Below are 115,343 nucleotides of genomic sequence, written 5' to 3'. Positions count from 1 at the left end.
CAGAAAGTGGAATCACAGCGCCTGTTAAAGGACTGTTTAAATTTTCTGCGGATAAGGTTTTTGTTCCGGAACTTAAAGTATCTGTGTCTTCTTTTAATGCAGATTTTTCAGCCTGTTTGTTAATCTGACCGAAAAAGTAGGTGAGCAGGAATGCGATTACGAAAGCTATAAGTATTGCGATGAGCATACCGTAAAATCCGCCGTCAATGCCGTGTTCCGGATGAATATAAGTTGGTATTTTAAATACTCCGAGAGGTCCTGCACTGTATAGTGCGGCGCCTGTAACAGCAATAATCGCACCGCCGACTGCGGAACCGATACAACTCATCACGAACGGCGTTTTTAAAGGCAATGTCACACCGTAAATGGCAGGTTCTGTAATACCAAAGAAACCGGAAATGAAAGCCGGGAAACTTAAGCGTTTCAATTTTTGGTTTTTAGTTTTAATCCAGACCGCAAGCACTGCACCAATCTGTGCGAAGGATGCGGCAAAAGTCATGGCAACCAGCATATCAAACCCCTGTACTGCGAGATTATTGTAGTAAATAGGGATAATTCCCCAGTGTACGCCGAAAATGACAAGGACCTGCCAGAAGCCGCCGACAACCAGTCCGGCAACTACAGGTGCTAATTCATACGATGACTGTATTAATGCGCCGAGACCTTGTGCAAGCCATGTAGACAGCGGCCCGATAATAATAAATGTTAAAGGTACAATAACTAATAAAGTCAGCATAGGAACGATAAAAGATTTAATGACTTGAGGAATAACTCTGCTGAAGAATTTTTCGATTTTCGCACCAAAATAGGCTGACAGAATAATCGGAATTACAGATGATGTATATGTCATTAAAATAATTGGAATACCGAGAAATGATACTTGAATCGGTGATTCCAGAATAGTTCCGCTGAACAGTGTCATATAAGGTTCACTGTCACTGATGCCTGCAAGATTCGGATGTACCAGGGCAGCTGCGATTGCCATCCCGAGGAACGGTGTGCCGCCGAAGCGTTTCATCGCACAATAGCCGAGGAAAATCGGCAGGAATGTAAAGAAGCCGTCGCCGATCACATTTAGAATCTGATATGTTCCACTGGTTTCAGAAAGCCACCCGAACGCAAGGAACATGGAGTTAAATCCTTTAATAATCCCTGTAGCCATAAGGAAAGGCAGAACAGGAAGAAAGATGTTTGAAATAATATCAATAAACTGTGATAAAGGCCCTTTTTTATCCTCCTCATCCTGTGCATCTTCTTCGCCGTCTTTTTCTGCTTCGAAATTTCCTTCCTGTACAACTGCTTTGTAGACATCAGGCACATGATTGCCGATAACTACCTGATACTGTCCACCGCTGATTCTTACAGTGACAACACCGTCGTGATTTTCAAGTGCTTCCTTATCTGCTTTACTATTGTCTTTAAGAACAAAACGAAGCCGGGTGATACAGTGACTGACACGGTTTACATTTTTCCTGCCGCCGACAAGTTCAATAATTTCTTTTGCAAGTTGATTATATTCCATTCATTAATGCACCTCCATTTTTGAAAACTGATAGATGAGACAAAATAAAAAGACCCAAACCAAAGATATTTACAGCAGTCATTTACTGTAAATAATCATCGATTTAGGTCTTGCCCGTTTCACCGGTAACAATCCTATTTATCAGAATTGATATTTAGTTTTCTTATCCAATTCAATATAGCATTAGCTCAAATGACTGTCAACGCTTTCATTTTAGGTTTGATATTGTATTAATTGTTTGTTGTGAAAAGAAATAGTCTGTGATATATTATATGTAAACGTTTACACAACGACCGGGTGATTAAAATGACAACAATTAAAGATATTGCAAAAGAGGTCGGTGTCTCTGTTGCAACAGTATCAAGAGCTTTAAATGATTCAGGATATGCAAGCAGCGGTGTAAAGAAGAAGGTACTTGATGCTGCCAGGAAATTGAACTATGTGCCGAATGAAGTCGCACGGTCATTATACAATAATAAATCACGTGTCATTGGTGTGCTTGTACCGGATATTTCAAACCCATACTTCCCGAGAATGATACGCGGTATTGAAGATGCAGCTAACGAAAACAACTATCGAATCCTTTTAGGGAATACGGATCAGAATATAGATAAAGAAAAAAAGTATTTAGAAATATTTCATCAGAATAACTGTGCAGGTATTATCACAGCCACATGGACAGTGGAGAAAAGTATTCAAAATCTGAAAGTGCCGGTTGTTATGATAGACAGAGTAAATGACAAGTATGTATCAGTAGAAGCGGATAATTTTAAAGGAGGGAGAATTCAGGCCGATCATTTAATAGAACAGGGTGCAAAACATATTTTGATTATTGCAGGCCCTGAAAAATACAGTTCATTCAGAAACCGCACCATTGGTGCATCTGAAAGACTGAATGATTTAAAGATAAACTGTGAAGTAAAAGACAGTATCTCTGTAAGAACACTAATGGATAAAAGTGATGTGAAATTTTTTAGAGGATTTGACGGGATTATCTGTCCCAATGATATGTATGCATATGAAGTATTAAGCTTTCTGAATGAAAATAATATTAATATTCCAAGTGAAATTAAAATTATTGGTTTTGATGATCTTGAATTTTCCAAATGGGTTTCACCTGAATTGACAACTGTAAGACAGCCGATTTATGAAATGGGAAAAGAGGCATTTGCTTTATTAATTCAGGAAGATGAAAAGAATAAAAGAAATATACTTGATGTAGAGTTGATTCAAAGAAAAAGTACTTAAAAAAGGAATGGTTCGAGTGAGTATTGTAGTTATTGGAAGTTTATCAACAGATTTTATAGTACAGGCTTCACGTATGCCGGAGAAAGGTGAAACGATTTTAGGTACAGATTTTAAAACGGCATTTGGAGGTAAGGGTGCCAATCAGGCGGTGGCGGCAGCGCGGCTCGGCAGTGAAGTATCATTTATAGGAGCAGTTGGCGGAGATAGTTTTGGAGATAAACTAAAGAATAATTTGCGTGATAATGATATTTTTTGCGAAAACATGGAAACGTTTGCAGATTCAAATAGTGGAACTGCACACATTACTATTTATGATAACGATAACTCAATCATTGTTGTTCCCGGTACTAACGGTATGGTTACACCAACAATGATTAATAATAAAACAGATGTCATTTTAAACGCTGATTATGTTGTCATTCAAAATGAGATTCCTTTGGATACAACAAAATACATTATTGATTTCTGTTTTGAGAATCAAGTTAAATTGATTTATAATCCGGCACCGTTTGTAGAAATTGAAATTGAGTATTTAGAGAAATGTTATATGATTACACCGAATGAAATTGAGAGCAGAGAATTATTCAAAGAAGACATAGAGACGGTCATCCGCAAATATCCGAACAAATTAATTGTGACTTTGGGAGAAAAAGGTGCAGTTTATTTTGATGGTGAGAAAGAAGTTCGTGTACCTGCTGTACTGACTAATCCCGTGGATACGACAGGAGCCGGGGATACGTTTAATGGTGCGCTCGCTGCATTTTTAAATAAGGGATATTCATTGAGAACTGCTGTTGAAGCCGGCAATAAGGCGTCATCTATTGCTATTAAGAAAATCGGTGCACAGACAGGGATACCAACTTTAGAAGAATGGGAGAAAGCAGATGTATAAAAAAGTGACTTTGAACAGTGAGATTTCTAAAGTGTTATCTGATTTGGGGCACGGAGATTCCATAGTGATTGGTGACTGCGGGCTGCCTGTACCTGCAGGTGTGAAAAAAATTGATATATCCCTAAAGCAGGGAGTCCCTTCTTTTAAAGATACTTATGAAGTAATTAAAGAAAGCATGCACATTGAGAGGCAGATATATGCTGAAGAAGTAAAAGAGAAAGCATTGCTGCATACATTAGAAAATGATATTCCAGCTGAGAAGGTCACACATGAAGAATTTAAGGAATTAACTAAAGGTGCGAAAGCAGTGATTCGTACCGGGGAGACGACCCCGTATGCAAACGTCATTCTGGTTTCCAATGTCTTTTTCTAAAGGAGGATGAACAATGATTAAAATGGAGAATATCCATAAAGCATTTGCTGCAAATAAAGTGTTAACCGGTGTGGACTTTACATTAAATGATTCCAGTATACATGCATTGATGGGTGAGAATGGTGCCGGGAAATCAACATTGATGAAAATTCTATCGGGAATTCATTTAAAGGATCAGGGACAGATAACAAGAGACGGCAGTGATATAGAGTACAACAATTTGAAAGACGCTGAAAAAGACGGAATTATTTTCATTCATCAGGAATTGAATATCTGGCCGGAGCTGACAGTCCTTGAGAATTTGTTTATAGGTAATGAAGAAACGAAATTCGGATTGTTAAATTCCAGAGTGATGAAGAAAAAAGCAACGGAAGTATTCGAACGTCTTAACTTTAAAATTGATTTGAAAAAACGTGCAGGCGATTGTTCAGTCGGACAGCAGCAGATGATTGAGATAGCGAAAGCATTGATGATGAACACTAAAGTCTTAATTATGGATGAACCGACAGCTGCATTAACAGACAGAGAAATTGATGTGCTTTTTGAAATCATTGAGGAACTTAGAGAAAGCGGCGTCTCTATCATTTATATTTCTCATAGAATGGAAGAAATATTTAAGATATCAGATGAAATTACAGTACTTCGTGACGGTAGAAGTGTGTTGTATGAAAAAACGAATGAGACAAATTATGAGACATTAGTGAGGGCGATGGTCGGCCGCGATTTGGAGGATCAGTTTCCAGACCGTTCAAACACAAAAGTGAATGAGGACATATTAAAAGTTTCAAATTTATCGAACAAGAAACATAATGTGAATAATATCAGCTTTTCCTTAAAAAAGGGTGAGATACTTGGCTTCGCAGGTTTGATGGGTGCGGGGCGTACTGAAATTATGCGCGCACTGTTTGGTGTTGACCCTGGTGATAAGACTGTAGAAATTGAAAATGAAAATGTATCTATTAAATCGCCTGTAGATGCGATTAAAAACGGACTTGGTTTTATTACAGAAAATCGTAAGAGTGAAGGATTAATCCTGGATTTCAACCTGGTGGACAACTTAACACTTCCATCCATTAAAAGCTTTTCGAACTTTGGATTCATGAAGCGGAAGGATGAGAGAGAATACACTGATTTAATGATTAAGAGACTTAATATTAAAACAGGAAAAAATTCAGTCATGACTGAATTATCCGGGGGGAACCAGCAGAAAGTAGTTATTGGAAAATGGATTGGCAGTCAGCCCAAAATTCTTATTCTGGATGAACCGACAAGAGGAATTGATGTAGGTGCAAAACGTGAAATATACTACTTAATCAACGAGCTGACAGAACGTGGTATGTCCATCATCCTTATTTCTTCTGAACTTCCGGAAATTATAGGATTGAGTGATAGGGTGGCAGTCATGTTTGAAGGTAAACTGACAGGGATTCTAGATAGAAACGAAATTGATCAGGAAAATATTATGACATTGGCTACAGGAGGACAAATTAATGAAAAAACTCACACTAAATGATGTTGTTGACCGCTTTTTACCGCTGCTCGGCTTAACGATATTAATCATTGTGATTACAGTAATGAATCAAAGTTTTCTATCCCCTGATAATCTCATGAACTTGTTGAGGCAGGTATCAATCAATGCACTGATTGCCTTTGGGATGACATTTGTAATTTTAACAGGGGGAATTGATTTAAGTGTCGGCTCTATACTGGCATTGTCCAGTGCGATGACTGCACTCTTAATTACTTCAGGGATTGACCCGGTATTTGCAATGCTGCTCGGTTGTCTTGTTGGACTTTTATCAGGTGCAATTAACGGCTTTTTAATCGCAGTCGGTGGAATGGCGCCGTTTATCGCGACCCTGGCAACAATGACGATTTACAGAGGAGCCACCTTGGTTGTCACCGATGGACGACCGATTACAGGACTCAGCGATAGTTTGATATTTCAATTGTTCGGGAGAGGTTATTTCTTTGGTATTCCTGTTCCGGCAGTAACAATGCTTGTTATATTTATTATTTTGTACATTGTATTAAATAAGACTGTTTTCGGCCGGCGTACATATGCAATCGGCGGTAATGAAATGGCTGCGAAACTTTCCGGGATTAAAGTCAAAAGAACTAAGATTATGATTTACGCACTGTCAGGTCTGATGTCGGCAGTTGCAGGTATCATTCTTGCCTCAAGATTGAACTCGGCACAACCGACGGCAGGTGCTTCATATGAGCTTGATGCCATTGCGGCGGTTGTACTGGGAGGTACTTCACTTATGGGAGGTAAGGGGAGAATCATTGGGACATTGATCGGTGTCCTGATTATCGGCGTATTAAACAATGGTCTGAATTTAATTGGTGTCTCATCATTTTACCAGCAGATTATTAAAGGATTAGTTATAGTAGTTGCGGTCTTAATTGACCGAAAAAATAAATCTTAATTAAGGAGTTGTTTTTAAATGAAGAGATTTTTACTGTTTTTAGGATTACTGGTATTTGCTGCAGGATGTTCAATGGACTCACCAACATCAGAAAATGAGAGCGGCGGAGATAATGGGGAAGGCAGTGATGAAGATGTGGTTGTTGGTGTGAGTATTTCAACACTGAATAATCCATTTTTCGTTACACTGCGTGATGGTATTGAAGAAGCTGCGGAAGAAAGAGGATATGAGGTCAGGGTTGTTGATGCACAGGACGATTCATCTAAGCAGGTAAATGATATTGAAGATTTAGTTCAGCAGGGTGTTGATTATTTGATCATCAATCCGACAGATTCATCTGCAGTCTCCGGCTCAGTTGAATCAGCAAACAGTTCTGATATTCCAGTTGTTACAGTAGACCGTTCCGTAGACAGCGGTGAGGTTGCAGCGTTTATTGCTTCAGATAATATTGAAGGTGGAGAGATGGCTGCACAATTTATTGTTGATGAACTTGGAGAAGGTGCAGTTGTAGCAGAATTAGAAGGTGTACCTGGTGCAAGTGCGACGCGTGAACGCGGAGAGGGATTCCATAATATTGCAGACGATGCGCTTGATATTGTGACAAGTCAGACAGCAAACTTCAATCGTTCAGAAGGATTGGATGTTACACAGAATATTCTGCAGGCGAACTCAAATGTCGAAGCAATCTTTGCACATAATGACGAAATGGCTTTAGGTGCGCTTGAAGCTGCAGATGATAATGTTCTGGTAGTCGGTTTTGACGGTACAGATGATGCGAGAGCATCGGTTGAAAATGGAGAACTTTCAGCAACTATTGCACAACAGCCTGACTTAATGGGAGTAACTGCTGTTGAGACAGTGGAAAGTTTAATCAATGGTGATGACGTTGACGAGGAAATAAAAGTAGAATTGGAATTAGTATCCCAGTAATAAGATGAGGACAGTACAGCATATTGCTGACTGTCCTTTTTTGTATAACAAATATTACAGTTTCTGATTTTCATTTGAAGATTATAAAAATCAGAAATACTAAATTTAGTAATATAATAATCGAGCCTAATACTTTATTCTTCTTAAAAATATTACAGCCGTAAATAATGAATGCACAATGAATAATCACAAAACCAATTATATTAAAATCAATTAAAATTAAGAACACAGCCATGGTGGCCATCAAAATAATGAAAAAATCACTGACAGTATTTTTATCTTTCACATTTTCTCATCCTCACTTTTAAAAGTTATTCAAGACTGAGTGTTTCTGTATTATATATATTAATTTGTAAATTATTGTTATAATGAATATTAACTTCTATTCCTGAATCAATTTCTAATTCTCTCGTTTTAATAACAAATCAAAAATATAATTTAGGGGGTGATTGCTTTGTTAAATAATATATACTCTGTTCTTTTAGTGTTAAGTGGTATTATCCTTTTTTTAAATCCGAATATTATAATTAATCGTGATCTATATTTACTGGATGGAGATGCTGCTCCCATTGTTTATATTTTAATAGCAATTTTTTCTCTTTTTTTAGTTTTAAAGGGTATTGATAGACTTTTAGAAAAAAATTAAGACTGGGCGGGCCGGGACATTGATATGCTCCCATGCCCGCCCTTTTTTAATGTAGAATGATTCATAATTAATTATTATTTTTCTTAATATCTTTATTCCGTGCATACCTGGTCATAATATAACCAAGTATAGCCATGAATCCGACTAATAAAGTATTCATCATCTGATTATCCCCAATATAATTTGGCAAAACATAAAATACACCGACGCTCAATATAACCAAAAATAGTAATGAAGCGATTATACGATATTTCATAAAAATACCTCCTTATTTTGGGTGGACTTCCAATGCTTGGTATAATATTACTCCCTTTCCTCTTTTTTTAACATCTTTTTTTGAAATATTTTGCAATTTATATATTTATTCCAATTTTGATTATGTCTTTTTATATTTCTCCCAAGGTACGTATATTTCAAGAGCTTCATGTTGATGTGACAATAACGCTGATGGAATAACCGGCTGAGAACAAATTTATACTAATGGTATACCGGTCTTTTTTAGTGTTATATTAAGTAATAAACACAGGAGGGATAAAGAGATGGAGAAAGTGATTTTAGATGTAGATACAGGGATTGATGATGCACTGGCAATACTGTATGCAGTAGAGAGCGGGGCACTTGATATTCTAGGAATTACGGCAGTAAACGGAAATGTCCCGCTTCAAAATGTAACAAAAAACACTTTAAAAGTGTTACAGCTCGCAGGACGGCAGGATATTAAAGTATATCCCGGTGCTTCAGAGCCGTACTTAAAGGAAGCGCAGCATGTCTTTCATATACACGGGAAAGACGGTATCGGGAATGCACTGGATGATATGACTGTCGAAGGCACAGAAGAAAATCTATTTGCGGCGGACTTTATTATAGAGAGTGTCAATAAATATCCCGGAGAAGTCACTATTATTTTAGTGGGGCCTTTAACCAATTTAGCACTGGCATTGAAAAAAGCACCTGAAATTGCAGGTCTGATCAAACGAATTGTTGTAATGGGTGGTGCAGTTGATTGTCCGGGAAATATTACGCCGGCGGCTGAGTTTAATATTCATGCGGATGCAGAAGCGGCGAAGGTTGTCTTCCATAAGGGGCTGGATATTACACTTGTTGGTCTTGATGTCACAAGTCAAACGATGATGGATTTAAGTGATATTGAGACACTGGCAGGGACAAAATATTATGACTTTATAAAACAGTCTACAGATGTTTACAGAAAATACGGAGAAGAGTTATACGGGCGTAATTCCTGTGCCCTGCATGATCCACTCACGGTCGGGTATGTACTGGATGAATCCCTGATTACCACCCGTGAAGTGTATACTGATGTTGAAATAACGGGAGAACTCAGTTACGGTCAGACCATCGCAGACTTTTCCAACAGGCTCGGTCAGCAGCCGAACATGAAGGTTTCATTGGAAGTTGACAGCGGGCGTTTTGTGAAGCATTTTATAGATACACTTGGTAATCAAAAATCTTAAGTAATTTAAAGGAGTTATATATGAATATTAAATCATTTCAATTTAAGGTAATTGACGGTGATGTGAAAAAGAATATATCGAAAATTAAGGAATTGTTTAATGATACTGACTTATCCGGAACAGATGTCGTTGTTCTTCCTGAAATGTGGACGTCCGGTTATGACCTTGAAAATATCCGGCAGCATGCGGAACATAATCTTTACCCGATACTTGATGTAATAAAAAAACTGGCAGCAGAAAATAATGTGAATATTATTGCCGGTTCGGTTCCTAATATTAAAAAGGATGAAGAAGTTCTGAACACTGCTTTTGTTGTCGACAGAAAAGGCAGTTTAGTTCATGAGTATTCAAAAATACATCTGGTTCCGATGTTGAATGAACCTGAATATCTTTCAGCAGGGGAGGAACGTGCAGAAGTGTTTGAACTGGAGTCCGAGAAGATGGGTGTCTTAATCTGCTATGACTTGAGATTTCCGGAATTATTCAGGGATCTTGCATTAACAGGTGCCAAGGTGATTTTTGTTGTCGCCGAATGGCCCGCTGAACGCTCCGATCACTGGCTTACACTGCTTAAGGCACGCGCAATTGAGAATCAGTGCTATATTGTTTCCTGTAATACTTCCGGAAGTCAGAGTGATGGTACAACATTTGCAGGGAAGTCACTAATCGTTGATCCGTTCGGCGTAATCATCAGTGAGGCCGGACATGACACAGAAGAAAATATTTCTGCCGACCTTGATTTGCCTTATATTGACCGTATCAGAAGAGACATTCCTATATTCTCAAGCAGAAGAACTGAATTATATAGACATCTATAAAACAGAAACCTCCGAATTCATTATGAGTCCGGAGATTTTATGTTAAATATCATTCTTTATAAACTGTCCTTTTCTGACATCCGACACATCATAGACAGCCATGAAAACATGAGGGTCAATTGCAATCATCAGTTCTTTCAATTTTTGTTCTTCGAGACGGTTGATAATACATGTGATTTCAGTAAAAGAAGTGTGTGTGTATCCACCTGTCACTTTTTTATATGTACATGTCCGGCCGAGTTGTGTCTGTATTTCTTCTATAATGGGTTCCGGATGAAGTGTCATAATCGTTACTGATTTTGAACCACTGAACCCTTCTTCAATTAGAGTAACAATTTTTGAGGCGATAAAATAGGCGATACTGGATAGGATTGCGCCCTGAAACCCGAAAACAGTTGAAACGAGTATAAAGACGAAAGAATTTAAGAATAGAATCAAATCACTGGTACCAAAAGGGAGTTTTTTTGATAACAGGACCGCAAGCATATCAATGCCGTCAAGTGCACCGCCGTTTCTAATCGCAATCCCCATACCGAAACCGAGTATCACACCGCCGACAACTGTGACAAGCAGTGAATCACCGTCAATAATGGTAGGGACGTGGTGCATAATTGATGTAAAAAATGACAGGGACATGATACCCACAATGGACAGGATTGTAAACTTCAAGCCGATTTGTTTGTAGCCGAGCCATAAAAAAGGGATGTTAAGCAGGGCGATCAAAATGCCGAGCTGGATATTGAAGTGATGTGAACCGACAATACTGATTCCTGTGACACCGCCGTCTGAAACCTGGTTTGGAATAAGGACAGATTCAAGACCGTATGCCGCGATAAATGCACCAATAACGATGAGAATCATCCGTCCGGCAATGGAGAAAATATGAACAGATTTGAATGGTTTTTTCATAAAAGACCTTCTTTCTGTATTTATCAGAAGCTGGATTTTAAATTTGGAATAAAAAAACGGAGCAGATTTAAAATGCTCCGCCGAATTTCATATTACTCGCTGAATACAATATGCCATTCATCTTTGCCGGCGAGTGCTTTTTTCGCAATTTCTTTCGCACCTTCAAGGCTGTGGCTTGCAGCCCATCCGCACTGAACTTCATTACATGCAGGGACTTCAGTCGCTTCAAGAACGTCATTTAAAGTGTTCTCGAGAATATTTTTTACTGTATCGAAGTTGTCTTCATTTAAAAGGGACAGGTAAAAGCCTGTCTGACAGCCCATAGGGCTGATATCAACGACACGGTCGTGATGATTGCGGACATTTTCAGCCATCAGGTGTTCAATGGAGTGAAGTCCCGGCATTTCCATATGCTCTTTATTCGGCTGACAGAAGCGTAAATCGAATTTAAAAATTTTGTCTCCATGCTCGCCTTCGGATGTACCGGCAAGACGGATATAAGGTGCAGTCACTTTTGTGTGATCCAGATTGAAACTTTCAACGTTCATTTTCTTCATAATGGTCTCCTTTTTGATACATACTTTACTCTATGATAAAACATTATGACGACGGACTCAAACAGAGATGTGTTTTGTATTTATGATTTTGGGATATTATATAGGGAATAGTGTTTAAGATTGTGAGGAGAGATGAGATGAAAACGAAAGTCTATGGTCATAGAGGTGCAGCAGGAACTTATCCGGAAAATACAATGCTTGGTTTTACAAAAGCAGTGGAAATGGGGATAGACGGCTTAGAAATCGATGTACATTTAACAAAAGATAAAAAAGTGGTTGTCATACATGATACAACATTAGACCGTACGACCAGTAGTTCAGGCCGGATTAAAGAAACTAAATTATATGAGATGCAGCATATTGGTATTAATCAGATGTACAAAAGTTTTGAGAAATATGATAATACATGGGATAAAGAAAGAATACCGCAGCTGAATGAGTTTTTAACGCTGTATAAAGATGAAAATGTCGATATTAATGTCGAACTGAAAACACGTGCAGAACATTATCCGGGAATTGAAGAAGAGGTATATCATGTTGTGTCTTCTTTAAAATTAATTGATCAAGTTGTGTTTTCATCATTTAATCTTGAAACACTGGTTAACTTAAAGAATCTGGATGAATCAGTCAGAGTCGCTTATTTAAGTGAAGAGGTACCGGAAAATCCGGGTGCATTCATAAAGGAGCATGATTTAGAAGCACTGCACCTGTCATTTAACGATGTGATGGAGAAAAAAGAAGAGCTGACAGAAATTGCAGAGTCTCTCCGTGTATGGCTTGTTAATGATGAAGAGAGTGTTAAGCCGCTGCTTCAGATGGGTGTCGGTGCGATTATTACGGATTATCCGGAAATGGTGTTAAAAATAAGGTCCGAGTACTATTTATAGTACCGGACCTTTTATGTTAATTCGCAGCATTCTCTGCATGCATCACAGTGGATTTTTTCTTCAACGGCCTTACATTAAATACGATATTTAATACAATAGCAGTTAAACTTCCGATAACAATACCGCTTTCGGAAATGACTTTTAAACTTTCCGGAACAATTGCAAACAATTCAGGGACTGCAGTAACGCCTAGACCCATACCAATTGAAATGGCAACAATCATAAGGTTGTTCTGGTTATCAAAATTAACGCGGCTTAACATCTTAATGCCGTAAGAGACAACCATACCGAACATTGCAAGCATTGCCCCTCCGAGAACAGATGTCGGGATTGCGATAGTGACAGCGCCGATTTTCGGAACAAGTCCGAGAAGGACGAGCATCCCGCCTGCAATATAAATAATCTGCTTACTCTTAACACCGGACAGCTGAATCAGACCGACATTCTGTGAATAAGTTGTATAAGGAAAAGCATTAAATAGTCCGCCGAGAATGATCGCAATACCTTCTGCACGGTATCCTTTTTTCAAGTCTCTGCCTTTAACTTCCTCATCGCAGATATCCCCGAGCGCGAAATAAACACCTGTTGCTTCAACAAGGCCCACTACTGCGACCAAAATCATTGTCGCAATCGGCACAAAATGAAATTCCGGTGTACCGAAGTAAAACAGCTGGGGAAGGTGGAACCAGCTCGCTTCTCTAACAGCAGAGAAATCAACGAGTCCGAAAAAGCTGCTGACAACAGTCCCTGCGACAATACCTGTCAAAATAGCAATAGATTTTAAGAATCCTTTACTGAATCTGAAGAGAATTAAAATAATCACAAGTGTACCGAATCCGAGAAACAGGTTTAACGCAGAACCATAATCCGGGCTCCCCATTCCGCCTGCGATATCATTCATGGCAACAGGAACGAGTGTGATACCGATAGTAGTGACAACTGTCCCAGTAACAACCGGCGGGAAAAACCTTACGAGCTTACTGAAGAATGTGGCAATCAACAGTACAAAAATACCGGTCACAATAATTGCACCGTAAATTGAAGGGATTCCGTAGGTGTTCCCAATGACAATCATCGGTGTGACAGCAGTAAAAGTACAGCCGAGCACTACAGGAAGTCCGATACCTGAAAAGCGGTTGCTCCATACCTGGAGGAGTGTAGCGATACCGCACATCATAATATCAATAGAGATTAAATAAGTCAGTTGTGCCGGTGTCAGACCAATGGCTGCGCCGACGATTAATGGTACGACAACCGCACCTGCATACATCGCGAGAACGTGCTGAAATCCCAGTGATAACTGCTTCGGTTTCGACATCTGCATTATTGAACAGCCTCCGAAAGAAATTTGATTTCTCCGTTTTCGAGAGATTCAATACGTGCAAGAGAGTAAACATCGTAATTTTCTTCTCTAAGTGCAGTACCGCCTTTTTGGAAAGCTTTCTCAATCACAATGCCGATACCTGAAATATTTGCCCCAGCCTGATTAACTACATTAATCAGTGCATTTGCAGCTTCGCCGTTAGCTAGGAAGTCATCAATAATCAGAACGTTATCATCTTTTTTCAGGAATTTTCCTGCGACCGCAATATTGGATGTTTCCTGTTTTGTGTATGAATATACTTCTGCAGTAAGAAGGTCTTCATTTAACGTGAGTGATTTTCTTTTACGGGCAAAAACGACAGGGACACCCAGTTCAAGTCCAGCCATTACACTCGGTGCAATACCGGATGATTCCAGTGTGAGAATTTTAGTGATATTTTTATCTGAAAAATAGTTTTTAAATTCTTTTCCGATTTCAACCATCAACTCAGGATCAATTTGATGATTCAGGAAGTTGTCCACTTTCAAAACTGATTCAGAAAGGGCAGTTCCCTCACTTAGTATTTTCTGCTTCAATAATTCCATGCATGCCACCTCGGGTAATTTTTTATTTTATTGAATAAAAACACTCGTACTACATCATGAAGTAGCAATGTATGTGTGACACATGCAAAGTACTCATAGTCAGAGTATTTAAGGTACTCTGGTAGAAACTTATCGGCCGTATTCCGAAGATTATATGAGTGATTTATCAATTTGACGATTACTATCATAACATAAAAGACGAACTTTTCAACTTGAAAACGATTTAAAGTTCATATTTTAAGTGGTGTTTTGTTGTTTATAACGGATGACTTTCGGATAAAGGTTTTTATTTGTATAATAAGAATATTAAGATAATGAACAATACTTTGAAGAAGGTGCATAATTGTGGGTAAAGAAATTGTAGTAGGCAGCGGTCCGGGTGAGATAAAAATGGAAGAGATATTTACACATGCAGCTTCTGGAGACCATGTGAAATTTAAGCGGATTAACGGCTTCCATACACTGCCGGCAGGAATGAATGTACCGAAAGATTCAACATTGACTTTTACAGGTGCTGCAGATGACCGTATTGTAAAAGTGAGTGCAGGTATTACTGTCTACGGTGAACTGACACTTGATAATTTAACACTTGATTTTGGTTTGACCGGATCTGATACCGGAGAACGGATTTATGTTGCCGGTGGTGTATTGAATTTAAAAAATCTCACTGTGCTCGGATCGGATAGAACAATCAGTCCAGTTCTCGTGGACGGCGGTGTAATTAATATTGATGACACGGAAGTTTTGAACCGTGCGGAGAACGGTTACGGTGTGGATATTCAGAAAAGTACCGGAAAAATGACAACATCATATACAAATGGAATCAGTCTGGATGGCTCTGTTCTCTCGGTTACAGATTCTTCTGTTCTCGGCGGCATGCAGCTGAAAGAGAGCGCGGAATTAACGGCGTCGCATACTAAATTTAATTTTACTGATTCAGTGAACCCAAGAAATATTATTTGTACGGACAGTAGGATGAAGTTATTTAACTGTGAGGTCAAGGGTGACAAAATTGATAATCCAATTCGGGCGTTCAATTCCAATTTGGAACTGAACGGATTTAAAATCCGTCAGGTAAGAGATAATGGTTTTGGAGTGGAGATTAATGACCATAGTGAAGCGGTAATCAGTAATTCGGATATCAACGGCTTATACATTAAGTCGTCCCGGGCTGAAGTGATTGATAAAAGTACGATTTCAGGCTTCTTTGAGCTGTTTGAAAGTAGTACGTTTAAAGCCCGTCATCTGGTGAACCAGACAATTCCACCGAATTATACGATGATGCTCACAGGCGATTCAGCTGCAGATATAGAATATTTTGAATCCAGCTATAATCCAATGTTTAAAGTGACGGATTCTAATTTGAAAATCGATGAACAGAACGTACCCGATGAAAATTCAGTTACTGCTGAAGTGTACGGCGATTCGAAAGTGACCGGAGAAAATATTAAATGTATTGAATATGACCAGAACCAGGGCGACAGGGTGACGGAAGTGAAAGAAACGTATTCAGACAGTGTGGAAACAGCAGAAGATGCTATGGCATCTTTAGATCAGCTTGTCGGGCTTGATGAAGTTAAACGTGCGGCAAGGAAGTTTATTAATGTAACCAATGTGAATAAAAAGAAAGAAGAGCAGGGAATTCCCGTTAAAAAAGCATCACTGCATTCGATGTTTCTTGGTAATCCGGGAACAGGGAAAACAACTGTAGCCAGATTAATCGGGAAAATACTTTCACAGAACGGTGTTCTTAAAAATGATCATTTTGTTGAAGTTTCAAGGCAGGATCTTGTATCCGGTTATATTGGAAAGACGACGGAAAATACACTTGAGAAATTGAAGGCGGCACACGGCGGTGTATTTTTTGTAGATGAAGCATACACATTGAATTCAACAGAGGGGACTGCTAATTACGGGCAGGAAGCACTGGATACTATACTTAAATATATGGAAGACTACCGTGATGATATTATGATTATCTTTGCAGGCTATACGAAAGAAATGTTTGATTTCATGAACATGAATCCAGGTCTTAAATCAAGGGTACCCCATTCGTTTGACTTTGAAGATTACACTGTGGAACAGCTGGTGGAGATTGGTGTTAAGGATCTGGAACTCCAGCACTATCAATTTGACCACGACAGGTACCATAAAGAATTATCAAAAGCCTACCGACGCTCAACAGAAGGCAGTAATGCACGCTTCGTCAGAAATTTTAATGAAAAACTGGTCATGGAACAGTCCAACCGTGTGGAGGAGACCGGCTTGACAGAGAAAGAGGATTTTCTGACTATTAATGACGAAGACTGGGACAATATGTTCGGAAATGATGATAATGATACTCAAAAAGCATTAAATGAACTCCTTGAGGAACTGAACCGGCTGGTCGGTCTTGAAAATGTTAAAGCACATGTCACCCAGCTTGTGAAGGAAGCGCAGGCCAATAAATTATTTGAAGAACGCGGCATGTCTTTTGAACAGTCGACGTATCATATGGTGTTTGCGGGTCCTCCCGGGACCGGGAAAACAACAGTGGCAAGGTTAATTTCAAAAATATTCTGTGCACTGGATATTCTGAGTAAAGATACACTGATTGAAGTAGACCGCGGCGATTTAGTCGGTTCTTATATCGGTCATTCTGAAAAAAATACGAATAATGCCATTGACCGTGCTATGGGCGGGGTACTGTTTATCGATGAGGCGTACCAGCTGACGGTGAATGACAGTGATCGTGATTTCGGTCATCAGGTGGTGGATACTCTGATTACTGCGCTTGAAAATCACCGTGATCAATTTATTACGATTTTTGCAGGTTACACGAATGATATGGAACGTTTTCTTGAGGCAAACGACGGACTGAAATCAAGAATTCCATATAAAATTGAATTTGATGAATATTCGTCAGAAGAAGTGGCAGAAATTGTTATCCGCAGTTTAGATGGTAAATGGCGTTTCAATGAAGACTTTCTTAGAATGACTGTTACGGGAAAATATGATACACTGCCGGATAATGAAAAATCAAACGGACGCTGGGCAAGGAACTTTACACAGAAGTTACTAATGCTTCAGAAAAATTATATTGTGTCTGAAGATGTCCCGCCGGATGATTTTGATTTTATTACGGATAAAGTGATTTATGAAATGGGTCAGATGAATATTTAATGGAGGGAAATCATGATTCATGCATTAAAAGATTTTTTTAACAGGGCATTTAAATTTAAAGGCAGAACAACAAGAAGAGATTTTCTTTGGATTAATGGTATTGGATTTGCGGTAGGTATGCTTTTTCCTGAGAAGGGTGTATTGAACCGAATCGGCAGTGCCGCTGCAGCAGCTCTCTTCATCCCTTTAATATCTTTAACATCCAGACGGTACCAGGATGTCGGGATTTCCGGCTGGTGGCAGCTTATTTTATATATTGTCTTTTTGCCGCTCCTATTGATTAAAGTGGTGTCAAAACCTGTACGTATCTTTCTTATTATCATATTTATCATAATTCAGCTCGCCGGTTTCGTTATTTCACTGCTGCCGGCGGATGCATTAAAGAGAAAAAGGTGAATCACCAGTAAAAGTATCGTGCCTACGATGAGCACGATACTTTTATGTTTAATACTATCCTTCAATCACTTTGATAAATATTTTTCGGGTTCTCGGACCGTCAAATTCTGCGAAGTAAACACTCTGCCATGTACCATACAGTATGCTGCCGTCTTCTAAAATCAGCGTTTCACTTGCACCTGTCAGAGAAGATTTCATATGAGAGTCAGAGTTGCCTTCAAAATGACGGTACTCTTTTTTATTATCAAATGTCTGATTCATACCGAAAACAAGATCCTTCACCACATCGGGGTCTGCATTTTCGTTGATTGTAATTCCTGCAGTAGTGTGAGGGGTGAATACTGTGATAATACCGTTCAGAATACCTGACTTCAGTCGTGCGTCTTCAACATATGAATCGATATTTACGAATTCATTTCTTTCATGTGTTGTCACTTCAAACTTAAATAACATACGAATCCCTCCATTACTTTTTGTGTATTCGGGTATTATATTACTAAACTTTACTCAAGGAGTGAAATAAATGCCTTATACAATGAATGATTATCCGGATTCTCTAAAAAATCTGGAGCGTCTTGAAAGAAGAAAAGCGATTGATATTATTAATGCGATGATTGAAGACGGTTATGATGAGGATGAAGCGATTCCGATTGGTACACGTCAGGCTGAAAAGTGGTATAAAGATGCAGACTCGGACGCGTTGAGAAAACTTGAAAATAAAAATATTCAAAAGCATGAAGAGAGTGACAGCAGAGGATCCGACCTCATAAATAATGATGTGGAAGTTTATTTTGAGGATGATGAATGGAAGGTGAAGACAGAAGGTGCAGAACAGGCATCCAAAACATTTAAATATAAAACAGAAGCGGTGGAATATGCTGAAGGTATCGCGGAAAACAGAGGGACAAAGACAAATATTCATAAAAGAGGAGAATCATAAAAAGCGGCCGACGGGCCGCTTTTATTTTCATGATATTTATTTTGAAATTAGAAAAACTGAAGTAACAGGATACCCGTCACAATCATTGCGACAGCAGCGAGTCTTCTAGCATCAATTCTTTGTTTCGGGAGACCAAAGAGGCCGAGCTGATCAATCAAGAGACCCATTAAAATCTGTCCCACAATGACCGCCATCATCGTTAATGTTGCCCCAAGTTCAGGCATTAAAAGAGCGTTAAAAGCGAGGGTGGAGGCACCGAGCAGACCACCGAGAAAATGCCACAATTTAAGTTTTTCTGTCCCTGCCTGAAATTTCAATGAAATGCGCTTTTCAATCAGGAGCGACAGTATTAACAGTATTGTAGTGCCGACTGTAAATGAAATCAGGGTTGCAAATACAAATGAACCTGTCTCTTCATTTAAAGCCCCGTTAACGGCAGTCTGCATTGGTACAAGCGTGCCGGTGAACAGCCCGAATAAAATCCATATTCTGGAGTTCGCCCCCGGTACAGCAACAGTGCGTCTGGCATTCATAAAAATAACACCGAAAATTAAAAGCAGAATTCCGACGATATGCATAAGATGAACATCTTTCGGAGAAGCATTGAACCAGCCGAAAGTATCGATCAGGAAACTTGAAATCATCTGGCCGCTCACTGTCATGATAACTGTTAAAGAAGCGCCGATTTTCGGAAGGAGGATGATATTGCCGGTTAAAAAGATTACACCGAATATTCCGCCGAAAAACCAAATGTAAGAATAGTTTTGAGACATGAAGAAGTCTGTTGAAAAGTAACCAGGATTAATGAAAAGATTGGCCAGGAACAAAAGGGTTGTTCCCACTAAAAATGAGTAAAAGGAAGTAATAAATACTGAGCCGGTAAATTGTTTCAGTCTGGTATTAACTGCAGTCTGTGCAGGTATAAAAGTACCGCCGATAATTCCAAGAAGTATTAAAGCGTACAATAAAAGTCCTTCTTTCTGTGTTTGAATAACATTAGAATTTTAACAGAACAGCATAATGATAGCAATGTAATTTTTCTTTAATGGTGCTTTTATGCTTAGTAGGTCAGCCTTCTTTTTTTCTTCCTAAATAGTTTGATATAAAGACAATAAAAGTAATAATGAATGTAAATAAAAATGTTCCTGTCCAATTTTGCTCGGAACTAAATAAAAAGTGAAAACCCATTATTAAAAAGTATCCCGTTATATATACAGGGATATATACAATTAACATATCTTTAAGAAGACTATCCATTTAAATTCTCCTCATCTTAAATTTATATAATGACACTTTAACAAACTCATTTTTTTATTCCAATAGCTTATAATATATAGGTGAAGCGTTTGGACATCAGTATCGAATTACAGTAACTTCGTATATAATAGAGGTAGAAAAATCTGGAGGCGTTAATGTGACAACAAATGATATAAAAGAAAAACTGATTAAATGGAGACGTCATTTTCATCAGCATCCGGAGGTCTCCTATAAGGAATTTGAAACATCCAATTACATATATAACACGCTCAAGTCTTTCGGCAGTATTGAAGTCAGCCGTCCGACGGAAACGAGCGTTGTCGGGGTATTAAAAGGCAGGAATGATGGGGACGGTAAAACAATCCTTCTTAGAGCTGATATTGATGCACTGCCGATGCAGGAGATGACAGATCTTGATTTTAAAAGTGTGAATGACGGCGTTATGCATTCATGCGGGCATGATGCTCATCCTGCGATGCTGCTTGGTGCAGCGGAAATTCTGTCCGGTGAAGATTTTTCCGGTGAAATCCGTTTTGTCTTCCAGCATGCTGAGGAAGAGTACCCGGGCGGTGCCCACGAACTGGTGGATGCAGGAATTACAGACGGGGTGGACTATGCATATGCCCTTCATGTATCTCCGGATTATCCGACAGGGACTTTTTCAATCAAGGAAGGCCCGTGGTGTGCGGCTGCTGATGAGTTTTATATTACGATTCACGGTTCCGGTGCCCATGCGGCACAGCCTTTTAATGCGATTGACCCGATTATTGTCGGAGCGGAGTTTACGACTGCTGTACAGTCCATCGTTTCAAGAAAAATATCACCGAACCATACACCTGTAGTTTCAGTGACAAATTTCCATGCAGGGGAAGTTGTGAATGCGATCCCCGGCAGGGTGGATATTTCAGGGACAATACGTTCGCTCGATGAGACATCGAGGGTAACAGCACGTAACGAACTTGAAAGAATTTTGAAGGGCGTGACACTCGCTCATAATGCAGCTTACGATATTAAGTGGGATATTGGATATCCGGGTGTTGTGAACGATAAAGACGCAACGGAGATTTCAAGAAAAGTATTTGAAAAGATTGTTGGTGCAGATCATATTATTGAGGGGGAATACCCGTCATACGGCACAGAGGATTTTGCTTCATTCTCAAGCGTGGTCCCGGGGTCTATGCAGCAGATTGGTGTGTACAGTGAAGCACTTGATAATAAACATCCGCTTCACAATCCTGAATTTACCATTGATGAGGATGCACTTTTACTGGGCACAGAGTATTTTGTGGAAACTGCACGCGCTCTGGTAAAATAAAATTATTAATAAGCAGAGGAGTAATCATATGAATATTTCAGAGGCAATCAGAACACGTCACAGTGTAAAAATATTTAAAGATACAGAACCTTTATCAAAAGAAACGATTGAAGAACTGCTGGAAGCAGCAGTATGGGCACCGAACCATCACCATACAGAACCGTGGAAATTTTTTGTGTTAACAGGTGACGGACGTTATCAGCTGGTGGACGCAATGAAAGAATGGGCGCATACACGTGTTGAAGATCCGGAAAGTGAATCCGGTAAAAAACGAATTGAGAAAATCAGCAGAAAACCTTTAATTGCACCAACTATTATTGTCATTGCCCTGTCACCTAAACAGGACAGTAAGAAGGCGATATACATTGAAGATGTATCTGCCGTATCTGCAGCCATTCAGAATATGCTGCTTGAAGCACACGGCAAGGGGCTTGGTGCGATTTGGAAGAGTGGTCCTGCATATTATGCGGAACCGGTTAAGGACCTTTTTAACCTGCGTGAAGATGAAGAAATTCTTGGTGCTGTATTTATAGGAGAATCCGATATGAAAAAAGAAGTGAAGAGAAAGCGGATTCCATTCGAAGAAAAAACAGTCTGGTTCACTGATAAAAACGGGGAAGGTTAAACATGAAAAAAGCTGCTACGTTATGTTTTTTAGTGGGGACACTGCTGATGTTTGCCAATATGACCGTAATTGACGGTGGATGGCGTCTGGTTTCTTATTTTGCAGTTGCTATTTTGTTTATTGTCGGACTGTACTTGAGTTACAGTGCAGAGTTGTAAAGACGGCGACTGATTGAGGTTGAGATGCTGAAAAGATAAAAACACGGTTACCGGATGCGTCCGGTAACCGTGTTTTGTATAAGAGGTCTTTTAACGTTTTACTTCTTTACTGCCGTCAAGAATATCCGACATATTCTGAATATCTTCTGCGAGGAAATCTCCTGTGATGGTATGCTTGTACAACATATTTCCAAGTGCTGTTTTTAAAGTGTGTTCAGCTGGGTGCTGATGGATTAAGCCGTAAAGAACACCCGCAGTAAAAGCATCACCTGAACCGATTCTATCTAAAATATCGACTTCATAGGCGGCAGTTTCGGTGATTTCTCCTTTATTGGAAATAACGCCTTTAATACTGTTTTTATTACTGTTAATCACAGTTCTTTGTGTGAAGGCGATGGTTTCTATACCGTAGAACTCATGAATTTTATCAAGAATGGGTTTTAGTGTATCGGCATCCGGGTTACGTTCCAGACCGTCCTTAATATCCTTGTTGTCTTCAATCAGTTCAAGGGGCTCGTAACCAAATAATACGTCACAGTATTTCACGAGCGGACTCATCACTTTTCTAGCCTCTTCAAAACTCCACAAGTTACCCCGGAAATTTAAGTCGGCACTGATTTTCATGCCGCGTCCTTTAGCTGCTTCCAATGCCTTTAATAAGGCTGCTTCCAGTTCTTTAGTCAGGGCAGGTGTAATCCCGCTGAAGTGGAACCAGTCAAAACCTTCAAAGATTTTTTCAAAATCGTAGTCATCCGGACCGGACTGGTTAAAGCTTGAATGTTTTCTGTCATAAACAACAGAAGTGGAGCGGACACCGAATCCGAGTTCCATAAAATTAACGCCGATTCGTTCTCCCTGATATTTAATGGATGATGTATCAATATTATGCATTTTCAAAAGCTGTGTGACTCTTCTGCCGAATGCATTACCGGGAAGTGCCGTTACCATTGAAACATCGACACCGGAAGAAGCAAGCCCCATGAGAACGTTCATCTCACTGCCGCCGATATTCACATCAAATGACGGGTTGTTCGTTAAAGTTGCCTGCGGGGGCGTGGAGAGTCTCATCATAATTTCACCAAATGTAATGAGTTTCATTTTTAATTCCCGCCTTTTATCGCATTTTTATATGCATTAACAAATGATTTTGTGTTATCAGTAATAACGCCCGTATCTGTCCCGTCGAAGCCTTTTGTCAGCGCACTGCCGATACCGACTGCGAATGCACCGTTTTTAATCCAGTCTCCGATATTGTCTTTGGACACACCGCCTGATGGCATGACATTGGCGTGGGGAATCGGTCCTTTTACATCTTTGATGAATGAAGCGCCGAGTACACCGCCCGGGAATAATTTAACAACGTCTACACCTGACTTAAAAGCTTCAGTGACTTCAGTAACAGAGCCGCAGCCGGGTAGATAGGGGATATGGTACAGATTGCATATTTTAGAGATTTCAGCATCAAAATGCGGGCTGACCACATAAGCAGCCCCGTTTCTGATTGCTTCATCGGCATTATGTGCCGTCATCACAGTACCTGCACCGACACATAAATCAGTGCGGTCCCTGAAATGGCTGATTAATTCACTCGCCCGGGGCGTAGTATATGTGATTTCAATATTTGAAATGCCGCCTTCCAAAACAGCTTCAATAATTTGAATGGTTTCATCAAATTGTTTTCCACGGACAACTGCAACAAGGTAATTTTTCTGTAATTGATTTAGAATATCGTACTTTTTCATTTAATTTCCTCCGTAATCTAATATAAAGAAATTTTACGTTTTAACTGTTCGCCGGCAGAGGCTGGGTCTGCGCTTTTAGTAATGCCGCTTCCGACAATCACAACCTCGGGTTTAAGCTTTAAATAGTCATCAATGTTTTCATTATTGATGCCGCCTGCAACATAAACATTAAAGTCAAAGTTATGAATATGACGGGACAGCGGGGAAAATACTGCACCGTCTTTCTGCTGGTCTTTTCCGATATGCAGACTGACACTTGTAACGTTGATGCCTGCAAGCTGGTGTAAAGTCTCTTCCGACTGATTATTCAAAAGATCCACGACTGTTTCCCGTTCGTATTTTTCAGCGTTTTTAACGCACGCTTCAATAGTGGAGGGATCTGCGAATGACATCACAGTAATAATATCGGCACCGTATTCAAAGGCATTACGGCTTTCACTTTCCCCGGCATCACATATTTTCAAATCAGCGAGAATTTTTTTATCAGGATACAGCTGCTTAATATCACGCACCAGTGACAGACCGTATTCATTAATGACACCTGTACCGATTTCAATAATATCAATGTGCTCTTTTACTGTGTCGATTACTTCAATACATTTTTCCCTGCTCAAACGATCAAGGGCAATTTGCAGTTTCATGGACGGCTCCTTTCATAAACAGTTATTCCATTGTCATCGAAACTGACAACCTGCTTAATATAATGGTTGAATATACCTGTTTCTATTACACCCGGGATATTCAGCATTTGATTCTGCAGGACGTTCAGATCATCAATCTTTTCAAAAGTACAGTCAACAATATAGTTTCCGTTATCGGATGTAAATAAAGTATCTCCATCCATTCTATCAGAAAGGGAGGTACCGTAATTCATGATTTCCAGTTTGGTTAAATTCATCAGAAACGGATTGATTTCTACAGGGATTTTAACACCTTCAAATGAGGGTGTTTCTTTTGTTTTTTTCGCGGCAATAATAATATGTTTTGAAAAATATCCAATCTGTTTCTCCCTGAGCAGTGAACCGCCGCCGCCTTTCACGGCATTTAAATCAGCAGTGAACTGATTGGCGCCGTCAATCGTAAAGTCAATTTCTTCAGTATCAAAAGTAACTTTAAGCTGCTGGTCGTGTAATGCTTTTTCTGTCTTTACAGATGTGGGAACGAACTGTATGTTGAGACTATTTTCTTCAATATAAGCCCTGGCCGAAGGGATATACCCCTCGATTGTAGATCCGGAGCCCATGCCGATGACTGTGCCGTCTGTTAAAAACGTATTCAGGTGCTGATATAATTCTTTCATTTATTCTGCATTCCCTCCTATTAAATCAGGTATAAAATGAATGATTGACGGAACAAAAGCAACGAGCAGTAAAACGGCAAGAATAATGAGCAGGTACGGTATGACTGCAACAAAAGACCTTTCTACGGATAGACCGCCTATTTTACTGGCAATCAACAGGCATAGACCATATGGTGGTGTTGCGAGACCAATCGCAAGAGTAATTACAACGATAATACCCAGGTGTACCGGATCAATGTTAAACGCTGCTGCTGCAGGAAGGATTACCGGAACAAATAAAATCATGGCAGGTATGGCATCCATAAATGTACCGATGATTAAGAAGAAAGCAATAATCAACAGAATAAACAGCCATTTTGAACCAATGTTATCAGTAAAGAAGTCCTGTGCGAGTGTACCGAGCTGGTAGTAACTGAGCAATTCTCCAAGTGCACTGGCAGTCGCAAGTGCAAATAAGGATAATGAGCTCAGAGCCAGTGTATCAAAAATGATTTTCGGTAAATCTTTTAATTTTAAAGATTTATAGTAGAACATGCTGATTAAAAATGTATAGATTGATGCGATGGCTGCAGATTCTGTCGCAGTAAATATACCGGAAGTGATTCCTCCGATAATAATGACAATCGTTAACAGGGCAGGCAGTGCATCTAAAAATTTGGCAGTGATTTCTTTACCGGCAAGTTTCTTTGATGTCGGATAATTCTTTTTCCTGGCCAAAAAATAAACAAAAACCATCATCGCAAGACCGATTAAAATCCCGGGTATAATGCCTCCTAAAAATAAAGCGCCGATTGAAGCATTGGCAATTCCGGCAAAAATAATCATTGGAATACTCGGCGGTATAATGACACCGATTGTTGATGAAGCGGCGGTCACACCGACAGATGTTTCTTTGCTGTAACCATTTTTAAGCATGCTCGGGATTAAAACTTTCCCTGTACCGGCAGTATCTGCCTGTGCGGCTCCTGAAACGCCTGCGAACATCATAGATACGAGGATGTTCGACTGTGCAAGACCTCCTTTTAACGGACCAACAATCGCAAGAGCGAGATCTATCATTTTCTCAGAGATTTTACCTGAGTTCATAATGTTTGCAGCGAGTATAAATAAAGGCACGGCAAGAAGGACAAAGGAGTCGAGGCCGTTAACCATCTTCATCGGTACAATCACCTCAGGAAGATCCGGGATTGTCATAATGCCGAGCAGCGAGACGATACCGATAACAAAAGCAATCGGCACACCAATAACAAGAAGCAGAACAAAAACTAATACAAGCAGGATACCCATTATACAACCTCCTTTTCAGACCGGTTTTTATTATTTTTTACCCGCTCAATAATATGGTGGAGTGAATAAATAATCATACTTACAGCCATAACAGGAATGACAAGCCATACATATCCCATTTTCATGAAAGGCACAGTCTCCCATCTGTAATTCCAGAAGTGGTTGATAATTGTAATACCGTAAGAAACGATAAAAAGATTGAAGGCAATTAATAAACTGTCAATAAACATATTTAACCGGTTTCGGTTAATCTCGGAAAGTTTATACTGCAGTGTATCAAACGAGAAATGTTCTCTATGGTTAACCATCACACTGGCACCCATGAACATTGCCCAGATAAAACTGTATGTTGAAACTTCTTCAGTCCAAAGAACAGACCATCCCAGGTACCGGGTTAAAATTTGAATGAGAATAGCAGTAAAAAATATGAGCAGGGCAATAATACCAATAGTGACTTGAATTTTTTCAAGTGTTTTAACAAATCGACTCATTATATTCGTCCTCTCTTAGTTTTTTCTTAAATTTCGGATTTCTTCCAGTACATCAATCATATCCAGTTCTTCAGCAAGACGGTCCTGAATTGGAAACGCAACTTCCTCAAGCTCTGTTGTATCGATTTCATTTACTTCCGCACCTGCGTCCAGTGCAATTTGTTTATACTCTACATCCTGATCAATAATCGCCTGTCTTTCGGCTTCAACGGATGCATCAGCTGCTGTTTGTAATATTTCCTGGATATCTTCATCGTATTCATCAAATCGATTACCGTTCATTAATAAAAAGCGGGTAGTAAAATCATGTGCAGTTTCAGTGATGAACTTACCGTTCTGAGTAGTATGGTGATTCTGCTGAACGAAGTAAGGATAAGAGTTCTCAGATGAATCTACAACATTCTGCTGAAGTGCCTGATAGAGTTCACCCCAGGATACAGAAGTCGGGAGGGCACCTGTAGATTCCCAAAACTCAGAAACGACACCGGATGTCTGTGTTCTGATGCTTGTCCCTCGTAAATCTGCCATTTCCTCTACAGGATGTTTACCGTAAAAATGACGTGCACCTGCTGACCAGTAGCCCATAATTTTAAAGTCATTTTCTGATTTTTCATTTACAAGTGTTGAGATTTCCCGGCCGATTTCGCCGTCTACCACTTCTTCCCAATGGTCATAGCTCTCAAAAAGATAATGCAGTGCAAAGAAATCAAATTCTTCAATACCTGTTGCTGTCATGAATCCTGGAGAAACCAAAACGACATCAGCTGCACCAATCACAAGTTTTTCAATCAACTCTGATTCTTCGGTGCCGATGGTACCCGCATGAACCTCAACTTCAATTCTGCCGTCTGATAATTCTTCAGCGACTTCTTTAAACTCCAGTAAGCCATCCTGATAGGGGTTGTCGGTAGAAGTCTGGTTGTGAGCGGCAATAATTTTAATCGGATCTTCTACAGTGCCTTCTTCCACATCTGTGACACTGCTGCAGGCACTTAACATGAGGATAAACATTAAAAGCAGTGTGATTTTTAATCTTTGTTTCATCATTATCTTCTCCTTATTCTAAGTTAAAGTGTCTTACTTTTAGTTCATTATTCGAGGTGTTTGTATTGATATTAAGAGAAACGATTAATGCATCAAGAACAATGTGCATTGCCTGGTCAAACTGATTGCCTAGAGGCTGAATCGTTTTAATATTATTATGTTTTGTACTTGCCTTAATGAAAATTGATTCATCAAATTTATCTGTAACTTCAGGATCATCAGCTGCTGTAACGAGAAGTGTACAGCCTCCGATCTGCCTTACTTTTGAAATCATTTGATCCAGGCTGCTTCCTTTTCCGGATCCGCTTAATATGATCAGTAAATCATTCTCTGTGAAATTTGGAGTCGTGGATTCTCCGACGACATGTACCCGGTATCCGCTGTGCATGAGGCGCATGGCTGCCATTTTTCCGACCAGCCCGCTGCGTCCATTTCCCTGGATAAATATATTTTCCGCTTTAAGAATCATTTCTGCTGCTGCATCAAGCGATGATGCGCTGACTTGATTTAATACATTGCCGACTTCTTCAGACAGCGTTTGAAGTACTGTTTCAGTTTTCATGTTTAACTGAGCTCCTCTCTATAAACTGGTGGTTAAAACGATGGGTGCTGTAATCCGTATGTTCATGATTAATAGTGTGAAATAAACCCCTTGCTGCGGCTTTACCGATTTCAAAAGTAGGCTGCGCGATAACTGTTAAACTGGGATTAAAAAATTCCGTAAATTCAATATCGTCAATACTTATAATGGATAAATCTCTTGGAATGACAGTACCGGTTTCTTTTGCTGAGCGGAGCACCTCGAGTAGTGCCAGATCGTTCGCAACGATGAGTGAAGACGGCATTGTGTTATTTTCTAAATGATTTTTAATTTCCGTATGAAGATTATCAAGTGAAGTTGAAAGGGTAAAAGGCTTGATACCATGTGTCTGACATGATTTTAAATACGCATTTTTCCGTTCAACACGTGGTGTGATATTTTTCACCGGCTGGGAAATAAAGCCGATTTCTTTATGTTTTTTTTCAAGAAGATAATTAAAAGCGTTTTCAATTGCGAGCGCATTATTTAAAAGGTAAGAAGGAATAGAAAGACCTTCTATGTATCTGTCGATAAAAACAACAGGAAAATTTTGTTCATATAAATCCTTAAAGAGAAGCTCGTTTTCCAGTGTTGGAATGACAATCAGGCCGTCCACCTGTTTTGACATGAGCATCTGAACGTAGCTTTTTTCTTTAACAGGGTCGTCATCTGCATTACAAACAATAACGTGATAGTCCTTAGTGTAAAAATAATCCTCAATTGCTCTGATAATTTGTGTAGAAAAGCTGTGAAGAATGTTGGCAACAATGATGCCAACAGTCATAGTCTTTTTATTTTTAAGACTTTTAGCGATAAAATTCGGATTATAGTTTAATTCTTCTACAGCTTTTGCAATACGTTCTTTAGTATCACTCCCCATATAGGAGAACCGGTTGTTCAAATAATGAGATACTGTGGATTTAGAGACATTTGCTCTTTCAGCAACATCATTGATGGTAATTCTCTTCATAAAAAATTCTCCTTGTAATTAATTACTAAACCGGTTTAGTAAACCGATTTAGTAAGAGTATAAATTAAATGAAACCGTTTTACAATACTACGTATGGAATTTATAAAAAAACACCCGCATTGAGCGGGTGTTAAATTAATCTATCAGGCATTCCGGGTTTTTAATTTTTCTGTCCGCTTTTTCTCCGACTGATCAATCAGGACTGCAGCAGCAGAGTCACCGGTCACATTCATTGTTGTATACGCCATATCGAGTAAACGGTAAATAGCAGCAATCGGCCCCATCAATTCAATAGGAAGACCGAGCAGTGTCAGGAATGAGGCACCGAGTACAATCCCACCGCCTGGAATTCCAGGTGCTGCCATGTTTAAAACTGTTGCGATTAGTACCAGATATATAATCTGTCCGACACCAAGCGGTATGTTATAAAAATCGGACACAAATACGGCAAGTAAACTGAATGATACAGCACCGCCTGCCATGTTGATAGTTGTGCCGAGAGGGACTACAAAGTTCGTGACCGGTTTTGAAACTTTAAAATCATAGCGTGTAACTTTCATCGTAGTCGGCATAGTTACAGCAGAACTTGTTGTGGATAATGAAACAAGCCATACTTTGTAAATACCTTTTATAAAATCAACAGGTCTGACTTTCCCGTAAAGCCATACCGGAATCAGCATCACAAGTATGAATACAACAATACATGCGAAATAAGCGGTAAAAATATACAGGCCGAGCGCTGAGAAAATACCTGCGCCGTATTCCGCAACAGCAAATGCCATCAGTGAAATGATTCCAATCGGTGTCAGTTCCATAATGAAATCAAGAACTTTAAAAATGACAAGTGATAAGCTGTTGATAAAGTTTTTTACAGGTTCCGCTTCTTTTCCAACCACGACAATTGCGACTGACAGTACGACAGTAAACAAAATGGTTGCGAGAATATCGCCTTCTGAAAAAGCCATGAATATATTGTCAGGAACAATATTCATGAAAAAATCAGATAAAGTGGGTTCGGCGACTTCCCCGTCGTATCCGGAAGCTTCAACGTCTATTCTCTGACCGGGGCGGATAAGATAAGAGATGATTAAACTGATTGCTGCAGTTGTAATGAACATCAATACAAACACAGAAACACTTTTAAAGCCGATACGTCCGAGATCACTCGAATTTCCGATGTTAATAATACCGGTGGATACTGCAACAAAGATGACGGGAATAATCATCAGCTGAATCAGGTTTAAGTAAATATCCCCGATGAATTTTATTTGTATTGAAAACTCCGGAAGTAATATTCCGAGAAGAATACCGAGTACAAAACCAATCGCGATCCGTGTGAACAGATGCTTTTTAGCTGTTAATATTTGCTTCATTTTGAATAACTCCTTCATAAGACGGGATGATTCCTTCCGGATAACTTCCCAGTATATTGATATAAGTACATATTTCTTTTAATTCTTCCAGTGCTCTTGAAAATGCGGCGTTGCCGAGGCCGCTGTCGACATCGATAAAAAATCCATACGAGAATGGTTTTGCCTGAATAGGGCGGGACATTAAGTAGACGAGGTTATTCTCGTGTTTCTTAAAGATCTGCAGCACATCACTCAATGAACCGGTACTGTGGCCGGTTTCTATATAGATGGATGTTTTATCCTGCACCCGGTTGATACGGCCGTTTTTCTTCTTAAAGAATAAGAAGCGGGTGGTATTTAAAGGATTGTCACTGATATTTTCACGAATGACAGTCATATCGTACATTTCTGCCGCATGGCTGCCGGCAATACTTGCGATGGTTTCATCTTTTGAATTCTTCACCATTTCTACTGCACCCGCTGTATCCCTGTATTCGAGCACCTCGATATTCGGATACTGGCTTAAGTATGTATAACACTGCTCCAGTGCTTCCGGGTGGGAGTATACTTTAGTAATTTTTGATAACTCAATCGGATGTTTTGTAATTAAGGCATGATCAATTTTTACATATACCTCGTCTGTTGCTTCAACATCCAGATATTTCATTAAATCGATGGTCCGGGTAATCGGACCACTTGTAGAATTTTCTACAGGCAGTGCGATGTAGTCCACTTCATCATTTAACAGTGCATCCACGAGCAGCCGGAACGTAAGGAAACCTTTTGTATGATCTTGATTCTCCCCCATGAATTTTTGACACGCAACCGTACTGTAACTGCCTGGAACACCTTGATAGCCAATTAGCAATATATTCACTCTCCCTGATTAAAAATAAAAAAGACCATTTACAGTTTCAACCCATCAAGTGAGAGGAACATAAATGGTCGGACAATCATATGGTACAGCCACTTAAGATTTCTCACGTGACTGGTTAACATTCTGCATGTTGATCAGCCATCATAGATATAAGAACGTCTATATCCGTGATGGGGTATAGACGCTATCTAAAATAGCTGAAAAAGAAATGATTTAATTGTTGAGAAGTATTGTAAGACATAACATTCACTCAAATCATTTTAAATATTGGTTAAATTCTAACAATTCGCCGTCTGCTTGTCAATAAAATTTTCATTTGGCAGACGGCAGGTCACAGGGTATTCCTGTTATGTTGTACGAAACTGTGCGTCATGCAGTGATTTATAAATACCGTCATCCAGATTGAGCAGTTCATCATGCTTTCCGCTTTCAGCAATGCCGTCTTTCGTTACAACCATAATTCTGTCGGCATTTTTAATGGTGGCGAGTCTGTGTGCAATCACAAGTGTCGTACGCCCTTCAGCCAGACGGTTCAGTGCTGTCTGGATTTGGATTTCCGTTGCGGTATCGAGTGCGCTCGTTGCCTCGTCCAGAATAAGAATCGGCGGATTTTTTAAGAACATCCGGGCGATAGCAATCCGCTGCTTCTGCCCGCCGGAAAGTTTCACGCCGCGTTCACCGACGACAGTCTCGAGTCCGCGTGGATATTCATCGACAAGTTCCTTAAGCTGTGCCTTTTCAAGCGCATCATAAATTTCTTCATCTGAAGCATCCGGGCGGCCGTATGAGACATTATCCCGCAGTGTACCTGAGAATAAAAAGACATCCTGCTGAACAGTTCCGATATTCTTTCTGAGTGAGTGAAGTGTGTAATCACGGATATCTTCACCGTCAATGGTAATCTGTCCGTCTGTCACATCATAAAATCTCGGCAGGAGTGAGCACAGTGTTGTTTTTCCGGCACCGCTCGGTCCGACAAAGGCGATGGTCTCACCGGGATTAATGGTTAATGAAATATCTTCCAGTACCGTTTTATTATCATATCCGAATGTCACGTTCTGGTAAGAAATGCGGCCGGAAACATCTGTCAGATCTGAAGCATTTTCCCGGTCGGCAACATCAGGTTCCTCACGCATAATCTCAGTAAAATGATTAAACCCTGCGATGCCGTTTGGATATAATTCAATAACGGCATTAATTTTTTCCAAAGGTTTGAATAAAATATTGGAAATCAGAATGAATGCTGCAAACTCCCCGAATGTCAACTCGCCGCGCATTGTATAGTATGCACCTGCAATCAATATAAAGACGGTAACAAGTCTCATTAACATATAAGTGGATGAGGTGTTCATTGCCATTATTTTATATGCTTTTAATTTTGTTGTTCTGAATGCCTCGTTCAATTTTCTGAATGAAGTCATTTCACGGTCTTCGTTGGCAAATGCCTGTACAAGACGGATACCGCCGACTTTATCTTCAATCATATGGTTGAAATCTGATACGCGGCTGAACAGTTCGCGGAATGCCACTGTCATTTTCTTATTAAAGTATATCGCAATGATTAATATGAGCGGTACGATAATAAATGAAATAATAGCCAGTTCAACATGGATATTCAGCATGATTAAAAATGCGCCTAAAAGGGTCATGACGGCAATAAACAAGTCTTCCGGACCATGATGGGCCATTTCACCGACATTCATTAAATCATTGGTTAAACGTGTCAGCAGTTTACCGGTTTTAGTATTATCAAAAAAGCGGTAGGACAGCTTTTGAATATGTCCGTATAAATCATTACGTATGTCACGCTCTATATTTGTGCCGAGCATATGCCCCCAGTATGTAACGACAAACTGTAAAAATGTATTAAAGAAATAAATCACAACGAGCCCTGCCGCAGCAAGTATAATCCACCGCCAGTTTCCGGACGGCAGCAGCTCATCGATAAATAAGTTTACAATGAGCGGAAAGGCAAGTTCTAATAATCCTACAACTACCGCACAGAAAAAATCGACAAAAAACAATAATTTGTACGGAGCATAATAGGAGAAGAAACGTTTCACGAAAAAACCTCCTTAAATTTGTTTGTCTATATACGCATAAAAACGATTATACACGACTCCGCTCTTCAGCGGGAAATCTTTACGGGGTTAATATGAGCAATCCACCCCGTTAAATGTTAAAATTTTAAATGTAATGACCCATTTTTAAATATAATATAAATTAGTCAGTAAAGAGATACGACAAAAGTAGTAAATTGCGTTGTAAGCTGGACAGTGGAGTGAATAATATGAGTAAATTAAATATAGGAATACTATATGGTGGAAAATCAACCGAACACGAAGTGTCTTTACGTTCGGCAGAAAGTGTACTGAAAGCGGTGGATCATGATAAGTACAACATATCACTGATCTACATTTCAAAAGACGGGGAGTGGATGCTTTCCAGGGATTCAGAGGAAATCAAAATACTGTCGGAAGATAACACTGAAGCACTGACTCTTATCCCGTCCAAGCATCTCGCGGCAGGAGATACACCATTGAAACTGGACGCAGTCATCCCGGTACTTCACGGTACTGCCGGAGAGGACGGCAAAATACAGGGTGTCCTTGAACTGCTTGATATCCCTTATGCCGGCTGTAATGTGAGAAGTTCTGCAGTATGCATGGATAAGGATATGACGAAGCGGCTTTTAACTCTTCAGGGCATTGATGTAGCTGATGGTACCGTCATCAAAAGGCAGCACAGGGACCAGGTGAAATTTGAAGAAGTTAAAGATAGTTTCGGCCTGCCGATGTTTATCAAACCGGTGAACCAGGGTTCATCAGTCGGTGTATCCAAAGTGACCGATGAAAAGTCTTTTTATCAGGCACTGGATGCTGCATTCTCCTTTGATACAAAGGTGATGATTGAAAAGGGAATCGACGGACGTGAAATTGAAGTGTCGGTACTTGGTAATACGGATATATTTGTTTCACTTCCGGGTGAAATTATTTCGTCGACAGAATTTTATTCCTATGATTCAAAATATATTGACGACGATGGTGCAGTCCTTCAAATTCCTGCGGAACTGAGTGATACAGTCACTAAAAAAATTCAGCAGGTCGCAGCAGATACATTCAATACACTCGACTGTGAGGGTATGGCAAGAGTGGATGTGTTTTTAACAGAGGATGATACTGTGATAGTTAATGAAGTGAACACACTTCCGGGATTTACAAGTATCAGTATGTATCCGAAACTTTTAGAAGTCAGCGGAGTCGGGTATAGTGAATTAATCGACCGTTTAATTGAACTGGCAATTGAGCGTCACCAGCTGGAAAGCCGTTTAAAAACAGATAGATAGTTGTTAAATAAGATGGAGGGGTTAACATGACTTTATTAAATGTAAGAAGAGCGAATCCCGGGGACGCTGTAGATATCGCAAAGACTCAAATCGGAAGCTGGAGAACCACGTACAAAGGAATCGTGAGCGATGAGTATCTGGACAGTATGAGTGTTGAAGACCGTACTGAAATGTGGCAGCAGGCCATCCGCCAGAGTAAAGTGTACGTGCTTGAAGAAGATTCCGGAGCGACTGTCGGCTTTGCAGCAGGCGGTGCACACAACAGTACAAAATTTGAAGACTATGACAGTGAACTTTATGCCATGTATTTATATAAAGACTCGCAGAGAATCGGCGGTGGTAAAAAACTGTTCAATACAGTGATTGCCGATTTAGTTGAAAAAGGGCACAAAAATATGCTGCTCGGGGTACTTGCCGATAATCCGGCATGTGCGTTTTATGAGCATATGGGCGGTACCGTAATTGGTGAGGAAACGGTTGAAATCGGAGATGAAAAACATAAAGAAGTTTACTATGGCTGGAAAGATATAGATAAAAAATAATCTGCATTGCTTAGAAAACAACTTAGGAGATGTCAAGGAATGAAAGAAACATTAATCGAGCGTTTAACGCGTTATGCAAAAGTGGACACAGAATCTGATCCGGGCAGTGCGTCTACACCGTCTACTTCAAAGCAGTGGGATTTAGTTCACATGCTGGAAAAAGAATTGAAAGAAATCGGTATGCAGGATGTGTCAGTGGATGACAAAGGATATTTATTCGCAACACTTCCTAAAAATACCGAAGGTGTGCCTGTCATTGGTTTCCTTGCACATATTGATACTTCACGCGATTTTACCGGTGCCAATGTCAAACCGCAGATTGTAGATTATAACGGCGGCGATATTGTTTTGAATGAGGCGTTAAATATTGTACTTTCACCGGATGAGTTCCCGGAGCTTGAAAATTATAAGGGGCATACATTAATCACCACAGACGGCACTACTTTACTGGGTGCGGACAATAAGGCGGGAATCACTGAGATTATGACTGCTGTTGAATATCTGATTAATCACCCTGAAATTAAACACGGTGATGTACGTGTTGCGTTTACGCCGGATGAAGAAATCGGCAGAGGGCCGCATCATTTTGATGTTGCACGTTTTGGTGCTGAATACGCATATACGGTTGACGGCGGTCCATTAGGGGAGCTTCAGTACGAAAGCTTCAATGCGGCAGGTGTCCAGGTGAAATTTATCGGCAACAGTGTGCACCCTGGTACTGCTAAAGACAAGATGGTCAATGCCAACAGAATGCTGTCGGAATTTGTTCTTAAGTTTGATGAGAAAGATACACCGGAACATACATCAGGTTACGAAGGATTCTTCCATCTTCATAATGTGTCGGGTGATGTTGAAGAAACACAGGCAACGTATATTATCCGTGATTTTGATAAGGATAAGTTTGAAGAGCGTAAAGCATTCATGGAGGAAAAAGTGAAAGAACTTCAGGATAAATATGGTGAACACCGTGTGATTCTGGATATGGAAGATCAATATTACAATATGAAAGATAAAATAGAGCCGGTCATGCATATTGTAGACAATGCGCGCCGGGCTATGGAGTCATTGAATATTGAGCCGGTGATTGTACCTGTAAGGGGCGGAACTGATGGGTCACAGTTGTCATATAAAGGACTACCGACACCGAATATTTTTACAGGCGGTGAAAACTTCCACGGGAAGTTCGAATATGCTTCCGTAAATGATATGGAGAAATCCGTAAAAGTCATCTCGAAAATTATTGAACTCGCAGCAGAATAAAGCTGAACAGTTTCAGTTTATAATAAAAAACCATCCGGACGGATGGTTTTTTTGTTATACATTATTCTTTTTCAATCTCAATTTTTTTAGTACGTCCGAGTGACTGGGTGCTGGTTTCACTGGATGTCACTCGTTTTAAGAAGAATGCCATAATCAGTGAAACAGCCATCAAAATAGTTGAAATGAAGAATGAGAAGTTAATTCCCGCAAGTGTGGCTGCGTTAACCATTGTTTCAGTCGGTGCAGAAACACCTTTAAGCTGTGCATTGGCATAGGTCTGCATCAATGTAATTAAAAGCGCGATACCGACAGCGCCGCTGACCTGCTGAAGCATACTGTTTAATGAAGAGCCGTGCGGTGTTAATTTTGCGGTCAGCTGATTCATTCCATTTGTCATGACCGGCGTGAAAACAAGCGTTAATCCGAAAGCACGTACAGAGTACAGAATCAGCAGTGTTGAAAAGCTGGTTTCCAGTGTCAGACGGCTGAAGAAGAATGTTGTCACGACAGCAAGGGTCAGGCCTATGATTGCCAGCACCTTAGGACCGAAAATATCAAACAGACGGCCGGATACAGGACTCATGAATCCCATAATTAAAGCACCCGGCAGCAGGAGAAGTCCTGTTTCAAGAGGTGATATCCCCTGAAGATCCTGAAGGAAAATAGGCATCAATATCATACCGGAAAACAATGCGACATTCGCAGTACCGACAAGCATAGCTGCAAGTGCGTACATTGGGAATTTGTATACTCCAAAATCCAGTACCGGATCATCCATGCGTGTTTGTTTCGTTACATAGAAAATTAATGCAGCCGCACCGGCAGTGAGTGAAAGAATGACATCGATAGAGCCCCAGCCGTTATTACCTGCAGAACTCAGGCCGTATAACATACCGCCGAAGCCGATTGTAGATAATATGATTGAAGGAATATCGAGTTTGGCATGATATTTATTCTGAACTTCAGGTAAAAGAAAGTATCCGATAGCGAGAACAATAACAAGTACAGGCACCATCATGAAGAACAGCATATGCCATGAATAACTTTGAACGATGAACCCGGAAAGAGTCGGGCCGATTGCAGGAGCAAAGAACATGACCAGACTGAAAAGTCCCATAGCAGTCCCGCGCTGATGGGGCGGAAAGCTTGTAATCATTACATTCATGAGAAGCGGCATTAAGATAGCCGACCCGGAAGCCTGAATCATACGGCCGATAATTAAGACGATAAACGTTGGAGAAAAGCCCGCGATGATAGTTCCGGAAAGAAATAAAAGCATAGATGTCAAAAACAGCCGTCTCGCACTGAATTTCTGCATTAAGTAAGCAGTCGTAGGAATGACGACACCTGAGACAAGCATGTAGGCGGTGGAAACCCATTGAACAGAAGAAGTTGAGATATCAAAATCATTTTTAATAGAAGGCAGTGCAACATTTAAAAAAGTATTTGACAACAGCGCAACAAAAGCACCAGATAACAGAATGACAATCAGACGGTAATCTGGTTTTGTAGATATTTCAGGCACAAAAAGACCTCCTAAATTTAGAATAATACACTAATTATATTCCGATTTTCGAAATAATCAAGTGATTTGACCATATTCAGCCAATTCTGTTATCAATGAGTGTGTAGATATAGAAGCCTGCTGTGACACCAAGAAGTATGGATATTGGGAGACTGTAATTGCCGAGACTCGGGACAAAGGTGGAGAATACCCAGTTTAATAGAAGTACAAGAATACCCATAATAATTAAATTTAATAAAAGTCTAGTCATAAAATACTCCTTACTAATTTTTATTTAGTCTTCATTGTACGATAGTAAAAACAAATATGAAACAATGGTGCCGGGAGGATCTTGATTCACTTTTAAAGTTTATAGTTTCTCATCTATTTTTTAGTGTAGTATAGTAATTAAATAATCAAATATTTGGAGGCATAATAAATGACAAAAGAACTATTACATTCACAACTTAAATCCGTAAGAAACTGGGTGCTTAAGGCATATGAAGATACAGATCAAAGTCTGATAGATATTGTACCGGCAGGGTTTAATAATAATCTGCACTGGCAGTTCGGTCATGTAGCGGATAACATTGAGGGAGAACTTGTCCGCCTTCTTGAAAAAGATGATTCCGACCAAAAGCGTTTGAAGAAATATTTCGGTTACGGTACATCACCGGATCAGTTTGATGATGAGACACCTTCTTTTGAAGAGATCAAAGAAATACTCGATAGACAGGTGGATGAATACGGTGAAGTTCCGGAGGAAAGACTCGAAGGTGAGCTGGATGAAGCTGTACTTGGAAATTCAAGAAGTGATACACTTTCTGCTTTTATCATTGCACACGAAGCACTTCATGCAGGTAAAATTCAGGAGATTAAGCGTCTGCTTGAGGAGACTTATTAAAATATTAGTAGAAAGCACTTTTATATTTAAATATAGAAGTGTTTTTTTTTATGGAAGAAGAATGAAAAATGAAGTACAATAGACTAGGAATTTTTGATAATTATTTTGCAAATAAAATTTACTTAATGTTAAAATATTAACATGAGAGGTGGTCATTAATCATGGTAACAAATTACGATCAAATTGCAGACGCATATATTGAATCACGTGATGATATTCCAGAAGCATTTATTGATAACTTAGAGTTGAGAGGAATCAATATTTCCGGTGCAAAAATTGCAGATCTTGGCTGCGGTCCGGGATATTTAAGCAATACTCTGTCAGAAAAAGGTGCAATTATTGATGCAGTGGATCCTACGAAAAAATTTATTGAATTCGCAAAGAAGGAATTTAAGGATAATCAAAGGGTACAATTTTTGGAGGGTACTGCTGAGAAAAGCGGTCTTCCGTCACAGACCTATGACATTGTTATAGTAATGCGTGCATGGCACTGGTTTGATCGTGATGAAGTGATTGATGAGGTTAAACGTGTATTAAAACCCGGCGGATTTCTTGTGATCGGTGATGCAGGTTTTACAGGTGCAACCAAGGCAGTAAAAGAGTCCATGAAAATCATTAGAAAAAATGCTCAGAAACATTCAGTGTCGTCACCGGGTACAAAGTCGTACGCAGATCAGCTGATTAACAACTTTCCGGTGGAGTGGTTTGAAGAGTGGCAGCTTGCACGGTTTGATTTAGTTGAACTGTTTAAAAAAGAGTATAAAGTGAAGTATAAGCATGAAGACTGGATGGGGCGTTTAAGTTCGGTGTCTTCACTTGCTGCTTTCAAAGAGAAAGAAAGAAAAGAGACATTGAAAAAAATTGAGAAAAATCTAATTGAAAATGTCGACAAAAATAAATATAAAGTACCGCATCTGATGAGTGTGGCTGTTTTAGAAAATAAAAATAAAAACTAACATATAAAGAACGGGAAGAGCATTTACTGCTTTTCCCGTTCTTTAGTTTCCTCAATTAACCATTTGTTTTCTTTAGAAGCATATTTTTCTTCGGATCGTTCCTTATTTTCCTCTTTGATTCTGTTCAGAGTAATTCGCATTTCTTCATTCTCAAGTAAATAATTCTCCTGTTTCAACTGTTCAAGTTCAATTTCTTTATCGAGTTGCTTCAGCCGCAGTTTTTCTTTTTGATTCATTCGCTTTAAATAATCTGTAATGACTCCGGCTGCAGTACAAATCAGTACAATATAAACAATCCACATCATATAATCATCTCCTCATACAAGTTGTGATGTTGTAAATAGTAATTTAAGTGGATGTATTTCATAGTATTTTCTAAAGAATATTCTGTTTTATTCTACCATAAATATGAATTATTAATAAAACATTCATGAAAACGAATACAATATGAATATTCATGCTGCTAATATCATAAGTAATGATGAAAAACTTTCTGTTTGAAATTATATATCTTTTTATTCATTTTTAAATTGAATTTATAGAAAATTTTAAATTGATGTACTTTAGGAATTTAATCACAAAACCATTGATAAACGTTGATATGACTGATATTATAATTTGTGAAGATGATAGATAAAGCATCTGGATAAAAAATAAATTTCAATTTAAGGAGTGAAAAGCATGTTTTCTACAGATAGATATTCAGCAGAGAGAAGAATTAATGAATATAAAAACATCGCACTAAATAATGCGAAGTTAGCATCAAAAGACAAAAAAGCTGTGAAAAAATCAGCAGTTTCTAAATTAGTCAGCATCATCAGCCTTTAATAAAAACAGCTCCTGATTAGAAGAGGAGCTGTTTTTTATTGTCTAAAATTAATCTGCCAGCAAACACCGTATTGGTCCTGAACCCATCCGAAATAGTCGCGGCTGCCATAATCATCAAACGGTACCAGTATCGCACCGTTTCTTTTCAGCTTACGATAGTAATTTTCTGCTTCATCAAGAGTGAAGGTGTCTATTAAAAATGACATGCTGGGTGTGAATTTAAATTCATTTGGTATTTGGTTGTCATTCAGCTGGATCATCTGGCCTTGGACAGACAATACAGCCTGCATGACCTGCCCGGACATATGGGATTCTTCATCATGCATTTGTAAAAGCTTGAGTTCAGCATCCCTGAATGTGTCCTGATAAAAATGGACTGCCTCCAGTGCATTCCCGTTAAAGGTTAAAGAAGGTATAATGGATTTCATAAAATATTCCCCACAATAGATTTGATATACTCATTTTACTATAATTTCAGCTTTCATATAAATGAAAAATCCGCTAGAGAGTAATCTCTAACGGATTTTTTTGGTTCTATGCATCAGCAGTTAATTCATCAAATTCTTTCTGGTTATACAGCTCTTTATCAAGTGTGCCATCTGTTTTGGATGTTACTGTTCCGGCAACCATTGAACCGCTGACGTTTACAGCTGTACGGCCCATGTCAATCAATGGCTCCACTGAAATGAGTACAGCCGCAAGTGCAACCGGTAAATTCATTGTAGATAAGACAATGATGGCAGCAAATGTTGCACCGCCGCCGACTCCGGCAATACCGAGTGATGCAATTACAGTGACTGCAATCAGGGTGATAATAAACTGTGCATTCACTTCAACACCTGCAGCAGGTGCAATCATAATACCGAGCATTGCCGGATAGATGCCGGCACATCCGTTCTGCCCGATAGATAAACCGAAACTTCCTGAGAAGTTCGCAACACTTGCCGGTACACCGAGACGTGTTGTCTGAGTCTGGATATTAAGCGGCAGCGTGCCTGCACTTGAACGTGATGTGAAGGCAAAAAGTAATGCCTCGGATGATTTTTTAATATATTGAACCGGATTTAATCCTGTGACTGATAAGATAATCAGATGGACAATATACATTGCGATTAATGCTGCATAAGAAGCAATAACAAAGAGTCCAAGATCAACAACTGCTGAAAAGTCTGAAGTTGCGACTGTAGTAGTCATAATTGCCAAAATACCGTAAGGAGTCAATCTTAAAATGATTTTAACAAGCTCCATTACCCAGTCGTTAATATTTAATATACCGTTTCTGACGGATTCACCGCTGTCCGGTTTTTTGCGCAGTAGTCTCACCAGGCTGAAGCCGAGGAACACTGCAAAAATCACTACAGCAATCGTTGATGTTGCGCGGTCACCTGTAAAGTCCAAAAATGGGTTTGCCGGCAGCAGTTCAACAATCTGCTGAGGCAGGGTTGAGTCTTCTACAGAAGAGGCTGTTTCTTCAATTGATAATGCACGGTCATTTTCTGCATCGCCAAGGTTGATACTTGAAGCATCAAGGTTGAAGGCAGAGGCTGAAATAATACCGATTGTAGCAGCGATGGCAGTTGTACCAAGCAGAATCACGATGATTTTAATTCCTGATTTAAGGAACCGCTCCTTCACATCCATTTTTGCGAATGCAGCCAGAATGGAAATGAAAATCAGAGGCATAACAATCATCTGGAGCAGTCGGACAAAGCCGTTGCCGATCATGCTGATCCAATCTGTAGTGTTGGTAATGACTTGACTGTCGGTACCGTATATCAGTTGAAGCATAGCACCGAAGACGAGTCCGATACCGAGACCAATCAGAACACGGTATGAAAATTTAATATGTTTTTTATTTAGGAAAAACAGTGAACCGATTAGTGCGGCAAAGACAACAAGGTTAATAATGATAAGTAGTGTGTCCATATATAATCTCCTTTAAAGTTTTGAATACTATAAAAATCAACTTATATAGTATAGGACACTATATCCTACTTGTAAAGTATGTTTTACTGTTATTTTATATTGATCAGGTGAAGGTGTCTGGTTGCTCTTGAAGCGAGTACAAAATTAACATGTGTCTGATCTTTGAATTGATCCGCACCATACACAATGACAGTATTATATTCAAAGCCTTTGCATAAATAGAAAGGAAGAATAATAAAGGACTGCTGGTAAAGTGTATCTTCTTCCTGAAGATTTTTGAATTCAGGAAACTGTGTTTTTAACTGGTGATACAGTGCATCTGCACTTTCTCTTGAATCTGTAATAATGGCGGTCTGTTCACGGTGCTCATTCAGTATGTCGAGGAGATCTTTGTACGGGTCTTCACTGTTAATCACATTAACATCATCACCGTCTACAGAAACAGAGTGTATGGTATCCGGGATTAATTCATTCAGGTACGTATTAATTTGATTGGTGGACCGGTATGAGTTTCTGAGCTGTTTAGTGACATGATTTTTAACAATAAGCTGATCTTTTTCTGCAGGATGTATCAGCTGGTTTAAATCTCCGAGACTCGTAAAAGTCGCTTTTCTGTAATAGTGCTTCATCACATAGTACTGAAGATTCGAATAATCCTGAACTTCATCAACGAGAACGTGTTCAATAGCCGTGTTTGAAATATTAAGAAGATGAATGTAGATATAAATCAGCGGTGCAATATCTTCATATTTAAAGTGATTGTCTTTAATCGATTTTATTGTTCTGTTTTTAACAGCGGAGTGATTCAGTGACTCTGCATATATTTTTTCAATATGGATAAAGCGATGACGTGTAATCTGCCTGTGGGCGCTCTGTGTCTTTTGTTTGGCGTATTCATGTGCCTGCTGTTTTAATTCGTGCGCCTCACCGACGTAAGTATTTTCTTCTGTCAGTGACTTCAGTTTTTCTTTTTCAAGACGCTTAACAGTGCTTTGATATTCACGCAGTAAAAATTCCTTTATTTTCAAGAGGCGGCGGCTCGTCTCATGTTGTCGTAATTCATGATAGAACATATGTGAGAGTTTCTCTTTTGTAATTAAAGTACCGCCCTGATATTTGACATCCCTGAAATGAAAACCGTTGTCCTGTAAGCTTTTTAAATAAACATGAAGTTCTTTAAAATAGCCGAGTGAATTTTTAAACCGGTAATCATCATGGGGTTCATGCTGAAGCCTGCTGATGTTGTCATAGACATTTTCAAACCTGCGTCCTTTAAAATACGGAAACTCTGAAAGCATTCGATAGAAAGTTGTATTCTTAACATGATTTTCCCCGAGTTCCGGCAGTACATCCGACAAATAGTCATTAAATACTTCATTTGGAGAGACAAGGAGAATATTCTCAGGCTTTAAAATGTCTTTGTACTGATAAAGCAGAAATGCAATACGCTGCAGGGCGAGAGATGTTTTACCGCTGCCCGGCGGACCGTATACAAGTGTGTCCTGTTTCAAGGGCTGCCTGATAATATCGTTCTGCTCCTTTTGAATGGTCGCAACAATATTCTTTAATTTTGACCCGGATGAATCAGTCAGGATATTCTGCAGAACTTCATCTCCGATATATAAATCACTGTCAAACATCTTCAAAAGTCTGCTGTTTTCTACAATGAACTGTCTTCTGCTGCTGACATCCGCTTGAATGATTTCCCCGTTTGGAATTTTATAAGAAAGAGAGCCTGTCTGGTTCTCATAGAATAAGCCGGCGATGGGTGTCCGCCAGTCATATATGATAATATCATTCTCACTGTCTCTGATTGTTCTGTTGCCAATATAAATTTCATCCCCGTCCACAACGATCTTTCCAAAATAGGGTTTAGGTATCATGGATTTTGTCATTTCGTGCATTTCTTTAATATAATTAAAATCAAGCTCCGACATCCTCAGTTCCGGAAGCAGGGTTACAAATTCCCAAAAGTTTCCGTCATCAAAATCAACGACTAAATGACTGAGTTCTTCACTGATTTCCGTCCTGCGGGAGCGGATACCATCTGTTTTATCCCCGAGCTTTAAACTCAAGTCCGCATGATAGGCTTTTAAAAACTGTACGGTAAATGACAGATGATTTTCTTCTTCAAAAAAAGTTGTATTAGACAAAAAATCCCCCTCTTTCTGTTCGAATACATATCGTACAGTAAAAATCCGGTCATGAACAGTCTTATATCACAGAGCTGTATATGCTATAATAGACTTGTAGAATCATTAAGAAACCTTTCCCAAAATGAAATAATTAAAATAAAAACATACATATATAAAAAGGAGTATAAAAGCCGCTGCCGTGAATTGTGCAGCGGCTTTTAGTTATTTTATACGAATTTTACAAGGGTTATCTTCCTTTATTTCCATTAAATTTCAGCATAGTGAAATTGGTTACAAAAAATAACGCTTCCAATAACTGAAAAATGATTTTTTTCTGAAAAATATCTTTTAAAATGTTCAGAAAATATGTATAATTCATTCACTGACTTTAAAGTCGATTTAAATTGAGATGGGAATGATTGATATGATACAGGAACCAATTATTGCCACGGTTATGGTGTTTGCACTTCTCGTGTTTGGTGAAGTACTCTCCATAGTAACACGTGCGCGGATTCCAATGCTGATGACAGCAATGCTGGGATATTTAATTTTGACATGGACCGGCGTATTTCCGGCGGAGATACTGGAGTGGTCGACACTTCCTGCACTTGGTGCAATCCTGATTGGACCGCTGATTGTCCATATGGGAACTTTGATGAGATTTACGATACTTAAAAAGCAGTGGCGGGCTGTGATTATTTCGCTGTCCGGACTGATTGGTGCACTTACGCTGGTTTTAACAATCGTTACAATGGTGTTCGGTTTCCCGACAGCAGCAAGTGGTGTTGGTCCGTTATCCGGCGGAGTGGTGGCACTTTTAATTACAACGGAACGCCTTGAAGCACTTGGTCTTACGTCGTTAATTGTTATACCTGTAATGGTCCAGGCGTTACAAGGTGCAATCGGTATGCCGTTGTCTACTTTCTTTATGAAGAAGTACGGAAAGAAATTTGTGAACGGGGAAGTGGATATTGCCAAGACTGTTGGCAGTGTTGATGAGGAAGAAAAGCCTGTACGGATTAAGCTGATGGCGAACAATATAGTCAAGTTATTCTGTGTATTTCTTCTGGCGGCCTTCGGAGTTTACCTTGGTGATTTAACAGGGATTCACTTTACAATATTCTGTCTGGTATTCGGTATCCTGGCATTGAACTTGAATCTGTTTCCGAAGAGTGTGTTAAACAGTGCCAATTCATTCAGTTTCATGATGGTTGCTTTAATCTTTGTTATTATTGGTTCCATGGGTGGTATTTCACCAAGTGATGTGGTTGAGAATATCCCTGGTGTCGCAGCTATACTTGGTTTAGGTATTCTGGGTATACTCGGCGGCGGTTATATTGCGTCCAAACTTGTCGGCTGGCACCCGTATAAAGGAATGCCTGTGGCATTGACTGCATTGATCGGTTTCCCGGGAGATTATATTATTTGTGAGGAAGTATCAAGAAGTGAGGGGCGTACGCCTGAGGAGCAGGAAGCTTTATTCCAGGAACTCGTCACACCAATGCTAATCGGCGGTTTTGTAACGGTAACAGTGGCATCTGTATTTATCGCAAGTATTGTTATGAATTTAATATAAAATTTAGAGGTGTAAAGAATGGCAAAGTTATTGATTAAAAATGTGAATCTTATCGATGGAACAGGTTCTGAAGAAATTGTAAAGACTGATGTTCTGGTGGAGGACGGCAGATTTACTCAGATTAAACCGGACGGTTTAGAGGACGGAGGTACAGAAATCATTGATGCAGAGGGCGGTTACATGCTCCCTGGTATGATTGATGCCCATGTGCATATGATGTTCGAGCTGAAGCCTTTGGAACAGCGTCTTACAACACCGTTTTCTTATAATTTTTATGCAGCTGCACAGTATTTGAAAACCACTTTGAATGCAGGTGTGACTTCAGTCAGAGATGCCCTCGGCAGTGACTTAGGGCTAAAGAAAGCAATTGATGACGGTCTGATCGATGCCCCGAGAATGCAGATTAGTGTCAATGCATTAACGATTACAGGCGGTCATGGTGACGGCTATAATTATTCAGGAGTTAATGTTGATATTCTTCAGCCGCATCCGGGGATGCCGGCAGGAATTTGTGACGGCGTTGAAGAAGTGAGAAAGAAAACACGTGAAATGCTGAGAGCAGGAGCCGATGTGATTAAAGTTCATGCGACAGGCGGAGTATCCAGTCCGACAGACCATCCAAAATTTACACAGTTCTCGCTGGATGAGCTTAAAGTCATTGTAGAAGAAGCACAGTTTAGAAACGGTGTGAAAGTGATGGCACATGCACAGGGACTTGAAGGTATCAGAAACTGTGTGGAAGCGGGCATTCATTCTATTGAGCATGGTATCTTCCTCGACGATGATATTATTGAAAAGATGAAAGAAAAGGGCACTTACTTAGTACCGACACTTCTTGCACCGGTTTCAGTGCTGGAGTTTTCTGAAGAACTTGGTATGGCACAGACATCAATTGATAAATCGAAAGAAGTCCTTGAGATTCATAAAGAAAGTTTTACAAGAGCTTATAAAGCCGGCGTGAAAATAGCAATGGGTACTGATGCAGGTGTATTTAAGCACGGTACGAATCTTCGGGAACTTGAATTAATGGTTGAATGCGGCATGACACCGATGGATGCGATTGTTGCTTCGACAAAAGTTGCAGCAGAATGTATGGGATATGAGGATATCGGCTTAGTCAAGGAAGGCTATACAGCTGATTTCATCTTAACTAAAGAGAATCCGCTTGAAAATATCGGTATTCTTAAACACCATGATGAGATTAAAGTTGTAGCAAAAGATGGTAAAGTATATAAAAATATATTGGATTAAAAAAAGCGGGGCAGTTCAAATGAACTGTCCCGTTTCTATTTAAATAATGCTCTTAATTTCTTTGTGCGGAGTTCAACGAGCGGCTGGGTCAGCGTCAGTATGAATTGACTCGACAATACAATGACGATTAATGCGGACATAATGATGATAAACACAAAATCATACCACTGATTGACTGACAGAATATCGAACTGTCTTAAGAATTGAACGATAAAGCCGTGCAATAGGTAGACGTATAATGTTTTTGCACCAAGCCCTGTTATCCAGCCGAGATTTTGTGTCGGAACAAAAGTGAAGATACTGAATGTCATGAGCGTGGCTGCAATATAAACAGTAAAGCGGATGATGCCGCCTTCGTTATCTGCACCAAGATCACTGTAGGATTGTGAAGCAAGAAGCCATCCCGTATCAATATCCGGCATGAAGTAAACTAAGCCGAAGAACATTGCCATAACAGCAACTGCAGCAATTTTCATAAAGTGTTTTTTAACCACCATGACATGACTGACCGTCAAAAAGTAGCCGGTAAGGAAGAACGGGAAGAACACGAGTGTTCTTGACAGACTCAAAGTCTGACCGATTTCTCCGAAGTAGCCCGCAATAATGCCGACAAGAACAGCGGCACTGATACTAAAGCCCATTGGTATTTTCTTAAAAACAATCAGCAGCATATGCCAGCTGAACAAGCTGACAAGGAACCATAATGACCACTGAGGATCTAAAATACTTGAATCCCAGTCCGGCTTGCCGATACCGAAGTAATAGAACGTATAAACTAGCTGGAATATTAAATAAGGTATTAGAATTTTTTTGAATAAATTCCATACATACTTCATATCTCCAATTCCCTTGGCAAAGAAACCTGCCAAAAATATGAACGCAGGCATATGAAAAATATAAATCCATGTATAGACTGCATTAATTGTATTTGAATCAGCCGCAAACGGCTGAATCATATGACCGAACACTACAAGGAAAATGAGAATGACTTTTGCATTGTCAAAAAAAGCATTCCGTTCGATGATAATCCCCTCCTAAAAATTTACGTATGTATAGGTATGTCTGCATAGGAGACAATTGACGATAAAAATCATTCTACAAAACTATTGATATAAATGCTTGAATATTTGTGCTGTTTTATCGAATTGTAATTGCTGTGTTATACTCGTGTAAAATATTGATATAAAGTAAAGTGAGTGTAATATTTTCGGTGTATATATACTTATACCCATAATTAAAAATGTAATCCGAAACTTATTATATATAGATATTAAAGAAGGGGGATTGAAAAGTTAATGGGTGACAGCAGATGGCACAGTGATTTTAGTCTGTGTTTTTTATAAAACCAAAGATAACTGATAATTCCGATAAAAAATATCTATTAAATAGGTAGGAATTATATTATAATGTATAAAATAATGATTAGGGGTGGGACTATGTCAAGAGTGGTAGATGTTATTAAGGCACTTGGACCGGGGATGGTTATTACTGCGTCATTCATCGGCCCGGGTACAGTTACAGCAATGACGCGTGCAGGGGCAGGATTTGGTTATAGTTTAATCTGGGCTGTATTATTTTCGATCATTGCAACAATTATACTTCAGGAAATGATTATCAGGCTCGCACTTGTGACACGTCAGGGTCTTGGAGAAGCAATTTCAAATTTGTTTGCAGGGGGAATTGGGAAATTTCTGACAGTATGGATTTCAATGGTTGCCGTTGCAGTCGGATGTGCGGCATACATGAGTGGTGATCTTATCGGGACGTCCCTTGGATTAAGCCATTTAACAGGGATACCGACACACTTTATAGCTCCTGTTGTAGGTGTGATCATATTTTTCATCGGTATATTTGGAAATTATAAGCTGATTGAAAAATTATTAATTTTCCTAATGCTGATAATGGGGATTACCTTTATTACCACAATGTTTGTAGTGAGCCCGGACTGGGGAGAGATTTTTGGCGGTGCCTTTGTACCATCGATTCCAGACGGCTCGATTATTACAGTGATTGCATTAATCGGAACAACAGTTGTTCCTTATAATTTCTTTCTGCATGCCAGTGCAGTACATGAACGATTCAATGGGATGAAAGACTTAAACCTGGCACGATGGGATACAGTAATATCGATTACCATTGGAGGAATTATTTCAGCAGCAATCCTGATTTCAGCAGCAGCATTGATATATGGTCAGGAAGTAAACAATGTGGTTCAGCTGGCAGCACCGCTGGAAGTGGTTTTAGGTGAATTCTGGGCACCGATATTTATCAGTATCGGATTATTTGCAGCAGGCTTCTCCTCGGCAGTTGCGTCTCCCCTTGGTGCAGCGGCAACTGTAAGCAGTTTCTTCAAATGGGAAGGCGGAATGAAAAATCGAAAATTCAAAACGATTTTCGGTATTGTTATTTTAATCGGCGTCATTACGTCTGCGATTGGTTTTGAACCGCTTGAGGTTATTTTAATTGCCCAGGCATTGAATGGTATTATTCTTCCGATTATTGCGATTCTTATATTTGTTATTATTAATAAACGCGGCCTGATGGGGAAGCAGGTAAATACATGGAAACTAAATATAATCAGCGGATTTGTTGTAGTAGTAGTATCGTTCCTCGGTGTATACAGCTTGATTGATGCAGTGTCATCGTTTATCAGCTGAACATGAAATATGAGTTAAAAACAGAGGAATTCGAGATTTTAATCTGGTAATTTATTTTGATAAAATGAGAGTAAACTAATGGAGTGATTGATGTGAGCGTCTTTGAAAAGCTCGTTAAAACGTATGATAAATCTTTAAATTATGATGGTGTGGACGGGGAGCGTCTGGCAAACCGTATTGATACATTGTCTAAAATAGGCGCTTCACCCGGCGGCGGAGTGACACGTATCGGATTTTCTGATGAAGAAAAAGAGGCGAAGGCCGAAGTGATTACATGGATGAAAGAGGCCGGACTTACTGTTGAAACAGACGGTGTCGGGAATGTGTTTGCCCGTTTTAAGGGTAAAGATGATCATTCATCCATTGCTTCAGGCTCACATGTAGACAGTGTACCCGAAGGTGGTAACTTTGATGGACCTCTCGGTGTACTGGCAGCGCTTGAAGTAGTTGAAGCGTGGAAAACAGAGGGCTTTATACCTGAAAAATCTTTTGAAGTCGTTATCTTTTCCGATGAGGAAGGTTCAAGATTTAACAGCGGAATATTCGGCAGCCGTTCATATATGGGACTGGTTGACGAGGCATCACAGTCTTTATTAAAAGATAATAACGGCAGGACTTTAGAAGAAGTACTGGACCATTACGGGACATCAATTGATGAATATCGTTCTGTGAAAAAACGGGACTGGGAATTCTTCGCGGAACTCCATATAGAGCAGGGGAAAGTTCTTGAGAAAAATAATCAGCCGGCAGGTGTAGTCAGCGGTATTGCGGGTCCTGCATGGCTTGAAGTAGAATTTAAAGGTGTTGCCGGACATGCCGGTAATACGCCGATGAACGACAGAAAAGATGCCTTAGTCGCAGCGGGTCAATTTGTAAGTGAAATTGAATCGCTCCCGGGAACAGTGAGTGAGACCGCAGTGACGACTGTAGGGAAGCTTGAAGTATATCCGAACGGTGCGAACGTTATACCTGAATCAGTCAAAATGATTGTCGATATACGGGATATTTTTAAAGAAACACGGGATGAAGTTCTGAAGCTCGTGGAAAATAAAGCACAGAACATCAGCGGTCAAAGGGGTATAGAAGTCAGTTTAAGTACGACCACAAAAATCACGCCGGTACCTATTGCTGAAGAATATAGGGCTGAAATTGCCGGTATACTTAAAGAAATGGAAATAGAACCGCTTGAAATTCCGAGTGGTGCAGGTCATGACTCAATGATTATCGGTTCTGAAATTCCTGTTGCCATGATATTTGCACGCAGCGAAAACGGCATCAGTCATAACCCGGAAGAGTGGACGACATTAAATGACTGTGTCACATCGGTACATGTATTAAAAGAATTCATCGAAAAACAAATGACAAAGTAAAGGTGATGCCGCTGTTGCGGCATCATTTTTTTGACAACTTTTAATGACAGATTTTTTAGATTATTAAGAAAACTGGGTTGTTTAGAAGCGGCTATTTATATATAATAGGACAGGTAAAAAAGAGGGGGATTTAAATGAATAAAAAGTTTTACTTATTGTTTTTAGTTCTTGTCATGTCGGCAGTAATTGCTGCATGCAGTGATGACTCGAATGTCGAAGAAATGACAGGTGAGGAGGGTGGCTCTGGAACGGGTGATTTAACCATCGGTATGATGGATGAACTGGTGACACTGGATCTGCACGGTTCCAACGATTCCGCATCGGGGCAGGTCAGAACAAATATTTATGAGTCATTAATTGATTCTGATGTAAATATGGAACTCGGACCGGGACTGGCCGATGAATGGGAACAGACAGAGGATACTGTATGGAACTTTAAACTGCGTGAAGATACATTATTCCACAGCGGGGAAGATTTTACTGCTGAAGATGTCAAAGCAACCTTGGATCGTGTGAGAGATCCTGCAGTGGCTTCAACAGTTGCATTTTTATTTGAGATGATTGAAGATGTTGAAGTTGTCGGGGACTATGAAGTGAATATGCATACGGAGTATCCGTTTGCACCGCTGCCGTCTCATTTGGCACATGGAACTGCCGGTATTATGAGTAAAGAAATTATTGACCGGGATTATCAGACTGCTCTTGATGAAGCTGGTGTTGATATGACAGCGGATGAATATTATGAACTTCGTGAAACAGACGGAGAGGAATATGAAGAGATAGTAGATCAAATATCGGAGTACACGGGTCAGGTCCTTGGGTCTGAAACAGATGGTACAAACCACCTTCAATTAGAGTCACGCAATGCAGGTGACAGTGTTGAATTATCAAAATTTGAAGATTTCAGAGGCGGAGACCGGAACTTTGAAACGGTAACATTCCGGGTAATCCCAGAGTCAGGTGCCCGTCTTGCAGAGCTTGAAAGCGGAGGAATACAGATTGCCACTGACGTTGACTCTTCAAATGCTGAGCGTGTATCAAATGGTGCAGAAACATCGCTTGTTGAGAGAGAATCTGTGAGGATGACATACCTCGGCATGAATACAGAGCATGAACCGTTTGATGATGAAAGAGTAAGACAGGCAATTGCTCATGCTGTAGATACAGAAGCGATTATCTCCGGAGTTTATGACGACATGGGAATACAGGCAAAAGGACCGCTGGCTCCTGATGTATGGGGCTATAATGAGGAACTTGAAGGTACGGAGTATGATATTGACAGAGCGAAAGAACTTTTAAGTGAGACAGATGTTGCGGATGGCTTTGATACAACACTCTGGATTAATGATGATCAGCAGATTGTGGACACAGCAGTGTATATTCAGGAAGCTTTGGCCGAACTCAATATTAATGTTTCGATTGAACAATTTGAATGGGCAGCTTATCTTGAAACACTGGCAGAAGGAAATCATGATATGTATATCTCAGGCTGGACAACAGTGACTGCTGATGCAGATTATGGTCTGTATGCGTTATTCCACCCCGATAGTATCGGAGGCACAGGAAACCGCATGTGGTATGACAATCCTGAGGTTGGAGAATTACTCGATGCAGGACGTACCGCAACAGATGAAGACGCACGGTACGATATTTATACAGAGGTTCAGGAAATTCTAAATGATGAAGCGCCGATAGTACCTATTTTTCATACAAATTTTGCCATTGGTGTCAATGACTCACTGGTAGATGGCGTGGAGGTGGACCCGACAGGTTCTCTTGAAATTGATAATATAGAGTTTAAATAAAGTAAATCACTGTACAGACGATTCTGTGCAGTGATTTTTAAATAATTCAGCCGGTTCTAAATTGTTATTTTAGTATTGTCGTTTATTTTTTGAAAACTTAGGCTTATTCTGATAGTGTTGAAAAATTTCCCTAAAACCCTTATGATATATCTTGAGTCTCAAGACGAGTACAGGAATAATAGAGGAGGGTCAATATGAAAATAAGAAAAAAATTAAGAACGATGAACTTTGATAAGAGAAAACTATCTATAAATCCTAAGGTCACACAACAAACATTGATTAATATCTTAACAATAATTGTGGGGTCTTTTTTATTTGCGATAGGCGTAAATTCGTTTATGATTGCAGGTAATCTTGGTGAAGGAGGATTTATTGGTATTTCCATCATCCTCTATTATGCATTTGATATTTCAACTGCATTGTCCAACTTTATATTAAACTCTCTCATATTGATTGTCGGATTTAAGTTTTTGGGAAAACGGGCAATGTATTATACGATTTTTACAGTTCCAATGACTTCACTGGCATTGTGGCTGACGGAAACATGGCAGGTACAGACAGATGAGATACTGATTAATACAGTCTTCGGAGGTCTATTGATCGGTACTGGTATCGGTCTGATTCTTCGTGTGGGTTCTACAACGGCAGGTACAACGATTCTTGCTAAAATGGCAAATAAATACATGGATGTGAACGTATCTTATGCACTGCTGTTTTTTGATTTAATCGTCATTACAATTGGATTGACTGTCATGTCGCTTGAGCAGGTTCTGCTGACAGTGATTGCGCTCTATGTTGCGACCAAAGTGATGGACTTTATTATCGAAGGTATGAATCCGAAAAAAGCAATTACCATTATTTCAGAACAGCCGGATACGCTCGGCAAGTTGATTAATACCGAGATTAAACGCGGGGTTACCATTATGGACGGCCGCGGATTTTATTCTAAAGAAGATAAAGACATTCTCTATGTCGTTATTAATAAAAATCAGCTGACCCGTTTGAAACGTTTGATTAAGAAACAGGATGAGAACGCATTTGTCGTGGTGCACGATGTAAACAGTGTGCTCGGTAATTATTTTATATAGTGATAAAACCCCGCCCGGGGTTTATCACTTTTTTTTATGGAAAATATACATACCGTCTTCTTTAGAACGGAGCAGGAAGCCTTTATGTTCAAGCCATGTAATCATATAAGTGTTCTGGAAGCGGGATTTGGAAACGAGAAGATATTCCCGCACATCCGGTGTTAAGCTGAAATAAGTCCGGATCAATCTGGATGAGATACCTTGTGACTGGTAGTCATCATGGACCAAAAAATCGGTAATCACCTGAAGGTAGTTCTGATCACCGGATGACCGTATCATCCCGATTAGAGAATCATTGTCCCAGGCAGTGACGCAGTAGTCAGATGATGTAACTGCGTCAAAGCGGTTTTTTAACTCCGCTTCATCCATATTTTCTGTATATAAATACTTTAAATCAGGCAGTTCAGGTACGATGTCATGCTTGAAGTTATACATATGTTTCCCCCCGTATGATATCTTTTTTCTTTATAATAATAAAATATTTCGGTAATTGAAAGAAATAATTGCCAGACTTTTCAAAGTTTTTTATACTGTATATATGATAATTTTTAAATTTTTTGAATTTATTTACAGAAATGAGGGTTAAGGGCGATGTTTTTCACCGTTTTTAAAGAGACAGCAAAGAAAATTGTGAGGAATAAGAAAAACAGACTGATTGTCATTCTGTGTTTACTGGCTGTTTTCTTATACGCGTTGTTTTATCTGCCGTCATATAATCATCCGGCGTCGATAGATACTGAACAGCTGATTTTAGAAACCGAATCAGAATACGGCATGAAGGAGTCGAGGCTCTCACAGGGAGATATTGCGATTAATTCTTTTACAGGTGTCGATACATACAGTCTTGCCAAATGGAATTATGAAGCTTTGTTTGAGTACAGAGATGCTGTTGATAAAGGGGATTTCAACAGATTAATGGAAGTCACTGCTGCATGGGGGCTGCCGGAATTTGCCGCCGGGGAGTTGAATGATTACCTTGATGAGACAATCGGCGGGGATATTCCTTCAAAAGATTATATGCGGAACATATACACACAGCATATAGAAGAGGTTGCTGCACTGGAAGTGCCGACACCTCATATTTTTAATGAAAGAACAGGTATTCAGCAGGTTTACAAATTCTTTTTGAATTACGGACCTTTAATTATTTTATTTGTCACAATATTTGTTGTGAGTGATGTTTTAGTCAGCGACCGGCATCACCGGACGATAAAAGCGGGGCAGCCGATTGGCTGGAGAAGATACGTATTTTATCAGTCGCTTTCAGCGTATATTATTTTATTGGTCGGAATATCCGCCCTTCTGGCAGTATTTTTCATGGTTACGGGTCTCTTATACGGTTTCGGGGACGGATCAATGTCAGTCCCGCGTTATTCTTATGAAGAGGGTTACAGGGGTGAAGCTTTTAATTTTACAATTGTTCCTGTTGTCGATTTTATCGTTCAGTCACTCGTATTCAGTGCGGTATTAATCTATTTCTTTATAAGAGTCAATGCTTTTTTATCGTTAATATTCAGACATGATGTAGTGGTAATGATTATCTCGTTTCTGATGATTGCATTCAACAGAATATACAGCGGTGGTGCTGAAAATATTATTCTCGGGATTCCGTCTCATTATTTTCCTCAAAATTATTTTGAATTTGGAGATGTACTCGGCGGGCGTTTGAATTTCCTGAATCTGAGCGATGCATTTACATTTATGCAGGGGATGATTGTAACCTTTGCAGCGATTGTGGTATTGGAAATCATTTTATGGGCGGTTCAATCAACAGTGACCCGTCAGAAATTTGAAAGAGGGTCGGCGTAGATGGCACTATTCAAGTGGAATGTTTTAAAAATGGTGAGGGACTGGAAAATACGTATTATACTTTTGGCATTACTGGTGTTTCTTGCATCGTATTCAACACTATATCAGGAGCGTTCGATTGAACTGCCGTTAGATGAGCTGCGGGAAGAATATTTAAACACAGAACAGATATTTAAAGCGATACCTTCAGAAGACTTTGAAACAAAAGAAGGACAGGAAATTTATGATAAGCTTGCTGATCAGCAGAGAATTCTCGGCATGCAGCGGTATATATTGAGTGAACAGGAAGGAAACACTGTTGAAGGTTTTGAAAACATTGTCAGTGACTATGTGGATCAGGGGATTGAAATGACAGAGAACCAGCTGTCATTTTATCAGGCGGATGAATTTGAATCGAGAGAGCTGCTGCTTACTTTTATGCCGCCTGAGGAGGAACTTCGTGAAACACTTGGTTTCTTTAACTATCTCAAAGAGAATAATGTAGAGATTGACTGGAATCCGATGTCACCTTCTCTTGTACTGATGAATTTAGTTAATGTGATGGCAGGTGTATTTATTTTTATCATCGCAGCAATATTCGGTGCGGACAGATTCAGCCGTGACCAGATGTTTCACTGGAGTGTGTCACAGGGGCTGCCTTATACAACATCGTATCAATGGCGGCAGAGAACTTTTATCAGCTGGGCACTCATATGGTCAGTCATTATTGTGGGTATTTCATTGTCATACGGGATTAACCGGCTGACAGTCCAAACAGGTTCTCTCGGTTATCCGGTACAGATATACAGTGGGGTAGATGCAGAATTTATCAGTATTCTTGAATATACAGCAGCCATTATTTTACTGACAATGCTGTTAAGTTATGTAGTCATCAAGTTATCAACAGGTCTGAGCTGGGTGTTCAGGAATATATATTTAACGATTACAGTCGTTGTCGCGGTATTTTATATTCCGTATATCTTTACAGTGATACCTGCCGGAGGAAGTTTTAATCCGTTAATCTACCTGCAGATTCTTCCAGTGGTCGACGGTATGTGGTCAGACATTGGCAGCGTGAATATCTGGAAACTGTTTGTCAATATCCTTCTTCTCTATATCATAGTCGAAGTGATATTTCATTTTATATTTAAATTGATTCCGACCCGGACGGGGAAACTTGAGAGGAGGAAACAGTGATGACACTTGAAGTCAAAGATTTAACGATAAGCTATGGCAGAAAAACTGTATTGAAAGATATTAATTTTAAAATCCCGGATAATACAATTATTGGTCTGGTTGCACCGAACGGTACAGGTAAGACAACACTGTTCAATGCCCTGATACGATTTATCCCGCTTGAAAAAGGAGAAGTCATCATTGACGGGGTGAAGTATTCAAATGCATCTAAAGATATTAAAGCGCTCCATAAAAAAGTGACTTTTTTTCCGGATCAGGCTGAATTGTATGATGACTTCAGCGGGTATGAGCACATACAGATGTACAGAGATATCTGGAATAAAAAAGAGCGTGACATCGATGGTATTATTGATCGTTTGAATATGAGTGATTATGTGATGAATAAAGTAAAGACATATTCTCTTGGAATGCGTCAGCGTTTATGTTTTGCCATGATGATTGCAGCAGATACAAAAGTAATGTTTATGGATGAAATTATGAACGGGCTTGATCCTGTAAATGTTGAACTCGTCACGAGTGTACTTCAAGAGATAAAAAAAGACGGGAAAATCATTATTGTTGCGAGTCATCTGCTTGAGAATCTGGATGATTATGCGGATGAAATTTATTTTTTGAATCATAAAGATGTCTATTACACTTATGACCGTAAAAAGGAAGTAGATGAGTATGTTAAAGGATATATTAAGCATGATGATGTAAAGGATATTCTTCCGCTGCCTGAAGGTACAATGTATCTGGCAAACAACCGGGTCTGTATACCGACTAAAGACATGAAAAAAGAGGAAGTATTTCATATCATGCAGAGACTTCGTACTTTGAGCAGTGATTCAGTGAGCTTAGGCCCTCTTGGTACCAATGAACACTATTTGAGGATTTATAAAGGGGAGCAGGCGTATGAAGAAAGTTAGTCTGATACTCATTCTGCTTTTTACTTCCGGCTGCAGTTTTAACGGAATAATGCCGCAGACATATGATGATGAGACGCTGACGGAAAGTGAAGCGGATATCAGTGACTATCAGTCGGCGCATTTAATCAATACAGAGGGCATTGACGAGAGGTATCCGTTTACGTTAAGTGAAGAAGTACTTGGGAAGTCAGGTCTTGAAGGGGAAGGAACTACAATCAGTCCCGGGACATACACGGCCGGTGAGGACATTGAACCGGGTGAGTATTCACTTGAAATTCTGGACATGGACGCAGGCGGTATTACAGTGAATGACAACAGCGGTGTCAGGTTATTGGAGCTTGCGGTAAATTATAATTTAAATCAGGCTGTTGTTGATTTGAAGGAAGGATTTGAAATCGAATTTAAAGCCCGTTCCGGCACATTGACTCTTGAGCCTGCCGGTGACACAGCTGAAGAAAATGAAGTGCTATATCTGCCGGCGGGAATGACTGAAGCAGGGAGTGATATCCCGGAAGGCAGCTACTATTTAGTATCTGGTTTTCTGCCGTTAATGCGTTCAGACGGTCACAGTGAAGTATACGTCAATTACGAGGGAAGATTTGCCGGGCAGGATCAGCTGGACGCTCTACTTGAAGAAAATTCAGTGGAAAAAGATGATATTCAGCTTGTTGAACTGTATGATGGTGATATGATAGTAAGTGAAGAAGAAGTTATTTTAAGGAAAGAGTGAGACGATGGAAATATATAATTATCACAACAAACAGCTGGATGCACCACCTGAAAATGTATTTAAGGTAGTGAATGATGATGCCGCTTTAAAGAATGTTTTCGGTATTATTGAAAATATTGAATATCATTCTGAAAAAAGACGTGAGACAGGCACAAAGTTCAGAACAACTCTAAAAGTGGCAGGTAAGACGTATGCTTTCAGAAGTGAGATTACGGATTATGTTGAAGCCAGAAGAATAGAGGTTAAGTCAAGATTAAAACAAGGTACTGTTGTCACACAGTTTACAGTTGTCCCTGTTGATACAGGGTCTGAAATTACAGTAAAGAGCCATCTTGAGGGCTCTAAAAAGGGTGCCGGCATTATTGTTGGTGCCATGAAACCGATTATTAACCGGGTAATGAAAAAAGAATTAAAGAAACTTGAAGAAGAAATTTTAAATGTTTAATAACAGTAATCTCGTCTTTTTGGAGGCGGGATTATTTTTTATTTTAATGCAGGTATAAATATTCAAAAAAATGTTAGATTATTTAACGTTAATTCGAATAATTCAGAATAATCATGTTAGAATAATACTATACTTAGAGGACGTAAAAGGGGGACGGCAGTATGGAAATTAAACAGTTCAGTGAAAATACAGTTACTGTTTATCTCGGGGATGAAATTGATGAAAAAATTAATAGAAAACTGGTGCAGCTTAAGCACCTGATTGAGGAAAAAGAAATTGACGGTGTCGATGAAATTATTGTGTCATATACAAGCCTGATAGTGAATTTTGATGTTATGAAAACATCTGCTGCGGATCTCGCAGGTATTATTGAAGGGGTTGATGTCGACGCACTGCTTGATGCACCGTTTAAATATAAAGTGATTGAAATACCTGTCTGTTACGGTGGTGATTATGGACCGGATCTTGATCGTTTTGAAGAGACCGGACTATCACCGGATGAAGTGATTGAGCTTCACAGCGGCCGTGAGTATCTGGTATACATGCTTGGGTTTATGCCGGGCTTTCCGTACCTCGGCGGGTTGGATGAAAGATTATACAGGGACCGTCTTGAAAATCCACGAACAAAAGTGCCGAAAGGTGCTGTGGGTATCGGCGGCAGACAGACCGGAATGTATCCTTTTGAATCGCCCGGCGGATGGAATCTGCTTGGCAGAACACCTATTCCGTTATTTGATCCAAAAAGGGAACGTCCGATTTTATATTCGCCCGGCGACCGTATTGTATTTAAACAAATTGATGAAGAAGAATACCGGAAGATTGAGGAAGCAGTTAAGAAGAATGATTACAGTGTTTCGATTTCAAAGGAGGAGGAGTCATGACATTTAAGGTACTTAATCCGGGTCTTTTTTCAACCATTCAGGATCTTGGAAGATATGGCCATCAATCAGAAGGGTTTTCACAGGCAGGATCAGTGGATTATTTGTCGCATTCTCTTGCCAACCAGCTGCTTGGTAATGAAATCAATGCACCGGCATTAGAAATGACATTTCAGGGAGTATCGCTGAAAGTGTTAAAAGATACAGTGATTGCAGCCGCAGGCAGTGATGCAGAGTTAAAAATTAATGATGAATCATATGATTCAGGTTGTGCAGTGCATGTATTTAAAGACGATGAAATATCCATTGGGAAATGTTCAGGCGGTGCCCGTATATATTTAGCGGTATCGGGCGGCTTTAAAGTACAGGAGGTACTCGGAAGCAGTGCAACACATACAAGAAGCGGCATCGGCGGTTTTAAGGGACGGACATTAAAAGCAGGTGACGTACTAAGAACATTAGAAGGTAATGGTGATATCCCGGAAAAAACAGTTAAGAGGGTTGTTGATGAAAGCAGTCATGTCATCAAGGTAATTCCGGGACAGCAGTTTGAACGTTTTACCGAAGAGAGCAGGACCGATTTATTCAATAAGGACTTTGAAGTGACAAAGGACAGTGACCGGATGGGAATGCGTTTAAGCGGGCCTGCTCTTGAATCAACCTCAGGCTATGATGTGTTGAGCGAGCCGACACAGCTCGGCAGTATACAGGTGCCGAAAAACGGGCAGCCGATCATTCTCCTTAATGACAGACAGACTGCAGGAGGATACGCACGAATCGGTACCGTGGCATTGTGTGATATACCGAAAGTTGCACAGCTCGTGCCCGGCAGCAGTATATCATTTGAAGAAATCACTGTAGAAGAGGCAGCAGAAGAATATAAAAAAATCCTTGAGAAGATTGAGACGGGAAAATATTTGGAGCAGTCAAATCAATTCAATCATGTGCGGAGAGTCTCTGCACAGAAAATACTAAATTTAATGGGGTAATGTTATGGATATTAAAACAATAGAGGAAATTGTGAAGTTGTTTAACAAAGAAGGGCTCACAAAGTTGAAAATTCAGGGAGAGGACGGCTCGATTCATATCGAAAAAAATAATACGGTATCATCAGCAAATGAGCCTGCGGCCTCACCTGAGCAGTCCGGCACAGAAAAATCTTCAAATTTACTTGAAATCACTGCAGAACAGGTCGGCACATTCTATACGAATAAGGAAGAGGGCAGTGATGAAACATTCGTCAGTGTGGGTGACACAGTGAGCAAGGGAGATACAGTCGGACTGATTGAGGCGATGAAAGTATTTAATGAAATTACAACAGAACATGAGGGAACGATTGAAGAAATTCTTGTTGAACATGGTGATGTGGTTGAATACGGACAGGTGATTATGACAGTGAAGCCGGAGGAGGGATAGATAATGAAAAAAGTCCTGATCGCAAACAGAGGGGAAATCGCAGTGCGTATTATCCGGACCTTAAAAGAAATGAATATTAAAAGTGTTGCGGTATATTCGACAGCGGATAAAGGGGCGCTTCATACTGCACTCGCAGATGAATCATACTGTATCGGCCCCCCGAAAAGTTCGGAAAGTTATTTGAATATTGACCGTATACTTGCTGCATGTGAAAAAAGCGGTGCTGACGCGGTTCATCCGGGGTATGGTTTTCTCTCTGAAACGCCTGAATTTGCAAAGAGGTGTGAGGAGGCAGGGATTATATTTATCGGCCCGACATCAGAACTGATGCAGAAGATGGGAGATAAGGCAGAGGCGAGAGCGACTATGAAAGAAGCGGGTGTTCCGGTTATTCCGGGCAGTACGGGTGTTGTAGAAAATCTTGATGAAGCTGACAAGGTTGTTGAAGACATTGGATATCCTGTAGTGATTAAAGCGGTATCCGGCGGCGGCGGTAAAGGGATGCGTTTTGTACATGACAAAGAAAATTTTGAAAAGAATTTTAAAGATGCCAAAAAAGAAGCGAAGAATGCTTTTAATGACGACAGGGTGTATATAGAAAAATATATCCCGAAAGCACGTCATATAGAAGTTCAGATTATCGGAGACGGCCGGGGCGGTGCCGTTCATTTATATGAACGCGACTGTTCCATTCAAAGAAATAACCAGAAATTAATTGAAGAAGCACCTGCCCGGATTTTATCGGAAGATTCGAGAGCATTTATTACAGAAACGACACGTAAAGCGGTTGCAGCATTAAACTATCCGGGTGCAGGGACTGTTGAGTACTTATATGTGGAAGAGGAAGATGCATTTTATTTTATAGAAATGAACACAAGGGTGCAGGTCGAGCATACGATTTCCGAAGAAATTACAGGTGTGGATATCGTCCGGGAACAGCTTGAGGTGGCATTTAATCAGAGGCTGACGATTACCCAGGCGGACATTAAGATTAACGGATTTGCGCTTGAATGCAGGATTAATGCTGAAAATTCATCCAACAATTTTATGCCGTCACCGGGGCCCGTAAAACAGCTCCATTTATCACTCGGGAGAAATGTTAGGGTGGATACACATATTTTCACTGGATATAATGTACCGCCGAATTATGATTCAATGATTGCCAAAATTATTGTTCATCATGATTCAAGAGAGGCTGCGATTCAAAAAATGACACAGGTGCTGGATGAGACTGTGATTGCACCATTGAAAACAAATTTAGACTTTCAAAGCTTTTTAATGCGTCATGAGAATTATTTGAACAACAATGTCGATATTAAGTTCCTGGTGAATAATAAAATTATTGATCAGTAGGAGGAATTAATTATGTTAAGTGTGGATTTAAATGCTGATTTAGGAGAAAGCTTCGGTAACTATTCAATAGGAAACGATGAGGAGATTATTCCTTTAATTTCTTCTGCCAATGTTGCATGCGGTTTTCATGCAGGTGATCCGCTTGTAATGCTCGAAACTTTGGAGCGGATTAAAAAAAGTGGTACAACCGGGCTCGGTGCACACCCAGGTTTCCCGGATATGCAGGGATTCGGCCGGAGGTATATGGATTTAACGATGCCGGAAGTGCGTGGGATTATGCTGTATCAGATGAGTGCACTGGATGGTCTTGCCCGAACAGTTGGTCTGACATTAAATCATGTCAAACCCCACGGCGCTTTATATAATGCGACATTCGATAATTATGAACTTGCGGAAACGATTGCTGCAGCTGTAAAAGAGTTTAATCCTGCTCTGAAATTGATGGGGCTGAGCAATCAGAATCTGGTTAAGGCCGGTAAAGCAGCGGGCCTTGAAGTCAGACATGAAGTATTTGCAGACAGAGCATATGAAGATGACGGCACATTGGTATCGAGACGTAAAGAGGGGGCGATGATTACGGATACTAATGAAGCGGTTAAACGTGTAGTCCGCATGGTAAGTGAAGGCAGGGTGGAAAGTATCAATGGTAATGATATCAATATTCAGGCGGACAGTATTTGTGTTCACGGGGATGGGAAAAAAGCTTTGGATTTTGTCAGAGAGATTCGAACAGCGCTTGGTGCAGATCAGATTGACATTATAACAATGTAAGTCAGGGGGTATGTGGTATGGAAAAGAAACAAAAAATTACAGGGCAGCAGAGGAGATTATTATTCGGTGCAGTATTCCTGATGGCAACTTCTGCCATAGGACCGGCATTTCTGACACAGACGACCGTGTTTACGGAGCAGTTTCTGGCAAGTTTTGCGTTTGCAATACTTGTATCTATTATTATTGACATTGGTGCCCAGCTTAATATTTGGAGAGTGCTGACCGTTTCGGGTAAACGCGGCCAGGATGTTGCCAATGAAGTCGTTCCGGGTCTCGGGCATGCGGTTGCTTTTTTAATTGTGCTCGGCGGACTTGCATTTAATATCGGTAATGTTGCAGGTGCGGGACTTGGTTTAAATGCGATGTTCGGCTGGGATGTAAGACTTGGAGCAGCTTTAACCGGTGCGTTTGCAATTTTTGTTTTTCTAGTGAAAAACGGTCGGGCAGTTATGGATATTGTGACACAGGTACTTGGTGTTTTAATGATTGCCATCACTGCCTACGTTATGATTCAGTCGGATCCGCCTTATGGTGAGGCAGCGGCTAAGATGGTGCTTCCGGATGAACCGTGGACGATGTTTGTACCGATTGTGACGATTGTCGGCGGTACTGTCGGCGGTTATATTACATTTGCCGGTGCACACAGATTAATTGAAGCGAAGATGACCGGGGTAGAGAATCTCCGTTTTGTCAGCAGGGCTGCAAATTATGGTATTTTAACAACCGGCATCATGCGTGTCCTGTTGTTCCTTGCAGTGCTCGGTGTTTTGGCACAGGGGGCAGTATTAAGTGAAGAGAATCCGCCTGCATCAGTATTCCAGTTTGCACTCGGTGATATCGGCATGCGTGTGTTCGGGGTTGTGCTGCTTGCGGCAGCACTGTCCTCAGTAATCGGGTCTGCATATACAAGTGCGTCTTTCCTTAGATCAATGCACACAGCATTTGATAAATACAATAATATTGTCATCGTTATATTTATTCTGACTTCAACATTAATATTTACTTTTGTCGGAAGACCGGTCACATTGTTAATCCTGGCTGGTGCATTTAACGGACTGATTCTGCCGGTAACCCTCGGGGCGATTTTACTTGCTGCGCGCCGTAAAAGTGTTGTCGGCGAATACAGGCATCCAACTTGGATGATTGTATTGGGCGTTATTGCAGTCATATTTACCATTTTTGCAGGTGTAATGTCACTCGGCGGTTTAGCTGATTTATGGAATGGATAAGGGGGATTTTATGGAAGCAAAAGAAATCAGAGAGCGGATCCGAATGAAGGTACACACCGGGCCGACTTCCGGAATTTCCGGTGATAAAGTACAGGCTAATCTTGTCGTGCTGCCGAAGAAATATGCATTTGACTTTCTCTTATTTGCTGTACGCAATAAAAAACCAGTGCCGGTGATTGAAGTGATTGAATCCGGGGAATATGTCAGCACACTTGCAGAAGGATCTGATATCAGGACGGATATTCCGAAATACCACGTTTATAAAAATGGTGAATTTTCTGAAGAGACAGATGATGTGTCAGAAATATGGCAGGAAGATTTTGTGACGTTTTTAATCGGGTGCAGTTTTACATTTGAGCAGGCGGTTCTTGATGCGGGTATTCCAATCAAGCACATTGACCAGGGCAGAAATGTAGCCATGTATAAAACAAATATTGAAACAGTACCTGCCGGTATATTCAACGGCAGTACGGTAGTCTCCATGAGACCTTTCCCAAAAGATAAAGTGGAGCAGGTGATTCGTATCACTGAGGAATTTCCTGATATGCACGGCGGACCGGTTCATGCAGGGGCACCGTCTGAAATAGGTATTGATGACATTAGTAAACCTGATTACGGAGAGTTTACAGAATATAATGAGGATGAAGTGCCGGTATTCTGGGCATGCGGTGTCACGCCTCAAAATGTCATTTTAAATGCGAAACCGGAAATAGTTATCACGCATGCACCGGGATATATGTTTATCACAGATTTGAACAATGAGGCATTCCAGAATAAGCAATAGTGAAAGATGTAAACTAATTCCTACCAGATTAATGAGATTTGTTCTTTATTCTGACCTGAAAACTCGGTATAATAATATACGATAAAATTTATGGGAGGAAAAAAGCATGAAAAAATTATATATGCTTTTATTTACATTATTGTTTGTTCTGGCAGCCTGCACAGACGACAGTGATGTTGAAGAGAATGCAGATTCAGGAGAAAGTGGAGATGAAAGTACTGAAGAGATTAATTTCAGTTTACTGGCACTGCCGAGCTCTTTAGACCCGCATGCAGCAAATGACGGATACTCACTCTATGTCATGACAAACATTTATGAGACACTTGTCAAATTGAATCAGGACCTGGAACTTGAACCGGGGCTTGCCGAGTCTTATGAACAACTGGATGATACGACATGGGAATTCAAACTCCGCGAAGGAATTAAATTCCATGATGGTTCAGATTTTAATGCAGAAGTTGTAAAAGCAAATCTTGACCGGGTACGTGATGCAGAAGTTGGTTCACCGCTTGAATTTTTATTTACAGAAATTGCAGAAGTTGAAGTGATTGATGACTATACTGTACACATTACTACGAATGAACCATTTGCCGCACTGCCTTCACATCTGGCACATCCCGGCGGTAACATGATCAGTAAAGAAGTGATTGATGCGGATTATCAGCAGATGGAAGACGGTGGAGACCCGCTGACAGAAGTGAATAGAACACCGGTCGGCACAGGATTCTTCAAATTTGAAGAAATCTCTGAAGGAGACCATATCACATTGGTCAGAAATGATGACTACTGGGGTGAACCTGCAGAACCGTCACAGGTTACATTTAAAGCTGTCCCTGAAGATGGCACAAGAATTGCAGAACTGACTACCGGAGATGCAGATTTAATCTATCCGGTTAACCCGAGTGACGTCGCACAGATTGACAGCACTGACGGCACACATGTAGAACAGAACCAAAGTGCCAATATGACCTATATGGGCTTTAATACAGAGAAAGAACCGTTTAACGACCCTGTAGTCAGACAGGCTGTTGCAATGGCGATTGATAAAAATGCCATCATTGACGAAATGCTTGAAGGAATCCCGAGTGTTGCAGAAACACCGCTTAACCCGACGGTTCACGGCTACAGTGATGAATTAAATCCAATTGAATATAATAAAGAAGAAGCAGCAAGACTTCTTGAAGAAAACGGCTACGGTGACGGCTTCACTGCAGAGATTGTTGTAAATGACAGAACAAATGCAGATATCGCAACTTATATTCAGGAAGAATTAAGTGATTTAAACATTAATATTGAAATTAATCAAATGGAGTCCGCTGCTTATCAGGAGTTTACGGCTGAAGGCCAGCATGATATTTTCATGGGCAGCTGGGGTACTGTAACTCTCGATGCGGACTATGGATTATATCCGATGTTCCACTCTGATAATATCGGAGCGCCGGGGAACAGAACGCGTTTCCATAATGATGAAGTCAACCAGCTTCTGGATGATGCAAGAACTGAGCAGGATGAAAATACACGTATGGAACTGTATAAGGAAGCACAGCAGATTATTATTGATGAAGCACCGCTTGTGCCGATTTATCATTCTGTGTTACTTGCCGGTATCCAGGAAGATTTAAGCGGGTATTATCAGTACCCAAGCAGTTTTCCTTATTTAAAAGATTTACAGAGATAATATTGTGCGGCTGAGTTTACATGACTCAGCCGTTTTTCTTGTCCATTTTTTATATTGATAAGAGATGAAATATTGCAACAATTCTGTATCTTTATGCAGGATAAAGCGTTATACTGAATGTTATAATAAGGAAAATGGAAGTGAAGGGAGATGCAATATTCATGAAGGATGTTATTAGTGCAATATGGATTGAAACTTTTCAAGGAATAGGAGAAGAGGGTTCGAGTCATTTTATTGAAACGAAACCCGACACAGGAACTCTTGGAACGATTAAGCAGCTGAGTGCTGAGCAGGTGTCAAAAAACATTAATGGTTCAAGTATTGCATCGCACATACACCACACGATGTACCATATTGACACCAGCCTGAGTTATCTGGATGATGTGAGGCCGGACGTTGACTGGTCCATCAGCTGGAACATCGGACCGCTGACAGAAAATGAATGGACAGAACTTAAAAATAATATTGACCATTCATACGGAAAAATGTTGAATTATATGGAATCCATGTCCATTGATAACTTTACACTCAGATTTTTCCTGTCCAGCCTGTCACATGCGGCATACCATCTCGGTGCCATCAGACAGATGATTAAAGCTTTATAGAAGCAGATTAAATATGTTGTGCAGTAATACTTTTAATGAATTCCGCTGATGGAGGATTAAATCCTTTTCATTGGCGGATTTTATTATAATCAAAATAATATGGATAAAGCGTTTTATCTATTGTTATCTGATATAGTAATACTGGAGGGTGATATTGATGAAAAAGTTGTTGTTAACAGGTTACGAACCATTTCTTGATTTTAAAACGAATCCAACTGAGTCAGCCGTTAAATATCTGGACGGTCAAACTATTGGTGATTATAAAATAACCGGCAGGGTGTATCCAGTTGTTTTTGATGAAATAAAGTCTCTGATACAAGAGGATATTGATACCATTCAACCGGATGCTGTAATTAATCTTGGTCTTGCCGGCGGTATTCATACGATCGACCTGGACCGTATTGCGATTAACTGCAGAGACGGTAAAAAAGATAACAGCGGATATAAACCGGATGGTGAAAAAATTGAAACTGAAGGTGCGGATGGTATATTTTCCACACTGCCGTTAAAAAAGCTTGAAAAAACACTTTTAGAGTCTGACATTCCTGCAAGAATAACAAATTCGGCGGGCACTTATTTATGTAATAATTTAATGTACAGTACACTTTACTATCTTCAAAATAAAAATATGAATGTCCCGGCAGGTTTTATTCATACACCTGCAAATCATGAAATAGGGAGCGCGCTTCAAAAGCCGAGCTGGTCACAAAAAGACATCAATGATGCCGTTAAGCTCATTATAGAGTCCTTGTAGAAAACATTGCTGGAGGGTAATCCAAAATGGAAATTATTAACGTACATGATTACGATGAAATGAGCAGAAAATGTGCTCAATTTATTGCTGGAAAAATTACATCGTCTGAAAGAATTGTTCTCGGTCTGCCGACCGGCGGCACGCCTTTGAAAATGTATCATTATCTGGCACAGATTATTAATGAAAATAATATAGATATGAGCCATGTCTATACTGTAAATCTGGATGAATATGTCGGGCTTGACGGCTCACATGAAGCGAGCTACCGCCATTATATGCAGACTGCTTTCTTTGATAAAGTAAATATCCCTGATGAAAATACATTTATTCCTAACGGTAAGGCTTCGGATTTAGAGAAAGAAGCGGCAGATTATGACCGGCTGATTGAAGAGCTCGGAGGCATCGATTTAATGATAATGGGAATCGGGCGTAACGGGCATATTGCATTTAATGAGCCGGGGACGCCTTTTGATCAGGGGACTCATGTGATTCAGCTGACCCAAAATACTATTGAAGCGAACGCAAGATTTTTCGAATCCGATGATGAAGTACCAGGATATGCATTGACTATGGGACTGCAAACAATGATGAATGCAAAATCGATTGTCCTTTTGGCGTCAGGCGAAAAGAAAAAAGATGCACTTTTCCGGATGATTGAAGGGGAAGTTACAGAAGATCTTCCCGCATCCATTTTACAAAAACACAGTGATGTTACAGTGATTACGGATACAGAGATATAACGAAAAACACACATGACGGGAGATTTCCCGCCATGTGTGTCTTTATATTCAATCTTACTGTTTTCTAATGCGTTTTAAATTTTTAATAATCCCTTTTTCAGTGGAAAGAACACTGTTTCTGTAAATACTTGCCGCAAGAAATACAGAAATTACAATAGTGACAATCAGTATTGCGATACCAATCAGAAGTGTTGCCTGACTGGTTTCTCCGTCAAGTATCCGAAGCGGCATGACGAATGGTGTGAAGAAAGGGAAATAACTGGTGATTTTTACAAGTAAAGTGTCTGGCGTCATCAGGTTAAACATCCCCAGGTACAATCCTGCAATGGACATGAAGGTGATCGGCATTAATGCCTGTTGCAGATCTTCCATCCGGTTAACGAATGAACCAAGCATTGCAGAAACAGTCAAGTACAATACAAGACCGAGTACCAGGAAGATGATGCTGTAAATCAGCATAGGCACAGTATTGTCACTGACTTCAAGTCCGAATTCATCAAACACTTCATTTAAATTAAATATATAGATTGCTGATACAATGGCAATAACAATGACAAACAACTGTGTGAAGCTGACGAGTATGATTGCCGATATTTTCGCAAGAACATGGCTGACAGGCTTCACGCTGGAAACAATCATTTCAATAACACGGGATGATTTTTCCATGGATATCTCCATCGCAATCTGACTGGCGTAGTTAATGATAATCATGAACATACCAAGAACTGCGATATAGAAAATTACAATATTTAACGGCTCCATCCCGGACTCATCTGCAGCACTGCTGTCGTCTGTTTCAGAAGTGACATCATACTGTACGGAAACTTCCGATGTTAAAAGAGCGGCATCTTCTTCAGTCAGTTCGAGAGAATTGATTATACTCTGCCGGTTCAGTTCATTCAATGCAAGCTCAATTTCGGAAGACTGGTTTGAAGAGATTTCATTCTCACTTGATACTTCTGCAGATAACGGCTGACTGTCTTCAATAGTTACTACAGCATCCCCGTCTGCATCTACCACTTCGATATTATCGCTCATACTGCCGAGCATTGCTTCAAACTGTCCGGCAATATTTTCATCTGCATTCACTTCAACAGTCGCGATATCTTCACTTGAATCAAACAAATCGATAATTTTATCAAAGTTCGCTCCTGCAAATACAAGGAGTACAATTAACAGTGTAGTAAATATAAATGATTTAGCACGGATTTTACTAATGTATGTCTGAGAAAAGGTTGTCATAAACTTATTCATATTTTTCACCTACTTTAGCGATAAATATATCGTTGATTGAAGGTTCCTGAACCTGGAATCGTTTGAAGTAGCCGAGCTTGATGACTTCATTGAATATTGGTTCGGCAAACTGTTCATCCGCAATTTTTACGGTGGTTTTATTTCGGACACGTTTTACATCAAGAACGCCGGGCATTGCTTTAATGAAAGACACGTCATGATCGCCTTCAATGATGATATCTTTTTGACCGAAATCATCTTTAATCTGGTCAATGTTTCCGCTGACAATCTGTTTACCTTTATTAAGAATACAAAGTTCTTCACATAGTTCTTCAACATGCTCCATACGATGTGTACTGAATATTATTGTCGCACCGTCTTTATTCAGCTCTTTTACTGCTGATTTGAGCATTTCTACATTTACGGGGTCGAGCCCGCTGAATGGTTCATCCAGAATAATCAGTTCCGGGTTATGAATAATTGAGGCAATTAATTGAATCTTCTGCTGGTTACCCTTAGACAGTTTTTCAATCTTTTTTTCTCTGTTTTCAGGAACTTCAAATCGTTCCAGCCAGTAATCCAGTTTGTTATTTACTTCTTTTGTGGACATTCCTTTTAATTTGCCGAGGTATTTTACCTGTTCGGAAACTTTGAGTTTAGGATGAAGCCCCCGTTCTTCGGGCAGATAACCGATTTTATCAGTCATTGAGTAATCGATTTTCTTGCCATCATAGGTAATCTCTCCGGTTGTTTGTGTCAGAAGCCCGAGAATCATACGGAACGTTGTTGTTTTACCTGCACCGTTTCCCCCGAGAAAACCGTACATGCTTCCTTTTGGAACATCCAGATTAATATCATCAACTGCCGTGTTGCTGCCGAATGTTTTCGTTAAGTGTGTGAGTTTGAGGCTCATAGTTCAGTTCCTCCTTATATTGTGATTGATACAAATCTTAATTTCTTTTTACCCGCTGGTATGTGGACATAATCATCCAAACGACTGCCGGGAAGCCTACTGCACCTGCTGTCATGTAAACCAAAAGCTCCACAGATGAGTTGAGAGAGTTAAATGACAGCAGAACAGAAGTGGCAGTAAGTATGATGACAAATGGTATTATTTTAATCAGTAATACCGGTATTCGTTTCCCTTCCGCTTTCCATTTGCTGTGCCAGGAAGCAGTAAGTGTCATTGCCGCCGGTACGGCGATAATACTTAATACTGCGGCAGTAATCATAAGTACAGTACCCGCGGTTCCGGAAAAGGATAATGCAAGAATCCAGGCTGCAGCAGTAATCAAAATAACAGGTATGGCGACAGCCGCTGTTGATCTGCATGAACGTTTATACTTTTGAACTGAAGTGTCAGAGTCTGTATAAATCGGCTTTGTTTCAGGGGATGCCCGGAATAAATGAATATTGTCTATAGATGTCACATGAGTCCAGCCGGAGGCGGAGAACAAATTAATATATTCTTCTTTCTCGTCTGGTGTTATGCTGTGATAATCTAAATTATAGATATAATCTTTTTTGATTCCTTTAGTCAGTGTGTAGCCAAGAAAGCTGAAGCTGCTCAAATGCCAGCCTTTTAATGAATATTTTCTTAACTTTTCCATATCCTTTGATTCAGAGAAAGCCAGTCCGCCTGACATGATATATTTCTGTTTGGTCATTCTATTTCCTCCTTTAACTCTTTTTCTGCAGAGTTGATCATCTGTTTCCTCACTTTCAATTCTGCCTCAAAAACTGTTCTGCCTTCATCTGTAAGGAGATAAGTTTTACGTCTTGAATCGAGCCCGTCGTACAAATAAATCCATTCCAGCTTCAACAGCTTCTTAATAATTGTATACATTGAAGCGGGACCGATTGTAATTGCACCGTCCGTTGTTTCTTCAATTAAATTCATAATGGCATAGCCATGTCTCGGTTTAACAAGAGCGGCCATAATATAAAACATTGAGTCTGTAATCTGGTCTTTATTTTTCACTCTGTCACCTCATTTTTATTATATCACTTTATGATATATCTACATTTAATATATCGTAAAGTGATATAAGTGTCAAATATGATTTCAGTAATTTTATATTGAGTACTTTGGTGTATATTACAATAAGATGTGGAAGCATAATTATCTTTTAAAGAAAGCGTCAGTTTAATCACTGATAGTTTTTGTGGAATCATGTATAATATTTAAAAGTGATTATAATAAATGACACAACGGGATACAGCTGTGAAAGTACAAGAGGCAATTTATTAAAGATTAGAGGGAATTTTATTGAAACAATTGTATAATGCTTTTGAACCTGTTATTCCTATATTTATAATGATATTTGTCGTTGTCATTATTCTTTTTCTGTTTTTAAACAGAAAATCAGGTTATAAATTAAATTCAAAAAGACGGCAGTTTACGATGCTGATATATATAGGCATGATTTCGACAGTTGTCGGAATGATTCTTGTAACACTGATACCGGCAGGGTACCCTAATGATTCACTGCAGTTGGTTCCATTTGAAAGTATTATTGAGACATGGGAGCTTGCAACAACACGCGCGATCATTAATTCATTGATTATGAATGTTCTGCTGTTTGTGCCGTTTGGCTTCTTTCTTTACCTTATTACCCGTAAGGAATTTTTGACGACAGTGGCTGCTTCTTTAACATCAATTTTGATTGAAGCACTGCAGTTTATCCTGCCTGTCGGCAGAGGAACGAATATTGATGATGTAATATTAAATACTGTCGGAGGTATTATCGGAATGCTTTTAGGGGTACTCGTTTTAAAATTGGAGATTGTTTACAATATAATCTCTAAGGGTAATAGTTCAACAAAAGAATAAAGGGGTTGTGCAATATGCGTAATAAAATAACTGACTTATCAGATGTTGCACTTTTTGAGAACGAAGTAACGGGAACTGAACTTGCAGGTACTATTGAATTTGAGATTAATGAGCAGCACATATTCGAAGGGGCACTTGTCCCGACAACCAGACGCTTATTTGTGAACGTATATGATAGATACGGTAATGTTTTAAAACAGAGTATCCGTCTTGAAGATATTACAGATATCAGACAAAGCAGACAGATACTTCTTGGTAATATACTTCATATATGGGTGGGCAATGAGGTCTTAATCACAATGCACGGTATCCCACAGATTAAACTTGAGAAATTTGTAAGATTTTTACGTAAGTACCGCGCAAAAGCAATGCATATTGAAGACTATGGAACTGTAGTATAGACGATTAGACTTTTAATACGGACCGGTCTCAAGCCGGTCTTTTTTATGAGCATAACAGGAAAAGGTTAAAGGCAGGGTTTAAAGATGAAATTAAAATTTTGTTGTGTGATTATACTGACTGTGATTTTATCTGCATGTAACAGTATAAGGGAAACAGGAGTTTCAGAGGATGGAACAGTCAGACAGGTGAGTATACCGGTCATCGGGGAGATGGAAATTCCTGCGGAACCTGAACGGGTGGTCTTGATGCGGGCGATGGATGCTGGTAATGCGTCGTTATTAGATGCGGATGTGGTAGGTGTTAACGCATCAATAGAAAACAGTGAATACATAGATGATGATTCAAATGTGTCTTATCTTGAATATGGAGATGTCGATGCGTTAAGAGTGCTTGATCCGGACTTAATCGTTACATTTTCAGCAGATGAGTATATTGAAGAATACCAGGATATTGCGCCTGTAATTCCTTTAAATTACCAGTCGGATACTTTGAATAAATTCCGTGAAAGAATTTATTTGAACCAGCTGTTGTTTTTAGGTATTGTTTTAAATCAAGAAGATACTGCTGAATCACTCGGTCATGAATGGGTGGATGATTTAGTGTCCTACCGCAGGGAAATGACGGTTGATACCAGTACGCTTGATGCATTGGTTCTCGTACAGAATGAATCTGAATCCGGCTTTTATGTTTACGGGCCGTATCAATCTTATGGAACAGAAGTCGTTTATGATGTGCTTGATTTTAATATCACTGATTCTGTATCAGAGTTAATCGAGCAGGGTCCGGTAGTCGAGCATGAAATGGCAGATTTCAGTGCAGTGGACACTGATTATGCAGTCATTAGTGTGAGAGATTTATCAAAAAGCAGTGAATTAAAATCCAGTTTTGCAGAAGTGCTTAATATAGATGAAAGCAGAGTCATTTTAGTGAATTTTGATAATTATATTGCGAATGATCTTCAGTCAATTGAAAAACAGACAGAAGAAATAATCGAACAGATTGAAGAGGCAGAACATTAGTTGATGTGCTGTCTTTTGTTTTAAAAAATTAGACTGGAGGCTGCAGGATGCGTATATTTCCTGAGGAGTTTGGCTATTATTTTTCAGAAGGGGCATTTGACCGTATATATGATGCAGCAGTGGCCAGCTTTAAAGAAAAGCTGAGTAGAGAGGTATTTATTAAAGAAGCATCGTCATTCCGTGAAGGTACCGGCCGGTTTGAACTAATCAATCAGAATCAGCTTGAGCCGGGTGTGAAACGCTATCAGTGGGTGGACCCAAAGTCAAAACGAATGATTATTACAGCCTACAGTACCGGTCTTGAAATTATAGGGATTCAATTTGGCGAGCATGAATCGTTTGAGAGTGATAATAAGTATACTGTAAATAAATACAGTATGCCGTTCAAAGGTAAGTGGTTTATATTATGGGGCGGTGCTGACAGTTTTTTGAATTACCATTATCCATACAGTCACCAGAGGTATGCATATGACTTTATTCGAAAAGAAACAGGCATGTCCCACAGCGGAGAGCGTGAAAACCTGACATCATATTATGCATTTGGTGCAGCAGTCACAGCGCCTGCACGAGGCAGAATAGTCCGGGTCTTGACAGGTATTCCGGATAATCCACCGTATGGTATGAACACAGATGCACCTGAAGGAAATGCGGTAATCATCGAACATGATAATAATGAATACTCACTACTTGCACATTTAAAGAACGGCTCTCTAAATGTCAGCCCGGGAGATATGGTTGAAAGGGGAGAGATAATTGCACAGTGCGGAAACAGCGGCGCTTCAGACACACCTCATCTGCACTTCCATGTCATGAACGGTATTGAACCGCATCATGCGGATGCGGTCAGAATTCGGTTTGAAGACGGGTTGGAACCGGTCCAGGGTGAGACTGTATATGGTGATGTTCTATGAAGATACAGGCGAACGGCGCATTTGATTTTCAGCAGTCCTATCAGTATATGCAGCGGCAGAATGACTGCCTTTATGAGGTGTCGGGCGGGAAAATCCGTAAGGCTGAAAGACTCGAAGGAAATAAAGTACTGTTTGAAGTGACGGGCAGGCCTGACGGTGTGGAAGTTCAGATACTCTTAAATGAAGGTGTCAGTGATGAAGCGGTCCGGAAATATGTAACAGAATGGCTGGACCTGGATTATGATGTGGCAGGTTTTTATGAATGGGCGGAACATGATGTCAGACTGAAAGATCATATAAAAAAGCTGTCAGGCTTTCGAATGACCGGATATCCGGATATTGCGGATGCGTTTTTATGGTCAGTACTGGGGCAGCAGATTACGATGCACTTCGCGTATATATTAAAAAAACGTGTGGTTGAGTATTTTAATCACCATGTCACTTTTGGGGGAAACAAGTATTTAATGATGCCGGCAGCAGGTGAGATTGCGTCACTATCTGTAGATGTCCTTCGTGAAATGCAGATTTCCACAAGGAAAGCAGAATATATTAAAAATATTATGGCTGAAATAGACAGGGGCGTTTTATCAAAAGAAAATCTTCTTAAATATCAGTCATATGATGACGTTTTGAAATTCCTTACTTCATTCCGCGGAATCGGGCCATGGAGTGCCAATGTTGTATTAATGCGGTGTCTTAAATACAGAAATGCGGTGCCGATAGGTGATGCAGGGTTAAAAAATGTATTAAAAATAACAGATGATATAGAAAAACCTTCTGTAAAATATGTGGAAGAAGAGATGAGGCATTACGGCGGATACGGTATGTATGCTACGGTTTATTTATGGGAGATGCTGAATTAAGGAATGTCTGATACGAAGACAGTGCCGGCAGTGAACGAATATTTAAACTGATGAACGCTGTCTAACGTTCATCAGTGTTTTCCCGCTTGAAAACGACAAGCAGGGATAGTGCAGCAATCAGAATAAGCGCAATGACGAACGGAATTTTGAATCCTGACGGTATTGAATCATTAAGGAAATAGTAAATCGCACCTACAGCGATTAACGTGAGTATGAAATTAAGCCATTTCATAGATTTAGCATCCAAATAAATCACCTCATTATTCGATTGATAGAAAAATCACTTATTCTCATGTTATCATATAAAGAGATAAATATAGAATGTTTACAGGGGGAAATGAAACTATGAACTATACAATGTCAATTCAGCTGCTGCCGCACCATCCGGGAAACAGTGACAAATTTTCATATATATCAAGCAGTATTGAGATTATTGAAAACAGCGGTATGACTCATTTTGTCGGACCGACGGAAACGACAGTGGAAGGTACGCTCGATGAGTTGTTGAATTTAGTAAAGAGACTGAATGCACATCTCGCTGACGAGGGCTGTGATGAAGTGATTTCAAATATTAAACTGATCCAGTCGGAAAGTGATGATATAAAAATTAAATCATTACTCGCAGACTATTATGAGTTTGATGAAAACGAATAGTTAAATGAACTTTCTCCCGTATCTTTATAAGATGCGGGCTTTTAGTATTAAAGAGAACTTTAACTATTTGAGTGAGTATTTTATAATTAGATAAGATATGAAAATTGGAGGATAAAGTATGGGGACATGCCCGTTTTGTAAGCATCAATGGACATATAAAGAAAAGGTGCTTGGGTATTCGTTGAAGCCGAGAACCCGTATTAAATGCCCTGAATGTAAGTCATATATTGAACCGTCTACGTTAACAATCATTTATGATTACATCGCGATACTTTTAGTGGCGGCATTTGTGTTTGTTTTGATACCAATCTGGCACTTATCCATTAATGTGTCAATCACACTCAGTGCCTTACTGTTAATAGCATATCTCTTCCTCTTTCTCCCGTTCACACTTCGTTTTAAAAAGTATGACTATAATATAAAGAAACGATAAAATAACACCCGTCTCAAAGTTAATTTTGAGACGGGCGTTGTTTTACTTACTGTATACTTCTTCACCGCGGATAAAAGTTTTCATCAGCATATGCTGATCATTGTAAAGAACTAAGTCAGCATCAGCGCCTTCTTTTATAACTCCTTTTTCAGCAGCTATTCCTAATGTTTTCACAGTGTTGTATGCGGTCATTTTAACAATATCAATCCAGCCGCAGTCAGTGAATTCAAACATATTTTTGACCGCCTGGTCCATTGTCAGTACACTTCCGGCAAGAGAACCGGAAGCAAGCCGTGCTTCATTGCCTTTAACATGAACATCCTGACCGCCTAAATCATAAACGCCGTCAGGGAGGCCCTGTGCACGCATGGCATCAGTAATTAAAATCATTCTGTCGGAAGTAATGTTTTTGTATGCAAGGTTCACCATGACAGGCAGGGAATGAATCCCGTCAGCAATGATTTCCACATTGGCATCACCGAGATAGCTGAATCCTACAACGCCCGGTTCTCTGTGGTGCAGCCCGCGCATGCCGTTATATAGATGTGTAATATTCTGCATGCCGTTTTGATGTGCATGAGTCAGCTCCTCGAAGGTGGCATCTGTATGTCCGGCAGACGGAATAATATTCAACGCGTTCATTTCCTTAAGAAAACGGCCGTCCTTATCCTCTTCGGGTGCATAGGTCATCAGACGTATTTTGTTACCGGAAATTTCCTGGAGTGCCTTAAGTTTTGTATGATCCAGAGGACTAATGTGTGCCGGATCCTGCGCTCCGGGGTGTTTCTTTGAGATAAACGGTCCTTCCTGGTGGATACCGAGCATTTCGGCGCCGGATTCATAACGATAATCCTGCAGGTTTTTTAAAGCTTTTTCAACATTTTCAAGCGGTGCCGTCATAGTTGTCGCAAGAAATGAAGTGACCCCTGTAGAAGGCAGATGACTGCTGATTTTATGAATGTAATTTTCATCGGCATCCATCGCATCCACCCCGAAAGCACCGTGAATATGCTGGTCGACTGCCCCGGGAAGCATAAAATGATTTTCTCCGTCTATCGTCCGGTCCGATTCGGGGTGAGCACCTGAGCCGATTGCTTTTATTTTAGAATCTTCAATCAGCAGCCAGTGATCCCAGAGAATCTGTTCATGGGTGACAATATTCACATTTTTAATTAGTAATTGCATGATATAATCCCTCATATTCTTTTATAGTCGCCTTAAATTATACTCTTTTTAAATAAAAAATTCATATCATAAATTGTCAATTAATTAATCATTATTCTGCATGTAAGTATAAAATTAATATACTTTATGAATTGTAAAAATGTTATATTAAAGGTGCAGTAAAACAAAATTTTAATACATAATTATAAACAAGGGGAGGAATGGAATATGCTTAAGTATATTCAAAACATGGGGCGCTCATTTATGTTTCCTGTATCAGTACTGCCGGCAGCAGCACTGCTTGTCGGTATCGGATTCATACTTGTTGCGGTCAATGATTATTTTATAGGATGGGAATATTTAAACGTGATTGTCGGGTTTATCCAGTCCGCAGGGCTCGCAATACTGGATGCGCTCGCTATATTGTTTGCGGTAGGTCTCGCATTCGGTATGTCAAAAGACAAGAGCGGTGCGGCAGCAGTTGCAGGGCTGGTATCATTTACAGTTGTAACATCCATGCTGCAGCCGGAAAATGTTGCAGCACTGCAGGGGATTGCGGTGGAAGAGGTGAATGCCGCATTTAATGTTATTAATAATAACGTATTAATCGGTATCGTCACTGGACTGATTTCAGCGGCGTTGTACAACAGATTCAGTGAAGTGAAACTGCCGGATTATCTGTCATTTTTCAGCGGCAGACGCGCAGTGCCGATTATTGCCGCATTTACAATGATTCTTGTGGTTGCGGTACTGTTGTTTGTATGGCCGGTTTTCTATACACTGTTATTTAATTTTGGACAGTGGATCAGCGGACTTGGTGCGACAGGTGCCGGCTTGTACGGCTTCTTTAACAGATTGTTAATTCCGACAGGACTTCATCACGCACTAAACTCAGTATTCTGGTTTGATACAGTGGGAATTAACGATATCGGAAACTTCCTTGCAGGTGAAGGAGAAAAAGGTTTAACCGGACGTTATCAGGCCGGCTTCTTCCCGATTATGATGTTCGGTCTGCCGGGGGCGGCTCTTGCGATGTATCATACAGCGAAAACACAGTATAGAAAAGCGGCAGCATCAGTATTAATGGCAACAGCTGTCACAGCATTTTTAACAGGGGTTACAGAACCGCTTGAGTTCTCATTTATGTTCCTTGCACCGTTATTGTATGTGGTCCATGCACTGCTTACAGGGGTGTCAATGTTTATCGCAGCGACATTTGAGTGGACAGCAGGATTTTCATTCAGCGCAGGATTTATTGATTTCTTCCTGAGCTCATTCAACCCGATTGCGAATCAGCCTTATATGCTCATTCTGCAGGGACTGGTGTTCTTTGCAATCTATTATGTACTGTTTAGAATAATCATCACTAAATTCGATTTGATTACACCGGGACGTGACGCGTCAATTCTTGAAGAAAATGAATCAGCCGGCACTTCCGAAGAAACAGCAGCACAAGGTGCACCTGCTGATAAATACGCCAGAAAAGCAAATATTATTCTTGAAGGTCTCGGCGGCAAAGAAAATATTGAAACACTGGATTACTGTACTACGCGTCTCCGTATTAATGTGCGGGATAAAGCAGTAATAGATGAAGCGAGAATTAAAAGCTCGGGTATTCATGGAATTGTTCATCCCGGAAAGACAAACATACAGGTGATTGTCGGTACGGAAGTGGAACATGTTGCTGAAGCGATGAAGAAGAATATGTAATAGAAAAAAGCACCTTTTGAGGTGCTTTTTCTATTGTATCCATTAAAAAATAGTATAATGACATCAAGGAGGAATGTTCATGTTCACATTTAATCATCCAGTAAATATTCATTTTGGGGAAGGTGAATTTTCCAGGCTGGACGCAATTCTTGAACCATACGGTTATCAGAAATATGTTGTTGTTGCCTCGAATTCGCAGGTGAAAAACGGCACTGCCGCGTTAATAGAGTCTATGCTCGGTGATGCTGTAAAAGCTGTTGTTACGGGCATTGAACCAAACCCGACCATTGAAAATGTCGAGGCGGTCATTGATGAATTAAAGGCACAGGATGCAGAAGCCGTGATTGCAATCGGCGGGGGATCGACCATGGATGCAGCAAAAGCAGCTGCAGCAGGTTATGTGCAGAATGTTGAAGTGATTGATCTGTTAAATCATCAGGATTTTACTTATGCACTGCCGGTAATTGCGATACCGACGACAAGCGGATCCGCTTCCGAGGTGACTGCATCAAGTATTATCAGTAACAAAGCTCTTGGTCTTAAAGTCCCTCTGATTGGTCCGGGATTATATCCTGAAGCGGCAGTTGTCGACCCTGAGCTTACGATTACATGTCCTGAAAAAACTACTGCAGTTTCGGGGATAGATGTGCTGTGCCATGCACTGGATTGTCTTGGTTCTGTAAAAAACAATCCAATGTCAGATGCACTCGCCATCCGGGCATCAAAAATTGCCTTTCAAAATCTTTTGACTGCATTTCATGAACCCGGAAATAAAAAGGCGCGGGAAGAAATGGCACTCGCAAGTATGATGGCAGGAGTCGCATTTTCCCAGACAGGTACATCAGGTTCTCACGCGATGAGTTATTATTTAACCTCACATTACGATGTGCCGCACGGTGAAGCCTGTGCATTTTCAATGGATCAGTGGTTTGTGATTAATGCGGAAGTGAATCCAAAACTGAACGCGCATGCCAAAGACATAGGATTTTATTCAGCAGCGCACCTTGCAGAACGCTTCAATGAGCTGAAGAAAGAAATGGGTCTCGGACTTAAATTATCGGATTTTAATATTCCGGAAGATGATGTGGAAATCATTGCAGAAAAAAGTTTAGAACCTGCAAATATGAAAAATAATATTGCACAGCTCACAAAAGATGAGCTGGTTCAATTTTTAAAAGAAAAGATATAAGTTAATTTGGAGGCATATTGAGATGAAGAAGCATATTCGAGTCGTTGGGGCAGTCATTCTGGATAAAGATGACAAAGTGCTCTGTGCCCAGCGTCCTGAAGGTAAAAATTTAGCATTGAAATGGGAGTTCCCGGGAGGAAAGATAGAAGACGGTGAGTCTGCATCAGAAGCGCTTATCCGCGAGCTGGATGAAGAGATGGGCTGCCGGATTGATGTGAAGGATAAAATAATCACGACAACATATGAGTATGATTTTGGAGTGGTTGAGCTGACCACATATTATTCAGAAGTCATTTCAGGAGAAATTAAACTATATGAACACGTTGATATGAAGTGGCTGAAGCGGGAGGATATTCATACTTTAGACTGGGCACCGGCGGATATTCCGGCAATTGAACTTATCGCATCCGGCAAAAAAGCATAAACAGGATTCGTATTACCGGAAGACTAAGAAAATATTATGAAAAATATTTTCTGAAAATGAATTTATTTTTGCAGAAACGGGTATAAATAACGACTGAAAAAGGAGGAGATATCAAATGGATTTAATTAAAGGACTGCTCGGCTTTATATTTAAACTGCTTGTAATCGGTCTGGCACTGTTTACAGTTTTAATTGTTGTCATTGGATTTTTACTTAAAAGAGATGTGGATGAGATTAAGGAATTCACGGAGTCTTTAAAAGAGAAAGTTTAGATTAAAAAAACGCTGATGAGATATTCCTCATCAGCGTTTTTCTTAATTCAGTGCCTGTTCCAAAGTATCAATGTTTTCATTCATGATAGATTGATATGTTGCATTTTGATCATCTTCATCAGTCAGCACAGAGAGGTTATGGAATGGAAGCATCTCAGTGCCTGTTTCTTTTTGGATGGATTCTGCAATGCGTGACGGAATGTTCTGTTCATATAAAATATAGGATACGTCATTCTCTTCAATTTCATCTATCATTTCAGTCAGCTGATTCTGGCTCGGCTCTTCATTGTTGATACCGCTCATTCCGACCTGGTTGAAATGGTAGCGGTCTGCTAAATAACCGATGGATTCATGTGAGATATAGACACTGTCTCTTACGGCATTATCAGTAATGTCTGTTAGTGACTGGTCAATGTCATCAAGATCCGAAGAAAGTGTATTAAAATTCTCAGTGTACAGTGCTTCTTCATCAGGGTTTAATTTAATCAACTCATCTTTAATGGATTCGGCCATAGATTTTGAGAATACAGGATCCAGCCAGACATGGGGGTCCCCGGACTCATGATGGTGTCCGTGTTCATCTTCATGCCCTTCATCATGTTCATGGTCATCGTGATCATGACTGTGCTCTAAAAATTCTTCTTCTGAGATGTTATCCGCAGCTGCAAGAAAATTTGTATCTTCTTCTATAGAAGATTTGATACTTTCTGAAACGGAATCAAGTGATTCAGAAGTGAAGATAAATAAGTCGCCGTCTGCATATTCAATCATATCTTTTTGTGTTGGTTCATACGTATGGACATCAACACCGTTTGGATATATAGACTCAACTTCGACAGTATCTCCGCCGATCTGTTCAGCGAAACTTGTGAGAGGGAATACAGTTGTATAGATTTTAATTTTATCATCACTGCCGGCTGAATCAGAGCCGTTGCTGCATGCAGACAGTATAATCATCAATACCGTTATCAACGGTAAAATAGTTATTTTTTTCATCAGGAAACTCCTTCAATTTAATATGCCTGCTTATTATATCGAAATCATTACGTTTCATCAATATTTTTATACTGCATAAGGGTAATAATTCTTCATGAATCGTTTATAATTAACATAATACACCGTTTTTAAGCAGGCAAAGGAGCGTTATTTATGAACAACAGTCAGAAAATAATTCTAATTGCTGCAATGGTTCTTTTTGCTGCGGTTTTGTTTACGATACCGTCTTCTGTTGAGTGGCCGGCACGAAGTACAATTGCGGTAATGGTTTTCGGCCTGATCCTATGGGCATTCGCACCAATCCCGCTGGAATTAACGTCGGTTATTGTGATAATGCTGCTGATGGTGATGCGCCCGGTTGAAACAGAAGTGATATTCAGCGGTTTCAGCTCACCGGCGACATTTTTAATCATTGCAGGTATGATGATGGCAATCGGCGTGAACCATACGCTTCTGGTTAAACGTATGACCTACGGGCTCCTTTCGCTTACAGGCAGGACAACGAAAGGGATTTTTATCAGTTACTTTGTCCTTATTCAAATTCAGGCATTTTTTATTCCCGCAACGGCGGTCAGAACTTCAATGATGCTGCCGATTGTGGAGAATATAGTGAAAGAAACAGAATCGGATAAAGAGTCGAATTTCAGTAAGCTTTTATATATCGGTGCGGCATTCGGCAACAATGTCAGTGGTGTCGTTGTATTAACAGCTGCTGTTGGAAATATTTTAGCTGTAGAGATGCTCAGAATCTATCTCGGAACCTCTGTTTCTTATGTTGAGTGGTTTATTTATGTTGTCCCTATATGGTTCCTTTTAGCAATTGCGGTCATGTTTATACTTTGGAAATGTTTTAAGCCGGAAGTTCAGACTTTTCCCCGTCTCCAAGAGAGTATGAGAGAGAAATACATGCAGCTCGGAAAATTAACTTTATCTGAAAAGAAATGTATCATCATTCTTGGTGTAACTATTTTAATATGGCTGACTGAATCAGTGCACGGGTATCATCCAACATTCGCAGCACTGCTCGCTGTAATACTGATGTCGATGCCCATCACCGGCATTGTCGAGTGGAATAAGATGATTAATATCAATTATGGAATAGTTCTTCTGGTAGGCGGGACACTGTCTCTCGGTTATACATTGGTTGAGTCAGGTGCGATAGAATTACTCGAGAACCTTTTGTTTACAGAAACAGTGATTAATATTTTCAGTAATCCTTGGACTGCTGTACCACTGGTGATTATTTTCTCTCAAATTTACCATCTCGGAGTGACTAATGTACAAACTGCAGTCGTCACTTTAGTGCCGGTTCTGATTAGTCTGTCGCTCGAGGCTGGGATTGACCCTGTAGTGGTGACGGTTGCCGCTGCTGTATCTATCCTCCTCGGTTTTATACTGGTCGTTGAAACGATGCCGAATGTGGTTGTGGAAAGTACCGGCAGAGTGACGCAGCAGGATTTTATAAAGCCGGGTATTTATATTACAGCTGCAAGTGTTATCATTATGATTGCGGTCGCATTTACGTATTGGCGCTGGATTGATTTTTGGCCGTAGGAATGAAGTCCTGTCATGATATTTTAATAAGAAGTTGAAATATTAAATAGATGCCTGTATAATAGATAAGGCGGTTTAATTAGAAGATAGATCTATTATGATTGAAGTTTCATCCTGACTGCAGGATGATCAACTGGCCAGTTGATTGATTGATCTCACAAGATGAGGCCGTATAACTATAGAATATTAAAGGAGGCGTAAATCATGAGAGTAAACGTTACACTTGCTTGTACTGAATGTGGAGACCGTAACTACATCACTACTAAGAACAAAAGAACAAATCCTGAGCGTATCGAAATGAGAAAATACTGCCCAAGATTAAACAAATACACGCTTCACCGTGAAACTAAGTAATCGTTTGAAGCATGTATAAAAGCCCGTGACGGATTTCCGTTACGGGCTTTTATTATTTTGAAAGAACTTAACGGGACACTGAAGGATAACATAACACAGACAGCCCCTTTTCAAAACACATGTAAAAGAGTAGTCTGATATAATGTAGATGAATTCAAATCATGCAGTGGGGGAACGTTTTGATGACTATAATTATGGATGGTAAAAAAGTAGCGGGCGCATTGTCCGGGAAAATAAAAAATGCACTGGAGCAGTCCACGCGTCACGGCATTACACCGAGGGTTGCATTTGTCCGTGTCGGGGATTTATCGGATGCTGTTTCTTATGAGAACGCTGCGGTGAAACGTTTTGAAAAACTAGGTATTGATACAGAACGTTTTCACTTCCCGGAAGATGTGTCTGCCCGTGCGTTTTTATCAAAATTTAAGGAAATTAATGAAGACTACTCAATTAATGGAATTCTGCTTTTGCAGCCTGTCCCGAAGCATATTGACATGAAACGTGTGATTGAAATTATGAATCCGATAAAAGATATTGACGGAATGACACCGATTAATCTCGGAAAGATACTGACGAAGGAAGATGACAGGCTCGAACCCTGTACACCATCGGCAGTGATGGAGATGCTTGATTATTATGAGATTGATTTAAAAGGTAAAAATGTCACGGTGGTCGGTGCCAGTGCAGTTGTCGGTAAGCCGTTGTCACTTCTTTTAATGAACCGGGATGCAACAGTGACTATATGTAATTTATATACGGATGATGTTGAAGACAAATGCAGCAGTGCAGATATTATTATCAGTGCAGCGGGTGCTCTTAATCTGATAGATGAAGCACATGTCAATGAAGGTGCGGTTGTTATCGATGTGGGTATCAATTTTACTGAAGACGGGAAGATGACCGGGGATGTCAATTTTGATGCGGTGAAAGAGAAAACATCTTATATTACACCTGTACCGGGCGGTATCGGTGCGATTACAACCACAATGCTTGCCTATAATTTGATGCGTGCAACAGACCATCAAAAAGAACCGGTATTGTTTTTGGATCAGGCATCAGATTTTAATGAATAATAAAGGAGCAGGCACTTGTTTTTACGGTGCCGGGTTTTATCCATGAAAAAAATATTAATTATATTAACACTTGTTTTGATTGTTATTTTAGTTCTGACACTGCCGATTGCAGATGAAACGAGTGATTCAGAGCGGGTCATCGTAGACCACACATTGAATGTCATTGTACATCCCGCCTGTTTTGATGATGAAGATTTAACGAATTATATTGATGAAGTATCATTCTCCAATGCAGTGGATAACTACGAATATAATATTCAAGGTGACTGTTCGAAGGAGAGATTAAAAGAAGGAAAAACGAGTATATTGAAAAAGATGTTAGATAAATAAAAATATAAAAACTATATTGATTTTTCTGAAAATAGATGATATATTATTTTCATACCATTTTTTCATTCTTTCAACTATTATTTGGAATAGCCTTCCAATTAAAAAAGAGCCCTTAAGGGCTCTTTTTTTATGACAATGCCTGTGTAATATTCGGTACAACCTGTTTTTTTCTGGAAACAACGCCTTCCAGTACAGCTGTGTCCTGGTCCAGAGTAACATCAAATGCTTTTTCAACGCTCAATGCATCATGTCCGAGTGCAAGTACTTTAGAGTTTGATTTCAGAATATCTGTAACCACAAGGATGAACAGATCGTAGCCTTCTGTTTCGATTTCTTTATTAATTGCCGCTTCAATCTCTGCTTTTCGTGCGAATACCTCATCAACATCCACAACATTAATCTGTGCAATACGTGAGTTTTTATTCCCCATAGCAAATGTTTTTGCATCTCCAGTAATTAATGCTTCTGCAGTTTTATCCTTTGTAGATGCACCTGCTTTTAACATTTCAATACCGTATTCATCCGCATTAACCTCTGCGATTTTTTCAAGTTCTTCAGCTGCAGCGATATCTTCATCTGTTGTTGTCGGGGATTTAAAGAGCAGTGTGTCTGAAATAATTGCAGATAACATCAGACCAGCCATCTGTTTTGATACAGTGAGATTATGCTCTTTATAGATTTTGTTTAAAATCGTTGCTGTGCAGCCGACCGGCTCTGCACGGTAGTACAGTGGTCCTTCTGTCTGGAAGTTCGCAATTCTGTGGTGGTCAAACACTTTCAGCACAACAGCATTTTCAATATTTTCTGCTGACTGTTGGAATTCGTTATGGTCGACGAGCATAACCTCGTCATTATCGTTTACTGAATCGATCTGTTCAGGTGCCTCATGATTAAAGTAATCGAGTGCATATTTGGTTTCTGCGCTGATGCCGCCGAGGCGTGTGCTGACGCAGTCGTTTCCAAGCTGTGTTTCAATGTCACAAAGGACAATTGCAGATGTTATTGTATCGGTATCCGGATTTTGATGTCCAAAGATTTTAACGCTCATAAATGAAACTCCTTTATTCTTAATTTATATACAGTCATTATTTTATCACTTGACTGCGATTTCTTCTAGGTGTGAATACTCAGTCTGTGACTGAAGGTGACTCTTTATGCTTCATCAAAAACAACAGATTCAGAAGAAATACAATGCTGATGATGACCGCAAAGAAAGAGAAATAATAACTGCCGTCTGTATAGCTGATGATACTGCCGCCGATAATCGGTCCTGAGATACTGCCGATACTGAACAGCATTCCGGCGATTAAATTACCGGCAGGAAGATTGAATTTCGGTGTAACGTCCGCCATATAACTGATGCCGAGTGAATACATAGAACCGACAAAGATACCCGACAGGATAAATAAAATCACCATCATAATCAATGACTGGTTAAACACTTCAAGAAGTGCAAATGATACTGCACCAAGGAGGAGCAGAATACTGATGAGTCTGCCTCTGCCGACTTTGTCGCCAAGCATGCCGATCGGAACCTGCAAAAGGATTGCACCCAAGCTGAAGCACGGCAGAATCCATGTGATCTCAGCAATCGAGAAGTCATTGCGGAGAGCAAAAACCGGGAAGTTTGTATTCAGTGATCCTTCAAAAACACCAAACAGCATCGGCATTAAAAAGCATGCCCAGCTGGTGATTAACACAGCTTTAAAGTTTTTAACAGTATTAAAGAAGCTTGCGGGAACACCTGAATCAACCGGTTTTGCACTGCCGGAATCTTTCAGTAAAAATATTAAAGGCCAGGCAAGCATGGTCAATAATGCCGAAACTAAAAACGGCAGAAATTCAGCGATGGTAACGAGTTCACTGACTTTCGGACCAATCATGAAGCCGAGCGAGAAAAAGAGTCCGTAAAAAGCAATGATGCGCCCGAGCTTTTCAGGCGGTGTCGACTGGGTCAGCCATGTCTGTGTGCTGAAGTGAAGTGCGTTATCCGCCACACCGACAATCAGTCGGAGAACGAACCAGAACCATATCAAATCAACGAGCGGAAATAAAAACAAACAGATGCCGACGAGTAATCCGCCTGCGACAATCATCGGTCTGTAGCCGTATTTCCTTAAAGGTGCCTCGATAAAAAGAGCGGACATGAAGACGCCGATGTAAAGTCCTGATGCATGAAGTCCGCTTACTGTCGGACTGACACCGCGGCTTTCGAATATAAAAGAAATCAGCGGGAGCAGAAGCCCTTGTGAAAACCCTGAGATACATACGATAATTGAAAGTATGATAAAACGTGCTCTAAAGCTGTCAAATTGCATGATAATCCTCCATTGAAATTGTAGTACTTATTGAATATTCCGTGGTAAACTGATTATAACTGATTTGAAGAGTAAACAGGAAGGGTTGAATGGAATGTATCAATACGATGATGATAGTTTGATGCTTCATACAGACTTATACCAGATCAACATGGCGAAAACATATTTTAAAGAAGGTATAGCTGATCGTCGTGCTGTATTTGATCTTTATTTTAGAAAGATGCCGTTTGATAACGGTTATGCTGTATTTGCGGGTCTTGAGAGAATCATTGATTATTTGAAAAATCTAAAGTTCAGTGAATCGGATATTGAGTATTTGAGAACACTTGATTATGAAGAGGACTTTTTGGAATATTTGAAAGCACTGAAGTTTACAGGGAATGTCCGTGCAGTAGAGGAGGGACAGGTGGTATTTAATAATATGCCGCTTGTTCAGGTTGAGGCGCCGCTTGCTGAAGCCCAGCTGATTGAAACGGCGCTTTTGAATGTTGTAAACTTCCAGACGCTGATTGCTACAAAAGCGAGCAGAATCCGGCAGATTTTACCGGACGGTCAATTGATGGAGTTCGGTACACGGCGTGCACATGAATTTGATGCTGCCATGTGGGGAGCGAGAGCGGCAATTATCGGCGGTTTTGACGGAACAAGCAATGTCCGTGCAGCAAAATTATTCGGAATTCCGCCGAGCGGCACGCATGCCCACGCGATGATTCAAGCTTACGGTGATGATTATACGGCGTTTAAAGCCTACGCCTCGACACATAAAAACTGTGTGTTTTTAGTGGATACATTTGATACGTTAAGGTCAGGTGTGCCGAATGCGATTAAAGTAGCGAAAGAGATGGGAGACAAAATTAATTTCCTTGCCATCCGCCTGGATTCGGGCGATATCGCATATTTATCAAAAAAAGCGCGCGAATTACTTGATAATGCAGGGTTTACGGATGTTAAAATTATTGCATCGAACGATTTGGATGAGTTAACCATTCTGTCCCTCCTCTCGCAGGGGGCAAAAATTGACGGCTGGGGTATCGGTACTAAGCTGATTACAGCTTATGACCAGCCGGCACTCGGTGCTGTCTACAAACTTGCTGCGATTGCGGATAAAGACGGCGTCCTTGAAAACCGTATTAAAATTTCAGGGAATGTCGAGAAAGTGACGACACCTGCAAAAAAGGATGTTTACCGTATTATCAATACGAATACCGGTATGGCGGAAGGAGAATATATCACGCACTCCGGTGAACAAATTGATGAGACAGAGCCGCTTCTGATGTTTGATCCGGTGCATGTAATGAAAAGAAAACTGGTCAGAGCCTTTAAGCCTGTCGAACTCTTCAAAGATATATTCATTGACGGGGAGTGTGTATACACGTCGAAAAGTGTACCGGAAATCAAGTCGTTTCTGGAATCGAACCTCAACACGCTGTGGGAAGAGTACAAGCGCTTTTTAAATCCGGAAGGCTATCCTGTGGATTTATCAACGGAATTATGGCAGATTAAAAAAGATTTAATAGAAGATGCAAGCAATAAAACTTTGGAGTGAGTCAATGAATAGAGTACAGCAGTCCATTATCAATGAATTACATGTGAAACCATCCGTTAATCCTGAGGAAGAAATCCGTGAAATCATCGATTTTATTAAAAGTTATTTAACAGAGCATCCGTTTATCAAATCTGTAGTGCTCGGCATTTCCGGGGGACAGGATTCGACACTTCTCGGGAAACTCACACAGACTGCGGTCAATGAACTGAACAGTGAGGGCGGTACGCTCGAATTTCATGCAGTCAGACTGCCGTACGGGAAACAGCAGGATGAAAGTGATGCTGAAGATGCACTTCGGTTTATACAGCCGACACGTTCTGCAGTAATAGATATCAAGCCGGCGGTTGATCAGAGTGTTGAGACATTGAAACATGCAGGCTATGATCTGAGTGATTTTATTAAAGGAAATGAAAAAGCGCGTGAACGTATGAAAGTGCAGTATGCGATTGCTGCTGCATCAAACGGCATCGTTTTTGGAACTGACCATGCTGCTGAAGCGGTGACCGGATTTTTTACAAAACACGGCGACGGAGCATGTGATGTGACGCCTTTATTCGGTCTGAATAAGCGCCAGGGGCGTGCGCTCCTGGAATATCTTCAAGCGCCGGTGCACTTGTATGAAAAGGTACCGACTGCAGATTTGGAAAGTGACCGCCCGCTGTTAAGCGATGAGGAGGCACTTGGTGTTACGTATCATGCGATTGATGATTTTCTTGAAGGAAAGAAAGTGTCTGATGAAGATGCTGAAACAATTGTCAGCTGGTATATGAAGACTGCACATAAGCGTACGACGCCGTACAGTCGGTATCATTTACCTGAGTGATCAGTGAGGGAGTGTATTTAGAATGCTAGAAGCAGTTTCAAACAGCGCATTGCTGATGGTTCTTGTAATATTCGTTATCAATATTTTTTATGTCAGCTTTCTAACGTTAAGAACCGTGGCAATTACAAAAGGCTACCGCTACCTGGCGGCAGGTGTCAGTATACTTGAGACATTTGTATACGTTATTGGTCTTGGTCTCGTACTGGATAATCTGGACCAGCCGCTAAATGTGATTGCTTATGCCCTCGGGTTTGGTGTCGGTGTGTTATCCGGACTTAAAATTGAAGAAAAGCTTGCTCTCGGGTATATCGTGGTGAACGTGACGACAGCAGAAAGAGACAGGGATTTTCCGAACCACTTAAGAAATCTGGGTTACGGTGTTACACACGGTACACAGTGGGGCCGTGACGGTGAAAGAACAACCATGCAGATTCTGACACCGAGAAAATATCAGATTAAACTGATAGACACGATAAAAGAACTCGATGAAAAAGCATTTATTATTGCATATGAACCAAAAACAATTAACGGCGGCTTCTGGACTAAAGGTGTCAGCAGACGTAAAGTGGCAAGTTATGAGCCGGAAAATGTTGAAGAGGTGTTAGAAGAAATTTATGAACAGGAAGAAGCAGAAGAAACAGAACAACAGGACATTAGACCGGACACAGACGGACAGAAAAAAGTTTAGTGTGCTGCCTGATGAAGACATTCCGGACTGCCTTGAAAGAATGCGGCAGGAAGGCTACACACCTGTCAGGCGGAAAGAAGTACCTGTCTTTAAGAAAGATAGTAACGGAATGCGGGTCAGCCATCAGGAGATTATTTTTGAAGGCAGATTAATGAAATAAAATATGAAGTAACAGAGCGAACATTATTAATAATGACAATTATGATGTTCGCTTTTCTGTTATAATAGTGAAGGATTAATAATTAAGGAGCGAATATGACATGATTTCTCGTTACTCTCGTGAAGAAATGACTCAGATTTGGACTGAAGAAAACAGATTTAAGGCCTGGCTTGAAGTCGAAATATTAGCTGCAGAAGCATGGGCTGAGCTTGGATTTATTCCAATGGATGAAGTAAAAAAAATTCGTCCGAATGCAAAAATCGATGTAGACCGGATTAAAGAAATTGAACTTGAAACACGACACGATGTTGTGGCATTTACACGTCAGGTTTCAGAAACACTCGGTGAAGAGAAAAAGTGGGTGCACTACGGACTAACAAGTACGGACGTAGTGGATACGGCACAGAGTTATATGGTTAAACAGGCGAATGATATTATAGAACGTGATATTGAGCGTTTTATCGAAATTCTCGGTAATAAAGCGCGTGAACATAAGACAACATTAATGATGGGAAGAACGCATGGTGTGCATGCGGAACCGACATCATTCGGTATTAAAATGGCGCTTTGGTATACAGAAATGAAGCGTAATTTAGAACGTTTTAAGCAGGTCAGAAAAGAAATAGAGGTCGGAAAAATGAGCGGTGCGGTCGGTACTTTCGCAAATATTCCGCCTGAAGTGGAAGAGTATGTCTGTGAGCACCTTGGTCTTGGTTATGCGGAAGTATCAACACAGACGCTTCAACGAGACCGGCACGCACACTACATCAGTGTTCTTGCTTTAATCGCAACATCTGTAGAAAAGTTCGCTGTGGAAATCCGTGGTCTTCAAAAAACAGAAACACGCGAGGTGGAAGAAGCGTTCGGCAAAGGCCAGAAGGGCTCAAGTGCGATGCCGCATAAACGTAACCCGATCGGCAGTGAAAATGTGACAGGACTTGCACGTGTAATCCGTGGTTATGTAACAACGGCATACGAGAATGTGCCGCTCTGGCATGAACGGGATATTTCCCATTCATCTGCAGAACGGATTATGCTGCCGGATGTAACAATTGCTTTAAATTACATGGTCAACAGATTTGCAGGTATCGTTGATAACCTGACAGTGTTTAAAGACAATATGAAAGCAAATATTGATAAGACGTTCGGTCTTGTTTATTCACAGCGTGTGATGTTGACGCTGATTGATAAAGGATTTGTCCGTGAAGAGGCGTATGATCTTGTACAGCCGAAAGCGATGGAATCGTGGGAGACAAAAGTACCGTTCAGAGAATTAATCGAGAAGGACAGCCGGATTACTGAAGTACTGGCACTTGAAGATATAGATGCATGCTTTGATGAAAATCATCATCTGCAGCGTGTGGATGTTATCTTTAAACGTGCAGGACTCGAGTAGAAAAGGTGGTTTTCAAGTGAAGCGGATTTTATTTGGAACGGCCTTAGTACTTGCTTTATCCGGCTGCTCCGGAGATGCTGCAGAAGTATCGGACGCACCGCATGAGTCACCGGGAAGAACGATGACCCATCTGACTGTTGAAAATTTGGACATCCTGCCTGAAGTTGAAGTGATTGACGGTGTCACATATATGGACGGAATTTTAATCGTCAATGAAGACTATGAACTGCCGCAGGATTATAATCCGGGTCTTCTGCAGGAAGTCATTGATGCATATACAGAAATGACGAGTGCGGGTGCTGATGAAGGCTTGCAGTTTGTAATGGTCAGCGGCTTCAGGACATATCAGGAGCAGGAGCAGCTGTACAATGATTATGTAGCGCGTGAAGGGCAGGAGGAAGCAGATCAGTACAGTGCGCTGCCGGGACATTCAGAACACCAGTCGGGCCTTGCGTTTGATATTGGTTCGACGGTGAGTGCTTCCACGATTGATGTATCATTTGAAGATACACCTGAGTATGAATGGATGAAGGATGCCGCGCATGAGTACGGTTTTATTATCCGCTATCAGGAAGGCAAAGAGGATATTACAGGGATTAATTTTGAACCCTGGCATTTAAGATATGTCGGTGTGGAAGCGGCAACTGAAATGTACGATGAGGGTCTGGTATTGGAAGAATATTTAAGAATACGTTAGTTTCTAAAGCGCTTCTCGTTTGAGGGGTGCTTTTTCCTGTGCATGTAAAAATTAATATCATTATGAACATCGTAGAAGTGAACAGAGTACGCTGTAAAATGATATAATATTTCTATCGTAAATTATAGAGAAATTAATAGGAGTTTTAGGATGTTAGAGGATGTAAAACATATATTTAAACTGGACCCTGCAAAGGACATCAGCGATGAAGATTTAACTCAAATATGCGAGTCGGAAACGGATTTAATCATTATCGGCGGAACAGACGGTATCACTGAGGATAACGTGCTGAACTTAATGTCACGGGTCAGACGTTTCAGCATTTCTGTGGCACTTGAAGTGACAGATAAGGACGCGGTCATTCCGGGTTTTGATCATTACTTTATCCCGGCAGTATTCAACACCGGGAATATAAAGTGGCAGCACGGTTTAATGCTTGAGGCACTTCAGGAATACGGACAGCTGATAGATTTTGAAGATCTGTCGCTGCTGCCGTATTTAATTCTGAATGAAGAATGTAAAGCCTTTAAGAAAGCGGAAGCTTTGGAAGTGACGGCGGAAATGCTGCCGCATTACATTAACATGCTTGATAAAATGTACCAAACAAAGTATATCTATATTGAATACAGCGGCAGATACGGTGATCCTGAGTTGATGAAAACCATCCGCAGTCATGCAGAGAACAGCCGTATTATATACGGCGGCGGCATCGACAGCCGCGGACGGGCGGAAGAAATGCGTACATACAGTGATACCATTGTCGTTGGCAACATTATTTATAAAGACGTTAAGAAGGCATTGAAAACAATTATTAAATAATACTGGAGTTTTTATATTATGGATTTATCTTTAATGAATAAAGAACAGCGGAAAGCAATTGAAACCACCGAAGGCCCGCTTTTACTCGTGGCGGGTGCGGGAAGCGGGAAGACACGTGTGCTGACCCACCGTATCGCTTACCTTCTCGGTGAAAAAGGAGTGCCGTCATATAATATTCTGGCAATCACCTTTACGAATAAGGCGGCAGGGGAGATGTTGTCCCGTGTGAACAGTTTAATCGAGGAGGATGCCGGGCATATGTGGATCTCTACTTTCCACTCAATGTGTGTCCGGATACTGCGCCGTGATATTAATCATCTGGGTTATGATAACAGCTTCTCTATTCTTGATCCGACAGACCAGCAGTCTGTCGTAAAAGGCATTTTAAAGAAAAGGAATCTGGATGTTAAACAGCATCACCCGAGAAAGATTCTGAATTTTATATCGGATAAAAAGAATCAATTGATTACAGCAGAAGAAGCTTCAAAAGAGGCTGAAGGATATCTTGACGGTCTGTACAGCGAGATTTATACGGATTATCAGGAAATACTGTACCGTAACAGTTCACTTGATTTTGATGATTTAATTATGCTGACCATTGACTTATTTGACAGAAATCCGGATGTATTAAAATATTATCAAAATCGTTTTCAGTACGTACATGTGGATGAATACCAGGATACCAACCATGCACAATATCAGCTCGTGAATATGCTTACCGCCAAATACCGTAACATCTGTGTTGTCGGTGATTCCGATCAATCCATCTACAAATTCAGAGGGGCGGATATTACCAACATCCTGAATTTTGAGGACGACTATCCGGAGGCTGTGACGATTAAGCTTGAGCAGAACTACCGCTCTACAAAAACAATTCTTGATGCAGCCAATGCGGTAATCAACAATAACTCTGAACGTAAGCCGAAGGAACTCAGAACAGAGCGTGACGGCGGTGCAAAAATAAAGACAATCCTCGCGGATTCTGAACGCGCAGAAGGACAGGAAGTTGTCCGCAACATCAGGGACCTTTCACGGAAATATGCCTACAGTGATATTGCGGTATTGTATCGTGCCAATTCACAGTCGCGTGCCATAGAGGATGCGCTTGTGAAATCAAGTATCCCGTATAAAATGATCGGCGGCATGAAGTTCTATCAGCGTATGGAAATTAAAGACTTGATGAGCTATTTAAAGGTCATTCAAAATCCGCATGATGATATCAGCTTTACCCGGATCATCAATACACCAAAACGAGGTATCGGTGCCAAAACAGTGGATAAACTGACGGCCTACGGCGGCATTCACGGAATCAGTATATTTGAGGCCATCAATGATGCTGATTTTATAGGGATTCCTAAAGGTGCAGTGACAACATTAATGTCTCTCCTTGATAAATTAAAAAATTTAAAAGAGAAATCAAAATATATGTCGGTTACTGAACTGGTTGATGAAACACTGTATGACACAGGATATCTTGATGCGCTGGAAAAAGAGAATACGCTCGAATCCAGAAGCCGTATTGAAAACCTTGATGAATTTAAAACAGTGACACGTGAATTTGACAATGAACGTGAAATCAATGACGAACTTCTCTTCGAATTTTTAAGTGAAATGGCACTTGTGTCTGATCAGGACGGTGTAGAGGCCAATGCAGGCGTTACACTGATGACAATGCATGCTTCAAAAGGACTGGAGTTCAAGGTGGTCTTTATCGTCGGACTTGAAGAAGGGATTTTCCCGTCACAGCGTGTGATGTATGATGATGACGAGCTTGAAGAGGAACGGCGTTTAATGTATGTGGGGATTACCCGTGCAGAGGATCAGTTAATACTATCCCGTGCAGACTCAAGAATGATTTACGGTAAATATGAATCAAATCTTCAGAGCCGTTTTCTTCAGGAAATTCCTGATGAGCTGATTGACGGGGAAGTGATTGATATCAACACTCCGTTTTCAAGACCGAAGCAGCAGGCTAAAAGTACAGTACGTCAAAAATCCCGTGTCATGACGAATAACAGCGGTGTGTCATTCAAAGTGGGTGATAAGGTTACGCATAAAAAATTCGGCGACGGTATTATTTCAAATATTAAAGGTGACGGTGATTCTAAAGAACTGGATATCGTTTTTACAAGTGAGGGACCGAAGCGGCTGCTTGCAAACTTTGCCCCAATTGAGAAAAAGGAGTAGGGTCATGGAAGAAAAAATTAGAACACTGCAGGATAAATTAAACCGATATAACTATGAGTACCATGTCCTCGACGCACCGACAGTGCCGGACGGAGAGTACGATAAAATGATGAATGAACTGATCCAGCTGGAGACGGAACATCCGGAATTTAAAACAAAGACGTCTCCTACTGTCCGCGTCGGCGGGGAGATACTCAAAGGGTTTACGAAAGTTGACCATGATACACCGATGCTCAGCCTCGGCAATGCATTTAATGAGGGAGACCTCCGTGCTTTTGACAAGCGTGTACAAGAAGCAGTCGGCCGGGTGGAGTACATGTGCGAATTGAAAATTGACGGTCTTGCTGTGTCTTTGAAGTACGAAGACGGTTTATTTGTGCAGGGTGCAACACGCGGTAACGGCACAACGGGTGAGAATATCACTGAAAATTTAAGAACTATTAAAGCGATACCGCTGAAAATAGATGAACCCCTGTCATTTGAAGTCCGTGGAGAGGCCTATATGCCGAAAAAATCATTCCAAAAACTAAATGAACAGCGGGAGTTACGGGAAGAAGCCTTATTTCAAAATCCAAGAAATGCGGCGGCAGGATCTCTAAGACAGCTGGATCCAAAGCTTGCAGCAGCAAGGAATCTGTCAATATTCCTGTACAGTGTCAACGATTTAACAAATATTAATGCTGCGACCCAGAGTGAAGCCCTTGAGGCGCTTGACCGCCATGGTTTTAAGACAAACAAAGAACGCCGTACTGCACAGTCTATCGACGAAGTCATTGAATATATCGATTACTGGACGACTCACCGTACAGAGCTTGATTATGATATTGACGGCATCGTGATAAAAGTGAACGATTTAGATCATCAGGAGGAGCTCGGATTTACCGTAAAATCACCGAGATGGGCAATTGCTTATAAATTTCCTGCAGAAGAAGTCGTGACAGAAATACTCGATATTGAGCTGACTGTCGGGCGGACAGGTGTAATTACACCGACAGCAATTCTGACACCTGTGAAAGTGGCTGGAACAACAGTCTCAAGAGCCTCTCTTCATAATCATGAATTGATAGAAGAGAGAGATGTCCGCATTCATGACAAAGTCATTATTAGAAAAGCAGGGGATATTATCCCGGAAGTTGTCCGGGTATTGTTTGATGAACGGACCAGTCAGGAAGTCTATCATGCACCAACCGAGTGTCCAAGCTGTGGTCAGGAAGCGGTTAAACTCGAAGATGAAGTGGCAATCAGATGTATTAACCCTGCGTGTCCCGCACAAATTGCAGAAGGGATTATTCACTTTGTTTCCAGAGTTGCGATGAATATTGACGGACTCGGGGAAAAAGTGATTAAACAATTATTTGATGAAGGATTAATTAAAGATATCGGAGATTTATACAGCCTGAAGTATGATGATTTAATCGAGCTTGAACGTATGGGAGATAAGAAAGTGAATAATCTGCTCCAGTCGATTGAAGCTTCGAAAGAAAATCCATTAACGCGTGTATTAATCGGTCTCGGTATCAGGTTCCTCGGCGCAAAAGCATCCGGTTTGATTGCACAGACTTTCGGCAGTATCGATGAAATAATGAAGCAGCCTAAAGAACGGTTTGTAGAAATCCCTGAGATTGGTGAAAAAATTGCAGATTCAGTCGTCACTTATATGCATAATGAGGATTTTATTCATTTAATTGAGAAGCTGAAAAATGCCGGTGTGAACATGACTGAAGAAATTTCAGTACCTGAAAGTGATGAATTTACCGGAATGACATTTGTACTGACTGGAAAGCTCGGTGAATTAACCCGCAGCGAGGCGAAAAGTATGATAGAAAATGCAGGCGGGAAAGTGACTTCCAGCGTATCTAAAAATACAGATGTTGTACTTGCAGGTGAGGATGCGGGAAGTAAGCTCGAGAAAGCTGAACGCTTAAATGTTACAATATGGGATGAAGATGAATTTATTCGGAAGTTGGGGCAATAGATGAAGAAAATATCCATTTTACTTATATCAGCAGCTCTATTTTTGGCTGCATGCAGTGAACCGGTTGATATGGCTGAAAATGATGAAGAATCAGGTGTTACGAATGTGCCTGTAACAGAGCAGGAGGAGCAGGTAACCTCCCGTACGGAAAACAGAACAGATTATCAGACAGTGATTCCCTACCAGATTTCGCCGTCCAGAGGGTTAACCAGTACGAATATGGTATCCAGCTACAACATAGAGGCATTTGAAAAGGGATTATTTGATATCAGTAAGGAAGTATTCAGCCCCGATGATTATATTTTCAGAGAAGGGCAGATATTTACTGAAGAGATGGTGCGGGGCTTCTTGAACCGGACATATACAAGAGAAGAGATTGATGAGATGACAGAAGAGGAGCTTGCTGACGGCACTGCCTTCAGTAATCTCGGATTAAATCCATCCACAGGCGGAGAAACAGATCCGGATGTCATTGCTGAAGAGGCACCGCTTTATCTGTCTCATTTACTGGAGCAGAACTATGTTGTTGAAGATGAAAATGGTGATATGCAGCTTGAAGGAATGACTATCGGTCTTGCTATGAACAGTGTGTATTACTATGAGAATGATGATGGAAGCACTGAATCTGTTTCGCTTGATGCTGCAACAGTGAAAGAAGAAGGGGAACAGATGGCTGAAGAAATTCTCGAGAGAATACGTGCAAATGAACAGTATCAGGACATAACGATTACGTTTGCGATTTTCATACAGTCGAACGATACTTCTATCGCTCCCGGGAATTTTGTTTCATACAGTGTTGCGGATGCAGGTGAGGGAGAATTATCTTCATTCACAAATGTGAATGAGCAGAATGTATTATTCCCTTCAAGTGAGGCAGAAGAGTTGAGTGAAGAAACAAATAATGACTATCAGTTGTTTAACCGTAACTTGTCCTCATACTTTGACTCTTTCACAACATCTGTAGGACAAGGATATTTTAAGGATGGTAATTTAGAACATTTATCCATCGAAATTCCTGTGGAATATACAAGCCGCGGTGAGATTATCGGCCTGAGCCAATATGTCAGTGATTTACTATCCAATCATTTTGCGGGTGTCCGTGTGGAAATATCTATAGCGGATAAGAGCGACACTTATGCATTGATTACAAAAACTTCGGATGGAAACATACAGACGCATATATATGAATAAAAGCAATAGTGCTGTAGAAAAGTCTGATTGAGTATTTATCAATCAGGCTTTTTTAAATAGCTGAAAATCAGCAGGATAGATAATGTTTTTTAAACAGTGACAAAAAACCGGGACTTAATTAAAAATTTAGTCCCGGTTTCTTATAAACAAATTTGGAATCTTCAAGTTGCACAGTTGACTGACACAGCTGTTCTCTTCTGAGATGAAGTTAATCTTCTTTCAAAATACGTTCTGTTTCGGCAAATTCTTTCTGAATTGCTTCCTCATTTCCTTTATTGCTGGATGCTTTACTAACTATCACAGCAGCAAGAGTGGAAACAATGACACCTGGAATCATTTCATAAATATACTCATCAGGCATGAACGGAAGTGTTGTAAATCCTCCGAAACCGATCCAGATGATGACTGTTGCGGCACCACCGATAATGGCTGCAACTGCCCCGTTACGTGTCATACCTTTCCAGTGAAGTGAAAGGACAACAAGTGGACCAAACGCGGCACCAAAGCCTGCCCATGCGTTGGCAACGATATCTAATATTACTGAATCTTCGTCCCATGCAATTCCAATGGCAACAATGGATACAACAATAACTGCGATTCTGCTGGCAGTGACAAAAAGTCGGTCCAGCTGTTCTTTTGATTTTGTTTCCTCTTTTACAACGACACGGCGGATCATTTTATAGAAATCCTGAACCAAAGAACTGGACGTTACCAATAATTGAGAAGAAACTGTACTCATAATCGCAGCCAGTATTGCTGCTAAGAAGAATCCACCGATTAATGGATGGAAGAGTACCTGACTCATCAGTATTAAAATAGTTTCAGAGTCTGCAATTTCATTTTGAGATACATCGATGAATACAACACCTAAGAGACCGGTTAAAGAAACACCAATCAGGCCGATTGCCATCCAGGAGATACCAATACGTCTTGCCATAGGTAATTTTTTATGTGATGTAATTGACATAAATCTTACGATAATATGCGGCTGACCGAAGTAGCCGAAGAACCATGTGAAGTTACTTATAATCGTAATAAATGAGACACCACTGATAAATGAAAGGTAGTTGACATCATTCAAGGCACCGATTTCTTCCAGTCTTACAAAAGGTTCGGCAACTTGTCCTGTAAGGTACTGCCATGCGACAATAGGGATTAAAACAATCGCGATAAACATGATTGTACCTTGGAATAAGTCTGTCAGACTAACTGCGAAATAACCACCAAGGAAAGTATAGAAAATAACAACACTTGCTGTGAGAATTAATCCCCAATGGTAATCCATATTAAATGCGTTTTGGAACAGTTTACCACCGGATACCATTCCACTTGCAGTATAAACTGCGAAGAATACAACGATAACAAGACCGGCAACAATTCTTAAAATATGTTGTCTGTCCTTATACCTGTTTTCAAAGAAGTCCGGCAGGGTGATAGAGTTTTCGGAAACCTCAGAGTATACACGAAGTCTTGGTGCGACAACGAAGTAGTTGACGTACGCACCGAGTGTCAGACCAATACCCATCCAGGCAGTTGAAAGTCCTGCATCGTACATTCCGCCGGGAAGCCCCATCAGCATCCAACCGGACATATCTGATGCACCTGCTGATAATGCTGTTACCCACGGGCCGAGGTTACGTCCCCCGAGAGTATATTCATCCAGACTGGATGTTGATTTTTTGTATGCATAGTAACCAATGTACAGCATACCTGCAAAATAGATGGCAATCATTATAAATTGTTCCCATCCTGCAGTAAATGTGAAGTTCATATTACTAAGTATCAAATTTTTCCCCTCCTAAATTAAACACTATATTAAACACCATACATAAACGATATTTCTATTGCAACTTGATTTGTTGACTATTCCCCACCAGCAATAAGCTTAAACACTGATATGACAGGATTTTCAATGGTGTAAAAATATACCATTAAGTCGGTTGAAACTAATTATACCGATTAAAAAATAAAAAACAACAGTATTATTTAATACTTCTGAATACACAGATGAAAAAAGGCCGTCTGTAACCGGTATCATGCAGAAAGATTAGATTTTTCAAGTGATTTTTGATAAGATTTATATGTTCTATTTTAAAAATGGAGGGTTAATATGTCTGAAATTAGTCTGGACACAGTAAAACATATTGCACATCTCGCGCGTATTGAAATTCAGGATGAAGATAAGGCGCAGGCAATGCAGAAAGAATTAGATGAAATTGTTGTATATGCAAAGCAGCTGGAAGAAGTAGATTTAGCCTCAACAGATCCAATGTTTCATGCACTTGATTTAAATAATGTACTTCGTGAAGATGAAATTGAAACACCAATCTCTCAGGAAGACGCATTAAAAAATGCAAAATCCACTCAGGACGGACAATTTAAAGTCCCTAAAATGCTGTAAGGAGGCCTACTGTGAATATACATGAACTGACAGTCGAAGAACTGTACGATAAGATTCAGGATAAAGAAATTAAGCCGTCAGAAGTGATTCGTGCGTATTATGAACGCATTGAAGCATCAGATGAAACCATCGGCTCTTTTTTATTTTTAAATAAGGAAGATGCGCTGAAGCAGGCAGAACATTTAGATGCACTTCAGGCAGAAGATAAAATGGACGGAGCATTATTTGGTATTCCAATGGGAATTAAGGATAATATCGTCACTAAAGATATTTTAACAACATGTGCGAGCCGCATGCTTGAAGATTTTAACCCTGTTTATGATGCAACAGTGATTGAAAAATTAAATAATGAATCCCCTGTCCTGATTGGTAAACAAAATATGGACGAGTTTGCGATGGGCGGGTCCACGGAAACGTCTTATTTCAAATTGACAAGAAATCCATGGGATACAGATGCAGTACCGGGCGGCTCATCCGGTGGCTCGGCAGCAGCTGTTGCAGCAGGGTTTGCACCGTTTTCACTCGGTTCGGATACAGGCGGGTCAGTCCGTCAGCCGGCAGCATTCTGTGGAGTGGTCGGTATGAAACCGACATACGGCAGAGTGTCACGTTACGGTCTCGTTGCTTTCGCATCGTCACTGGATCAGATTGGTCCAATCACAAGAAATGTGCGGGATAATGCGAAAATTTTAAATGTCATTCAAGGTCAGAGTGACTATGATTCTACAAGTATGCCGGGAATCGATGCAGATTTCCTTGACGGCATTGATAAAGATTTAACAGGTCTAAAAATTGCCCTGCCTAAAGAATATACAGGTGAAGGTATTGATGATGAGGTCAATGAAGCCGTTCAAAATGCAGTTAAAACGTTTGAATCTTTAGGTGCAACAGTGGAAACAGTGTCCCTGCCTCACACTAAATATGTTGTATCCGCGTATTATTTAATTGCGTCCAGTGAAGCGAGTGCCAACCTGGCAAGATTTGACGGTATCCGTTACGGACACAGTGCAAAAGACGCTGAAAGCCTTGAAGATTTATATAAGAAAACCCGTGCAGAAGGATTCGGTGATGAAGTTAAACGCCGTATTATGCTTGGAACTTTCGTGCTGAGTGCCGGTCATTATGATGCGTATTATATCCGTGCACAGAAACTGCGCAGCCTGCTCGAGTCTGAAGTGAAAAGTGTCCTGTCGGAATACGATTTAATCATTGGTCCGACAACGACTTCACCTGCCTACAATATCGGTGAGAAAACTGATGATAAACTGAAAATGTACAAAGATGATATCCTGACTATTCCTGCCAATCTGACAGGGATGCCTGCATTATCCATTCCGTGCGGCTTGAGTTCCAATAAACGCCCAATCGGACTGCAGATTTTAGCAAGTCATTTTGAAGAGAATAAAATTTATAATGCAGCTTATAAATTTGAAGAGAAATGTAATTTACACGAAGAATTAAAAGAAATTCAAAAGGAGTTGAGATAATGCATTTAGAAACAGTCATTGGACTTGAAGTCCACGTTGAGTTAAAGACAGATACTAAAATGTTCTCAAGTGCTCCTGCTCATTTTGGTAAAGATCCGAACACGAATTTAAGTGTGGTTGATTTAGCGTATCCGGGAACACTGCCGGTGCCAAACAAAGAAGCAGTCAATTTTGGTATGAAGGCAGCTATGGCATTAAATATGGATATTGCCGATGTGACTAAGTTCGACCGTAAGAACTATTTCTATCCGGATAACCCGAAAGCATATCAAATTTCTCAGTTTGATAAGCCGATTGGTGAAAACGGATGGCTTGAAATCGAAATAGACGGTGAAACAAAACGAATCGGCATTACACGCCTCCATCTTGAAGAAGATGCAGGAAAATCATCACACAAAGATGATCATTCACTTGTAGATTTAAACAGACAGGGGACACCGCTCGTTGAAATCGTGTCAGAACCGGATATCCGGACGCCTGAAGAAGCATATAAATATCTCGAGAAATTAAAATCCATTATTCAGTACACAGGTGTATCTGATGTAAAAATGGAAGAGGGTTCACTTAGATGTGATGCTAATATTTCCCTCCGCCCGTACGGTCAGGAAGAATTCGGAACAAAAGCGGAGCTTAAAAACTTAAACTCGTTTAACTTTGTAAGAAAAGGTCTTGAACATGAAGAAAAACGCCAGGAACAGGTATTAATGTCCGGCGGTGAAATTGAACAGGAGACCCGCCGTTATGACGAAAAAACGGGTGAGACTATTTTAATGCGTGTTAAAGAAGGTTCCGATGATTACAGATATTTCCCTGAACCGGATCTGGTGGATATTCATATCGACCAGGTGTGGAAAGACCGTGTACGTGCAAGCATCCCGGCACTTCCTGATGAGCTCAAGGAAAAATACGTTAACGAGTATAAGCTGCCTGAATATGATGCTGACATCTTAACGATGAATAAAGAGACATCTGATTTCTTTAATGAGATGATTGAAACACACTCAGCCGATGCGAAACTGGCATCCAACTGGCTTATGGGGAACGTCAATGAATACTTGAATAAAAACCAGACAGAATTAAGCAGTGTTGAATTAACACCTGAGAATTTATCTGAAATGATTACATTAATCGAAGACGGCACGATTTCAAGTAAGCAGGCGAAAAAAGTGTTCTCTGTTCTTGTTGAAAAAGGCGGAAAAGCTAAAAAAGTGGTTAAGGACCTTGGTATGGAACAAATCTCAGATCCTAAAATTTTAACTGAAATGGTTACAGAAGTGCTGGATCAGAATGAACAGTCCATTGAAGACTACAAAAACGGTAAAGACCGTGCTATCGGATTCCTTGTCGGCCAGATTATGAAAAAATCAAAAGGTCAGGCAAATCCAAAATTGGTTAACAGTATCTTAATTGAAGAAATTAATAAAAGATAATACAGTTTAAAGCAGTATATTTAAAGCATGTATGATTGAACCTGATCATACATGCTTTTTTGTATTAAATTTTGAGTGGATTAACAGTTGGTCTAAGGGACACTTAAAGCTCTGAACGGCGCCGCAGAAGGTATTTAGACCTAATTCTATTAGTGAATGCTTCAACCTATGACATCAATCAGAACTTATGCCGGCATTTTGATAAAAAAACAGAAATTCATATTTATCATGAATTTCTGTTCTAAAAGTTCTATTCAACTAAATAATCATATATGTTCTGGATGATTTGATCTTCTGCTGAAGCTGATATCAATTCGGCATCGTAATCATAATCTTCACTGACTTCAAGGTCCTGATTATCAATATAATAATAATCATTCTCCGAGAAATAATCTGCATCGTCTTCCAGAACACCGGCAAGATTTTCATGTTCGTGAACATTTGGATTGCCGAGAATGTACGCAACGCGGTCATCATTGAAGATATTCAGGTAGACATCTGTAATGTTGCCCTCACTGCGGTCGAATAATACTTCATCGTTATAATCCTGAATTTGAAGTGCATCGATAATGACTGCATCACTGTTATCGCTGATGGATACTTCACTTAAGTCAGTCGAATTAACATCCAGTTCCTGACGGTTGAATTGTACATTATTGGAGCCGAACATCTCTGTCAAGCGATCCGTAAAATCATCATTATAGTAGGATGGAAGCAGAAGATCGATAATCAACGGTTCGTTACTGCCAGCAGCATCTTCAAACTTTTCATTTAACGCCGGCTGACTGAAAGTAACAGCTTCTGCCGCACCATCATTGGAAGTACTCTGATTACCATTTTCAGAATTATTTTCATCCGTGTCTTCGTCTGTTTCATTCGTACTCTCTTCAGCACTGTTGTCATTTGAAGAGGTCAGTGACAGCTGGTCGAGCGGGCGGTCTGCCCCGAAGTTCAAATACACACCGATAAAGAAAATTACGAATAAAAGAACAACTAATATTTTTTTCATCTTAATCCTCCGAGTAGTGGTATATATTTTTCATTTAGATATGATATAATATGAAAAATATATAAATATCATTTTTTATTATACACAAATTACTTTTCATTAGTAATACTTAGGGATGAATAATGATGAAAAAAAACTCATACTATGATTTAGCAAAACAAAAATACGTTGAAGCTTCACTTCAGATGCTTGACCATTTTAAATCCAATGTGATTGAAGTACATCATATCGGATCATCGAGTTTTGCATCGATGGATACACGTGAAGATATTGATATTCTGGTAATATTAAAATCACAAAATCAGGTGGCCGAACTTCCTGATGTCTTAATGGCGGAAGGATATGAGATTGTCCACAGTTTCTCGCCGTATTATTCAAACGAAACAATTGTGAGAGGCAGTTTTGACGATGATTCTGTGAACTTTATATTCATGGCACACGGGGAAGAGCGGAAAGAAGAGATACTGGACTGCAAACTATCCATTAACAGTGATGAATCAGAATTTAAAAAATTTATAGAATTAAAAAAGCAGCTGAATGATTTACAATTAAGCAGGGAAGAATATCAGCTTAAAAAAGAGGCATTGTTTTATAATATTATGAGTGCACGCGGGAATCGGAATGTGGTTTAAATTTGTAATTATTATAAACTGCCTTTTAATCGGAGGCTTATTTGTTTTGTCGATGACTGAGTACGAGACATTGATGAAAGCTGTTCAGCTTGCTGTATTTGTGCTGAGCGTTTATCTCTGTTACACATATGCCGGACGTAGAAATAGGAGAAGAAAATGAAAACTGTGAGAATCATTTATAATCCAACTGCAGGTCGGGAAGTATTTAAGCAGATACTGCCTGATGTATTGATACGCTTGGAAGAACAGGGCTATATTACCAGTGTGCATGCGACAAGGTATAAGGGAGATGCTGTCGATGCTGCCGCTTTTGCATGTGAACATGATTTTGATATTATTATTGCGGTCGGCGGTGACGGCACAGTCAGTGAAGTCATTAATGGTGTTGCTGCGAAAGAAAACAGACCGGAACTCGGTATTATTCCAATGGGGACGGTAAATGATTTTGCGTCTGCATTGTACATACCAAATCAGGTGATGGAAGCGGTCGATAATATTGTGAATGGTATCCCGATGAAGCTCGATGTCGGTTACATGAACGGTAAATATTTTATGAATATTGCCGGAGGCGGTAAATTAACAGAAGTATCCTACGAGGCGCCGAGTAAATTGAAGTCGATTATCGGACCGCTCGCATACTATGTAAAAGGAATTGAAAAGCTGCCGCAGATGACGAGTTCAAATATCCGTCTGGAACTGGACGGTGTGGTTCATGAGGGTCAGGTGATGATGTTTTTAATCGGTCTGACCAATTCCATCGGTGGTTTTGATAAGCTTGTTCCGAATGCGAAATTCAATGACGGATTGTTTTCAGTACTGTATGTAGAAGAAGTGACTTTACTGGAACTGGCACGGATACTTTCTATGGCGACACGCGGAGAACATCTTGAGCATCCAAAAGTACACTATGTAAAAGCAAGAGAAGTCAGTGCATCTTCCTATGAAGACGTACAGCTGAATTTAGACGGTGAATTCGGCGGCGTGCTCCCTGCACGGTTTGAAAACCTGCAGCAGCATTTAACCATCAGGGTGCCCCGAAAATTTTATGATGAGCACAATAAGTAGTCAAGCAGAAGCTTGGCTATTTGTTTGTTATAATGAAAATATTGAAGATGTCTGAGAGGAATAGATATGAAAACAGTGGTAAAAAACGAAGTATATACAGGGACTGTGACAGATTATACCCATGAAGGAATGGGTGTCATCAAAGTGGACGGCTATCCGGTATTTATTAAAGATGTGTTAAAAGACGAAAAGATTCAATTTAAAGTGATTAAAGCAAATAAAAATTTTGGATTCGGAAGAAATTTAAATATATTAGAGCCGTCAAATAACCGTGTAGAGCCGCCGTGTGAATATTATTACCAGTGCGGCGGCTGTCAGATTCAGCCGCTCAGCTACAGTGAGCAGCTGAATTTTAAAAAGCAGACTGTGGACCGTAATATGAACAGACAGGCAAAGCTTGATATTGAGACGTTTGATACAGTCGGTATGGAAGCACCGCATCATTACCGTAACAAGTCACAGATTCCTGTGAAGAGAGTGAACGGCAAAGTACAGATGGGCTTCTATAAGCCGCGCAGTCATGACATTGTGGATATTAAAACCTGTTATATTCAAAAAGATCTGCACAATCAGCTGATGAATAAAATCCGCCCGTATCTGGACAGTGTTTCAATATACGATGAAGCGACACATAAAGGACTGCTGAGGCATCTCGTTATCCGTTCAAACCATGACAATACAGAGGTGCAGGTAGGCTTTATTACAAATGGCAGAAAGAATCAGTTTCAGGATATTATCCAGATGCTGAATAAAGAATTCCCTGAGGTCGTGAGTATCATTCAAAATATTAACACGAAGAAAACCAATGTTATTTACGGCGATGAGACAATCGTATTAAAGGGTCATGCATATATTACAGATGAGCTGCTCGGCAAAAAATTTAAAATCAGAGCAAAATCGTTCTATCAGGTGAATCATTCCCAGACTGAAAAACTGTATCAGAAAGCCATTGAAGCGGCAGGTTTGACCGGGACAGAAACAATTATGGACACATACTGCGGTATTGGTACAATCGGTCAGTGTGCCGGAGATTATGCAGAGAAAATTATTGGTATTGAAGTGGTGGAATCGGCAGTTGTGGATGCCAGGGAAAATGCTGAACTGAACGGTATTCATCACGCAGAATATTATCTCGGAAAATCCGAAGAAGTGATGAAAGAACTGGTCAAAAAAGGCATTAAGCCGGATGTTGTATTTGTTGACCCGCCGAGAAAGGGATGCCATGAAGCATTTCTCGATAGTCTTGTTGAAGTACAGCCTGAGAAAATTATATATATTTCCTGCAATCCGAGTACGCTGCAGAGAGATTTGAAATATTTAAACAAAGAAGGCTATCAGGTCAGTCCGGTAACACCGGTGGATCTCTTTCCGCATACAAATCATACAGAAGCAGTTGTTCTGCTTGAATGGGAAACTACGTAGAAATCCTTAATTTCAAGGTGTTTTACTAGCATTCTTACTTTAAGGCAAATGGTGAAAATGACAGAAAAAAGTGTTAAAATACTATGTTGAAGTTTCAGTAGGAATTGACCTGTTGCGAGGAGACATGTGAAATTTAATATTCTACTTTTAATTTGATGCCATACTTTTAGACGTTCAAATAAACTGAACGTCTATTTTTTTGTACAAAAATAATTTTGTGAAGATTCATTATATATAAAATTATTCGTAATGAGATTTGTGAATAGGGTGGCGATTATATATGACAACACTAACACTAGGAAATCTCTTTGATGGTATAGGTGTATTTCCTCTCGCAACTTATCGTCATCGAATTAAACCCGTATGGGCGAGAGAAGTTGAGAAAGCCCCTATCTCTATTACACAAAGCTATTTTCCTAACATACTTCATTTAGGGATATTACAAAAATAGATGGTGGGGAAATACCACCTGATCATATTATTACATTTAGTTCTCCATGTCAGAACTTATCAAATATCGGAAGAAGAGAGGGGTTAGACGGAAAGCAATCGAATTTGTTTTATCAAGCATTCCTAATAGTTGAAGAAATGAAGGAGGCATCCAATGGAACATATCCAGTTATCGCTGTTTGGGAAAACGTCATGGGAGATTTTTCATCAAATGACCGGATGGATTTTAAAGCCGTCCTGGAGTCCTTCACAAATACCGAAATTTTAATGTCTCCTTTGCCTCCTTCTGGAACATTGGCCAACGCAGGAATGGAGTAAGATTGATATGTGCTGGCGGCTCTTGGACACCCAATATTGGGGAATACGCACTCGCGCTCAAAGTATCTTCCTCGTGGCAGATTTTAGGGGGAATCGTGCCAAAGAAATACTATTTAAATCCGTGACCTGCAGCCGTTTTCTGCGTCTCGCGGAAAAAACAGGAGGCCGCTGCCGGAGCCAGTCGAATATCTTTTGAAGAAACGGGGGAGAATACCCGTCATCCGTCCCTTTCAAGAAAGACACATGCAAAGTGCAGCAAAAACCAAAAATCAAAACGAATTCATTGGAAGTTTCGGCCGACCAAGTGACCCTTTTCCAACTTTGCTAGCAGCAGAAGTGAATTATTTCTCTTTTTGATATGAAGGGAAAGAAAAAGAAGGATTTATCCGACAGCTGACACCATTGGAATGTGGGCGTTTAATGGGATTGCCTGAAGGATGGACAGCCTATGATTATGGGGGAAAAGCAATTAGTGATAAAAGCACTTGGAAATTCGATTGCTTTACCATGTGATCAATATATAATGGCTGGAATTGCGGAAAGTTTATAGAAAATCAATTTTTTTGCTTGTTGGATTATTCTCATCTGACACGTTTTTTAATGGTTTAAAAGCAGAAAAGGAGAAAGGTATATGATGTCTCTAGAGGAACGGGAAATATACGAAGAAAAGGTAATGGAATGGATTGAGGATTATTTTGTGCTGAATGAGGTTGAAATTGAAGAGTATCCGTTTTTTCTTCATGGAAAATTAGTTCGGGACAAAAAGGAGAATCCATGATTGTTTTTTTGGTGTGTAATATACGGACATGTTGATTATCGTTTTCAAGACGCGTAAGGAGTGATTTATATTGACTATTTCTCGCTCTCTTCACATCCAGTAAATTTCTATTTTTGAAAAATTGGATTAACAAATTTATAAAATTACTATTTTTTAACGAAATTGAATTAGAGTTATTAAAGTCTGAAATAATTACAGATATTTTACTGCAATTTTCTTGTACTTCAAAAAATAGGTAAGTATAATTATAAAATATTATTGAATATAAAAAAATTGAAGCAAAAAGACTATTTTAACTTATGAGAGTCAAGTAAAGAAGTTAGTAGATAAAAAGTGAAATAAACATTTACAAATGAGGTGACATTTTTGTATTTATCAGAACTTCGGATTTGGAATTTCAGAAAATATGGGCAACAAGAAACAGAAGATGGAATATTTCCAGGCATTTCATTGAAGTTTAATAAGGGTTTAAATTTATTAGTAGGAGAAAATAATTCAGGAAAAACAGCAATAATTGATGCAATTAAATACACTATACTAACCCAAAGTTATGAGTATATTAGGATTGAGCAGGAAGATTTTAATTTGCCAGTAGGTTATGATGAGAGTAAAAGAGCTTCTGAAATACGTATTGAATGTATTTTTAGAGGTTTTAACAATAATGAAGCAAAACATTTTTTAGAATGGTTAGGTATTGAAGATATTGGTGGTAAATCTCAGTATTTTCTAAAAGTATTTTTAATTGCAAAACGTAAAGGAAGAAATGTCTATTATGATATAAAAGCTGGACCAGATGAAGAAGGCAAATTATTGAGTGGTGAGACAAGGAATTTACTTCGTTCAATATATCTTACTCCATTACGGGACGCAGAGAGAGAGTTAGCTCCTCGTAGAAATTCAAGACTATCACAAATTTTAGATAGTCATGAATCTTTTAAAGATAAGGAAGAAGAACATTATCTTTTTGAGATAATGAAAACAGCCAACAAAAAAATAAAAAACTACTTTGAAGGTCTAGACGAACATGGGCAAGCTTTGGAAGACTTGCAGGGAGAGGGACTACTTAAAGAAATAAATCAGTATTTGGGAGAATTTTCGGGGATTAAAAATAAATTAGATTCTAACTTTTCAATTTCAGATTTGAAATTGAAAAATATTCTTGAAAAATTAAGATTAAATTTAACATCCACAAAAGCTGGTTTAGGCTCGCATAACTTATTGTTTATAGCAGTAGAACTTTTATTATTAAAAAGAGAAGACTATTCAGGGCTAAAACTCACTTTAGTAGAAGAGATTGAGGCACATATACACACACAAGCTCAAGTTAGATTAGTTGAATTTCTTCAAACTGAATCCGAAAAATCTGATATACAATTAATTCTCACAACACATAGTCCTGAATTGGCTTCAAAAATAAGTTTGAATAATTTAATTGTTTGTAAAGACTTTAATGCTTTTCCAATGGGGTCATCATACACTGAGTTGGAAAAAGGAGATTATCTTTTTTTGGAAAGATTTTTAGATTCTACGAAGGCAAACTTGTTTTTTGCTGAAGGAGTAATTTTAGTTGAGGGTGATGCTGAAAATCTACTTATTCCAACTATAGCTAAAATAATTGGAAAACCGCTTGCCAGGTATGGTGTTTCACTGGTTAATGTTGGTAATACAGCATTTCTTCGTTACTCAAGGATTTTTAAAAGAGAAGAACAAAGGAAAGGTCTATTGAATATTCCTGTTTCATGTATAACTGATAATGATATAAAACCAGATATCTATAAATTAGTTAAAGATGATGTTGAAACCAAAAAAGATAAAGAAAATATAAAATCAATTGCCCAAAGAAGAAAAGAAAGAAAAGAAAGAATAGAGGGACAATATGTAAAATTATTTATTTCTCCAGAATGGACTCTTGAATATGATATTGCTTTAAGTTGCTTACAAAAAGAACTCTTTGAAGCAGTGTTATATGCTGAGAAAATACAAAATAGTAATCGTTATGGTTTAACAGAAGAGAAAATACAAGGAGTTGGCGAAGTAATAGATAAACAATATAAAAAATGGGATGAGTTGAAAACTTCTAATGAAGAAAAAGCTTTTTATATTTACTATAACTTAATGCTTGAAAAAGACATTTCAAAAGCAATTACTGCACAATGTTTAGCTGGAATTTTAAATGAACTTAACCAAGAAGACATAAAGTCCCGTATTCTATCTGATAAGAAATTAGATTACCTAGTTAAGGCAATATTTCATGTGACAGAAGAGGGAGATAACGATGATTGAAATAACTGAAGCTGATATACAATATGCAGAAAGCCTACTTTTACCTGAAGGAATTACATTTAATGATGAAAGAAGAGATATTATAAAATGTTTAGAAAAAAAAGATATTAGAGCTTGTCCTGGTAGTGGAAAAACAACAACTTTGTTGGCTAAACTAGCTATAATCTCTAAGAAGCTGCCTCTTGAAAATAATGATGGTATATGTGTATTAACCCACACAAACGTAGCAATAAATGAAATTAAAACAAAATTAGGTATAAATGGACTCAAACTTTTCAGTCATCCAAACAATTGCAGTACAATTCAGTCCTTTGTAAATAAATATCTAGCTATACCCGCAT

General features: G+C 39.9%; 118 protein-coding genes and 1 riboswitch (2 of these 119 running past the window's edge). Of the genes, 79 read left to right on the top strand and 39 right to left on the bottom strand.

All coding sequences use genetic code 11. The features are described 5' to 3' along the window. A protein-coding gene (locus tag ACFSX4_RS13780) for a beta-glucoside-specific PTS transporter subunit IIABC (protein ID WP_377775865.1) crosses the window boundary here: on the bottom strand, nucleotides 1-1,522 show its 5' portion. It extends 413 nt beyond the left edge of the window; only the first 1,522 of its 1,935 coding nucleotides appear in the window; the start codon lies at nucleotides 1,520-1,522; its stop codon lies beyond the left edge, outside the window. Nucleotides 1,523-1,828: 306 nt separating this feature from the next. Between ACFSX4_RS13780 and ACFSX4_RS13775 the strand changes: the two genes are divergently transcribed. The 7 genes from ACFSX4_RS13775 to ACFSX4_RS13745 all read left to right on the top strand — a co-directional run bounded on the left by ACFSX4_RS13775 (nucleotide 1,829) and on the right by ACFSX4_RS13745 (nucleotide 8,043). Next, a complete protein-coding gene (locus tag ACFSX4_RS13775) occupies nucleotides 1,829-2,770 on the top strand; it encodes a LacI family DNA-binding transcriptional regulator (RefSeq protein ID WP_377775864.1) in 942 nt (313 codons plus the stop codon). A gap of 7 nt (nucleotides 2,771-2,777) precedes the next feature. Next, on the top strand, nucleotides 2,778-3,662 hold the full coding sequence (gene rbsK / locus ACFSX4_RS13770; RefSeq protein WP_377775863.1) for a ribokinase: 885 nt from the start codon (nucleotides 2,778-2,780) through the stop codon (nucleotides 3,660-3,662). Further along, nucleotides 3,655-4,035, top strand: coding sequence for a D-ribose pyranase (rbsD, locus tag ACFSX4_RS13765; RefSeq protein ID WP_377775862.1), 381 nt, complete (start codon nucleotides 3,655-3,657; stop codon nucleotides 4,033-4,035). The genes rbsK and rbsD overlap by 8 nt, the downstream gene beginning before the upstream one ends. 13 nt (nucleotides 4,036-4,048) lie before the next feature. After that, nucleotides 4,049-5,548: a sugar ABC transporter ATP-binding protein gene (locus ACFSX4_RS13760; RefSeq protein ID WP_377775861.1), complete on the top strand. Its 1,500-nt coding sequence runs from the start codon at nucleotides 4,049-4,051 to the stop codon at nucleotides 5,546-5,548. Then, a complete protein-coding gene (locus ACFSX4_RS13755) occupies nucleotides 5,526-6,467 on the top strand; it encodes an ABC transporter permease (RefSeq protein WP_377775860.1) in 942 nt (313 codons plus the stop codon). Before ACFSX4_RS13760 ends, ACFSX4_RS13755 begins: the two co-directional genes overlap by 23 nt. An 18-nt stretch (nucleotides 6,468-6,485) precedes the next feature. Further along, nucleotides 6,486-7,397, top strand: coding sequence for a D-ribose ABC transporter substrate-binding protein (locus ACFSX4_RS13750; protein ID WP_377775859.1), 912 nt, complete (start codon nucleotides 6,486-6,488; stop codon nucleotides 7,395-7,397). A 454-nt stretch (nucleotides 7,398-7,851) separates the two neighbouring features. Beyond that, nucleotides 7,852-8,043: a hypothetical protein gene (locus tag ACFSX4_RS13745; RefSeq protein ID WP_377775858.1), complete on the top strand. Its 192-nt coding sequence runs from the start codon at nucleotides 7,852-7,854 to the stop codon at nucleotides 8,041-8,043. Nucleotides 8,044-8,110: 67 nt separating this feature from the next. Here the strand turns inward: ACFSX4_RS13745 and ACFSX4_RS13740 are convergent, their stop codons facing one another. Then, entirely contained in the window at nucleotides 8,111-8,299 is a 189-nt protein-coding gene (locus ACFSX4_RS13740; RefSeq protein WP_377775857.1) for a hypothetical protein, read from the bottom strand. Nucleotides 8,300-8,582: 283 nt separating this feature from the next. On the opposite strand from ACFSX4_RS13740, the gene ACFSX4_RS13735 reads away from it, so the two are divergent. Both ACFSX4_RS13735 and ACFSX4_RS13730 read left to right on the top strand, forming a co-directional pair. Further along, entirely contained in the window at nucleotides 8,583-9,515 is a 933-nt protein-coding gene (locus tag ACFSX4_RS13735; RefSeq protein WP_377775856.1) for a nucleoside hydrolase, read from the top strand. A 20-nt stretch (nucleotides 9,516-9,535) separates the two neighbouring features. After that, entirely contained in the window at nucleotides 9,536-10,333 is a 798-nt protein-coding gene (locus ACFSX4_RS13730; protein WP_377775855.1) for a carbon-nitrogen family hydrolase, read from the top strand. Nucleotides 10,334-10,375: 42 nt separating this feature from the next. On the opposite strand, the gene ACFSX4_RS13725 is transcribed toward ACFSX4_RS13730, so the two are convergent. Together ACFSX4_RS13725 and ACFSX4_RS13720 are read right to left on the bottom strand one after the other, a co-directional pair. Further along, nucleotides 10,376-11,242 carry a YitT family protein gene (locus ACFSX4_RS13725; protein WP_377775854.1) on the bottom strand — a complete coding sequence of 289 codons (867 nt, stop codon included), beginning with the start codon at nucleotides 11,240-11,242 and terminating at the stop codon, nucleotides 10,376-10,378. Nucleotides 11,243-11,334: 92 nt separating this feature from the next. Then, on the bottom strand, nucleotides 11,335-11,799 hold the full coding sequence (locus ACFSX4_RS13720; protein ID WP_377775853.1) for an S-ribosylhomocysteine lyase: 465 nt from the start codon (nucleotides 11,797-11,799) through the stop codon (nucleotides 11,335-11,337). A 137-nt stretch (nucleotides 11,800-11,936) separates the two neighbouring features. Here ACFSX4_RS13720 and ACFSX4_RS13715 point away from each other — a divergent pair, with 137 nt between their 5' ends. Then, the gene (locus ACFSX4_RS13715) at nucleotides 11,937-12,686 is read left to right on the top strand and encodes a glycerophosphodiester phosphodiesterase family protein (RefSeq protein ID WP_377775852.1); all 750 of its coding nucleotides are present in this window, start codon (nucleotides 11,937-11,939) and stop codon (nucleotides 12,684-12,686) included. A 16-nt stretch (nucleotides 12,687-12,702) separates the two neighbouring features. On the opposite strand, the gene ACFSX4_RS13710 is transcribed toward ACFSX4_RS13715, so the two are convergent. Both ACFSX4_RS13710 and ACFSX4_RS13705 read right to left on the bottom strand, forming a co-directional pair. Then, nucleotides 12,703-14,010: a nucleobase:cation symporter-2 family protein gene (locus tag ACFSX4_RS13710; RefSeq protein ID WP_377775851.1), complete on the bottom strand. Its 1,308-nt coding sequence runs from the start codon at nucleotides 14,008-14,010 to the stop codon at nucleotides 12,703-12,705. After that, the gene (locus ACFSX4_RS13705) at nucleotides 14,010-14,594 is read right to left on the bottom strand and encodes a xanthine phosphoribosyltransferase (RefSeq protein ID WP_377775850.1); all 585 of its coding nucleotides are present in this window, start codon (nucleotides 14,592-14,594) and stop codon (nucleotides 14,010-14,012) included. Before ACFSX4_RS13705 ends, ACFSX4_RS13710 begins: the two co-directional genes overlap by 1 nt. Nucleotides 14,595-14,670: 76 nt before the next feature. Then, a riboswitch (purine riboswitch) is annotated at nucleotides 14,671-14,772 on the bottom strand. A gap of 167 nt (nucleotides 14,773-14,939) precedes the next feature. Here ACFSX4_RS13705 and ACFSX4_RS13700 point away from each other — a divergent pair. Next, entirely contained in the window at nucleotides 14,940-17,756 is a 2,817-nt protein-coding gene (locus ACFSX4_RS13700) for an AAA family ATPase (protein ID WP_377775849.1), read from the top strand. A 12-nt stretch (nucleotides 17,757-17,768) separates the two neighbouring features. Next, complete coding sequence (locus tag ACFSX4_RS13695; RefSeq protein WP_377775848.1) at nucleotides 17,769-18,152, top strand: DUF805 domain-containing protein; 384 nt, start codon at nucleotides 17,769-17,771, stop codon at nucleotides 18,150-18,152. A 54-nt stretch (nucleotides 18,153-18,206) separates the two neighbouring features. On the opposite strand, the gene ACFSX4_RS13690 is transcribed toward ACFSX4_RS13695, so the two are convergent. After that, nucleotides 18,207-18,605 (bottom strand): secondary thiamine-phosphate synthase enzyme YjbQ, encoded by a 399-nt coding sequence (locus ACFSX4_RS13690; RefSeq protein WP_377775847.1) that lies wholly within the window; start codon nucleotides 18,603-18,605, stop codon nucleotides 18,207-18,209. 70 nt (nucleotides 18,606-18,675) lie between these two features. Between ACFSX4_RS13690 and ACFSX4_RS13685 the strand changes: the two genes are divergently transcribed. Further along, complete coding sequence (locus tag ACFSX4_RS13685) at nucleotides 18,676-19,092, top strand: DUF2188 domain-containing protein (protein WP_377775846.1); 417 nt, start codon at nucleotides 18,676-18,678, stop codon at nucleotides 19,090-19,092. 47 nt (nucleotides 19,093-19,139) lie between these two features. Here the strand turns inward: ACFSX4_RS13685 and ACFSX4_RS13680 are convergent, their stop codons facing one another. After that, complete coding sequence (locus tag ACFSX4_RS13680) at nucleotides 19,140-20,057, bottom strand: DMT family transporter (protein ID WP_377775845.1); 918 nt, start codon at nucleotides 20,055-20,057, stop codon at nucleotides 19,140-19,142. 449 nt (nucleotides 20,058-20,506) lie between these two features. Between ACFSX4_RS13680 and ACFSX4_RS13675 the strand changes: the two genes are divergently transcribed. The 3 genes from ACFSX4_RS13675 to ACFSX4_RS13665 are packed head-to-tail and all read left to right on the top strand — an operon-like array spanning nucleotide 20,507 to nucleotide 22,447. Continuing rightward, nucleotides 20,507-21,664, top strand: coding sequence for a M20 metallopeptidase family protein (locus tag ACFSX4_RS13675; RefSeq protein ID WP_377775844.1), 1,158 nt, complete (start codon nucleotides 20,507-20,509; stop codon nucleotides 21,662-21,664). Nucleotides 21,665-21,692: 28 nt separating this feature from the next. Then, a complete protein-coding gene (locus ACFSX4_RS13670) occupies nucleotides 21,693-22,289 on the top strand; it encodes a nitroreductase family protein (protein ID WP_377775843.1) in 597 nt (198 codons plus the stop codon). Nucleotides 22,290-22,291: 2 nt separating this feature from the next. Beyond that, nucleotides 22,292-22,447, top strand: a complete 156-nt coding sequence (locus ACFSX4_RS13665; protein WP_377775842.1) for a hypothetical protein — start codon at nucleotides 22,292-22,294, stop codon at nucleotides 22,445-22,447. 90 nt (nucleotides 22,448-22,537) lie between these two features. Here ACFSX4_RS13665 and ACFSX4_RS13660 read toward each other — a convergent pair whose 3' ends face one another. The 12 genes from ACFSX4_RS13660 to ACFSX4_RS13605 all read right to left on the bottom strand — a co-directional run bounded on the left by ACFSX4_RS13660 (nucleotide 22,538) and on the right by ACFSX4_RS13605 (nucleotide 34,153). Further along, complete coding sequence (locus tag ACFSX4_RS13660; protein ID WP_377775841.1) at nucleotides 22,538-23,545, bottom strand: PfkB family carbohydrate kinase; 1,008 nt, start codon at nucleotides 23,543-23,545, stop codon at nucleotides 22,538-22,540. Between the two features lie 2 nt (nucleotides 23,546-23,547). After that, nucleotides 23,548-24,189, bottom strand: a complete 642-nt coding sequence (locus ACFSX4_RS13655) for a bifunctional 2-keto-4-hydroxyglutarate aldolase/2-keto-3-deoxy-6-phosphogluconate aldolase (protein WP_377775840.1) — start codon at nucleotides 24,187-24,189, stop codon at nucleotides 23,548-23,550. Between the two features lie 17 nt (nucleotides 24,190-24,206). Further along, nucleotides 24,207-24,830: a 3-hexulose-6-phosphate synthase gene (hxlA, locus tag ACFSX4_RS13650; protein WP_377775839.1), complete on the bottom strand. Its 624-nt coding sequence runs from the start codon at nucleotides 24,828-24,830 to the stop codon at nucleotides 24,207-24,209. Next, a complete protein-coding gene (rpiA, locus tag ACFSX4_RS13645) occupies nucleotides 24,827-25,489 on the bottom strand; it encodes a ribose 5-phosphate isomerase A (protein WP_377775837.1) in 663 nt (220 codons plus the stop codon). Before rpiA ends, hxlA begins: the two co-directional genes overlap by 4 nt. Continuing rightward, the gene (locus tag ACFSX4_RS13640) at nucleotides 25,490-26,776 is read right to left on the bottom strand and encodes a TRAP transporter large permease (RefSeq protein ID WP_377775835.1); all 1,287 of its coding nucleotides are present in this window, start codon (nucleotides 26,774-26,776) and stop codon (nucleotides 25,490-25,492) included. It lies immediately after the preceding gene. Further along, nucleotides 26,776-27,267, bottom strand: coding sequence for a TRAP transporter small permease (locus ACFSX4_RS13635; RefSeq protein WP_377775833.1), 492 nt, complete (start codon nucleotides 27,265-27,267; stop codon nucleotides 26,776-26,778). Before ACFSX4_RS13635 ends, ACFSX4_RS13640 begins: the two co-directional genes overlap by 1 nt. Before the next feature lie 15 nt (nucleotides 27,268-27,282). Next, nucleotides 27,283-28,311, bottom strand: coding sequence for a TRAP transporter substrate-binding protein (locus ACFSX4_RS13630; RefSeq protein ID WP_377775831.1), 1,029 nt, complete (start codon nucleotides 28,309-28,311; stop codon nucleotides 27,283-27,285). Nucleotides 28,312-28,324: 13 nt separating this feature from the next. Further along, the gene (gene hxlB, locus ACFSX4_RS13625) at nucleotides 28,325-28,873 is read right to left on the bottom strand and encodes a 6-phospho-3-hexuloisomerase (RefSeq protein ID WP_377775829.1); all 549 of its coding nucleotides are present in this window, start codon (nucleotides 28,871-28,873) and stop codon (nucleotides 28,325-28,327) included. Further along, a complete protein-coding gene (locus tag ACFSX4_RS13620) occupies nucleotides 28,863-29,861 on the bottom strand; it encodes a LacI family DNA-binding transcriptional regulator (RefSeq protein WP_377775828.1) in 999 nt (332 codons plus the stop codon). The genes hxlB and ACFSX4_RS13620 overlap by 11 nt, the downstream gene beginning before the upstream one ends. A gap of 143 nt (nucleotides 29,862-30,004) precedes the next feature. Beyond that, nucleotides 30,005-31,234 (bottom strand): dicarboxylate/amino acid:cation symporter, encoded by a 1,230-nt coding sequence (locus ACFSX4_RS13615; protein ID WP_377775826.1) that lies wholly within the window; start codon nucleotides 31,232-31,234, stop codon nucleotides 30,005-30,007. After that, nucleotides 31,212-32,081 carry a prephenate dehydratase gene (locus ACFSX4_RS13610; RefSeq protein ID WP_377775824.1) on the bottom strand — a complete coding sequence of 290 codons (870 nt, stop codon included), beginning with the start codon at nucleotides 32,079-32,081 and terminating at the stop codon, nucleotides 31,212-31,214. The genes ACFSX4_RS13615 and ACFSX4_RS13610 overlap by 23 nt, the downstream gene beginning before the upstream one ends. A 356-nt stretch (nucleotides 32,082-32,437) precedes the next feature. Next, on the bottom strand, nucleotides 32,438-34,153 hold the full coding sequence (locus ACFSX4_RS13605) for an ABC transporter ATP-binding protein (protein WP_377775822.1): 1,716 nt from the start codon (nucleotides 34,151-34,153) through the stop codon (nucleotides 32,438-32,440). Between the two features lie 227 nt (nucleotides 34,154-34,380). Between ACFSX4_RS13605 and ACFSX4_RS13600 the strand changes: the two genes are divergently transcribed. The 3 genes from ACFSX4_RS13600 to pepT are packed head-to-tail and all read left to right on the top strand — an operon-like array spanning nucleotide 34,381 to nucleotide 37,238. After that, nucleotides 34,381-35,436, top strand: coding sequence for a D-alanine--D-alanine ligase family protein (locus ACFSX4_RS13600; protein WP_377775820.1), 1,056 nt, complete (start codon nucleotides 34,381-34,383; stop codon nucleotides 35,434-35,436). A 26-nt stretch (nucleotides 35,437-35,462) separates the two neighbouring features. Next, nucleotides 35,463-35,978: a GNAT family N-acetyltransferase gene (locus tag ACFSX4_RS13595; protein ID WP_377775818.1), complete on the top strand. Its 516-nt coding sequence runs from the start codon at nucleotides 35,463-35,465 to the stop codon at nucleotides 35,976-35,978. 39 nt (nucleotides 35,979-36,017) lie between these two features. Then, nucleotides 36,018-37,238 carry a peptidase T gene (gene pepT, locus ACFSX4_RS13590; protein WP_377775816.1) on the top strand — a complete coding sequence of 407 codons (1,221 nt, stop codon included), beginning with the start codon at nucleotides 36,018-36,020 and terminating at the stop codon, nucleotides 37,236-37,238. A gap of 61 nt (nucleotides 37,239-37,299) precedes the next feature. On the opposite strand, the gene ACFSX4_RS13585 is transcribed toward pepT, so the two are convergent. Both ACFSX4_RS13585 and ACFSX4_RS13580 read right to left on the bottom strand, forming a co-directional pair. After that, nucleotides 37,300-38,763: an MDR family MFS transporter gene (locus ACFSX4_RS13585; protein WP_377775814.1), complete on the bottom strand. Its 1,464-nt coding sequence runs from the start codon at nucleotides 38,761-38,763 to the stop codon at nucleotides 37,300-37,302. 76 nt (nucleotides 38,764-38,839) lie between these two features. Then, nucleotides 38,840-39,013: a hypothetical protein gene (locus ACFSX4_RS13580; RefSeq protein WP_377775812.1), complete on the bottom strand. Its 174-nt coding sequence runs from the start codon at nucleotides 39,011-39,013 to the stop codon at nucleotides 38,840-38,842. Between the two features lie 168 nt (nucleotides 39,014-39,181). On the opposite strand from ACFSX4_RS13580, the gene ACFSX4_RS13575 reads away from it, so the two are divergent. Both ACFSX4_RS13575 and ACFSX4_RS13570 read left to right on the top strand, forming a co-directional pair. Further along, on the top strand, nucleotides 39,182-39,646 hold the full coding sequence (locus tag ACFSX4_RS13575) for a DinB family protein (RefSeq protein ID WP_377775810.1): 465 nt from the start codon (nucleotides 39,182-39,184) through the stop codon (nucleotides 39,644-39,646). 161 nt (nucleotides 39,647-39,807) lie between these two features. Next, nucleotides 39,808-40,602, top strand: a complete 795-nt coding sequence (locus ACFSX4_RS13570) for a class I SAM-dependent methyltransferase (protein WP_377775808.1) — start codon at nucleotides 39,808-39,810, stop codon at nucleotides 40,600-40,602. A gap of 23 nt (nucleotides 40,603-40,625) precedes the next feature. Here ACFSX4_RS13570 and ACFSX4_RS13565 read toward each other — a convergent pair whose 3' ends face one another. Beyond that, nucleotides 40,626-40,907 carry a hypothetical protein gene (locus ACFSX4_RS13565; protein ID WP_377775806.1) on the bottom strand — a complete coding sequence of 94 codons (282 nt, stop codon included), beginning with the start codon at nucleotides 40,905-40,907 and terminating at the stop codon, nucleotides 40,626-40,628. Nucleotides 40,908-41,283: 376 nt separating this feature from the next. Here ACFSX4_RS13565 and ACFSX4_RS13560 point away from each other — a divergent pair, with 376 nt between their 5' ends. Further along, nucleotides 41,284-41,430, top strand: coding sequence for a hypothetical protein (locus tag ACFSX4_RS13560; protein WP_377775804.1), 147 nt, complete (start codon nucleotides 41,284-41,286; stop codon nucleotides 41,428-41,430). Nucleotides 41,431-41,465: 35 nt separating this feature from the next. Here ACFSX4_RS13560 and ACFSX4_RS13555 read toward each other — a convergent pair whose 3' ends face one another. From ACFSX4_RS13555 to ACFSX4_RS13545, 3 genes are all read right to left on the bottom strand, one after another. Next, a complete protein-coding gene (locus tag ACFSX4_RS13555) occupies nucleotides 41,466-41,858 on the bottom strand; it encodes a VOC family protein (protein ID WP_377775802.1) in 393 nt (130 codons plus the stop codon). 106 nt (nucleotides 41,859-41,964) lie between these two features. After that, nucleotides 41,965-43,356: an L-cystine transporter gene (locus ACFSX4_RS13550; RefSeq protein WP_377775800.1), complete on the bottom strand. Its 1,392-nt coding sequence runs from the start codon at nucleotides 43,354-43,356 to the stop codon at nucleotides 41,965-41,967. An 89-nt stretch (nucleotides 43,357-43,445) separates the two neighbouring features. Then, nucleotides 43,446-45,509 (bottom strand): HelD family protein, encoded by a 2,064-nt coding sequence (locus ACFSX4_RS13545; protein ID WP_377775798.1) that lies wholly within the window; start codon nucleotides 45,507-45,509, stop codon nucleotides 43,446-43,448. 406 nt (nucleotides 45,510-45,915) lie between these two features. Here ACFSX4_RS13545 and ACFSX4_RS13540 point away from each other — a divergent pair, with 406 nt between their 5' ends. Together ACFSX4_RS13540 and ACFSX4_RS13535 are read left to right on the top strand one after the other, a co-directional pair. Then, nucleotides 45,916-47,067 (top strand): hypothetical protein, encoded by a 1,152-nt coding sequence (locus ACFSX4_RS13540; protein ID WP_377775930.1) that lies wholly within the window; start codon nucleotides 45,916-45,918, stop codon nucleotides 47,065-47,067. 18 nt (nucleotides 47,068-47,085) lie between these two features. Continuing rightward, on the top strand, nucleotides 47,086-48,318 hold the full coding sequence (locus ACFSX4_RS13535) for a metal-dependent hydrolase family protein (RefSeq protein WP_377775796.1): 1,233 nt from the start codon (nucleotides 47,086-47,088) through the stop codon (nucleotides 48,316-48,318). Between the two features lie 35 nt (nucleotides 48,319-48,353). On the opposite strand, the gene ACFSX4_RS13530 is transcribed toward ACFSX4_RS13535, so the two are convergent. Continuing rightward, nucleotides 48,354-49,340, bottom strand: a complete 987-nt coding sequence (locus ACFSX4_RS13530; protein ID WP_377775929.1) for an acyltransferase family protein — start codon at nucleotides 49,338-49,340, stop codon at nucleotides 48,354-48,356. Between the two features lie 414 nt (nucleotides 49,341-49,754). Here ACFSX4_RS13530 and ACFSX4_RS13525 point away from each other — a divergent pair, with 414 nt between their 5' ends. The 4 genes from ACFSX4_RS13525 (at nucleotide 49,755) to ACFSX4_RS13510 (ending at nucleotide 55,238) form a co-directional block, all read left to right on the top strand. Continuing rightward, nucleotides 49,755-50,975: an Nramp family divalent metal transporter gene (locus tag ACFSX4_RS13525; RefSeq protein ID WP_377775794.1), complete on the top strand. Its 1,221-nt coding sequence runs from the start codon at nucleotides 49,755-49,757 to the stop codon at nucleotides 50,973-50,975. Between the two features lie 92 nt (nucleotides 50,976-51,067). Further along, on the top strand, nucleotides 51,068-52,345 hold the full coding sequence (locus tag ACFSX4_RS13520; protein WP_377775792.1) for a M20 family metallo-hydrolase: 1,278 nt from the start codon (nucleotides 51,068-51,070) through the stop codon (nucleotides 52,343-52,345). Between the two features lie 134 nt (nucleotides 52,346-52,479). Beyond that, on the top strand, nucleotides 52,480-54,150 hold the full coding sequence (locus ACFSX4_RS13515; protein ID WP_377775790.1) for a glutathione ABC transporter substrate-binding protein: 1,671 nt from the start codon (nucleotides 52,480-52,482) through the stop codon (nucleotides 54,148-54,150). A gap of 221 nt (nucleotides 54,151-54,371) precedes the next feature. After that, on the top strand, nucleotides 54,372-55,238 hold the full coding sequence (locus ACFSX4_RS13510; protein ID WP_377775928.1) for a YitT family protein: 867 nt from the start codon (nucleotides 54,372-54,374) through the stop codon (nucleotides 55,236-55,238). A 24-nt stretch (nucleotides 55,239-55,262) separates the two neighbouring features. On the opposite strand, the gene ACFSX4_RS13505 is transcribed toward ACFSX4_RS13510, so the two are convergent. Then, entirely contained in the window at nucleotides 55,263-55,673 is a 411-nt protein-coding gene (locus tag ACFSX4_RS13505) for a GNAT family N-acetyltransferase (RefSeq protein WP_377775788.1), read from the bottom strand. A 156-nt stretch (nucleotides 55,674-55,829) separates the two neighbouring features. Between ACFSX4_RS13505 and ACFSX4_RS13500 the strand changes: the two genes are divergently transcribed. From ACFSX4_RS13500 to nagB, 16 genes are all read left to right on the top strand, one after another. Next, nucleotides 55,830-57,047, top strand: coding sequence for a hypothetical protein (locus ACFSX4_RS13500; RefSeq protein WP_377775786.1), 1,218 nt, complete (start codon nucleotides 55,830-55,832; stop codon nucleotides 57,045-57,047). Further along, entirely contained in the window at nucleotides 57,048-58,223 is a 1,176-nt protein-coding gene (locus ACFSX4_RS13495) for a hypothetical protein (protein WP_377775784.1), read from the top strand. Further along, a complete protein-coding gene (locus ACFSX4_RS13490) occupies nucleotides 58,223-59,131 on the top strand; it encodes an ABC transporter ATP-binding protein (RefSeq protein ID WP_377775782.1) in 909 nt (302 codons plus the stop codon). The genes ACFSX4_RS13495 and ACFSX4_RS13490 overlap by 1 nt, the downstream gene beginning before the upstream one ends. After that, nucleotides 59,118-59,861, top strand: a complete 744-nt coding sequence (locus tag ACFSX4_RS13485; protein ID WP_377775780.1) for a hypothetical protein — start codon at nucleotides 59,118-59,120, stop codon at nucleotides 59,859-59,861. The genes ACFSX4_RS13490 and ACFSX4_RS13485 overlap by 14 nt, the downstream gene beginning before the upstream one ends. Before the next feature lie 4 nt (nucleotides 59,862-59,865). Further along, nucleotides 59,866-60,306, top strand: coding sequence for an SRPBCC family protein (locus ACFSX4_RS13480; RefSeq protein WP_377775778.1), 441 nt, complete (start codon nucleotides 59,866-59,868; stop codon nucleotides 60,304-60,306). A gap of 161 nt (nucleotides 60,307-60,467) precedes the next feature. Further along, on the top strand, nucleotides 60,468-61,187 hold the full coding sequence (gene pxpB / locus ACFSX4_RS13475) for a 5-oxoprolinase subunit PxpB (RefSeq protein WP_377775776.1): 720 nt from the start codon (nucleotides 60,468-60,470) through the stop codon (nucleotides 61,185-61,187). Beyond that, entirely contained in the window at nucleotides 61,184-62,173 is a 990-nt protein-coding gene (locus ACFSX4_RS13470; RefSeq protein WP_377775774.1) for a 5-oxoprolinase subunit C family protein, read from the top strand. The genes pxpB and ACFSX4_RS13470 overlap by 4 nt, the downstream gene beginning before the upstream one ends. Before the next feature lie 4 nt (nucleotides 62,174-62,177). Next, on the top strand, nucleotides 62,178-62,600 hold the full coding sequence (locus ACFSX4_RS13465) for an acetyl-CoA carboxylase biotin carboxyl carrier protein (RefSeq protein WP_377775772.1): 423 nt from the start codon (nucleotides 62,178-62,180) through the stop codon (nucleotides 62,598-62,600). Next, complete coding sequence (accC, locus tag ACFSX4_RS13460) at nucleotides 62,601-63,953, top strand: acetyl-CoA carboxylase biotin carboxylase subunit (protein WP_377775927.1); 1,353 nt, start codon at nucleotides 62,601-62,603, stop codon at nucleotides 63,951-63,953. It abuts the gene before it with no gap. 12 nt (nucleotides 63,954-63,965) lie between these two features. Continuing rightward, complete coding sequence (locus tag ACFSX4_RS13455; protein ID WP_377775770.1) at nucleotides 63,966-64,724, top strand: 5-oxoprolinase subunit PxpA; 759 nt, start codon at nucleotides 63,966-63,968, stop codon at nucleotides 64,722-64,724. Between the two features lie 17 nt (nucleotides 64,725-64,741). Continuing rightward, nucleotides 64,742-65,953, top strand: coding sequence for an NRAMP family divalent metal transporter (locus ACFSX4_RS13450; protein WP_377775769.1), 1,212 nt, complete (start codon nucleotides 64,742-64,744; stop codon nucleotides 65,951-65,953). A gap of 10 nt (nucleotides 65,954-65,963) precedes the next feature. Further along, nucleotides 65,964-66,737, top strand: coding sequence for a putative hydro-lyase (locus tag ACFSX4_RS13445; RefSeq protein WP_377775768.1), 774 nt, complete (start codon nucleotides 65,964-65,966; stop codon nucleotides 66,735-66,737). Between the two features lie 106 nt (nucleotides 66,738-66,843). Beyond that, nucleotides 66,844-68,415 carry a glutathione ABC transporter substrate-binding protein gene (locus tag ACFSX4_RS13440; protein ID WP_377775766.1) on the top strand — a complete coding sequence of 524 codons (1,572 nt, stop codon included), beginning with the start codon at nucleotides 66,844-66,846 and terminating at the stop codon, nucleotides 68,413-68,415. A gap of 161 nt (nucleotides 68,416-68,576) precedes the next feature. Then, on the top strand, nucleotides 68,577-69,020 hold the full coding sequence (locus tag ACFSX4_RS13435; protein ID WP_377775764.1) for a hypothetical protein: 444 nt from the start codon (nucleotides 68,577-68,579) through the stop codon (nucleotides 69,018-69,020). A 157-nt stretch (nucleotides 69,021-69,177) separates the two neighbouring features. Then, the gene (locus tag ACFSX4_RS13430; RefSeq protein WP_377775762.1) at nucleotides 69,178-69,774 is read left to right on the top strand and encodes a pyroglutamyl-peptidase I; all 597 of its coding nucleotides are present in this window, start codon (nucleotides 69,178-69,180) and stop codon (nucleotides 69,772-69,774) included. Between the two features lie 26 nt (nucleotides 69,775-69,800). Next, nucleotides 69,801-70,514 carry a glucosamine-6-phosphate deaminase gene (gene nagB / locus ACFSX4_RS13425; RefSeq protein WP_377775760.1) on the top strand — a complete coding sequence of 238 codons (714 nt, stop codon included), beginning with the start codon at nucleotides 69,801-69,803 and terminating at the stop codon, nucleotides 70,512-70,514. A gap of 54 nt (nucleotides 70,515-70,568) precedes the next feature. On the opposite strand, the gene ACFSX4_RS13420 is transcribed toward nagB, so the two are convergent. From ACFSX4_RS13420 to ACFSX4_RS13405, 4 genes are read right to left on the bottom strand one after another with little or no spacing between them, the layout of a single operon-like run. Further along, on the bottom strand, nucleotides 70,569-71,768 hold the full coding sequence (locus tag ACFSX4_RS13420) for an ABC transporter permease (RefSeq protein WP_377775758.1): 1,200 nt from the start codon (nucleotides 71,766-71,768) through the stop codon (nucleotides 70,569-70,571). Then, on the bottom strand, nucleotides 71,761-72,660 hold the full coding sequence (locus ACFSX4_RS13415) for an ABC transporter ATP-binding protein (protein WP_377775756.1): 900 nt from the start codon (nucleotides 72,658-72,660) through the stop codon (nucleotides 71,761-71,763). Before ACFSX4_RS13415 ends, ACFSX4_RS13420 begins: the two co-directional genes overlap by 8 nt. A gap of 37 nt (nucleotides 72,661-72,697) precedes the next feature. Then, on the bottom strand, nucleotides 72,698-73,414 hold the full coding sequence (locus tag ACFSX4_RS13410) for a DUF2812 domain-containing protein (RefSeq protein WP_377775754.1): 717 nt from the start codon (nucleotides 73,412-73,414) through the stop codon (nucleotides 72,698-72,700). Further along, nucleotides 73,411-73,728, bottom strand: a complete 318-nt coding sequence (locus ACFSX4_RS13405; protein ID WP_377775752.1) for a PadR family transcriptional regulator — start codon at nucleotides 73,726-73,728, stop codon at nucleotides 73,411-73,413. Before ACFSX4_RS13405 ends, ACFSX4_RS13410 begins: the two co-directional genes overlap by 4 nt. A 288-nt stretch (nucleotides 73,729-74,016) precedes the next feature. On the opposite strand from ACFSX4_RS13405, the gene ACFSX4_RS13400 reads away from it, so the two are divergent. The 5 genes from ACFSX4_RS13400 to ACFSX4_RS13380 all read left to right on the top strand — a co-directional run bounded on the left by ACFSX4_RS13400 (nucleotide 74,017) and on the right by ACFSX4_RS13380 (nucleotide 77,775). Next, nucleotides 74,017-74,580, top strand: coding sequence for a VanZ family protein (locus tag ACFSX4_RS13400; RefSeq protein ID WP_377775750.1), 564 nt, complete (start codon nucleotides 74,017-74,019; stop codon nucleotides 74,578-74,580). 14 nt (nucleotides 74,581-74,594) lie between these two features. Further along, nucleotides 74,595-74,981 (top strand): PH domain-containing protein, encoded by a 387-nt coding sequence (locus tag ACFSX4_RS13395; protein WP_377775748.1) that lies wholly within the window; start codon nucleotides 74,595-74,597, stop codon nucleotides 74,979-74,981. A gap of 84 nt (nucleotides 74,982-75,065) precedes the next feature. Further along, nucleotides 75,066-76,001, top strand: coding sequence for an ABC transporter substrate-binding protein (locus ACFSX4_RS13390; RefSeq protein WP_377775746.1), 936 nt, complete (start codon nucleotides 75,066-75,068; stop codon nucleotides 75,999-76,001). A 47-nt stretch (nucleotides 76,002-76,048) separates the two neighbouring features. Then, nucleotides 76,049-76,912 (top strand): M23 family metallopeptidase, encoded by an 864-nt coding sequence (locus tag ACFSX4_RS13385; protein ID WP_377775744.1) that lies wholly within the window; start codon nucleotides 76,049-76,051, stop codon nucleotides 76,910-76,912. Beyond that, nucleotides 76,909-77,775 (top strand): DNA-3-methyladenine glycosylase family protein, encoded by an 867-nt coding sequence (locus ACFSX4_RS13380; RefSeq protein ID WP_377775742.1) that lies wholly within the window; start codon nucleotides 76,909-76,911, stop codon nucleotides 77,773-77,775. The genes ACFSX4_RS13385 and ACFSX4_RS13380 overlap by 4 nt, the downstream gene beginning before the upstream one ends. A 61-nt stretch (nucleotides 77,776-77,836) precedes the next feature. Here ACFSX4_RS13380 and ACFSX4_RS13375 read toward each other — a convergent pair whose 3' ends face one another. Beyond that, nucleotides 77,837-78,007 carry a hypothetical protein gene (locus tag ACFSX4_RS13375; RefSeq protein ID WP_377775740.1) on the bottom strand — a complete coding sequence of 57 codons (171 nt, stop codon included), beginning with the start codon at nucleotides 78,005-78,007 and terminating at the stop codon, nucleotides 77,837-77,839. A 113-nt stretch (nucleotides 78,008-78,120) separates the two neighbouring features. On the opposite strand from ACFSX4_RS13375, the gene ACFSX4_RS13370 reads away from it, so the two are divergent. Both ACFSX4_RS13370 and ACFSX4_RS13365 read left to right on the top strand, forming a co-directional pair. Continuing rightward, nucleotides 78,121-78,429, top strand: coding sequence for a thiamine-binding protein (locus tag ACFSX4_RS13370; protein ID WP_377775738.1), 309 nt, complete (start codon nucleotides 78,121-78,123; stop codon nucleotides 78,427-78,429). Between the two features lie 118 nt (nucleotides 78,430-78,547). Further along, entirely contained in the window at nucleotides 78,548-78,862 is a 315-nt protein-coding gene (locus ACFSX4_RS13365; RefSeq protein ID WP_377775736.1) for a TIGR04104 family putative zinc finger protein, read from the top strand. 42 nt (nucleotides 78,863-78,904) lie between these two features. Here ACFSX4_RS13365 and nagA read toward each other — a convergent pair whose 3' ends face one another. After that, entirely contained in the window at nucleotides 78,905-80,047 is a 1,143-nt protein-coding gene (gene nagA / locus ACFSX4_RS13360) for an N-acetylglucosamine-6-phosphate deacetylase (RefSeq protein WP_377775734.1), read from the bottom strand. Between the two features lie 207 nt (nucleotides 80,048-80,254). Between nagA and nagE the strand changes: the two genes are divergently transcribed. The 4 genes from nagE (at nucleotide 80,255) to ACFSX4_RS13340 (ending at nucleotide 83,620) form a co-directional block, all read left to right on the top strand. Continuing rightward, complete coding sequence (gene nagE, locus ACFSX4_RS13355) at nucleotides 80,255-81,736, top strand: N-acetylglucosamine-specific PTS transporter subunit IIBC (RefSeq protein WP_377775732.1); 1,482 nt, start codon at nucleotides 80,255-80,257, stop codon at nucleotides 81,734-81,736. Nucleotides 81,737-81,815: 79 nt separating this feature from the next. After that, nucleotides 81,816-82,925, top strand: a complete 1,110-nt coding sequence (locus ACFSX4_RS13350; protein WP_377775730.1) for an iron-containing alcohol dehydrogenase — start codon at nucleotides 81,816-81,818, stop codon at nucleotides 82,923-82,925. Between the two features lie 22 nt (nucleotides 82,926-82,947). Further along, nucleotides 82,948-83,349 (top strand): (deoxy)nucleoside triphosphate pyrophosphohydrolase, encoded by a 402-nt coding sequence (locus tag ACFSX4_RS13345; protein WP_377775728.1) that lies wholly within the window; start codon nucleotides 82,948-82,950, stop codon nucleotides 83,347-83,349. A gap of 115 nt (nucleotides 83,350-83,464) precedes the next feature. Then, on the top strand, nucleotides 83,465-83,620 hold the full coding sequence (locus ACFSX4_RS13340) for a hypothetical protein (RefSeq protein ID WP_377775726.1): 156 nt from the start codon (nucleotides 83,465-83,467) through the stop codon (nucleotides 83,618-83,620). Nucleotides 83,621-83,662: 42 nt separating this feature from the next. Here ACFSX4_RS13340 and ACFSX4_RS13335 read toward each other — a convergent pair whose 3' ends face one another. Beyond that, nucleotides 83,663-84,616 carry a metal ABC transporter solute-binding protein, Zn/Mn family gene (locus ACFSX4_RS13335; protein ID WP_377775724.1) on the bottom strand — a complete coding sequence of 318 codons (954 nt, stop codon included), beginning with the start codon at nucleotides 84,614-84,616 and terminating at the stop codon, nucleotides 83,663-83,665. Between the two features lie 153 nt (nucleotides 84,617-84,769). On the opposite strand from ACFSX4_RS13335, the gene ACFSX4_RS13330 reads away from it, so the two are divergent. From ACFSX4_RS13330 to ACFSX4_RS13315, 4 genes are all read left to right on the top strand, one after another. Next, nucleotides 84,770-86,170 carry an SLC13 family permease gene (locus tag ACFSX4_RS13330; RefSeq protein ID WP_377775722.1) on the top strand — a complete coding sequence of 467 codons (1,401 nt, stop codon included), beginning with the start codon at nucleotides 84,770-84,772 and terminating at the stop codon, nucleotides 86,168-86,170. A gap of 204 nt (nucleotides 86,171-86,374) precedes the next feature. Continuing rightward, complete coding sequence (rpmG, locus tag ACFSX4_RS13325; protein ID WP_091475723.1) at nucleotides 86,375-86,524, top strand: 50S ribosomal protein L33; 150 nt, start codon at nucleotides 86,375-86,377, stop codon at nucleotides 86,522-86,524. Nucleotides 86,525-86,706: 182 nt separating this feature from the next. Further along, nucleotides 86,707-87,597, top strand: a complete 891-nt coding sequence (locus tag ACFSX4_RS13320; protein WP_377775720.1) for a bifunctional 5,10-methylenetetrahydrofolate dehydrogenase/5,10-methenyltetrahydrofolate cyclohydrolase — start codon at nucleotides 86,707-86,709, stop codon at nucleotides 87,595-87,597. 42 nt (nucleotides 87,598-87,639) lie between these two features. Continuing rightward, nucleotides 87,640-87,927, top strand: a complete 288-nt coding sequence (locus ACFSX4_RS13315) for an alpha-amylase (RefSeq protein WP_377775718.1) — start codon at nucleotides 87,640-87,642, stop codon at nucleotides 87,925-87,927. Between the two features lie 127 nt (nucleotides 87,928-88,054). Here ACFSX4_RS13315 and ACFSX4_RS13310 read toward each other — a convergent pair whose 3' ends face one another. Beyond that, on the bottom strand, nucleotides 88,055-88,975 hold the full coding sequence (locus ACFSX4_RS13310; RefSeq protein ID WP_377775716.1) for a manganese-dependent inorganic pyrophosphatase: 921 nt from the start codon (nucleotides 88,973-88,975) through the stop codon (nucleotides 88,055-88,057). 79 nt (nucleotides 88,976-89,054) lie between these two features. Continuing rightward, entirely contained in the window at nucleotides 89,055-90,245 is a 1,191-nt protein-coding gene (locus ACFSX4_RS13305; protein ID WP_377775714.1) for an MFS transporter, read from the bottom strand. Nucleotides 90,246-90,339: 94 nt separating this feature from the next. Between ACFSX4_RS13305 and ACFSX4_RS13300 the strand changes: the two genes are divergently transcribed. The 10 genes from ACFSX4_RS13300 to ACFSX4_RS13255 all read left to right on the top strand — a co-directional run bounded on the left by ACFSX4_RS13300 (nucleotide 90,340) and on the right by ACFSX4_RS13255 (nucleotide 101,727). Further along, on the top strand, nucleotides 90,340-91,791 hold the full coding sequence (locus ACFSX4_RS13300; RefSeq protein ID WP_377775712.1) for a nicotinate phosphoribosyltransferase: 1,452 nt from the start codon (nucleotides 90,340-90,342) through the stop codon (nucleotides 91,789-91,791). Between the two features lie 4 nt (nucleotides 91,792-91,795). Continuing rightward, nucleotides 91,796-92,614 (top strand): ammonia-dependent NAD(+) synthetase, encoded by an 819-nt coding sequence (gene nadE / locus ACFSX4_RS13295; protein ID WP_377775710.1) that lies wholly within the window; start codon nucleotides 91,796-91,798, stop codon nucleotides 92,612-92,614. Between the two features lie 22 nt (nucleotides 92,615-92,636). Further along, nucleotides 92,637-93,302 (top strand): DUF2179 domain-containing protein, encoded by a 666-nt coding sequence (locus ACFSX4_RS13290; protein ID WP_377775708.1) that lies wholly within the window; start codon nucleotides 92,637-92,639, stop codon nucleotides 93,300-93,302. Continuing rightward, a complete protein-coding gene (locus tag ACFSX4_RS13285; RefSeq protein WP_377775706.1) occupies nucleotides 93,229-93,462 on the top strand; it encodes an NETI motif-containing protein in 234 nt (77 codons plus the stop codon). Before ACFSX4_RS13290 ends, ACFSX4_RS13285 begins: the two co-directional genes overlap by 74 nt. 100 nt (nucleotides 93,463-93,562) lie before the next feature. Then, nucleotides 93,563-94,858 (top strand): adenylosuccinate lyase, encoded by a 1,296-nt coding sequence (gene purB, locus ACFSX4_RS13280; RefSeq protein WP_377775704.1) that lies wholly within the window; start codon nucleotides 93,563-93,565, stop codon nucleotides 94,856-94,858. Nucleotides 94,859-94,874: 16 nt separating this feature from the next. Further along, nucleotides 94,875-95,555 (top strand): D-alanyl-D-alanine carboxypeptidase family protein, encoded by a 681-nt coding sequence (locus ACFSX4_RS13275; protein WP_377775702.1) that lies wholly within the window; start codon nucleotides 94,875-94,877, stop codon nucleotides 95,553-95,555. Between the two features lie 150 nt (nucleotides 95,556-95,705). Next, entirely contained in the window at nucleotides 95,706-96,374 is a 669-nt protein-coding gene (locus ACFSX4_RS13270; RefSeq protein WP_377775700.1) for a heptaprenylglyceryl phosphate synthase, read from the top strand. Between the two features lie 18 nt (nucleotides 96,375-96,392). Continuing rightward, on the top strand, nucleotides 96,393-98,561 hold the full coding sequence (gene pcrA, locus ACFSX4_RS13265) for a DNA helicase PcrA (protein WP_377775698.1): 2,169 nt from the start codon (nucleotides 96,393-96,395) through the stop codon (nucleotides 98,559-98,561). A gap of 4 nt (nucleotides 98,562-98,565) precedes the next feature. Then, the gene (ligA, locus tag ACFSX4_RS13260; protein ID WP_377775696.1) at nucleotides 98,566-100,536 is read left to right on the top strand and encodes an NAD-dependent DNA ligase LigA; all 1,971 of its coding nucleotides are present in this window, start codon (nucleotides 98,566-98,568) and stop codon (nucleotides 100,534-100,536) included. After that, nucleotides 100,537-101,727 carry a CamS family sex pheromone protein gene (locus tag ACFSX4_RS13255; RefSeq protein WP_377775694.1) on the top strand — a complete coding sequence of 397 codons (1,191 nt, stop codon included), beginning with the start codon at nucleotides 100,537-100,539 and terminating at the stop codon, nucleotides 101,725-101,727. 208 nt (nucleotides 101,728-101,935) lie between these two features. Here ACFSX4_RS13255 and putP read toward each other — a convergent pair whose 3' ends face one another. Then, nucleotides 101,936-103,498, bottom strand: a complete 1,563-nt coding sequence (gene putP, locus ACFSX4_RS13250; protein WP_377775926.1) for a sodium/proline symporter PutP — start codon at nucleotides 103,496-103,498, stop codon at nucleotides 101,936-101,938. A gap of 339 nt (nucleotides 103,499-103,837) precedes the next feature. Here putP and gatC point away from each other — a divergent pair, with 339 nt between their 5' ends. The 3 genes from gatC to gatB are packed head-to-tail and all read left to right on the top strand — an operon-like array spanning nucleotide 103,838 to nucleotide 107,045. After that, entirely contained in the window at nucleotides 103,838-104,128 is a 291-nt protein-coding gene (gene gatC / locus ACFSX4_RS13245; RefSeq protein ID WP_377775692.1) for an Asp-tRNA(Asn)/Glu-tRNA(Gln) amidotransferase subunit GatC, read from the top strand. Nucleotides 104,129-104,139: 11 nt separating this feature from the next. After that, nucleotides 104,140-105,615: an Asp-tRNA(Asn)/Glu-tRNA(Gln) amidotransferase subunit GatA gene (gene gatA, locus ACFSX4_RS13240; protein ID WP_377775690.1), complete on the top strand. Its 1,476-nt coding sequence runs from the start codon at nucleotides 104,140-104,142 to the stop codon at nucleotides 105,613-105,615. Beyond that, nucleotides 105,615-107,045 carry an Asp-tRNA(Asn)/Glu-tRNA(Gln) amidotransferase subunit GatB gene (gene gatB, locus ACFSX4_RS13235; protein WP_377775688.1) on the top strand — a complete coding sequence of 477 codons (1,431 nt, stop codon included), beginning with the start codon at nucleotides 105,615-105,617 and terminating at the stop codon, nucleotides 107,043-107,045. The genes gatA and gatB overlap by 1 nt, the downstream gene beginning before the upstream one ends. A gap of 250 nt (nucleotides 107,046-107,295) precedes the next feature. Here gatB and ACFSX4_RS13230 read toward each other — a convergent pair whose 3' ends face one another. Then, nucleotides 107,296-108,054 carry a hypothetical protein gene (locus ACFSX4_RS13230; protein WP_377775686.1) on the bottom strand — a complete coding sequence of 253 codons (759 nt, stop codon included), beginning with the start codon at nucleotides 108,052-108,054 and terminating at the stop codon, nucleotides 107,296-107,298. A gap of 125 nt (nucleotides 108,055-108,179) precedes the next feature. On the opposite strand from ACFSX4_RS13230, the gene ACFSX4_RS13225 reads away from it, so the two are divergent. The 7 genes from ACFSX4_RS13225 to ACFSX4_RS13195 all read left to right on the top strand — a co-directional run. Beyond that, nucleotides 108,180-108,686: a GrpB family protein gene (locus ACFSX4_RS13225; protein ID WP_377775684.1), complete on the top strand. Its 507-nt coding sequence runs from the start codon at nucleotides 108,180-108,182 to the stop codon at nucleotides 108,684-108,686. A 156-nt stretch (nucleotides 108,687-108,842) separates the two neighbouring features. Continuing rightward, nucleotides 108,843-109,751: a diacylglycerol kinase gene (locus tag ACFSX4_RS13220; protein WP_377775682.1), complete on the top strand. Its 909-nt coding sequence runs from the start codon at nucleotides 108,843-108,845 to the stop codon at nucleotides 109,749-109,751. 66 nt (nucleotides 109,752-109,817) lie between these two features. Further along, nucleotides 109,818-111,173 (top strand): 23S rRNA (uracil(1939)-C(5))-methyltransferase RlmD, encoded by a 1,356-nt coding sequence (gene rlmD / locus ACFSX4_RS13215; protein ID WP_377775680.1) that lies wholly within the window; start codon nucleotides 109,818-109,820, stop codon nucleotides 111,171-111,173. A gap of 438 nt (nucleotides 111,174-111,611) precedes the next feature. Then, complete coding sequence (locus tag ACFSX4_RS13210; RefSeq protein ID WP_377775925.1) at nucleotides 111,612-111,941, top strand: DNA cytosine methyltransferase; 330 nt, start codon at nucleotides 111,612-111,614, stop codon at nucleotides 111,939-111,941. Nucleotides 111,942-112,572: 631 nt separating this feature from the next. Continuing rightward, complete coding sequence (locus tag ACFSX4_RS13205) at nucleotides 112,573-112,719, top strand: hypothetical protein (RefSeq protein WP_377775678.1); 147 nt, start codon at nucleotides 112,573-112,575, stop codon at nucleotides 112,717-112,719. Between the two features lie 366 nt (nucleotides 112,720-113,085). Further along, nucleotides 113,086-115,002 (top strand): ATP-dependent nuclease, encoded by a 1,917-nt coding sequence (locus ACFSX4_RS13200; protein WP_377775676.1) that lies wholly within the window; start codon nucleotides 113,086-113,088, stop codon nucleotides 115,000-115,002. Beyond that, a protein-coding gene (locus ACFSX4_RS13195) for a UvrD-helicase domain-containing protein (protein WP_377775674.1) crosses the window boundary here: on the top strand, nucleotides 114,995-115,343 show its 5' portion. Its footprint extends 131 nt past the window's final position; the window shows 349 of its 480 coding nt (coding positions 1-349); it begins with the start codon at nucleotides 114,995-114,997; the stop codon falls past the right edge of the window. The genes ACFSX4_RS13200 and ACFSX4_RS13195 overlap by 8 nt, the downstream gene beginning before the upstream one ends.

The organism is Corticicoccus populi, assembly GCF_042686195.1.
GTDB lineage: Bacteria > Bacillota > Bacilli > Staphylococcales > Salinicoccaceae > Corticicoccus > Corticicoccus populi.
The sequence above is the reverse complement of the archived record's forward strand: the minus strand, read 5'-3'. Positions and strand labels throughout refer to the sequence as shown.

Bases quoted from the DNA above. Each gene is read 5' to 3' on its own strand.
- nagE (WP_377775732.1), top strand. From the start codon at position 80,255: ATGCTTAAGTATATTCAAAACATGGGGCGCTCATTTATGTTTCCTGTA.
- ACFSX4_RS13285 (WP_377775706.1), top strand. From the start codon at position 93,229: ATGAACAGGAAGAAGCAGAAGAAACAGAACAACAGGACATTAGACCGG.
- nadE (WP_377775710.1), top strand. From the start codon at position 91,796: ATGAATAGAGTACAGCAGTCCATTATCAATGAATTACATGTGAAACCA.
- ACFSX4_RS13335 (WP_377775724.1), bottom strand. From the start codon at position 84,616: ATGAAAAAAATAACTATTTTACCGTTGATAACGGTATTGATGATTATA.
- ACFSX4_RS13310 (WP_377775716.1), bottom strand. From the start codon at position 88,975: ATGAGCGTTAAAATCTTTGGACATCAAAATCCGGATACCGATACAATA.
- ACFSX4_RS13305 (WP_377775714.1), bottom strand. From the start codon at position 90,245: ATGCAATTTGACAGCTTTAGAGCACGTTTTATCATACTTTCAATTATC.
- ACFSX4_RS13230 (WP_377775686.1), bottom strand. From the start codon at position 108,054: ATGAAAAAAATATTAGTTGTTCTTTTATTCGTAATTTTCTTTATCGGT.
- ACFSX4_RS13715 (WP_377775852.1), top strand. From the start codon at position 11,937: ATGAAAACGAAAGTCTATGGTCATAGAGGTGCAGCAGGAACTTATCCG.
- ACFSX4_RS13695 (WP_377775848.1), top strand. From the start codon at position 17,769: ATGATTCATGCATTAAAAGATTTTTTTAACAGGGCATTTAAATTTAAA.
- ACFSX4_RS13635 (WP_377775833.1), bottom strand. From the start codon at position 27,267: ATGAGTCGATTTGTTAAAACACTTGAAAAAATTCAAGTCACTATTGGT.
- rpmG (WP_091475723.1), top strand. From the start codon at position 86,375: ATGAGAGTAAACGTTACACTTGCTTGTACTGAATGTGGAGACCGTAAC.
- ACFSX4_RS13555 (WP_377775802.1), bottom strand. From the start codon at position 41,858: ATGAAATCCATTATACCTTCTTTAACCTTTAACGGGAATGCACTGGAG.
- ACFSX4_RS13205 (WP_377775678.1), top strand. From the start codon at position 112,573: ATGATGTCTCTAGAGGAACGGGAAATATACGAAGAAAAGGTAATGGAA.
- ACFSX4_RS13380 (WP_377775742.1), top strand. From the start codon at position 76,909: ATGAAGATACAGGCGAACGGCGCATTTGATTTTCAGCAGTCCTATCAG.
- ACFSX4_RS13420 (WP_377775758.1), bottom strand. From the start codon at position 71,768: ATGAATAAGTTTATGACAACCTTTTCTCAGACATACATTAGTAAAATC.
- ACFSX4_RS13290 (WP_377775708.1), top strand. From the start codon at position 92,637: ATGCTAGAAGCAGTTTCAAACAGCGCATTGCTGATGGTTCTTGTAATA.
- ACFSX4_RS13495 (WP_377775784.1), top strand. From the start codon at position 57,048: ATGGCACTATTCAAGTGGAATGTTTTAAAAATGGTGAGGGACTGGAAA.
- ACFSX4_RS13415 (WP_377775756.1), bottom strand. From the start codon at position 72,660: ATGAGCCTCAAACTCACACACTTAACGAAAACATTCGGCAGCAACACG.
- ACFSX4_RS13455 (WP_377775770.1), top strand. From the start codon at position 63,966: ATGTTAAGTGTGGATTTAAATGCTGATTTAGGAGAAAGCTTCGGTAAC.
- ACFSX4_RS13620 (WP_377775828.1), bottom strand. From the start codon at position 29,861: ATGAAGAGAATTACCATCAATGATGTTGCTGAAAGAGCAAATGTCTCT.
- ACFSX4_RS13375 (WP_377775740.1), bottom strand. From the start codon at position 78,007: ATGAAATGGCTTAATTTCATACTCACGTTAATCGCTGTAGGTGCGATT.
- ACFSX4_RS13630 (WP_377775831.1), bottom strand. From the start codon at position 28,311: ATGAAACAAAGATTAAAAATCACACTGCTTTTAATGTTTATCCTCATG.
- ACFSX4_RS13410 (WP_377775754.1), bottom strand. From the start codon at position 73,414: ATGACCAAACAGAAATATATCATGTCAGGCGGACTGGCTTTCTCTGAA.
- ACFSX4_RS13740 (WP_377775857.1), bottom strand. From the start codon at position 8,299: ATGAAATATCGTATAATCGCTTCATTACTATTTTTGGTTATATTGAGC.
- ACFSX4_RS13760 (WP_377775861.1), top strand. From the start codon at position 4,049: ATGATTAAAATGGAGAATATCCATAAAGCATTTGCTGCAAATAAAGTG.
- ACFSX4_RS13690 (WP_377775847.1), bottom strand. From the start codon at position 18,605: ATGTTATTTAAGTTTGAAGTGACAACACATGAAAGAAATGAATTCGTA.
- ACFSX4_RS13640 (WP_377775835.1), bottom strand. From the start codon at position 26,776: ATGGGTATCCTGCTTGTATTAGTTTTTGTTCTGCTTCTTGTTATTGGT.
- gatB (WP_377775688.1), top strand. From the start codon at position 105,615: ATGCATTTAGAAACAGTCATTGGACTTGAAGTCCACGTTGAGTTAAAG.
- ACFSX4_RS13470 (WP_377775774.1), top strand. From the start codon at position 61,184: ATGACATTTAAGGTACTTAATCCGGGTCTTTTTTCAACCATTCAGGAT.
- ACFSX4_RS13580 (WP_377775812.1), bottom strand. From the start codon at position 39,013: ATGACTAGACTTTTATTAAATTTAATTATTATGGGTATTCTTGTACTT.
- rbsD (WP_377775862.1), top strand. From the start codon at position 3,655: ATGTATAAAAAAGTGACTTTGAACAGTGAGATTTCTAAAGTGTTATCT.
- ACFSX4_RS13220 (WP_377775682.1), top strand. From the start codon at position 108,843: ATGAAAACTGTGAGAATCATTTATAATCCAACTGCAGGTCGGGAAGTA.
- ACFSX4_RS13565 (WP_377775806.1), bottom strand. From the start codon at position 40,907: ATGATGTGGATTGTTTATATTGTACTGATTTGTACTGCAGCCGGAGTC.
- pepT (WP_377775816.1), top strand. From the start codon at position 36,018: ATGAAAGAAACATTAATCGAGCGTTTAACGCGTTATGCAAAAGTGGAC.
- putP (WP_377775926.1), bottom strand. From the start codon at position 103,498: ATGAACTTCACATTTACTGCAGGATGGGAACAATTTATAATGATTGCC.
- ACFSX4_RS13655 (WP_377775840.1), bottom strand. From the start codon at position 24,189: ATGAAAAAGTACGATATTCTAAATCAATTACAGAAAAATTACCTTGTT.
- ACFSX4_RS13665 (WP_377775842.1), top strand. From the start codon at position 22,292: ATGAAAAAAGCTGCTACGTTATGTTTTTTAGTGGGGACACTGCTGATG.
- rpiA (WP_377775837.1), bottom strand. From the start codon at position 25,489: ATGAAAGAATTATATCAGCACCTGAATACGTTTTTAACAGACGGCACA.
- ACFSX4_RS13575 (WP_377775810.1), top strand. From the start codon at position 39,182: ATGACAAAAGAACTATTACATTCACAACTTAAATCCGTAAGAAACTGG.
- hxlB (WP_377775829.1), bottom strand. From the start codon at position 28,873: ATGAAAACTGAAACAGTACTTCAAACGCTGTCTGAAGAAGTCGGCAAT.
- ACFSX4_RS13320 (WP_377775720.1), top strand. From the start codon at position 86,707: ATGACTATAATTATGGATGGTAAAAAAGTAGCGGGCGCATTGTCCGGG.
- ACFSX4_RS13525 (WP_377775794.1), top strand. From the start codon at position 49,755: ATGTCAAGAGTGGTAGATGTTATTAAGGCACTTGGACCGGGGATGGTT.
- nagA (WP_377775734.1), bottom strand. From the start codon at position 80,047: ATGCAATTACTAATTAAAAATGTGAATATTGTCACCCATGAACAGATT.
- ACFSX4_RS13550 (WP_377775800.1), bottom strand. From the start codon at position 43,356: ATGGACACACTACTTATCATTATTAACCTTGTTGTCTTTGCCGCACTA.
- ACFSX4_RS13390 (WP_377775746.1), top strand. From the start codon at position 75,066: ATGAAATTAAAATTTTGTTGTGTGATTATACTGACTGTGATTTTATCT.
- ACFSX4_RS13270 (WP_377775700.1), top strand. From the start codon at position 95,706: ATGTTAGAGGATGTAAAACATATATTTAAACTGGACCCTGCAAAGGAC.
- ACFSX4_RS13385 (WP_377775744.1), top strand. From the start codon at position 76,049: ATGCGTATATTTCCTGAGGAGTTTGGCTATTATTTTTCAGAAGGGGCA.
- rlmD (WP_377775680.1), top strand. From the start codon at position 109,818: ATGAAAACAGTGGTAAAAAACGAAGTATATACAGGGACTGTGACAGAT.
- pcrA (WP_377775698.1), top strand. From the start codon at position 96,393: ATGGATTTATCTTTAATGAATAAAGAACAGCGGAAAGCAATTGAAACC.
- ACFSX4_RS13750 (WP_377775859.1), top strand. From the start codon at position 6,486: ATGAAGAGATTTTTACTGTTTTTAGGATTACTGGTATTTGCTGCAGGA.
- purB (WP_377775704.1), top strand. From the start codon at position 93,563: ATGATTTCTCGTTACTCTCGTGAAGAAATGACTCAGATTTGGACTGAA.
- ACFSX4_RS13430 (WP_377775762.1), top strand. From the start codon at position 69,178: ATGAAAAAGTTGTTGTTAACAGGTTACGAACCATTTCTTGATTTTAAA.
- ACFSX4_RS13340 (WP_377775726.1), top strand. From the start codon at position 83,465: ATGGATTTAATTAAAGGACTGCTCGGCTTTATATTTAAACTGCTTGTA.
- ACFSX4_RS13440 (WP_377775766.1), top strand. From the start codon at position 66,844: ATGAAAAAATTATATATGCTTTTATTTACATTATTGTTTGTTCTGGCA.
- ACFSX4_RS13500 (WP_377775786.1), top strand. From the start codon at position 55,830: ATGTTTTTCACCGTTTTTAAAGAGACAGCAAAGAAAATTGTGAGGAAT.
- ACFSX4_RS13540 (WP_377775930.1), top strand. From the start codon at position 45,916: ATGATACAGGAACCAATTATTGCCACGGTTATGGTGTTTGCACTTCTC.
- ligA (WP_377775696.1), top strand. From the start codon at position 98,566: ATGGAAGAAAAAATTAGAACACTGCAGGATAAATTAAACCGATATAAC.
- ACFSX4_RS13710 (WP_377775851.1), bottom strand. From the start codon at position 14,010: ATGCAGATGTCGAAACCGAAGCAGTTATCACTGGGATTTCAGCACGTT.
- ACFSX4_RS13445 (WP_377775768.1), top strand. From the start codon at position 65,964: ATGGAAGCAAAAGAAATCAGAGAGCGGATCCGAATGAAGGTACACACC.
- ACFSX4_RS13600 (WP_377775820.1), top strand. From the start codon at position 34,381: ATGAGTAAATTAAATATAGGAATACTATATGGTGGAAAATCAACCGAA.
- hxlA (WP_377775839.1), bottom strand. From the start codon at position 24,830: ATGAAACTGCAAATTGCCCTTGATCGTTTGAGCAGGGAAAAATGTATT.
- ACFSX4_RS13570 (WP_377775808.1), top strand. From the start codon at position 39,808: ATGGTAACAAATTACGATCAAATTGCAGACGCATATATTGAATCACGT.
- ACFSX4_RS13560 (WP_377775804.1), top strand. From the start codon at position 41,284: ATGTTTTCTACAGATAGATATTCAGCAGAGAGAAGAATTAATGAATAT.
- ACFSX4_RS13300 (WP_377775712.1), top strand. From the start codon at position 90,340: ATGTATCAATACGATGATGATAGTTTGATGCTTCATACAGACTTATAC.
- ACFSX4_RS13720 (WP_377775853.1), bottom strand. From the start codon at position 11,799: ATGAAGAAAATGAACGTTGAAAGTTTCAATCTGGATCACACAAAAGTG.
- ACFSX4_RS13255 (WP_377775694.1), top strand. From the start codon at position 100,537: ATGAAGAAAATATCCATTTTACTTATATCAGCAGCTCTATTTTTGGCT.
- ACFSX4_RS13370 (WP_377775738.1), top strand. From the start codon at position 78,121: ATGAACTATACAATGTCAATTCAGCTGCTGCCGCACCATCCGGGAAAC.
- ACFSX4_RS13515 (WP_377775790.1), top strand. From the start codon at position 52,480: ATGAATAAAAAGTTTTACTTATTGTTTTTAGTTCTTGTCATGTCGGCA.
- ACFSX4_RS13660 (WP_377775841.1), bottom strand. From the start codon at position 23,545: ATGAAACTCATTACATTTGGTGAAATTATGATGAGACTCTCCACGCCC.
- ACFSX4_RS13485 (WP_377775780.1), top strand. From the start codon at position 59,118: ATGAAGAAAGTTAGTCTGATACTCATTCTGCTTTTTACTTCCGGCTGC.
- ACFSX4_RS13465 (WP_377775772.1), top strand. From the start codon at position 62,178: ATGGATATTAAAACAATAGAGGAAATTGTGAAGTTGTTTAACAAAGAA.
- ACFSX4_RS13395 (WP_377775748.1), top strand. From the start codon at position 74,595: ATGCGTAATAAAATAACTGACTTATCAGATGTTGCACTTTTTGAGAAC.
- ACFSX4_RS13755 (WP_377775860.1), top strand. From the start codon at position 5,526: ATGAAAAAACTCACACTAAATGATGTTGTTGACCGCTTTTTACCGCTG.
- ACFSX4_RS13330 (WP_377775722.1), top strand. From the start codon at position 84,770: ATGAACAACAGTCAGAAAATAATTCTAATTGCTGCAATGGTTCTTTTT.
- ACFSX4_RS13480 (WP_377775778.1), top strand. From the start codon at position 59,866: ATGGAAATATATAATTATCACAACAAACAGCTGGATGCACCACCTGAA.
- ACFSX4_RS13225 (WP_377775684.1), top strand. From the start codon at position 108,180: ATGAAAAAAAACTCATACTATGATTTAGCAAAACAAAAATACGTTGAA.
- gatC (WP_377775692.1), top strand. From the start codon at position 103,838: ATGTCTGAAATTAGTCTGGACACAGTAAAACATATTGCACATCTCGCG.
- ACFSX4_RS13725 (WP_377775854.1), bottom strand. From the start codon at position 11,242: ATGAAAAAACCATTCAAATCTGTTCATATTTTCTCCATTGCCGGACGG.
- ACFSX4_RS13365 (WP_377775736.1), top strand. From the start codon at position 78,548: ATGGGGACATGCCCGTTTTGTAAGCATCAATGGACATATAAAGAAAAG.
- nagB (WP_377775760.1), top strand. From the start codon at position 69,801: ATGGAAATTATTAACGTACATGATTACGATGAAATGAGCAGAAAATGT.
- ACFSX4_RS13595 (WP_377775818.1), top strand. From the start codon at position 35,463: ATGACTTTATTAAATGTAAGAAGAGCGAATCCCGGGGACGCTGTAGAT.
- rbsK (WP_377775863.1), top strand. From the start codon at position 2,778: ATGGTTCGAGTGAGTATTGTAGTTATTGGAAGTTTATCAACAGATTTT.
- ACFSX4_RS13435 (WP_377775764.1), top strand. From the start codon at position 68,577: ATGAAGGATGTTATTAGTGCAATATGGATTGAAACTTTTCAAGGAATA.
- ACFSX4_RS13490 (WP_377775782.1), top strand. From the start codon at position 58,223: ATGACACTTGAAGTCAAAGATTTAACGATAAGCTATGGCAGAAAAACT.
- ACFSX4_RS13735 (WP_377775856.1), top strand. From the start codon at position 8,583: ATGGAGAAAGTGATTTTAGATGTAGATACAGGGATTGATGATGCACTG.
- ACFSX4_RS13505 (WP_377775788.1), bottom strand. From the start codon at position 55,673: ATGTATAACTTCAAGCATGACATCGTACCTGAACTGCCTGATTTAAAG.
- ACFSX4_RS13450 (WP_377775769.1), top strand. From the start codon at position 64,742: ATGGAAAAGAAACAAAAAATTACAGGGCAGCAGAGGAGATTATTATTC.
- ACFSX4_RS13345 (WP_377775728.1), top strand. From the start codon at position 82,948: ATGAAGAAGCATATTCGAGTCGTTGGGGCAGTCATTCTGGATAAAGAT.
- ACFSX4_RS13730 (WP_377775855.1), top strand. From the start codon at position 9,536: ATGAATATTAAATCATTTCAATTTAAGGTAATTGACGGTGATGTGAAA.
- ACFSX4_RS13535 (WP_377775796.1), top strand. From the start codon at position 47,086: ATGGCAAAGTTATTGATTAAAAATGTGAATCTTATCGATGGAACAGGT.
- ACFSX4_RS13670 (WP_377775843.1), top strand. From the start codon at position 21,693: ATGAATATTTCAGAGGCAATCAGAACACGTCACAGTGTAAAAATATTT.
- ACFSX4_RS13315 (WP_377775718.1), top strand. From the start codon at position 87,640: ATGAAAAAAATATTAATTATATTAACACTTGTTTTGATTGTTATTTTA.
- pxpB (WP_377775776.1), top strand. From the start codon at position 60,468: ATGGAAATTAAACAGTTCAGTGAAAATACAGTTACTGTTTATCTCGGG.
- ACFSX4_RS13510 (WP_377775928.1), top strand. From the start codon at position 54,372: ATGAACTTTGATAAGAGAAAACTATCTATAAATCCTAAGGTCACACAA.
- ACFSX4_RS13775 (WP_377775864.1), top strand. From the start codon at position 1,829: ATGACAACAATTAAAGATATTGCAAAAGAGGTCGGTGTCTCTGTTGCA.
- ACFSX4_RS13685 (WP_377775846.1), top strand. From the start codon at position 18,676: ATGCCTTATACAATGAATGATTATCCGGATTCTCTAAAAAATCTGGAG.
- ACFSX4_RS13615 (WP_377775826.1), bottom strand. From the start codon at position 31,234: ATGAAGCAAATATTAACAGCTAAAAAGCATCTGTTCACACGGATCGCG.
- ACFSX4_RS13705 (WP_377775850.1), bottom strand. From the start codon at position 14,594: ATGGAATTATTGAAGCAGAAAATACTAAGTGAGGGAACTGCCCTTTCT.
- ACFSX4_RS13350 (WP_377775730.1), top strand. From the start codon at position 81,816: ATGTTCACATTTAATCATCCAGTAAATATTCATTTTGGGGAAGGTGAA.